General features: G+C 56.7%; 115 protein-coding genes, 1 tRNA gene, 3 pseudogenes and 1 riboswitch (2 of these 120 running past the window's edge). Of the genes and pseudogenes, 60 read left to right on the top strand and 59 right to left on the bottom strand.

All coding sequences use genetic code 11. The annotated features are described in order from the left end of the window. The 3 genes in view from cobM to cbiE are tightly spaced (each overlapping or abutting the next) and all read right to left on the bottom strand, a layout consistent with a single transcriptional unit that may run on beyond the window. Positions 1-345: the 5' portion of a precorrin-4 C(11)-methyltransferase gene (gene cobM / locus Q1B13_RS04680; protein WP_299076480.1), read on the bottom strand. 450 nt of this gene lie to the left of the window's left edge; 345 of the gene's 795 nt are visible here — the first part of the coding sequence; the start codon lies at positions 343-345; its stop codon lies beyond the left edge, outside the window. Next, on the bottom strand, positions 342-710 hold the full coding sequence (locus Q1B13_RS04675) for a cobalamin biosynthesis protein (RefSeq protein ID WP_299076477.1): 369 nt from the start codon (positions 708-710) through the stop codon (positions 342-344). The genes cobM and Q1B13_RS04675 overlap by 4 nt, the downstream gene beginning before the upstream one ends. After that, complete coding sequence (gene cbiE, locus Q1B13_RS04670; RefSeq protein WP_299076474.1) at positions 707-1906, bottom strand: precorrin-6y C5,15-methyltransferase (decarboxylating) subunit CbiE; 1200 nt, start codon at positions 1904-1906, stop codon at positions 707-709. Before cbiE ends, Q1B13_RS04675 begins: the two co-directional genes overlap by 4 nt. On the opposite strand from cbiE, the gene Q1B13_RS04665 reads away from it, so the two are divergent. Further along, positions 1905-2654, top strand: a complete 750-nt coding sequence (locus Q1B13_RS04665; RefSeq protein ID WP_299076471.1) for a cobalt-precorrin-6A reductase — start codon at positions 1905-1907, stop codon at positions 2652-2654. The genes cbiE and Q1B13_RS04665 overlap by 2 nt on opposite strands. Here the strand turns inward: Q1B13_RS04665 and cobJ are convergent. Genes cobJ through Q1B13_RS04630 form a run of 7 tightly spaced genes read right to left on the bottom strand, consistent with a single transcriptional unit; the run spans position 2627 to position 10592 of the window. Further along, positions 2627-3379, bottom strand: coding sequence for a precorrin-3B C(17)-methyltransferase (cobJ, locus tag Q1B13_RS04660; RefSeq protein WP_299076468.1), 753 nt, complete (start codon positions 3377-3379; stop codon positions 2627-2629). The genes Q1B13_RS04665 and cobJ overlap by 28 nt on opposite strands. Next, positions 3376-4104, bottom strand: a complete 729-nt coding sequence (locus tag Q1B13_RS04655) for a precorrin-2 C(20)-methyltransferase (protein ID WP_299076465.1) — start codon at positions 4102-4104, stop codon at positions 3376-3378. The genes cobJ and Q1B13_RS04655 overlap by 4 nt, the downstream gene beginning before the upstream one ends. Then, positions 4101-4730, bottom strand: a complete 630-nt coding sequence (locus tag Q1B13_RS04650; RefSeq protein WP_299076462.1) for a precorrin-8X methylmutase — start codon at positions 4728-4730, stop codon at positions 4101-4103. Before Q1B13_RS04650 ends, Q1B13_RS04655 begins: the two co-directional genes overlap by 4 nt. Beyond that, positions 4730-5857: a precorrin-3B synthase gene (gene cobG / locus Q1B13_RS04645; RefSeq protein WP_299076459.1), complete on the bottom strand. Its 1128-nt coding sequence runs from the start codon at positions 5855-5857 to the stop codon at positions 4730-4732. The genes Q1B13_RS04650 and cobG overlap by 1 nt, the downstream gene beginning before the upstream one ends. Further along, positions 5854-9147, bottom strand: coding sequence for a cobaltochelatase subunit CobN (gene cobN / locus Q1B13_RS04640; protein ID WP_299076457.1), 3294 nt, complete (start codon positions 9145-9147; stop codon positions 5854-5856). The genes cobG and cobN overlap by 4 nt, the downstream gene beginning before the upstream one ends. A gap of 3 nt (positions 9148-9150) precedes the next feature. Next, entirely contained in the window at positions 9151-10206 is a 1056-nt protein-coding gene (cobW, locus tag Q1B13_RS04635) for a cobalamin biosynthesis protein CobW (RefSeq protein WP_299076454.1), read from the bottom strand. Further along, positions 10203-10592 (bottom strand): DUF1636 domain-containing protein, encoded by a 390-nt coding sequence (locus Q1B13_RS04630; RefSeq protein WP_298936731.1) that lies wholly within the window; start codon positions 10590-10592, stop codon positions 10203-10205. The genes cobW and Q1B13_RS04630 overlap by 4 nt, the downstream gene beginning before the upstream one ends. Positions 10593-10675: 83 nt before the next feature. After that, a riboswitch (cobalamin riboswitch) is annotated at positions 10676-10883 on the bottom strand. Between the two features lie 736 nt (positions 10884-11619). Here Q1B13_RS04630 and Q1B13_RS04620 point away from each other — a divergent pair. Next, positions 11620-12422 (top strand): annotated as a pseudogene (locus Q1B13_RS04620) (IS66 family transposase). Here Q1B13_RS04620 and Q1B13_RS04615 read toward each other — a convergent pair. The 3 genes from Q1B13_RS04615 to Q1B13_RS04605 form a co-directional block, all read right to left on the bottom strand. Continuing rightward, complete coding sequence (locus Q1B13_RS04615; RefSeq protein ID WP_299799719.1) at positions 12339-12545, bottom strand: hypothetical protein; 207 nt, start codon at positions 12543-12545, stop codon at positions 12339-12341. The pseudogene Q1B13_RS04620 and the gene Q1B13_RS04615 sit on opposite strands and share 84 nt — an antisense overlap. A 10-nt stretch (positions 12546-12555) precedes the next feature. After that, on the bottom strand, positions 12556-12783 hold the full coding sequence (locus Q1B13_RS04610; RefSeq protein WP_298936730.1) for a hypothetical protein: 228 nt from the start codon (positions 12781-12783) through the stop codon (positions 12556-12558). Positions 12784-12920: 137 nt separating this feature from the next. Further along, positions 12921-13250, bottom strand: coding sequence for a DUF202 domain-containing protein (locus Q1B13_RS04605; protein WP_299076451.1), 330 nt, complete (start codon positions 13248-13250; stop codon positions 12921-12923). Between the two features lie 133 nt (positions 13251-13383). Here Q1B13_RS04605 and Q1B13_RS04600 point away from each other — a divergent pair, with 133 nt between their 5' ends. Beyond that, positions 13384-13869 (top strand): LysM peptidoglycan-binding domain-containing protein, encoded by a 486-nt coding sequence (locus Q1B13_RS04600; RefSeq protein ID WP_299076448.1) that lies wholly within the window; start codon positions 13384-13386, stop codon positions 13867-13869. Between the two features lie 41 nt (positions 13870-13910). Here Q1B13_RS04600 and Q1B13_RS04595 read toward each other — a convergent pair whose 3' ends face one another. Beyond that, positions 13911-14405, bottom strand: a complete 495-nt coding sequence (locus tag Q1B13_RS04595; protein ID WP_299076445.1) for a GNAT family N-acetyltransferase — start codon at positions 14403-14405, stop codon at positions 13911-13913. A 544-nt stretch (positions 14406-14949) separates the two neighbouring features. Between Q1B13_RS04595 and Q1B13_RS04590 the strand changes: the two are divergent. Further along, positions 14950-15451 (top strand): annotated as a pseudogene (locus Q1B13_RS04590) (IS5 family transposase); the annotation flags it as partial. Positions 15452-15589: 138 nt separating this feature from the next. Here the strand turns inward: Q1B13_RS04590 and Q1B13_RS04585 are convergent. Next, positions 15590-15663, bottom strand: a tRNA-Cys gene (locus Q1B13_RS04585). A 226-nt stretch (positions 15664-15889) separates the two neighbouring features. Here Q1B13_RS04585 and Q1B13_RS04580 point away from each other — a divergent pair. The 3 genes from Q1B13_RS04580 to Q1B13_RS04570 all read left to right on the top strand — a co-directional run bounded on the left by Q1B13_RS04580 (position 15890) and on the right by Q1B13_RS04570 (position 18927). Continuing rightward, a complete protein-coding gene (locus Q1B13_RS04580) occupies positions 15890-16543 on the top strand; it encodes a protein-L-isoaspartate O-methyltransferase (protein WP_299076441.1) in 654 nt (217 codons plus the stop codon). Positions 16544-16638: 95 nt separating this feature from the next. After that, positions 16639-18057: a TolC family outer membrane protein gene (locus Q1B13_RS04575; protein WP_299076438.1), complete on the top strand. Its 1419-nt coding sequence runs from the start codon at positions 16639-16641 to the stop codon at positions 18055-18057. Between the two features lie 75 nt (positions 18058-18132). Beyond that, the gene (locus Q1B13_RS04570; protein WP_299076435.1) at positions 18133-18927 is read left to right on the top strand and encodes a hypothetical protein; all 795 of its coding nucleotides are present in this window, start codon (positions 18133-18135) and stop codon (positions 18925-18927) included. Between the two features lie 3 nt (positions 18928-18930). On the opposite strand, the gene Q1B13_RS04565 is transcribed toward Q1B13_RS04570, so the two are convergent. Then, positions 18931-20388 carry a cobyric acid synthase gene (locus Q1B13_RS04565; RefSeq protein WP_299076432.1) on the bottom strand — a complete coding sequence of 486 codons (1458 nt, stop codon included), beginning with the start codon at positions 20386-20388 and terminating at the stop codon, positions 18931-18933. 60 nt (positions 20389-20448) lie between these two features. Here Q1B13_RS04565 and Q1B13_RS04560 point away from each other — a divergent pair, with 60 nt between their 5' ends. Further along, positions 20449-21018: a cobalamin biosynthesis protein CobQ gene (locus Q1B13_RS04560; protein ID WP_299076429.1), complete on the top strand. Its 570-nt coding sequence runs from the start codon at positions 20449-20451 to the stop codon at positions 21016-21018. Between the two features lie 72 nt (positions 21019-21090). Here Q1B13_RS04560 and Q1B13_RS04555 read toward each other — a convergent pair whose 3' ends face one another. Continuing rightward, entirely contained in the window at positions 21091-21411 is a 321-nt protein-coding gene (locus tag Q1B13_RS04555; RefSeq protein WP_120633238.1) for a DUF6280 family protein, read from the bottom strand. A 218-nt stretch (positions 21412-21629) separates the two neighbouring features. Here Q1B13_RS04555 and efp point away from each other — a divergent pair, with 218 nt between their 5' ends. After that, entirely contained in the window at positions 21630-22193 is a 564-nt protein-coding gene (gene efp / locus Q1B13_RS04550; RefSeq protein ID WP_299076426.1) for an elongation factor P, read from the top strand. 64 nt (positions 22194-22257) lie between these two features. Here the strand turns inward: efp and Q1B13_RS04545 are convergent, their stop codons facing one another. Beyond that, positions 22258-23199 carry an ABC transporter transmembrane domain-containing protein gene (locus tag Q1B13_RS04545; protein WP_298936721.1) on the bottom strand — a complete coding sequence of 314 codons (942 nt, stop codon included), beginning with the start codon at positions 23197-23199 and terminating at the stop codon, positions 22258-22260. A gap of 111 nt (positions 23200-23310) precedes the next feature. Next, complete coding sequence (locus tag Q1B13_RS04540; RefSeq protein WP_299076423.1) at positions 23311-24048, bottom strand: folate-binding protein; 738 nt, start codon at positions 24046-24048, stop codon at positions 23311-23313. 73 nt (positions 24049-24121) lie between these two features. On the opposite strand from Q1B13_RS04540, the gene Q1B13_RS04535 reads away from it, so the two are divergent. Further along, positions 24122-24796 carry a TIGR04283 family arsenosugar biosynthesis glycosyltransferase gene (locus Q1B13_RS04535; RefSeq protein ID WP_299076420.1) on the top strand — a complete coding sequence of 225 codons (675 nt, stop codon included), beginning with the start codon at positions 24122-24124 and terminating at the stop codon, positions 24794-24796. Positions 24797-24803: 7 nt separating this feature from the next. Here the strand turns inward: Q1B13_RS04535 and Q1B13_RS04530 are convergent. Next, positions 24804-25559, bottom strand: a pseudogene (locus Q1B13_RS04530) (hypothetical protein); the annotation flags it as partial. A 199-nt stretch (positions 25560-25758) separates the two neighbouring features. Between Q1B13_RS04530 and Q1B13_RS04525 the strand changes: the two are divergent. Further along, positions 25759-26598: a DMT family transporter gene (locus Q1B13_RS04525; RefSeq protein WP_299076416.1), complete on the top strand. Its 840-nt coding sequence runs from the start codon at positions 25759-25761 to the stop codon at positions 26596-26598. A gap of 211 nt (positions 26599-26809) precedes the next feature. Here the strand turns inward: Q1B13_RS04525 and Q1B13_RS04520 are convergent, their stop codons facing one another. From Q1B13_RS04520 to Q1B13_RS04510, 3 genes are all read right to left on the bottom strand, one after another. Further along, entirely contained in the window at positions 26810-27625 is an 816-nt protein-coding gene (locus Q1B13_RS04520; RefSeq protein ID WP_299076413.1) for a hypothetical protein, read from the bottom strand. After that, positions 27622-29580, bottom strand: coding sequence for a DNA topoisomerase IV subunit B (gene parE, locus Q1B13_RS04515; protein WP_298936716.1), 1959 nt, complete (start codon positions 29578-29580; stop codon positions 27622-27624). Before parE ends, Q1B13_RS04520 begins: the two co-directional genes overlap by 4 nt. 203 nt (positions 29581-29783) lie before the next feature. Next, positions 29784-30668: an oxaloacetate decarboxylase gene (locus Q1B13_RS04510; protein WP_299076410.1), complete on the bottom strand. Its 885-nt coding sequence runs from the start codon at positions 30666-30668 to the stop codon at positions 29784-29786. Positions 30669-30795: 127 nt separating this feature from the next. Here Q1B13_RS04510 and Q1B13_RS04505 point away from each other — a divergent pair, with 127 nt between their 5' ends. Continuing rightward, a complete protein-coding gene (locus Q1B13_RS04505) occupies positions 30796-31404 on the top strand; it encodes a carboxymuconolactone decarboxylase family protein (RefSeq protein ID WP_299076407.1) in 609 nt (202 codons plus the stop codon). 43 nt (positions 31405-31447) lie between these two features. Here the strand turns inward: Q1B13_RS04505 and Q1B13_RS04500 are convergent, their stop codons facing one another. Then, positions 31448-32326, bottom strand: a complete 879-nt coding sequence (locus Q1B13_RS04500; RefSeq protein WP_299076405.1) for an alpha/beta hydrolase — start codon at positions 32324-32326, stop codon at positions 31448-31450. Positions 32327-32548: 222 nt separating this feature from the next. Between Q1B13_RS04500 and Q1B13_RS04495 the strand changes: the two genes are divergently transcribed. Continuing rightward, complete coding sequence (locus tag Q1B13_RS04495) at positions 32549-33913, top strand: MATE family efflux transporter (protein ID WP_299799717.1); 1365 nt, start codon at positions 32549-32551, stop codon at positions 33911-33913. A gap of 1 nt (position 33914) precedes the next feature. Here Q1B13_RS04495 and Q1B13_RS04490 read toward each other — a convergent pair whose 3' ends face one another. Beyond that, positions 33915-34316, bottom strand: coding sequence for a hypothetical protein (locus Q1B13_RS04490; protein ID WP_298936712.1), 402 nt, complete (start codon positions 34314-34316; stop codon positions 33915-33917). Between the two features lie 191 nt (positions 34317-34507). After that, on the bottom strand, positions 34508-35713 hold the full coding sequence (locus Q1B13_RS04485; protein ID WP_299076399.1) for a pyridoxal phosphate-dependent aminotransferase: 1206 nt from the start codon (positions 35711-35713) through the stop codon (positions 34508-34510). Between the two features lie 92 nt (positions 35714-35805). Here Q1B13_RS04485 and Q1B13_RS04480 point away from each other — a divergent pair, with 92 nt between their 5' ends. The 3 genes from Q1B13_RS04480 (at position 35806) to Q1B13_RS04470 (ending at position 37028) form a co-directional block, all read left to right on the top strand. Continuing rightward, positions 35806-36198 carry a helix-turn-helix transcriptional regulator gene (locus Q1B13_RS04480; protein WP_299076396.1) on the top strand — a complete coding sequence of 131 codons (393 nt, stop codon included), beginning with the start codon at positions 35806-35808 and terminating at the stop codon, positions 36196-36198. Further along, positions 36195-36452 (top strand): succinate dehydrogenase assembly factor 2, encoded by a 258-nt coding sequence (locus tag Q1B13_RS04475; RefSeq protein WP_298936709.1) that lies wholly within the window; start codon positions 36195-36197, stop codon positions 36450-36452. Before Q1B13_RS04480 ends, Q1B13_RS04475 begins: the two co-directional genes overlap by 4 nt. A gap of 78 nt (positions 36453-36530) precedes the next feature. Then, positions 36531-37028: a winged helix DNA-binding protein gene (locus Q1B13_RS04470; protein WP_299076393.1), complete on the top strand. Its 498-nt coding sequence runs from the start codon at positions 36531-36533 to the stop codon at positions 37026-37028. On the opposite strand, the gene Q1B13_RS04465 is transcribed toward Q1B13_RS04470, so the two are convergent. The 3 genes from Q1B13_RS04465 to Q1B13_RS04455 are packed head-to-tail and all read right to left on the bottom strand — an operon-like array spanning position 37029 to position 38865. Further along, entirely contained in the window at positions 37029-37742 is a 714-nt protein-coding gene (locus Q1B13_RS04465) for a DUF1194 domain-containing protein (RefSeq protein ID WP_299076390.1), read from the bottom strand. Then, on the bottom strand, positions 37739-38440 hold the full coding sequence (locus Q1B13_RS04460; protein ID WP_299076387.1) for a DUF1194 domain-containing protein: 702 nt from the start codon (positions 38438-38440) through the stop codon (positions 37739-37741). The genes Q1B13_RS04465 and Q1B13_RS04460 overlap by 4 nt, the downstream gene beginning before the upstream one ends. Then, entirely contained in the window at positions 38437-38865 is a 429-nt protein-coding gene (locus tag Q1B13_RS04455; protein WP_299076384.1) for a VOC family protein, read from the bottom strand. Before Q1B13_RS04455 ends, Q1B13_RS04460 begins: the two co-directional genes overlap by 4 nt. Positions 38866-39040: 175 nt before the next feature. On the opposite strand from Q1B13_RS04455, the gene thyX reads away from it, so the two are divergent. Then, complete coding sequence (thyX, locus tag Q1B13_RS04450) at positions 39041-39946, top strand: FAD-dependent thymidylate synthase (protein ID WP_299076381.1); 906 nt, start codon at positions 39041-39043, stop codon at positions 39944-39946. Between the two features lie 453 nt (positions 39947-40399). Here thyX and Q1B13_RS04445 read toward each other — a convergent pair whose 3' ends face one another. Next, on the bottom strand, positions 40400-40606 hold the full coding sequence (locus Q1B13_RS04445; protein WP_010439113.1) for a cold-shock protein: 207 nt from the start codon (positions 40604-40606) through the stop codon (positions 40400-40402). Positions 40607-40821: 215 nt separating this feature from the next. On the opposite strand from Q1B13_RS04445, the gene Q1B13_RS04440 reads away from it, so the two are divergent. Both Q1B13_RS04440 and Q1B13_RS04435 read left to right on the top strand, forming a co-directional pair. Then, on the top strand, positions 40822-41139 hold the full coding sequence (locus Q1B13_RS04440) for an ArsC/Spx/MgsR family protein (protein WP_299076378.1): 318 nt from the start codon (positions 40822-40824) through the stop codon (positions 41137-41139). 41 nt (positions 41140-41180) lie between these two features. Next, complete coding sequence (locus tag Q1B13_RS04435; protein ID WP_299076375.1) at positions 41181-41549, top strand: hypothetical protein; 369 nt, start codon at positions 41181-41183, stop codon at positions 41547-41549. Between the two features lies 1 nt (position 41550). On the opposite strand, the gene Q1B13_RS04430 is transcribed toward Q1B13_RS04435, so the two are convergent. The 7 genes from Q1B13_RS04430 to Q1B13_RS04400 all read right to left on the bottom strand — a co-directional run bounded on the left by Q1B13_RS04430 (position 41551) and on the right by Q1B13_RS04400 (position 47547). Continuing rightward, positions 41551-42069, bottom strand: a complete 519-nt coding sequence (locus tag Q1B13_RS04430) for a DoxX family membrane protein (protein WP_299076372.1) — start codon at positions 42067-42069, stop codon at positions 41551-41553. Beyond that, positions 42066-42827: a DNA-binding domain-containing protein gene (locus Q1B13_RS04425; RefSeq protein WP_299076369.1), complete on the bottom strand. Its 762-nt coding sequence runs from the start codon at positions 42825-42827 to the stop codon at positions 42066-42068. Before Q1B13_RS04425 ends, Q1B13_RS04430 begins: the two co-directional genes overlap by 4 nt. Then, positions 42824-43681, bottom strand: a complete 858-nt coding sequence (locus Q1B13_RS04420; RefSeq protein ID WP_299076367.1) for a DUF692 domain-containing protein — start codon at positions 43679-43681, stop codon at positions 42824-42826. The genes Q1B13_RS04425 and Q1B13_RS04420 overlap by 4 nt, the downstream gene beginning before the upstream one ends. Before the next feature lie 71 nt (positions 43682-43752). Then, positions 43753-44055, bottom strand: coding sequence for a DUF2282 domain-containing protein (locus tag Q1B13_RS04415; RefSeq protein ID WP_120633216.1), 303 nt, complete (start codon positions 44053-44055; stop codon positions 43753-43755). A 221-nt stretch (positions 44056-44276) separates the two neighbouring features. Next, positions 44277-46235 carry a threonine--tRNA ligase gene (thrS, locus tag Q1B13_RS04410; RefSeq protein WP_299076364.1) on the bottom strand — a complete coding sequence of 653 codons (1959 nt, stop codon included), beginning with the start codon at positions 46233-46235 and terminating at the stop codon, positions 44277-44279. A gap of 158 nt (positions 46236-46393) precedes the next feature. After that, positions 46394-46804, bottom strand: coding sequence for an MAPEG family protein (locus Q1B13_RS04405; RefSeq protein WP_298936696.1), 411 nt, complete (start codon positions 46802-46804; stop codon positions 46394-46396). Beyond that, positions 46804-47547 (bottom strand): metalloregulator ArsR/SmtB family transcription factor, encoded by a 744-nt coding sequence (locus Q1B13_RS04400; RefSeq protein ID WP_298936695.1) that lies wholly within the window; start codon positions 47545-47547, stop codon positions 46804-46806. The genes Q1B13_RS04405 and Q1B13_RS04400 overlap by 1 nt, the downstream gene beginning before the upstream one ends. 125 nt (positions 47548-47672) lie before the next feature. Between Q1B13_RS04400 and Q1B13_RS04395 the strand changes: the two genes are divergently transcribed. The 6 genes from Q1B13_RS04395 to Q1B13_RS04370 all read left to right on the top strand — a co-directional run bounded on the left by Q1B13_RS04395 (position 47673) and on the right by Q1B13_RS04370 (position 52531). Continuing rightward, positions 47673-48428, top strand: a complete 756-nt coding sequence (locus tag Q1B13_RS04395; protein WP_299076361.1) for an alpha/beta hydrolase — start codon at positions 47673-47675, stop codon at positions 48426-48428. Then, positions 48416-49417 (top strand): alpha/beta fold hydrolase, encoded by a 1002-nt coding sequence (locus Q1B13_RS04390; RefSeq protein WP_299076358.1) that lies wholly within the window; start codon positions 48416-48418, stop codon positions 49415-49417. The genes Q1B13_RS04395 and Q1B13_RS04390 overlap by 13 nt, the downstream gene beginning before the upstream one ends. A 43-nt stretch (positions 49418-49460) precedes the next feature. After that, entirely contained in the window at positions 49461-50543 is a 1083-nt protein-coding gene (locus tag Q1B13_RS04385; protein WP_299076356.1) for a formylglycine-generating enzyme family protein, read from the top strand. Positions 50544-50669: 126 nt separating this feature from the next. Then, positions 50670-51095, top strand: a complete 426-nt coding sequence (locus tag Q1B13_RS04380) for a VOC family protein (RefSeq protein WP_299076353.1) — start codon at positions 50670-50672, stop codon at positions 51093-51095. A 20-nt stretch (positions 51096-51115) separates the two neighbouring features. After that, positions 51116-51730 carry a hypothetical protein gene (locus tag Q1B13_RS04375; RefSeq protein WP_299076656.1) on the top strand — a complete coding sequence of 205 codons (615 nt, stop codon included), beginning with the start codon at positions 51116-51118 and terminating at the stop codon, positions 51728-51730. An 84-nt stretch (positions 51731-51814) separates the two neighbouring features. Next, a complete protein-coding gene (locus Q1B13_RS04370; RefSeq protein ID WP_299076350.1) occupies positions 51815-52531 on the top strand; it encodes an alpha/beta fold hydrolase in 717 nt (238 codons plus the stop codon). Here Q1B13_RS04370 and Q1B13_RS04365 read toward each other — a convergent pair. Together Q1B13_RS04365 and phaZ are read right to left on the bottom strand one after the other, a co-directional pair. Then, positions 52522-53106: a DUF6151 family protein gene (locus Q1B13_RS04365; protein WP_299076347.1), complete on the bottom strand. Its 585-nt coding sequence runs from the start codon at positions 53104-53106 to the stop codon at positions 52522-52524. The genes Q1B13_RS04370 and Q1B13_RS04365 overlap by 10 nt on opposite strands. Positions 53107-53111: 5 nt before the next feature. Then, complete coding sequence (phaZ, locus tag Q1B13_RS04360) at positions 53112-54383, bottom strand: polyhydroxyalkanoate depolymerase (protein WP_299076343.1); 1272 nt, start codon at positions 54381-54383, stop codon at positions 53112-53114. A gap of 110 nt (positions 54384-54493) precedes the next feature. Here phaZ and Q1B13_RS04355 point away from each other — a divergent pair, with 110 nt between their 5' ends. The 3 genes from Q1B13_RS04355 to phaR all read left to right on the top strand — a co-directional run bounded on the left by Q1B13_RS04355 (position 54494) and on the right by phaR (position 57563). Beyond that, complete coding sequence (locus tag Q1B13_RS04355; protein WP_299076338.1) at positions 54494-56296, top strand: class I poly(R)-hydroxyalkanoic acid synthase; 1803 nt, start codon at positions 54494-54496, stop codon at positions 56294-56296. Positions 56297-56427: 131 nt separating this feature from the next. Further along, entirely contained in the window at positions 56428-56874 is a 447-nt protein-coding gene (locus Q1B13_RS04350; RefSeq protein WP_298936687.1) for a phasin, PhaP, read from the top strand. Between the two features lie 134 nt (positions 56875-57008). Next, positions 57009-57563: a polyhydroxyalkanoate synthesis repressor PhaR gene (gene phaR, locus Q1B13_RS04345; RefSeq protein ID WP_298936686.1), complete on the top strand. Its 555-nt coding sequence runs from the start codon at positions 57009-57011 to the stop codon at positions 57561-57563. Between the two features lie 58 nt (positions 57564-57621). Here phaR and Q1B13_RS04340 read toward each other — a convergent pair whose 3' ends face one another. The 7 genes from Q1B13_RS04340 to Q1B13_RS04310 all read right to left on the bottom strand — a co-directional run bounded on the left by Q1B13_RS04340 (position 57622) and on the right by Q1B13_RS04310 (position 66476). Beyond that, a complete protein-coding gene (locus tag Q1B13_RS04340; RefSeq protein WP_299076335.1) occupies positions 57622-58836 on the bottom strand; it encodes an aminotransferase class I/II-fold pyridoxal phosphate-dependent enzyme in 1215 nt (404 codons plus the stop codon). 115 nt (positions 58837-58951) lie between these two features. After that, a complete protein-coding gene (locus Q1B13_RS04335; RefSeq protein ID WP_299076333.1) occupies positions 58952-60256 on the bottom strand; it encodes an FAD-binding oxidoreductase in 1305 nt (434 codons plus the stop codon). A 9-nt stretch (positions 60257-60265) separates the two neighbouring features. Continuing rightward, positions 60266-61624, bottom strand: coding sequence for a glutamine synthetase family protein (locus Q1B13_RS04330; protein WP_299076330.1), 1359 nt, complete (start codon positions 61622-61624; stop codon positions 60266-60268). Then, the gene (locus tag Q1B13_RS04325) at positions 61624-62304 is read right to left on the bottom strand and encodes a type 1 glutamine amidotransferase (protein WP_299076327.1); all 681 of its coding nucleotides are present in this window, start codon (positions 62302-62304) and stop codon (positions 61624-61626) included. Before Q1B13_RS04325 ends, Q1B13_RS04330 begins: the two co-directional genes overlap by 1 nt. A gap of 59 nt (positions 62305-62363) precedes the next feature. Then, complete coding sequence (locus Q1B13_RS04320) at positions 62364-63683, bottom strand: glutamine synthetase family protein (RefSeq protein ID WP_299076325.1); 1320 nt, start codon at positions 63681-63683, stop codon at positions 62364-62366. A 138-nt stretch (positions 63684-63821) separates the two neighbouring features. After that, entirely contained in the window at positions 63822-66008 is a 2187-nt protein-coding gene (locus Q1B13_RS04315) for a xanthine dehydrogenase family protein molybdopterin-binding subunit (protein WP_299076322.1), read from the bottom strand. Between the two features lie 3 nt (positions 66009-66011). Continuing rightward, entirely contained in the window at positions 66012-66476 is a 465-nt protein-coding gene (locus Q1B13_RS04310; protein ID WP_298936679.1) for a (2Fe-2S)-binding protein, read from the bottom strand. 139 nt (positions 66477-66615) lie between these two features. Here Q1B13_RS04310 and Q1B13_RS04305 point away from each other — a divergent pair, with 139 nt between their 5' ends. The 5 genes from Q1B13_RS04305 to Q1B13_RS04285 all read left to right on the top strand — a co-directional run bounded on the left by Q1B13_RS04305 (position 66616) and on the right by Q1B13_RS04285 (position 70769). After that, positions 66616-67239, top strand: a complete 624-nt coding sequence (locus tag Q1B13_RS04305; protein WP_299076319.1) for a TetR/AcrR family transcriptional regulator — start codon at positions 66616-66618, stop codon at positions 67237-67239. 105 nt (positions 67240-67344) lie between these two features. Then, positions 67345-68361 carry a tRNA dihydrouridine(20/20a) synthase DusA gene (gene dusA, locus Q1B13_RS04300; RefSeq protein ID WP_299076316.1) on the top strand — a complete coding sequence of 339 codons (1017 nt, stop codon included), beginning with the start codon at positions 67345-67347 and terminating at the stop codon, positions 68359-68361. Between the two features lie 39 nt (positions 68362-68400). After that, complete coding sequence (locus tag Q1B13_RS04295; RefSeq protein WP_299076653.1) at positions 68401-69225, top strand: sulfite exporter TauE/SafE family protein; 825 nt, start codon at positions 68401-68403, stop codon at positions 69223-69225. Then, a complete protein-coding gene (locus Q1B13_RS04290; protein WP_366870719.1) occupies positions 69222-70004 on the top strand; it encodes a hypothetical protein in 783 nt (260 codons plus the stop codon). Before Q1B13_RS04295 ends, Q1B13_RS04290 begins: the two co-directional genes overlap by 4 nt. A 36-nt stretch (positions 70005-70040) precedes the next feature. Continuing rightward, on the top strand, positions 70041-70769 hold the full coding sequence (locus tag Q1B13_RS04285) for an STAS/SEC14 domain-containing protein (RefSeq protein ID WP_299076311.1): 729 nt from the start codon (positions 70041-70043) through the stop codon (positions 70767-70769). Positions 70770-71370: 601 nt separating this feature from the next. On the opposite strand, the gene Q1B13_RS04280 is transcribed toward Q1B13_RS04285, so the two are convergent. From Q1B13_RS04280 to ccmI, 3 genes are read right to left on the bottom strand one after another with little or no spacing between them, the layout of a single operon-like run. Then, positions 71371-71604 carry a DUF1289 domain-containing protein gene (locus Q1B13_RS04280; protein ID WP_299076307.1) on the bottom strand — a complete coding sequence of 78 codons (234 nt, stop codon included), beginning with the start codon at positions 71602-71604 and terminating at the stop codon, positions 71371-71373. A 16-nt stretch (positions 71605-71620) separates the two neighbouring features. Then, complete coding sequence (gene ruvX / locus Q1B13_RS04275; RefSeq protein ID WP_299076304.1) at positions 71621-72085, bottom strand: Holliday junction resolvase RuvX; 465 nt, start codon at positions 72083-72085, stop codon at positions 71621-71623. Continuing rightward, positions 72082-73311: a c-type cytochrome biogenesis protein CcmI gene (gene ccmI, locus Q1B13_RS04270; RefSeq protein WP_299076302.1), complete on the bottom strand. Its 1230-nt coding sequence runs from the start codon at positions 73309-73311 to the stop codon at positions 72082-72084. Before ccmI ends, ruvX begins: the two co-directional genes overlap by 4 nt. Before the next feature lie 176 nt (positions 73312-73487). On the opposite strand from ccmI, the gene Q1B13_RS04265 reads away from it, so the two are divergent. Further along, positions 73488-74732: a sarcosine oxidase subunit beta family protein gene (locus Q1B13_RS04265; protein WP_299076299.1), complete on the top strand. Its 1245-nt coding sequence runs from the start codon at positions 73488-73490 to the stop codon at positions 74730-74732. A 2-nt stretch (positions 74733-74734) separates the two neighbouring features. Here Q1B13_RS04265 and Q1B13_RS04260 read toward each other — a convergent pair whose 3' ends face one another. Continuing rightward, the gene (locus Q1B13_RS04260) at positions 74735-74896 is read right to left on the bottom strand and encodes a hypothetical protein (RefSeq protein ID WP_299076296.1); all 162 of its coding nucleotides are present in this window, start codon (positions 74894-74896) and stop codon (positions 74735-74737) included. Positions 74897-74946: 50 nt separating this feature from the next. Between Q1B13_RS04260 and Q1B13_RS04255 the strand changes: the two genes are divergently transcribed. From Q1B13_RS04255 to Q1B13_RS04235, 5 genes are all read left to right on the top strand, one after another. Next, a complete protein-coding gene (locus Q1B13_RS04255) occupies positions 74947-75276 on the top strand; it encodes a sarcosine oxidase subunit delta (protein WP_299076293.1) in 330 nt (109 codons plus the stop codon). A gap of 67 nt (positions 75277-75343) precedes the next feature. Then, positions 75344-78358 (top strand): sarcosine oxidase subunit alpha family protein, encoded by a 3015-nt coding sequence (locus Q1B13_RS04250; protein ID WP_299076290.1) that lies wholly within the window; start codon positions 75344-75346, stop codon positions 78356-78358. Next, on the top strand, positions 78351-78917 hold the full coding sequence (locus tag Q1B13_RS04245) for a sarcosine oxidase subunit gamma (RefSeq protein ID WP_299076287.1): 567 nt from the start codon (positions 78351-78353) through the stop codon (positions 78915-78917). Before Q1B13_RS04250 ends, Q1B13_RS04245 begins: the two co-directional genes overlap by 8 nt. A 767-nt stretch (positions 78918-79684) precedes the next feature. Next, on the top strand, positions 79685-80158 hold the full coding sequence (locus tag Q1B13_RS04240) for a hypothetical protein (RefSeq protein WP_299076284.1): 474 nt from the start codon (positions 79685-79687) through the stop codon (positions 80156-80158). 30 nt (positions 80159-80188) lie between these two features. Further along, a complete protein-coding gene (locus Q1B13_RS04235; protein ID WP_299076281.1) occupies positions 80189-80614 on the top strand; it encodes a hypothetical protein in 426 nt (141 codons plus the stop codon). Positions 80615-80683: 69 nt separating this feature from the next. On the opposite strand, the gene Q1B13_RS04230 is transcribed toward Q1B13_RS04235, so the two are convergent. Beyond that, entirely contained in the window at positions 80684-81073 is a 390-nt protein-coding gene (locus Q1B13_RS04230) for a hypothetical protein (RefSeq protein ID WP_299076278.1), read from the bottom strand. Between the two features lie 100 nt (positions 81074-81173). Continuing rightward, a complete protein-coding gene (locus tag Q1B13_RS04225; protein WP_299076275.1) occupies positions 81174-81935 on the bottom strand; it encodes an FkbM family methyltransferase in 762 nt (253 codons plus the stop codon). 97 nt (positions 81936-82032) lie between these two features. Between Q1B13_RS04225 and Q1B13_RS04220 the strand changes: the two genes are divergently transcribed. The 3 genes from Q1B13_RS04220 (at position 82033) to Q1B13_RS04210 (ending at position 84202) form a co-directional block, all read left to right on the top strand. Then, a complete protein-coding gene (locus Q1B13_RS04220) occupies positions 82033-82632 on the top strand; it encodes a superoxide dismutase (protein ID WP_299076272.1) in 600 nt (199 codons plus the stop codon). A gap of 4 nt (positions 82633-82636) precedes the next feature. Then, entirely contained in the window at positions 82637-83518 is an 882-nt protein-coding gene (locus Q1B13_RS04215) for a metallophosphoesterase (protein WP_299076270.1), read from the top strand. Between the two features lie 222 nt (positions 83519-83740). Further along, positions 83741-84202: a host attachment family protein gene (locus Q1B13_RS04210; protein WP_298936157.1), complete on the top strand. Its 462-nt coding sequence runs from the start codon at positions 83741-83743 to the stop codon at positions 84200-84202. A gap of 42 nt (positions 84203-84244) precedes the next feature. Here the strand turns inward: Q1B13_RS04210 and Q1B13_RS04205 are convergent, their stop codons facing one another. Beyond that, a complete protein-coding gene (locus Q1B13_RS04205) occupies positions 84245-84796 on the bottom strand; it encodes a TIGR00730 family Rossman fold protein (RefSeq protein ID WP_299076268.1) in 552 nt (183 codons plus the stop codon). Positions 84797-84922: 126 nt separating this feature from the next. On the opposite strand from Q1B13_RS04205, the gene Q1B13_RS04200 reads away from it, so the two are divergent. From Q1B13_RS04200 to Q1B13_RS04190, 3 genes are all read left to right on the top strand, one after another. After that, the gene (locus tag Q1B13_RS04200) at positions 84923-86284 is read left to right on the top strand and encodes a LysM peptidoglycan-binding domain-containing protein (protein ID WP_299076266.1); all 1362 of its coding nucleotides are present in this window, start codon (positions 84923-84925) and stop codon (positions 86282-86284) included. Between the two features lie 75 nt (positions 86285-86359). After that, complete coding sequence (locus Q1B13_RS04195) at positions 86360-88159, top strand: ABC transporter ATP-binding protein/permease (protein ID WP_299076263.1); 1800 nt, start codon at positions 86360-86362, stop codon at positions 88157-88159. 45 nt (positions 88160-88204) lie between these two features. Continuing rightward, positions 88205-88603, top strand: a complete 399-nt coding sequence (locus Q1B13_RS04190) for a DUF2147 domain-containing protein (protein WP_299076260.1) — start codon at positions 88205-88207, stop codon at positions 88601-88603. A 41-nt stretch (positions 88604-88644) separates the two neighbouring features. On the opposite strand, the gene Q1B13_RS04185 is transcribed toward Q1B13_RS04190, so the two are convergent. Both Q1B13_RS04185 and Q1B13_RS04180 read right to left on the bottom strand, forming a co-directional pair. Next, entirely contained in the window at positions 88645-92514 is a 3870-nt protein-coding gene (locus tag Q1B13_RS04185) for an efflux RND transporter permease subunit (protein WP_299076258.1), read from the bottom strand. Next, positions 92511-93743 (bottom strand): efflux RND transporter periplasmic adaptor subunit, encoded by a 1233-nt coding sequence (locus tag Q1B13_RS04180; protein WP_299076256.1) that lies wholly within the window; start codon positions 93741-93743, stop codon positions 92511-92513. Before Q1B13_RS04180 ends, Q1B13_RS04185 begins: the two co-directional genes overlap by 4 nt. Before the next feature lie 225 nt (positions 93744-93968). On the opposite strand from Q1B13_RS04180, the gene Q1B13_RS04175 reads away from it, so the two are divergent. From Q1B13_RS04175 to Q1B13_RS04155, 5 genes are all read left to right on the top strand, one after another. Beyond that, positions 93969-94640, top strand: a complete 672-nt coding sequence (locus Q1B13_RS04175; protein ID WP_299076254.1) for a hypothetical protein — start codon at positions 93969-93971, stop codon at positions 94638-94640. Positions 94641-94682: 42 nt separating this feature from the next. Beyond that, a complete protein-coding gene (locus Q1B13_RS04170) occupies positions 94683-96005 on the top strand; it encodes a PQQ-like beta-propeller repeat protein (protein ID WP_299076251.1) in 1323 nt (440 codons plus the stop codon). Between the two features lie 48 nt (positions 96006-96053). Beyond that, positions 96054-97517: a ribosome biogenesis GTPase Der gene (gene der / locus Q1B13_RS04165; RefSeq protein ID WP_299076248.1), complete on the top strand. Its 1464-nt coding sequence runs from the start codon at positions 96054-96056 to the stop codon at positions 97515-97517. Between the two features lie 164 nt (positions 97518-97681). Further along, the gene (locus Q1B13_RS04160; RefSeq protein WP_299076246.1) at positions 97682-98668 is read left to right on the top strand and encodes a fatty acid desaturase; all 987 of its coding nucleotides are present in this window, start codon (positions 97682-97684) and stop codon (positions 98666-98668) included. A gap of 84 nt (positions 98669-98752) precedes the next feature. Further along, positions 98753-99358: a helix-hairpin-helix domain-containing protein gene (locus Q1B13_RS04155; protein WP_299076243.1), complete on the top strand. Its 606-nt coding sequence runs from the start codon at positions 98753-98755 to the stop codon at positions 99356-99358. A gap of 54 nt (positions 99359-99412) precedes the next feature. Here Q1B13_RS04155 and serS read toward each other — a convergent pair whose 3' ends face one another. Beyond that, on the bottom strand, positions 99413-100705 hold the full coding sequence (gene serS / locus Q1B13_RS04150; protein WP_299076240.1) for a serine--tRNA ligase: 1293 nt from the start codon (positions 100703-100705) through the stop codon (positions 99413-99415). An 80-nt stretch (positions 100706-100785) separates the two neighbouring features. Continuing rightward, complete coding sequence (locus tag Q1B13_RS04145) at positions 100786-102453, bottom strand: mechanosensitive ion channel domain-containing protein (protein ID WP_299076238.1); 1668 nt, start codon at positions 102451-102453, stop codon at positions 100786-100788. A 201-nt stretch (positions 102454-102654) separates the two neighbouring features. Between Q1B13_RS04145 and yajC the strand changes: the two genes are divergently transcribed. From yajC to Q1B13_RS04095, 10 genes are all read left to right on the top strand, one after another. After that, positions 102655-102942, top strand: coding sequence for a preprotein translocase subunit YajC (yajC, locus tag Q1B13_RS04140; RefSeq protein WP_298936143.1), 288 nt, complete (start codon positions 102655-102657; stop codon positions 102940-102942). A 33-nt stretch (positions 102943-102975) separates the two neighbouring features. Continuing rightward, positions 102976-104637 (top strand): protein translocase subunit SecD, encoded by a 1662-nt coding sequence (secD, locus tag Q1B13_RS04135; protein ID WP_299076235.1) that lies wholly within the window; start codon positions 102976-102978, stop codon positions 104635-104637. Position 104638: 1 nt separating this feature from the next. Continuing rightward, complete coding sequence (gene secF / locus Q1B13_RS04130; protein ID WP_299076232.1) at positions 104639-105820, top strand: protein translocase subunit SecF; 1182 nt, start codon at positions 104639-104641, stop codon at positions 105818-105820. Then, positions 105813-106559 carry a sulfite exporter TauE/SafE family protein gene (locus Q1B13_RS04125; protein ID WP_298936140.1) on the top strand — a complete coding sequence of 249 codons (747 nt, stop codon included), beginning with the start codon at positions 105813-105815 and terminating at the stop codon, positions 106557-106559. Before secF ends, Q1B13_RS04125 begins: the two co-directional genes overlap by 8 nt. Positions 106560-106568: 9 nt before the next feature. After that, positions 106569-106922, top strand: a complete 354-nt coding sequence (locus Q1B13_RS04120) for an Mth938-like domain-containing protein (protein WP_299076229.1) — start codon at positions 106569-106571, stop codon at positions 106920-106922. A gap of 67 nt (positions 106923-106989) precedes the next feature. Then, positions 106990-107604 carry a heme ABC exporter ATP-binding protein CcmA gene (gene ccmA, locus Q1B13_RS04115; protein WP_299076226.1) on the top strand — a complete coding sequence of 205 codons (615 nt, stop codon included), beginning with the start codon at positions 106990-106992 and terminating at the stop codon, positions 107602-107604. Further along, positions 107601-108257, top strand: coding sequence for a heme exporter protein CcmB (gene ccmB / locus Q1B13_RS04110; RefSeq protein ID WP_299076223.1), 657 nt, complete (start codon positions 107601-107603; stop codon positions 108255-108257). Before ccmA ends, ccmB begins: the two co-directional genes overlap by 4 nt. Positions 108258-108318: 61 nt before the next feature. Next, entirely contained in the window at positions 108319-109092 is a 774-nt protein-coding gene (locus tag Q1B13_RS04105; RefSeq protein WP_299076220.1) for a heme ABC transporter permease, read from the top strand. Beyond that, on the top strand, positions 109089-109247 hold the full coding sequence (ccmD, locus tag Q1B13_RS04100; RefSeq protein ID WP_299076217.1) for a heme exporter protein CcmD: 159 nt from the start codon (positions 109089-109091) through the stop codon (positions 109245-109247). The genes Q1B13_RS04105 and ccmD overlap by 4 nt, the downstream gene beginning before the upstream one ends. After that, positions 109240-109779, top strand: a complete 540-nt coding sequence (locus tag Q1B13_RS04095) for a DsbE family thiol:disulfide interchange protein (protein ID WP_298936134.1) — start codon at positions 109240-109242, stop codon at positions 109777-109779. The genes ccmD and Q1B13_RS04095 overlap by 8 nt, the downstream gene beginning before the upstream one ends. Positions 109780-109793: 14 nt before the next feature. On the opposite strand, the gene Q1B13_RS04090 is transcribed toward Q1B13_RS04095, so the two are convergent. After that, positions 109794-110495: an SDR family oxidoreductase gene (locus tag Q1B13_RS04090; protein WP_299076214.1), complete on the bottom strand. Its 702-nt coding sequence runs from the start codon at positions 110493-110495 to the stop codon at positions 109794-109796. Positions 110496-110624: 129 nt separating this feature from the next. After that, on the bottom strand, positions 110625-111321 hold the 3' portion of the coding sequence (gene acnA / locus Q1B13_RS04085) for an aconitate hydratase AcnA (protein ID WP_299076211.1). Its footprint extends 1994 nt past the window's final position; the window shows 697 of its 2691 coding nt (coding positions 1995-2691); the start codon falls outside the window, past its right edge; it ends in the stop codon at positions 110625-110627.

Genomic DNA, 111321 nt, shown 5'->3' with positions numbered 1-111321 from the left:
TGCGGCAAATGAGGGCACGCCAGGCGTGACGCTGACCGGAATACCCATCTCTTTCAAACGCCGGATTTGTTCGCCCATTGCGGACCAGACTGACAGGTCGCCTGAATGCAACCGGGCCACGTCCTGTCCCGCCGTATGGGCGGTCTGGATTTCTGCCATGATCTGATCCAGATCCATTGGTGCCGTGTTCACGACCCTTGCGCCTTCTGGGCAGTGGCCCAGAATTTCCTCTGGCACCAGCGACCCGGCATACAGGCACACCGGGCAGGACGCGATAAGGTCGCGCCCGCGCAAGGTCAGCAGGTCGGCGGCGCCGGGTCCGGCACCGATGAAATGAACGGTCATGTTTGTCCTCCGATGGCGACGGCGCAGGTCGCAAGCCGGTCGTCTGAAATCTGTCTGGGTGAAAGTAGCCGTGCGCCAGATCCGGCGGTGGCAATGGCGGATGCTTCGGCGACGCTGCCGGTGCCGTATGCGGCACGGCTGCGAGGCGAACAAGTAAGGGTGTGTTGGGCAGCCAAATCTTCAGGCGCGACGAAATGCAGGGGCAGGGCGGTTGTCGCAACAAACTCCGCCAAAGCGGCATGGCCTGTCTTGTCCAAAACCGTGGCCAGCGCGTCCACGGTATGTCCACAACATGCCTTGTCAAAGGCTGCCCTTAGGCTGTCCGCCGTGGCGGTCGAAGAAAACCCAAGCCCTGCAACGATCATAGAGTCACGCTCCACTGCACCACCGGGTAGGCAGACTTCCAACCGCGCCGCGGGCCCAACGCACCAGCTTGCGCCAGTTCGATACGCAGCAGGTCCCCACCCAATTTTCCGTGCCATGCCGCTAGGAGCGCTTCGCTTTCCAAAGTAACAGCGTTTGCGACCAGACGGGTGCCCGTGCGCAGGTTCGCCCGAAGCCAGTCCAGCAACTCAGTACTGAGCCCGCCACCGACAAAGACAACATCTGGCAGGGTCAAACCGTTCAGGGCGCCAGGGGCGGTTCCATGAACAACGTCCAATCGATCCTGCCCTAAGCTGTCGGCATTGCGGCGAATACGGCTGGCCCGATCTTCCAACGGTTCAATCGAGGTAGCGGTCAGCGTCGGATCGCACATCAACCATTCGATGCTGATCGACCCGGTGCCGCCTCCAATATCCCAAAGATGTTCACCCCGTCGCGGGGCCAACGCTGACAGCGTCAGCGCGCGAATAGGGCGCTTGGTAATCTGCCCATCCGTTTCGAATATGTCGTCCGGTTTACCTGCAACTTTTGGCAGAGCCCGGCCATCCCCCGCAACATCAAGACCGACGCAGACCGGATGCTCAAACGTCTCAAGCAGTGCTTGGGTCAGCGACATGCTGCGCGCCCGTTCGCGCGGTCCGCCAAGCGCCTCCATGACGTGCAGCGTTGTGTCGGCAAATCCGGTTTCTGTCAGATAGGTCGCCAGTTCCGCCACCGCTTGCCCGTTGCGCAGCAGCAGGATTGTTCGCAACCCTGATGACAAGTGAGGGCGCAGCCGCGTCAGCGGGGCGGCGTGCAGGCCAAAGGTCAGCGTGGTTTCCAGCGGCCAACCCAGCCGCGCTGCAGCCAGTGAAAATGTGGATTGCCCGGGGATCGAGACCCACTCTCCGGCATCGAAACTGCGCGCGATAACCGATCCTGCGCCAAACCAGAACGGATCACCCGAGGCCAGAACGACTGTCGGCCGCCCCCGCAATTTGGTTAGGATTGGCAAACCATCAGCAAATGGAACCGGCCATTCAACACGTTTTGCGCCGGTTTCAGGAATCAGCGACAGATGCCGCGGCGGCCCCATGATGATTTCGGCCCGGTCCAGCACTTGACGGCTTGCCGGTGACAGGCCATCCAGTCCATCTTCGCCCAACCCCAGAATGGTCAGCCACGGAGCTTTATGCATGCCCAACCTCCTGATCCTTGGCGGCACGACCGAGGCCAATGCGTTGGCCCGAAGCATAGCTGACCTTGGCGTTTCCGCGACCTATTCTTATGCCGGACGCGTCGACACGCCGCGGTCGCAACCTTTGCCGGTACGGGTTGGTGGGTTTGGTGGGGCCGAAGGACTGGCGCGTTACATTCAGGATCACGGGATCACCCATGTGATTGATGCGACACATCCCTTCGCGGCACAAATGAGCCGAAATGCGATTGACGCATGTGTTTCTACGGGTGTTCACTTGGCTGCGCTGACCCGACCAGCGTGGGCACATCAAGACGGGGATCGCTGGCAACGAGTTCCCGATGTCACGGCCGCTGTTGACGCATTGGCTGGTCCGGCGCAGCGGGTCTTTCTGGCCATTGGACGAATGCACCTTGATGATTTCGCAGACCAACCTCAGCACCGCTATTTGTTGCGCCTGGTGGATGAGCCCGAAGCATTGCCATTGCCGAACGCGGACGTGGTGGTGGCGCGTGGGCCGTTCACGCTTGAAGGTGATCGCGCATTGATGGAGCGCCACGGCACCCAAGTGGTGGTGTCCAAGAATGCGGGTGGCAAGGGTGCGCGCGCCAAACTGGATGCCGCGCGCGCGTTGGGTATACCTGTCGTCATGATTGATCGCCCAGCATTGCCACTGCGGACAGAACTGTCGAGCGTCGCGCAGGTGTTGGACTGGCTGGATCATTCCGGTGTGAACCTCGGGGTGTAGACAATTGGAGTCCCGGACCGCTCAATTACTCGTGTCAGCGACGATCCTACAATCACCACTGTCTGCATATCTGCCATGTCCGGCGTCGCCTCGGCCAGAGTTGAAATGCCGATCGCCTCGTCCGGGCGTGAAACTGCCCTTGCAAACAGGATCAGCCGTTCGGGCCCGCATTCCTCGCGCAGGATTTCCAGCGTTTTAACAAAACCTTCCGGGCGAGACTTCGAGCGAGGATTATAAAACGCCATTGCGAAATCCGCCTGAGCGGCCAGACGCAACCGGTTCTCGATCAAGGGCCAGGGTTTGAGATTGTCACTGAGGTTAATGGTGCAAAAATCGTGCCCCAAGGGTGCACCGGCGCGGGCCGAGGCAGCGAGCATTGCGGTGATCCCGGGCAATACATCGATTGGAATGTTGCGCCACGTGTCCGGGCCGTTTTCCAGCGCTTCAAACACAGCCGCCGCCATGGCAAACACGCCGGGATCGCCTGAGCTTACGACGACAACGCGCCTTCCGTCTGCGGCCATTTGCAGGGCGTGCTGGGACCGGTCGATTTCAACCCGGTTATCACTGGCATGCAGGGTAAGCCCCTCGCGCTCGGCGACCCGTGCAACATAGGGGATGTAACCAACGATATCCGTCGCGTCCGCCAGCGCGGCTGTGACTTCGGGTGTCACCAGATCGTCATTGCCGGGGCCAAGGCCTGCAATCTTGATCCATCCCGTCATGGTCGCCGTCCCTGGCCGTGCACAATTATGATCGAAAAATATGGGGTTACCTTATCGCAAGCCTCAGACAGCTTCGTCACTGTCTGGTTCGGCATCTGCGCATACTCTACGATCCACGCACGCTCATAAACGCCAGCCTTCTGCAGCGCCCGTTTCACTTTGTTGATATTGCGCCCAATTTTCATGACCACCAAAGCATCTGTTTGCGCCATCCGTTGCGCCAGATCTTCCTCGGGAAGGGTGCCCATCAGAATGGTCAGGACATCATCCCCCCAGGTGATCGGATCACCCGTAGCGGTCCAGGCGCCTGACATACCGGTGATGGCGGGCACAACATCTACGTTAACTTCATCGCGCAATCGATTGTAAAGATGCATGAAAGATCCGTAGAAAAATGGATCACCCTCACAAAGAACAATCACATCTTCGCCCTGATCCGACAAAGCTTTGAGACGTGCCGCGCAATCTTTATAGAATGCGGACAGCAACTCGTTGTAGCGTGGATCGCTGAGCGGGATTTCGGTTGTCACAGGGTATTCCATCGGGAATTCGATGGCGTCCTCAGGGATCATGCCGTTTACGATTTTGCGCGCCTGACCACTGCGGCCAGGTTTGCGGAAGAATGCGACGTGACGGGCGTTTCGCAACAGCCGGTCTGCCCGCACACTCATCAGGTCCGGGTCACCGGGGCCGAGGCCCACACCGTATATCTTACCAGCACTCATTCTTTGCGGCTCGCGATTGCGTTGATCGCGGCGACGGTGATGGCGCTGCCGCCCAAGCGACCTTTGACGATGCAGGACGGAACAGGCTGTGCCTCCCACAGCGCATCTTTCGATTCCACCGCGCCGACAAACCCGACCGGGCAACCGATAATGGCTGCAGGACGGGGGCAGTCGGGATCTTCCAGCATGTTCAGCAGGTGGAACAACGCGGTGGGTGCGTTTCCGATTGCCACCACAGCGCCGTCCAAGTCTGGACGCCATAGCTCCAGCGCGGCGGCTGAGCGGGTGTTACTCATCTCAGCGGCTAGCGGGCGTACGCGTTCGTCGTGCAAGGTGCAGATCACCTCATTGTCTGCGGGCAGGCGGAACCGGGTTACACCTTCGCTGACCATGCGTGCGTCGCACAGGATAGGCGCTCCTTTTTCCAAAGCGGCACGGGCCGCGTGCACAAAATCGGGCGAGAAATGCACAAACTCCTCCAGCCCGACCATCCCTGCAGCGTGGATCATGCGCACGGCGACCTGTTCTTCATCAGTGTCAAACCGGGCAAGATTGGCCTCGGACCGGATCGTTGCAAAGCTTCGTTTGTAGATCGCCGCGCCATCGGTTTCATATTCATAAGGCATCAGGTCAGGTCCATGGTCATAAGTGTGTTTGCGTCAAGCCCGCTTTGGCAGGGCTCATCCCCTGCACGGCCACGTTTGACAAGATTAAATCGCCCTGCCTTGCCTACCAAAGTGACATCCGCGGGCCCCATGCGGGCGCAGCCCTTTGCGCAACCTGAAACGTGCAGGCTGCCACCCACGCGCGGCGCCAGGGCACGGGCGATATCGCGCGTTTCCACCTGAGCCTGTGGGCAGAATGGTGCCCCGGTGCAGGCGTCGGTGGTCATCAGCGGGTCGGTGCGGTCTGTTACAAAGTCCGGGGCGGGTATCGCCGCCCCGCCTTCCAACAGTATCAACCGCCACGGGGTGACACGCAGGGCAGATGCGCCCGTGTTGTCAAACAGACTGCGCAGGCTGGCGGCGTGCAACTGGCCGAACGCCGCACCGTACACCACGCCTTGATCACAGGCGCCGGGGCGTAGGGCAGCTCCCACAGGTCCTGGCTCGTTGCCTTGCCAATCCTGCGGCAGGTTTTGAGAGGCGACCAAACGCGCCATGCGCCGTGCGTCCGTCGATGAGTTCTTTGAAAACCAACCCGCCAATGCAATCAGTTTGTCGATGGCTTCTTCCTCGGCGACACGGCGACCGGTTTCGGCACCATCGGCGCGCAAGATCAGGTCACCCGAGTTTAACTCCAGCCGAATGTCCGCGGAATCACCTGCCAGCAAACGCTTGGGCCCGGTATCTATGGCAAAACCAAACTTGGCGGGAAGGGACGGTAGTTCTCCCAACCGGTCGATCAAGCCTTGCGTCAACCGCATGGTCAGATCACCTGACCGGTAAAGCGGTGAGACCAGAATATTGCGCCGCACTTCTATACCCGATTCGGCATCCAGCAGATCCAGTTGTGCCAACTCTGTCAGCAACAGTTGATGATCATCGATCGCAACGCCACGCAGTTGCAGGTTCGCGCGGTTGGTCAGGTCGATTGTCCCGTTCCCAAATCGCTCTGCAAGGTCGCACAGGCCCAACACCTGACGTGTGTCCAACCGTGCCAGTCGCGGTCGGACCCGCACCACCAGCCCGTCGCCCGACATCATTGGCCGATGGGCGCCGGGGCACCAGCCCTGAACGATGGGCGCGCTCATCGCATCTTCTCCAGGTCGGCGCGGATCGAATTTCGGCGCGTGTCCCACAACCCGGCATCCAGCAATGCGCGAAATCTGTCCTGCATGGCTTGATGCGCCTGCGGGTTGGCGTCATGCAGGAAGGCGTCCACCTCAGCGTCGCCGAGGGTCGCGTCGTGATAAAGGTCGAATAGATGCGGTGCGACGGTGCCGGACAGATGCGCGAACGAGGCCATGTGATCCAGCGTCGCCGCGATCTCGGCGGCCCCGCGGAAACCATGCCGCTGCATGCCTGCGATCCAGCCGGGATTGGCCGCGCGGGCGTAGACGACGCGGCTGATTTCTTCGGGCAAGGTGCGGGCGCGGGGGGTGTCGGGGTTGGTATTGTCCAGATGGTACAGCTGCGCGGTGCCGCCGGTGACTTTCTTGGCGGCGGCAAAACCAGCCTCATGCGTGGCATAATCATTGGCCAACAGCAGATCGGTCTCGGTCAGGTCCTGCAGGTGCACAAAGCTGTCTGCTTGTGTGACGCGTTGGGTGATGCCGTCAAGATCCTGCGCAATGTGCTCGCCTTCCAACGCGTATGAGCTGGCGTTCAGCCACGCGTCGCCCGCTTGGATGCGTGCCTCATCCGTGTAGGTTTCGGACAGCTGCGTCATGTTCAGGCCATAGCTGCCCGGTGCCGGGCCATAGACCCGCGCAGCAGGCGCGAGACCGGCATACGGGTTCCAGTCTGCCGCTTCGTCGCGGTCCGACAAGGCACGCACGGCCTGACCGTACAAGGCCGACAGGGTTGGAAATACGTCGCGAAACAGGCCAGAGACGCGCAGCGTTACGTCCAGCCTCGGGCGGTCCAAATCGGTGATCGGCAAGACTTCGATGCCCGAAACGCGTTCAGATCCTGGATCCCAGACCGGTTTTACACCCAGCAGGTGCAGCGCCATGGCGAATTCTTCGCCCGCGGTGCGCATGGTGGCGGACCCCCACAGGTCAACGATCAGGCCCTTGGGGTAGTCGCCTTCTTCTTGCAGATGCCGGCGGACCAGTTCTTCGGCCAGTTTCACACCTTGGGTATAGGCCGCGCGGGTCGGCACCGACCTCGGATCGGTGGTATATAGGTTCCGCCCGGTCGGTAGCACGTCGGACCGTCCCCTATAAGGTGAACCGGAAGGGCCTGCCTCAATCCGTTTTCCAGCCAGCGCATCCAGCAACGCAGAGCGTTCTGCGTCGGCTGACGGTTCGGTATCGAAGCTGGCTGACACGGCAGGTTTGCGGCCATAGATATGTAACCCGTCTCCGAACTGGCTTTCTTTGATATCGCAGACAAATCGATCGATGCGGGTGATCGCCTCGGCGGTGCAACTGGCTTGGTTGAGGCTGAGATCGTTCTCCAACCCGATGGCTTTCGCTTCGTCGCGGATGTCTTCCTGCAATCTGTCGCGGCGCTTTGGATCCAGCCCATCGGCGTTCGAAAATTCATCCAACAGCGATTCCAGACGAACCATCCGGTCCGGCGTGCCGCTTTCCTTCATCGGTGGCGGGATGTGCCCCAGCGTGACCGCTCCGATCCGGCGTTTGGCCTGTGCGGCCTCGCCGGGGTCGTTCACGATAAAGGGGTAGATCACCGGCAGATCGCGGATCAGTGCCTCGGGCCAACACGTCGCGGACAGGGCTACGGACTTACCCGGCAGCCATTCCAGCGTCCCATGTGCGCCAATATGGATCAGAGCATCGGTGCCAAGACACTTTCGCAGCCACAGGTAAAAGGCGACGTATCCGTGGCGCGGAGTCCGGGACAGATCATGATATTCATCGTCTCGCAGCTCGGGTGTGCCGCGCTCCGGTTGCAATGCTACGAAAGCCTTTCCACGTCGAAGCGCGGTAAAGCGAAACGCGCCATCAGTTAGGGCAGGGTCGTCCTCAGGTTGGCCCCAGACGGCTTCGAGGTCTGATCGCAACTGCTCGGGCAGGTCCGCAAGCGCCGACAGGTAGTCCTCCAACGGCCAAGATATCCGGGCGTCCAGCAAGGTTTCGGTTATCGGCTCAGCCGGGCCAGTGTCGTAGCCTTCCGCCTGCAAATCACTCAACATAGCCTCGGCAGAGGCCAGTGCGTCCAGCCCGACAGCATGGGCCATTTGCCAGTCCTTGCCGGGATAGGTTGAAAGAACCAGAGTAGGCGTTTGCTTGGCCACAGGTTTTTCGCTGAGGTTCAGCCAACCTATTACCCGGTCGACAATCGCCTCAATCCGTTCGGCATCGGCGCGGTGGGCAAAACGAGAATACTCCAGATGCGGATCGCGTTTTCCCGGTTCCTTGAACGAGGCGATGCCTGCTGACACCCGCCCGTCCACTTCGGGCAGAACCACATGCATGGCGAGATCGGCTGGAGAGAGGCCGCGTTCTGCCTCGGCCCACGCCTTGCGGCGCGCGGTTGACAGGGCGACCTGAAACACGGGCACGCCCGCAGCGTCCAGCGGTGACGTACCCGACGCGCCCTTACCCGAGAATGAGGTGGCGTTAATGATGGCTGACGGGTTCAGCGCGACGACCTGATCCCGCAACCAATCTGCCGCAGCTGGTGCCTTCAGGGACGGTGCAAACATCCCAACGGCGTCCACCCCCCGGCCACGCAGGCTGCGGATCAGCGCAGCAACCGGCGCGGTGTCCGCCGAGGTCAGGTAAGCGCGGTAAAACGTGACAAGCGCGCGCCGGGCATCGCCAACAAACGCGGCTTCGGCTGGAATCACACCACGATCCGGGCACCATGCACCGCATTCGGGAATTGCCTTGGACCCCATTACAGGCCCGGCATAAAGTCCTGCTGCCAACGCCATCTGCGCCAGTGCCGCCTGCGCCGCGACTTCGCCCCCGGTGTCACACAGATGCGCCAACCGCCGTAAGGTCGAGACGGGCAGGGTCGAATAGTCGTCAAGCCGCGTATCTTCACGCCCATCCGCTGGCAGCACAGCCAGTGCGATGTCTTTGGTTTGGGCCAGTGACAGAACCTGTTGTAGGCCATAGGACCAGTAAGGCACGCCGCCAATAAGGCGGATCAAAATGCCTTTGGCGCCTTCCAGTGTTTGTTCCACGTATGTGTCAACAGAAAGTGGGTGCTTCAACGCCGTCAGATTCGCAAGCCGCAGCGTCGGCATCCGACCCTCGGATCCGCCACCGCGATGCCAGCCTGCCGCAAAAGCGCCAAGATCACTGTCGGAAAAGGACAGCACAATCAGATCCGCCGGGCTTTGGCCCAGATCGGTTGGGGTCTCGGTTTCCTCTAACCCGTGGCTTTCGCGGAAGACGACGTGCATGGCTTATTCGGCAGCCTCGGTTACACCCACCAGGATATCGCGAATTTCAGCCTCTTTGATGTCGTCATGCTCGGCGATCACCACCAGACGCGAACGGCGCTCTTCACCCGGCCCCCATGGACGGTCGTACTGGTGACGCACACGGGCACCGACGGCCTGCACCAGCAGACGCATGGGTTTGCCCTGAACGGCCGCATAGCCTTTGACCCGCAGGATATTCAGCTCATTCGCAAGACGTTCGATATTGGCGACCAGTTCGGCAGGATCGGCCTGTTCCGGAAGATCGACGATGACGCTTTCGAAATCATCATGTTCGTGATCATCATGGCCGTCATGATGTGACGGGCGGGCGTCCATGTCATCCTCGGCAGCTGCCCCAAGCCCAAGCACAACGCGCACATCCACCGCACCTTCCGCAACCTCGACAACGGGCAGGGGCCGTGGGGCCTCGGCCGCGATGACCTCTTTGGCTTTCGCCACACCTTCAGGACCTGCCAGATCAGGTTTGGTCAGCAAGATGATGTCAGCGCAGGAGATCTGGTCTTCGAACACTTCGGACAGCGGCGTCTCATGGTCAATGGACTCATCGGCCATGCGCTGGGCGTCGACTGCCTCGACGTTCGGCGCAAACCGACCGGCGGCGACAGCCTCGGCATCCGCCAGAGCAATTACGCCATCCACGGTGATCTTCGAGCGGATATCTGGCCAGTCGAAAGCCTTAAGCAACGGTTTCGGCAGGGCGAGACCCGAGGTTTCGATCAGAATATGATCCGGGCGCGGTTCCAGCGCCATCAGCGCCTCGATGGTCGGGATAAAATCATCGGCCACCGTGCAACAGATGCACCCATTGGCCAGTTCCATGATATTCTCGGCCGGGCAATCCGGGATCGCACAGGATTTCAGGATGTCGCCGTCTACGCCCACATCGCCAAACTCGTTGACCACAATCGCCAGACGCTTACCCTGCGGGTTCTGCATCAGATGGCGGACCAGCGTCGTTTTGCCCGAACCCAGGAAGCCGGTGATCACAGTGACGGGGAGTTTTTCGAGATTGCTCATTCCAGGGCTCCAATCGGGGGAATACGGGCCGCACAATTCTTGCGGAAGTGTTCAGGACGCTCGCGCCATTTTACCAGGCCATCTTCGGCCGCCAGGTATCTAGTGGCACCTTCGACGATGATGTCGACATCGTCATCTTCGTTCAGGTTCTCGTAGACGAAAGTCCAGCGGGTTGGCCCGCCGCGCAGGACGATCGAACAGCCCTGATTGCAGTTCGACAGGCACTCCACGGGCTTCAGTTTCACGCCGTCGGGCAATTCTGCCTGTTCTAGCGCTTTGTGCAGTAAGGTGCCGGGGCGCTGCGCATCGTCTTCGATGGGCAATCCACGTCGGCAAGTTGTGCAAACCAGCAGTTCGACTGGTGTGGTCTCGGTCACGTCTCTCATCCCCCTTATCGGTTCACTGGGGGACGGGGTTTCATGCGGGCCACGCTGTTCGCTATGGTCCCGACACCGGAACACCCCGTCCGGTCTGGTCTTCGGGTGCTGGCAGGTCTCCCGGCTTGCGGATGTCAGAGCCTAGGCTCTGCCGGATGTCCCGCCTTCCCGGCCAATTGGCCAGTGGCATTGGGCACCCTCTCCGGTCACGGTCGCGGGGGCGGCTGCGTTTGGCGGTAGACCCGTTGACGCATTCCCTTTTCATCTGCTGTCGCAGACACCAACGAAAGGGACATGCGGCACGCGTGGGCCGCTTGTCAAGCGCGTTACGCGTATGGTGAGGAGCCGGGGATGAAAAGCGACCTGCCAGCGTCTCTGGGCGTCATGATCGCTCGAGGCCCGCCAAAGCGCGGGCGTCGAAGCGCTGTCAGAGACCGATTTGGATTTCACCACCCCGAGGTCCCAGTTTGAGAGGCAAGACCACGAAGAGAAAGAGTCGGCTACCCGGTCGTTCCACAAGGTCGCGTCGCAGATTAACTTTGTCACCTGCTTGGGCAAAACGATTTGCCAATGGCTTGCACAAAGCCGATTTGGATCAAGTGGATGGAGGCGAGCGCCGGACCCGGTATCATTTCTCTAAACCTTTGAATAGACATGATTATTGGGGGGGTGAGGTTGGCTTGCGTGTCTCACTTTGTGTTGCTCAACGCGCAAGTCAGTGTGACTATTGTCAATAAACAACCCTTATTCCAAGTATTCCGGCAAACCTCACCGCATAACGTCAATAACGCGGCGATCGCTATGCTTACAGACTCCGACGCCGCTCGCCGACGTAAAGCCAGAACTGTCTGCATAGTTCATACTGCAACGCCTAGTCGAACCCTTATCACCAAACATCAGAGCGACGAGGCTGAACGCGCGCCGAGGACCAGGCCCCTTGGCTCATGTGCTGGTCTCAAAGTCTGTCGATCATCTTCCATAGTAGCCGCAATCGCAGATTTACGCCCGGGAGGGCACTGATCTGGATCGCTCGGCAATGGCCGATTGGGTTCGCCGGTCAACAGCACTGCTTGAACCCCTCGCCGATGAGATCGGGCGGATCGTCCGGCGTGGAGATGCGCTCTTTGCTGACGATACGCCCGTGAAGATGCAGACACCGGGGCAAAAGAAGACCAAAAGGGCCGGGTCTGGACCTATGCGCGCGACGGGCGGCCATGCTCGGGCCAAACACCGCCCGGTGCCTGGTATCAGTCTACCATTGATCGCAAGGTTGAGCATCCCGTCAGCCACCTTGCAGGCTACAAGCGATGGATCCACGCGGATGACTACTCCGGGTTCAACGGCTTGTTAGGTCACGATATGGCCGATGAAATGGCCTGCATGGCGCATGTAAGGCGCGAGTTTGTGGATGTGTTTGCATCCCAGGGCAATACTATCGCGGAGGAGGTCATCCGTCGGCTCGCAGAGCTTTATGGCTTTGAGTAAGAGGCGCGGGGCAAACCGCCCGACGATCGCATCGCGCCGCGGCAATCGCACGCAAAACAGGTCTTCGATGATCTGGAGATTTGGCTACGTGCACAATTGCCCAAGATTTCTGGAGAATCCCCATTGGCCCAAGCGATACGTTACGCCCTTAGCAGGATACCAAAAGCGCGACCTTATCTCGAGAACGGGCACCTGGAGTTGGATAGCAACACGACCGAACGTGCCGTCAAACCCATGGCCATAGGCCGGAAAAACTGGATGTTCGCTGGCTCAGAAAGTGGCTGCAAAGCAATGGCCATCACCTTCACCCTGATTGAGACCGCCAAACTCAAAAGCGTCGATCTCCAGGCGTGACTTGCCTGGGTCCTCGCCAAAATCGTCGACCACAAGATCATACGCCTCGACGAACTCCTCCCATGGCGCTACGCCGCCACTGCAGCGTAAAAGGATTTGTAGCGGTTCAACAGAGCGGGGCAACGGACGGGCACTATCCGCCAACATAGACTCCGGTTTTTGGCCGGTAGAAAATTTTCTGGTCGTGAAGCCGTCCAAGAAGGTCGCTAATCCTGTGTCGATACTCTTTCCTTTCAGCTTTTCCGACATCGTCTTCGTTGGGCGGCTCATGGGTCAGGGAATTCAAGGCGCGGCGAAGCGAGTCTTCGATAATATCTATATCCTCGACGGATAGTTCGAACATATCGTTGTACTGGGGCATACTGAGACCTCTTATCTGGTTGCGAGCCTTAAGGGTGCACCACCCGACCTGAGTTTTCCACCGCTCCTTATTGTTGAAGCTTGGGAGCCAGCGGGCTGTAGTCAGGTGAATGCACTCCAACGATACCGCAAGTGGTGTCAGACAACACCCGAGTCACGCTTTTCCGCTTCAATTAAACGCTTTGTACGCAGATAATCCAGGCCGCCTAAAACTAACACCAGGCCCGAAACCGGAAATGTCAAAAGCCCGATGCCGACTTGCATCGACTGTGCTTCGTAAAAATGCAGCAAACCCAGCCCAGCGATAGCCAGGCCTAACGCGGTTTTCACGTAAGCCAGCAACGTTCGACGATTGGCCAACTCCGTGCGCACGACTGACAGAACCATATTGTCTATCTCTCGACGCCGCTTGGTTTGGTTATCGTTATCACTCGTGAGGTTCTGGACCGAGCCGACTTTCGGATTCATCTCTCACCGCTCCTGATTGTTGACCTTCGAAAGTCCGTGTTCCCCAAAAGATGTGTCTGATATCACCCGACGGATTTGGTCGCTGGGACGATTTGGGGTATGAGTTTCCTATTTAACTGTAAGGAGCTCAATTATGAATATCGAGATTCTCCAGCCGAAACCCTTTGATATTGTCGGCAGCACAATCATGATTGCAGGAAATGCTGTTGGTTTCGAAGGTCATCTTTCGATTTCTGTCAGCGAAGGGCACGTCGAGTTTAGCGGCGCGGCCTCAGCTGGAGCAATCGCACTGCGACAGTTTCAAGCCAAAGTAGAGATACCGGCCAATCCTAATTTCCAGCTTGATCGTCTTTTTGTGACGGTGACTGACGACAGTGGTGGTGGTGAAGGTGTGGTCCCTACTGTCCATGTTCCGGTGTTTTACGGGCCACGCATTCTGCCCGACTATGTTGGCTATCGGAACTACACTGTCGCGCCGGGTGACACGCTGAGTTCAATCTCAACAGCGCATTACGGTAATCCAGGCCAAGTGTCCGTTATCCAGCGCGCCAACGCACACCTTATTGATGATCCCAATGTGATTTTTCCGGGTCAGGAACTACGCATTCCGATTGCCTAGCAGCAATTCCAATGAGTGATCTAAATGTCCACTTTGCGGACTTAGCCGACCTTGCTGCTGTCCAGAACTTTCTCAAATCTAGAAACCTCCAATGGAAACGTTCCGTTCGAGGTGTCGAGATCCACAATCCGAGGACCCGTGTTGTTCCACCCCGACTTTTCATAGAACCGGCCCGCTCGTTCGTTTCCCATTGCGCAGGCAAGCCAAGCTGTATTGTGTCCAGCTAGGCGGATACGTTCTTCAGCGTCTGCTATCAGTGCTTGCGCTATGCCGGTTCCCCGCGCCAGCCTCGATACATACATCTGATAAAGTTCGTTTTCTTTAACCATGCAAAACCCAAGCACTTCGGCGCCGTCACTCGCTATCCGCGTATTCGCAAGGTTTGCTACGGTGCGGTCAAAAAAGCTGCTGTAAGTGCGCAACTCTCGCAGGCTGGCCGGTACAATATTGGCATGAGCTTCGTGCCATCCGGCTTCCCAAATCGCACAAATCTGTTTGGCCTGTGCTTTATTCGGAGTTTCCAGGGTGTAGTCCATAATAAGGAGCTATATTCGCGCGGGCGGTTTGGCAACCAATGCTAAGGGCTCAGAGCGGACCTTAGAGAAGAACATCCCTTCCCCCTCAAAGCAGAGTCGTTGTGACAGCTATTCAAGACGGCTGAGCATTCTTCACTAAAACCACACCCGCTCCATTGACTGTGCCGCTGACACAAATACTGGATTGCGCCAGATTCGCCGAGCAGGTTGAAAATATGCAGTTATGCATGATTTCGCCCCGCCGTTTTGATGAGATCTCAAAACCTGCACGACAGTTAGGTTAACAACAAGACCGGGATTCGCCTGTTTGGGGCATCCCTTTTCATACCGCCGCCGGCATAGTTTCGCTATACCGTGAAGCATATCCCGCGTAGTAGATGTAGCAGGGCATCGGGGCAGATATGCAGTTCTGCAAATCTCGATACCGGCATGCCGGGACCGCTTCGTAGCTGGCAATAGCGGGAAATGGCGACCGTACTAGGGTCAGGGCCCATTGATTTCCGTTTAGGAGCGTGATTCACGGTTCGAAAACCGAGCGGTTAACATGTCTGATCTTTTCTGGCTGAAAGATCCGCAGATGGCGCGTCTTGAGCCCTTCTTTCCTAAGTCCCACGGCAAGCCACGTGTCGATGACAAACGTGTGCTGAGTAGCATTATCTTCATCGATCGCAATGGCTTGCATTGGTGAGATGCACCTGCCGAGTACGGTCCGAATAAGACCTTGTACAACCGATGGAGCGACAAGGGTGTCTTCGCCCGGATTATGGCGGGTCTGGCTGTCGAGCACACCGAACAGAAGAGCGTCATGATCGACGCCACATATCTCAAAGCACAACGTACAGCCTCCAATCTGGGGGTCAAAAAGCGGGCGTGGACGCCTGATCGGTCGGACCAAAGGCGGCATGAACACCAAACTGCACGCTATCTGCGACAGCCAGGGCCGACCGCTCAGCCTCTTGGTCACCGCCGGTCAGGTCAGCGACTACATCGGGGCATGGGCATTGCTCAGCAGCCTGCCGAATGTCGATTGGCTACTCGGGGACAGAGGAATTTAAACCTAGGTTATGTGCCTGGAAACAATGGGTTATTTTTGCTCCATGTTGCGGGATTTGTTGCGGGAAAATTCGTGCTAGAGGGCTTGGGGTAATATTGCTGTTTAAAAACAATGAGTTAGATTGTAGATTTGGAGGCGAGTACCGGAATCGAACCGGTGTTCACGGATTTGCAATCCGCTGCGTCACCACTCCGCCAACTCGCCTTTTCAAGTAATATCAAATACTTGCCGTGGTTTGGGTGGCGTTTTAGCAGCTTTCTCTGGAGGCGTCCAGTGGATAGGGCGCAAATTTAGTGGTGCGATTGCAAATTGCGGAAACGTGCCGACCGCATCCTGATCGGCAGGCGTGGATTGTGGCATCTGGGCCGTTGCCGCGCTTTGTCGGATATGGCACAAGCCAGATAACCTTGGGAATAAAACGAGAGATCCTATGACTGATTTCGTAGCCCGGCGCCGTACGATGGTTGATACGCAAGTTCGGCCCTCTGACGTGACGAAGTTCCCGATCATTGATGCCATGCTGACTGTTCCGCGCGAGAGCTTTGTGCCTGACGCGCAGCGCGAAGCGGCCTATGCCGAAGGGCTGATCGATTTCGGAAACGGGCGCTATATGCTTGAACCGCGAACCCTGGCTAAGATGTTGGATGCGCTGAACATTTCGAATGACGAGATGGTTCTCGATATCGCGCCGGCCATGGGGTATTCTATAGCGGTCGCGGCCCGGATGGCGCAGTTGGTCGTAGGCGTCGAAAGCGACGAAACGCTGGCTGCCGAGGCGCAGACTTTATTGTCCGAGGCTGATACGGACAACGCAATCATTCATGTCGGAGCGCTTGAACAGGGCGCGGTCGAGCATGGCCCATATGACGTGATCATGATTCAAGGCGGTGTCGAGCAAGTGCCGGACGAATTGCTGGATCAGCTCAAGGATCACGGTCGCATCGCTTGCCTGTTTGTCGAAAAAGGCTTGGGAACGGTACGGATCGGGCACAAAACAGGTGGCCGGGTCAGTTGGCGCGACGCGTTCAATGCTAGCGCTCCGGTTCTAGAGCATTTTTCCGCTGAGTGTGCATTTTCGCTATAGTCTGGCGTTGGATAATTCTGTCGCCTTGATTAGTTGAAATCAAAGACGCAAACTGCTTTCAGGGCAGCGTAATTTCTATTTGAGAGGATTTGGTTATGCGTGGAACAGCAACAGGCAAGCTGGTCAAAGCGTTGGCAGTGACCGCAGGTCTTACGCTAAGCGTCATGCCATTTCGCCCGGCATGGGCTGACAATTTGACCGATGCGTTTATCGGGGCTTACAACACCAGCGGTTTGCTGGAGCAAAACCGAGCCTTGCTGCGCGCCGCAGATGAAGATGTTGCCATCGCTCTGGCGGCGCTGCGACCCATCATTAACTGGACGGTCCGGGTCAGCCAAGACTATACGAAAACACGCCGCGGTACGACCGTCGCGACAACCAATCCGACCGACTTTTTCTCGGGTCTAACGCTCAGTCAACTGTTGTACGATGGCGGTGCATCGGCACTGGGAAAGCAGTCGGCGCAGGAAACGGTGTTGTCGACTCGGCAATCACTTATCGATATTGAGCAGCAGATCCTGTTCCGCGCCGCGACCGCATATCTGAGTGTTCTTCTGCAGGAGGAAACCGTTCAAATCCGCCAAAACAACGTTGATTTGTCCAGCGAAGAACTGCGCGCCTCAAATGATCGGTTCGAAGTGGGTGAAGTTACCAGAACTGACGTCGCCCTGTCCGAAGCTCAATTGGCCAGCGCGCGCGCTGATCTTGCCGATGCACGCGGCGATCTCAGTACGGCACAGGCGGAGTACGTGAATGCGGTTGGGAAACTGCCAGGGCGCACTGCTGGTCAGCCCGGGCTTCCGAACCTGCCGCGTTCGCAATCCGACGCGGTTAACCTGGCCCAACGGAATCACCCGTCTATCTTGTCTGCGCAGCATCAGGTGCGGGCGCTGGATTTGGTCGTTCAACAACAGCGCGCCAACCTTGGTCCAAATGTCAGCCTGAATGCGGATGCCGGAATCACTGAAAGCTACGACGACGACAATTATACAAACGACGCGACTGTTTCGCTGAGCCTGACACAGCCGATCTACGCCGGTGGCCGTCTGGCCGCCGCTGTGCGACGTGCAATGGCCACCCGGGATGCGTCGCGCGCGAACCTGCTAAATGTGCAAAAAGACATTACGCAGGGCGTAACGGATGCTTATGTCCGCTTCGAAACCGCCACGGCCAGCCTCACCGCATCGACCGAGCGTGTCCGCGCATCGCAGGTCGCCTTTGACGGGATTCGGGAAGAAGCGACGCTGGGCGCACGAACAACGCTGGACGTGCTGACAGCTCAGCAAGATCTGCTTGATGCGCAACTGGCCGAAATTGCCTCGCGGACCGAACGTTCACTGGCTGCTTATCAGCTGTTGCAGGCGCAGGGGCTGCTGACCGCCGAACGCATGGGTCTTGCAGTTCAGATCTATGACCCGACGCTTTATTACAATCTGGTCAAAACGGCGCCGGCCAAGGTCAGCAAGCAAAGCAAGGATCTGGATCGCGTCCTCAAAGCGTTGCGGCGGGACTGATAAACAATACTAGTTGTTGTGAGGCTACGATTGTTTGGCTAGACTCGACCCCAAGGATAGAGCGGTAGAAAAACAATGTCTGATGGTGTCGTAAAAGCAGGTATCGAAGATGTCTTGTCTTCGGTAAAACGGTTGGTCAGTGACGACGGCCGCAAAAATTCAGTTTCGGATCAAGGGTCTGGGGGGCGTAAGCCCGGGCGGCTGGTTCTTACGGACGCCTTGCGTATTAGCAAACCCGCTAAGGTTGAGGAGGGCGATGCCCCTCTCAAGCTTGACCCAGAGTATAGCGCCGAGGATTCGGCCAAACCGATGTTGTTGCGCGCCTGCGATATCGTTCGTACGGAAGCTGCGGCAAATCAGGATGACAAATCGCAGCGCGATACAGCAGACGCCCCGCAGGAGGCTGTTCCCCCGAATGATCCGGCAACCAGTTTAAGCTCCAAGATCGAAGCTCTGGAGGCTGCGATTGCACGGACCGAGGATCAATGGGAACCTGACGGGGACAGCGATGATGCCTATTCCGGCACCCCGACACGGGCATTGCGGTGGAACGTGCAAGAGACGACCGCCGAGACGGAGCAGGAAGATCAGATTGAACTGGATGGTCATGAAGCCGACGAAGCCGACGCTCAGGCGGCGACGTTTATTCGTGACCCTGAGGTTTCTGAACTGTCGATCTCTGAGGAAGACCCGGTAGATACCCTCGATCAGGTCATGGCAACCATGGATGAGGATGAACTGCGCCACTTGATCGCCGAAGTTGTTCGGCAAGAGCTGCAAGGCGCATTGGGTGAACGGATTACACGAAACGTCCGCAAAATGGTTCGGCGAGAGATCGCCCGGGCATTGGCGGCGCTGGACGTGGAATAGTCTTCAGCTGATAGATGGCGGTTGCGCCAGATCCAACAGAAGATCCAGATCCATATGCTGTTCCAGATGATCGGCCAGAGCATCCAATGTCTGTTCGACCCCATCCTCATAGGCGGTCTCTGAATCTACGCCAAACCGGGACAGAAAGCTGGCACGGAATGCATCGGATGAGAAGATGCCGTGCAGGTAACTGCCCATGATGCGCCCGTTCGGGCTTGCTGCGCCTTCTGGACGGCCTTCGATTTCCAGCCAGGCGCGGGTGCAATCCGGTCCTTCGGTGTGGCCCATATGGATTTCATACCCGTCGACAGGTTCACGGTTCGGCAGCGCGTTGGCCTTGCGCAGTATGACCTGCTTTTTTCCACCCATAACCGTGTCGACATCCAATAATCCCAACCCGTCCACCTTACCCGGTCGGCCGTCGACGCCGTCGGGATCCGATATGGTCTTACCCAGCATCTGATAGCCGCCGCACAAGCCCAGAACATGCCCGCCTCGGCGCACATGGGCATAGAGGTCAACGTCCCATCCCTGCGCCCTGAAATAGGTCAAATCGCCGATTGTTGATTTGCTGCCGGGCAACAACACAAGGTCCGCATCGCCGGGCAGAGGGCGACCTGCAGGGACGATCTCGACACTTACTCCGGGTTCCGCCGACAACGGGTCCAGGTCGTCGAAATTCGCCATCCTTTCCAGCTGTGGCACAACAACTCTACAAGCGCCGCCGGTGTGAGACCGGATATCCATCATATCTTCGGCAGGCAGTTTCCAGGCGTCGTGAAACCAGGGGACAACGCCTAGACAAGGCCATCCGGTGCGCGCGGCTATGTCATCGCGCCCCTCGTCGAACAGGGACACATCCCCTTTAAAGCGATTGACGGCAAATCCCCGGATCATCTTCAGATCGGCCTTGTCCAGAACGGCTTGTGTGCCAACGATCTGGGCAATCACTCCACCCCTGTGAATATCACCTACAAGCACCACCGGCACCTGGGCTGCACAGGCAAACCCCATATTCGCAATGTCTCCTGCGCGCAGGTTGGTTTCAGCTGGGCTACCTGCACCCTCGATTAGCACAAGATCCGCGTCACGGCACAACCGGCCAAAGCTCTCCAATGCGGCGCCCAGCAGCTTGGACTTGTCCTTGCGATAGTCACCCGCCTTCATTGCGCCTGCACGCTGTCCGTGAACGATAATCTGGGCGCCAGTGTCCGTTTCGGGTTTCAATAGAATGGGGTTCATATCCGTATGTGTCGAAAGCTTGGCGGCACGGGCCTGCAGCGCCTGCGCACGGCCAATCTCGCCGCCATTTTCGGTCACGGCGGCATTGTTCGACATGTTTTGTGGCTTGAACGGAGCAACCCTCAGCCCCCGTCGTGTGAAGGCCCGCGCCAATCCGGCCACCAGAACCGATTTTCCGACATTGCTGCCTGTGCCCTGAATCATGATGGCGCGAACCATGGTAAGTCTCCTATGTTTGACGCGCAGATGACCTGATTTGAGACCGAAGGGGAAGCCCGGATGAACACACCTGCACATCTATTGATCGGCGCTGCGGCTTTTGCCCGGCCTGCCAACGGGCGCATCCTGTGGGCAGCTTTGCTGGGGTCGCTACTGCCCGATTTGTCACTTTATGTGTTGGCTGGTGTTTCTTTGTTTGTACTGGGCATCCCCGAGCAGGTGGTGTTTGGCCAACTCTACTATTCATCCGCGTGGCAGACGGTTTTTGCGATCGACAATTCCTTTATCCTTTGGGGGTTGGCCTTAACGATCGGAATATGGCGAGGCTGGCGTGTATTAATCGTTGGGGCAGCGGCAGGATTGATCCATCTGGCAATGGATTTTCTGCTGCATGCAGGCGATGGTCGTGCGCAATTCTGGCCAATCAGCTCCTGGGTGTTTCACAGCCCTGTCAGCTATTGGGACAGTACTCATCATGCGTTTTGGGTCGCTCCGGTCTCAGCGTTGGCCTGCCTGACATCCTATGTCGTTTTGTGGCAACAAGGCATGCCGGTATGGGCCAAACTGTTTTTTGCCGCGTTGGTGGGTGCAGAAATCTGGGTGGCCCGCCAATGGCTGATGTTCTTCTGAGCAGGCAATGCGCAAAAGAAAAACGCGCTCCGATTGAAAGGAGCGCGCTTTTCTTCAAAAAGTCGACTTGATCTAGGCGGCTTCGGCTTGTTGCGCAGCGTTACGACGTTCGCTTTCTTCACGCGACAGGGCCACGGATGTCCGCACGCCACGGCCGACGAACTCCATCAGGCCACCGACAACACGCTCGTTCGGGTCAATACCCGCGCAAGACAGCACTTCGCGCCCATCGCGCGAACGCGCCCAGCGGGCGATCTGTTCCGGGCCATTGCCATACTTCTTGTCGTCAGCGATGGCGTCATCAAGCGCAGCCAGTACAACGGCCGCGAAAAGTTTCTTTGCACGATTGCCTTGTTCGTTGTTAAAGGCAGTGCCGTCAACGAAATCTCTCATCTCGTTATCCTTGTTGTTCTTGCTCTTGCATTTTCGGCATGACCGCTCTTATGACCTATTAGGTGCGATTCGGATACACCTAAAATGCATAGTTGCGTTGCGTCAGTTGCATGGCTTGCTGCATGTGCAGCACTAGGTCTCGTTGTCTTGTCAGGTGTGGTCCCGCCAGATATAGGGGCGGCAAACGACGCATCAACCGTTTGTGAAGGATTTAAGTCATGCCCAAGATAAATGGGAACGAAATTCGCCCCGGCAACGTGCTTGAGCATAATGGCGGGCTGTGGGCGGCCGTCAAAGTAGACCATGTGAAACCGGGTAAGGGCGGGGCATTTGCCCAGGTCGAATTACGCAACCTGCGCAATGGCTCGAAGCTGAACGAACGTTTCCGGTCGGCGGATAAGGTTGAACGGGTCCGGCTAGAGCAGAAAGACCAGCAGTTCCTTTATGAATCCGACGGCATGCTTGTGTTCATGGATTCCGAGACCTACGAACAGATTGAATTGCCTGCAGATTTGCTCGGCGAGCGCCGCCCGTTCTTGCAGGATGGCATGACTATTGTTGTTGAGTTCTATGAGAGCGAAGCGTTGAACGCCACGCTGCCTCAGAAAGTTAGGTGCAAGATCATCGAGACCGAGCCGGTGGTGAAGGGTCAGACAGCAGCAAACTCGTTCAAACCTGCGGTTTTGGACAACGGCGTTAAAGTCATGGTTCCACCTTTTGTCGGCCAAGATGAGATGATCATCGTGAACACCGAGACCATGGAATACTCGGAACGCGCGTAAGGTTTGCGCTTTTCGAAACTGGATTGAAAAAGGCCGCGCTGGCAATCGCCGCGCGGTCTTTTTATCAGGTCTTGGAGGGACGCCGATAGCGGGCCGGGTCCGGGCCAAAAAGCTCTAGCATCAGCTCGTACTTGATGCGGTTGGCGCTGACCTGACGATAAAACGTAATCAGAAAAGCCGTGGGCCCCTGAATCCGGCTTAATCCACTGATTGCTGCGACGACTGTGCCAACATCGGTTTTTCCCTGCATCACCAGCCACCCGCCCAGCATGAGGACGCCCACCGTCCCGGCGCCGTTGATCACGCTCAGCAGGAATTTGGCGGACAGCTTCCAAATGAACATTCTGCGTCGTGTTTCGTAGATTTCATCGAATTGGGCATTGATGTCCCGTTCCGCTGCTTCGATGTCATCAGCCGTCAAACGATCTGTTGCGCTGCGCAATATCCGAACCCGTTCCGCAACAAACACATTCACCTTGCGCTGCGACATCAAGACGATCAGAATCTGAGGTACAATCATCGAAAATGCGATCAGGCCCAGACCCGGCTGCGTGGACGAGATATAGCCGATAACACTGACCAAGGTCCCGATCTGAACCACTGGGTCGGAAAAGGCGCCACCAGCGAATTTCCCCAGGTCTTCGGCCTCGGCAGAGATAGCCGTTGTCATCGTGCCTTTGCGGACGGATTCTCCGGTCTCATCCACATCTGCGGCACGTAGCAAAAGGCGCTGACGGATTAGCCGGATCATATCTTCACCCAATGTCCCTGCGCGATAGCCCAGGATCCATTTCAGGCTCAGGCTCAGCAAGATCACCGCCATCATACCAACGCCGAGCAGGATCAAACGCTTTGTTTCGATATGGTCCGAGGTCAGGTGATTGATGATGTCACGTTGAAACTCAAGCGGAACGGCTGCTAGCCCAGCCACCGCGATCGACAGAAGAATAAGGATGATCTGCCGCCCGGCGCTGGCACGCCAAATGGCCGAATACAGCTGCAGCATGTCGGTATCCCTGTCACTTCACCACCGCCAGTGTGACAGGGCGGTTCCAGAGTTCAAATGTTATGCGACCGAGCGGCACAACAAGCGTAACGGAATGGCAACAGGCGCGGGCTAGTCGCCCAACCGCACCACCGCATCCCCGGCGCGCATATCATCGCCCGCACGATCAAATCGCAGATAAGCAATCGCTTGCCCACCAGATTGCGTGAATAACGTCCCGGCGGGCTTTCCGTTCGACTCAATTGGCGTGCCAACTGCGGCAGTGCCGTCGATCTGCACGCGCTTTAGACCTTTGCGCAATTCGGTTTTGTGTTTCATGCGTGCAGTGACTTCCTGCCCGACATAGCAACCTTTTTTAAAATCCACGCCGTTCAGAACCTCAAAGCCAGACTCCAGAATATAGCTGTCCGGGGTCAGTTCAATTTCAGTCTCGGGAATGCAGTGGCGCACTCGGATGGCGTCCCAATCTGTTCCATCGTCGCTTTCAGGGCCTGCTGCGTAAGCGCGCCAGCCCAGATCCGGATGGCGCGGGTCGGGCAGGGCGCCATTAGGTGCCGGCCCGGTGCCGCGCTGCAAGTTCAGATCGGTGATTTCAATCGCAACATCCGCGCGCAGTTTGTACATGCTCAGGCGCTTGAACAGGCCGTCGGCCAAACCCTGGGCAACATCCAGCAGAATCGCATCACCGTCGCGTTTCAGAAAGAAATCTGCCAGATACTTCCCCTGTGGCGTCAGAAGCGCGGCATACACCAGGCCGCTATCCAAGCCGCCCAAATCATTGGTGACCATATCTTGCAAAAAGCTCTCGGTGTCCGAGCCTGTCAGGCGCAGAATGCGGCGGGTCGGCATGGCTTGGTCCTCGTCATTTGCTTGGGCACCGTGATATAGGAACTCTCGCTGCCAAGACCAGAGGTTATCGGACGTGCCCGCCCCAATAAGCATCGTGATTCCAACCCTGAACGCTCAAGATGCGTTGCCTGCGTGTCTGCAGGCGTTGATGGAGGGGCTGCACGGCGGTCTGATCCGTGAACTTGTGATTTCCGATGGCGGTTCCAGCGATCTGACACTCGATATCGCCGAAGAGGCCGGAGCAACTGTGATCAGCGGAGCGGCGTCGCGCGGCGGACAGCTGCGTAACGGTTGCGCGCAGGCCAAGGGGGATTGGTTGCTGGTTTTGCATGCCGATACGGTTTTGCAACGGGGGTGGAGCAAAACGGTAGAACAGCACCTGAAAACAGACACACCCGCAGCTTTCCGGTTGGCATTTCGAGCTAAGGGGATCGCACCGAAATGGGTGGCCGGCTGGGCCAATCTGCGCAGTCGTGTATTTGGGTTGCCGTATGGCGATCAGGGGCTGCTAGTGCCGCGTGATACCTACCTGTCGGCTGGTGGCTATAAGGATCAACCGCTGATGGAGGACGTGGCGCTGGTGCGTGCGCTGCCGCAGATGACATTGCTCAAAGCGCAGGCGACTACGAGTGCGGAACGCTACCAGCGGTCGGGCTGGGTTCGGCGGGGCGCGCGGAATCTGTGGACTCTGGCTCGGTATTTTCTTGGGGCAGATGCCGAGCGGCTGGCGCGGGCGTATCGGCGATAAGCGTCGTCCGCAGTTCCACTATGGATTTACCCAATCGGAACGGCGCGGCGAAACTGACAAGACACAGGGCGACAATCTGCAAAACCAGTATGTGTGCGTTGGATTGCAGATACTCCCACTCATCCTTCAACTTGCCGACCTGATCGATCAGATCGTCATAGCTCTGCGCTAGTATCAGATAGTCTCCGGCAATGGCCGGAACCTTACGACGCATGTTGTCGATCGCGGCTTGTGTCGGCTCGTCTAATGAGGTGAAAACAAGGAACTGGTCGATATCAAAGGCGTCGGCCTTGGCGGCCATACCTCGAATCTCGTCCATGTCGTCCTTGGACTGACCGCCGAACAGAAATTGCAGCCCTTGCAGCGGCGCGACCTCGTTCGTGACGGCAATGAACAGCGGCAGATCGGCGTTGCTGGCAGTTGAGGCCGACAGGAACTCGACCTTGTCACATAAAACGGCGGTATCTGGGTCAAAAGCCGGATCGCAGAACCGCAACCGGAACCGCGCGGCGTCGCGATCAAAGGCCAGTGTCGCAGCATAGGCCACGTCGATCTGCCGATCCAGCCGAGAGCTGTCGGCCGTATAAAGCCCGGCCAGCACCGCCACCAGTGCACCGATGCCACCCAATACGACCCAAACCAGATCGGCGAGCTTCCACGCCCGGTGGCCCGCCGGTTTGCGGAACAGAAAGCCCGTGCCAATGGACCCGATCACAAAGAACATGATCAGCAAAGGCAACTGGTTGTCGGTCACAAAACTCATGCTGGCAACATTAAGTGCTCAGCCGTGTTGCGCAACAGTGTTCACGTGCAGTTGTAGCCGCTTGTTACCCACCGGTTAGATCGTTCAGGGCGCGATTGCATGCTCCCTTAGGACACGGTTCTGCGTTGAGTTTGGCACTACTGTATGCAATTGACGACATTGGCTTATCATCGGCCGACACTTGCTTGAAGGTCCCAGTGTGTCCCTGTTTGTCATCACCATTGTTCTGACTGCGGCCTTGTTGCATGCCGTTTGGAACGCGATCGTTAAAACGGCCGCCGACCAGACAACCACTTTGGGTCTTGTGGCTTTCGGCCACGTTATCCCTGCGGCGGTGATGGTGCTGCTTTTGCCGCTGCCCAGTGCCGAAAGCTTTCCGTTCATCCTGATCTCGACCGTGGTGCATTTCGGCTATTACTTCATGCTCGGCAAAGCCTACCAGCATGGCGATCTGAGTGTTGTCTACCCCATTGCCCGTGGCATCGTGCCCGCTCTGGTGTCGCTCTGGGCGATGCTTTTGGTGGGGGAGGTTCTGCCCCCCCAAGCCTGGGTGGGGATTGCCCTGATCGCGCTGGGCATTCAGCTCAGCAGTTGGAGCGCATTGCGATCAGGCGTCGGGCGCTGGGCGCTGGGCTTTGCACTGGGCACCGGGTTCTGCATTTCGATCTATTCGGTGGTCGACGGGATCGGCGTGCGGCTGTCGGGTAATACGCTCAGCTACTGGGCGTGGGGCGCGTTCCTGCACCTGTTCATCGCTGGGTTCGTCGGAATACGGAAACGAGACACGCTGGCCGCGCTGCCGGCCAAGGTCTGGATGATCGGCATTCTGGGCGGACTGGTGTCGATGACGGCCTACGGGCTGGTGCTCTATGCCAAGAACTTCGCCCCGCTGGGTGCTGTGTCAGCGTTGAGAGAGACATCCGTCGTCTTCGCCGCCCTGATTGGTTTCGTCTTCCTGCATGAGGGCAACTGGATGCGACGTCTGGGCGCTGCGGTCCTGATGGCGGGCGGAGTTGCCCTGATTGGGTTAGCGGTGTGAGGCGGATGCCGGGCTGAAGCGGGGCCTACGGTTTGAGGGGATGTCCCGCGCTATCCACCCATTGCATGACGCAAGGCATCATGCGCGTGCCCGAACCGCCTCCAAGGGCGGGCGCGAATACTCGGTTTTCGGGCGGTATGAGAGTTACTAAAAAACTAGCAACCTCGTGCCGGGCAATGGATGAGAGCGCTTATTACTTCAGTTGTTCGGATCAGCATTCAAGTGTACCCGACCGCCCGAAGCACTCCATGGCATTGATCAAGAGGTTTTTGTACTGAAATGATGCCTCGTACGAGACTCCTGTAACTGCAAGCTGATCAGTACTTCCCAAAAACGCTGGATTGTCGATCGCAAACTCCTTTTGCGGATTTAAGTGAACGTGGGCAATCAATCCATCCAAATAAATCCTGATGATCTCCCAGGAGTTCTCTTGAAACCTTTCACCAATGTGGTCGGGTGGTTTCACGATATCGAGGATTGGAGTGTGATTGTGCGTCTCCCCCTTCGTTGTCAGTTGAATAAGTGATACCGGAAAAAAATTGGGAGCAAGATCTGTCTCTGAAACAATTGACTGACGCATCAGTTCTACATGTTCGTCTTGCGCAAATGCTTCCTTCATATCGGGGAGGTGAGATTCGCACGCACGCCACGCAACGCTTACAAAAAATTTGTGGAGTAGTTTAGGGGACGAAGGAACAAAAATTCTTATCGAATGATCTGTTGAGTTTTGTGAGAGCGGATCAAAAACTGGGGTGTAAAAGTGCCAACTTGACCAAACTAGCATGTTTTGTCGGAGAGCTTTGATCGCCGCGTCGTCTATTCTTCCAAGAATGTCTTCGCCTTGTTGAATAACTAAGTTCTTGTCATACCAACTAGAAAAACGTTTCTTATAACCTTTCCCTTGCGTAGATTGGAGAAGAGGCGCTCCCGTTACCGAAGGCTTCGTAAGTGCTTTGGGGAGAATATGAGATTTGACAAATAATCCTGTTTGCTTTGTAAGCGCGCAAATCTCACGTTGTTCAATCAAACATCCAACTCTTCCACAAACCGGGCGTTTTCCTGAATGTATTGGAACCGCAGTTCGGGTTTTTTGCCCATCAGGCGCTCGACCAGATCGCCGGTCTCGCCGGGTTCGTCTTCGTCGATGGTGACCCGGATCAATTTCCGGGATGCGGGGTCCATTGTGGTCTCTTTCAGGTCCTTGGCGTCCATTTCGCCCAGACCCTTGAAGCGGGACACGTCGATCTTGCCCTTGCCGCCCAAGCCTTTCTCTAACCACTCGTCGCGCTCGGCCTCGTCCAGACAATAGACGCGTTTGGCGCCTTGGGTCAGGCGGTAGAGGGGCGGGCAGGCCAGATACAGGTGGCCCGCGTCAATCATGGGCCGCATCTGGGTGAAGAAAAACGTCATCAGTAGTGCTGCGATATGCGCCCCGTCCACATCTGCGTCGGTCATGATGATGATCTTGTCATAGCGCAGGTCGTCGACATTGAACCTTGTGCCAAGGCCGACCCCCAGCGCTTGCGTCAGGTCGCTGATCTCGGCATTGGTGCCAAGTTTGGAACTGGCCGCGCCCAGCACGTTCAGGATTTTGCCGCGCAAGGGCAGCAGGGCCTGGGTTTTGCGATTGCGGCCCATCTTGGCGGACCCGCCCGCAGAATCGCCCTCGACGATGAATAATTCCGTGCCGTCCCGTGTTGAACTAGAGCAGTCCACCAACTTGCCGGGAAGACGAAGTTTCTTAGTGGCGGACTTGCGTTGTGTTTCCTTCTCGGCCCGCCTGCGAAGGCGCTCTTCCGAGCGCAGGATCAGGAAATCAAGAATAGCTCCCGCGGACTTTGTGTCCGCGGCGAGCCAGTTATCGAAATGATCCCGGACAGAGTTTTCGACCAGCCGCTGCGCCTCGACCGTGGCCAGACGGTCTTTGGTCTGGCCGACAAATTCCGGTTCCGAGATGAAACAGGACACCAGTGCGCAGCCACCGGTGATCAGGTCTTCGCGGGTGATCTGCGCGGCTTTCTTGTTGTTGATCAACTCGCCATAGGCCTTGATCCCCTTAAGGACCGCAGCCCAGAACCCAGCCACATGGGTGCCGCCTTCGGGGGTGGGGACGGTGTTACAATAGGATTGGATGAACCCATCGCGCGACGGCGTCCAGTTGATCGCCCATTCGACCTTGCCGGGGGCGTTGAATTTCTCGGTAAAGTCCACGGTGCCCGCAAAGGGCTGATCGGCATAGGTGGACGATCCGTTCATCGTCTCTTTCAGATAATCCGACAGGCCACCGGGGAAGTGGAACGTGGCCTCGGTCGGGGTTTCGCCGTCGTCGATGGCGGTCTTCCAGCGAATCTCGACGCCCGAGAACAGGTAAGCCTTGGAGCGGATGGATTTAAACAGCCGCGCAGGTTTGAACTTGTGATGGCCAAAGATGTCCGCGTCGGCGTGGAAGGTCACTGTGGTGCCGCGCCGGTTTGGCGCCGCGCCAACCTTTTCCACGGGCCCTAAAGGGACCCCGCGTGAGAATCGTTGTTCAAACAGTTGTTTGTCGCGTGCCACCTGCACAACCATCGAATCCGACAGGGCGTTCACAACCGAAGCACCCACACCGTGCAGACCGCCCGAGGTCTGATAAGCCTTGCCCGAGAATTTGCCGCCCGCGTGCAGGGTGCAAAGGATCACCTCAAGTGCGGATTTGTCGGGGAATTTGGGGTGTGGGTCGATGGGAATGCCTCGCCCGTTGTCGCGGACGGTCAGGGCGTAGTCGTCATGAAGCTCGACCTCGATCCGGTTGGCGTGGCCCGCCACGGCCTCGTCCATCGAGTTATCGAGGATTTCTGCCACCATATGGTGCAGCGCACGCTCATCCGTGCCGCCGATATACATGCCGGGGCGTTTGCGAACCGGTTCCAGCCCTTCGAGCACCTCGATGGACGAGGCGTCATAGGTAGAGGTCGCGCTGGGCGTCAACAGATCGTCAGGCATGTGTGCTGCTCTTGTTTTTCAGTTTCCTCCATTATGGCAGGTGATGTGGTCCGGGGGAAGAGGGACGCGAGGTGTTGTGGACGGTTTGGCTTTGATTGTCGAAAACAAACCAAAACTGGCAACTTGGGCAAAAAGCCTGCTGCCCGGTTGGCAACCATTGCCGAATTTATGTCACCGTCCAGAAGGGCCCTCGGCCCCGCGGCTCATCTGTTCAACAGCGCTTCGATTTCTGCCTCGCTCGCCGCACCTTTCAGGATCGTGAAGTCGCCCCGTTCCAGCATCGCTTGAGTACCCTCTATGACCACCTGTTGAGTAACCCTGGCAAGTCCGCCGCCAATTGAAATGCGGGATGCACCAAGTGCCCCCATTTGTTTTGTGGTCAGATCACGCATATCGCCTGCGGCCAGAATGTTGACCGGTGCTCCAGTGGCGGCCAGAGCGCGAGTGGTGTCCGCATCGACCAGCGGGGCATAGATCACATCAGCGCCTGCTTGGGCGAACGCTTGGCAGCGTCTCAATGCCTCAGCCTGATCATAGTTCCGCAATTGCCAACCGTCCGCCCGGGCCGTCAGCACAATTCCCGCCGCGCCGGCAGCGGTCACCGCCGCTTCTATGCGGGCCAGAGCAAGTTCAAATGGATAGGAGCCTGTCCCAGGAAAGGCAGTATCTTCAATCGAAACGCCGGCTAGACCTGCCTCTGCCGCCAACTGGACTGTTTCGGCAACCGTCTCGGGGCTGTCACCAAATCCGTTTTCAAAATCGCCGTTCACCGGTACATCGACTGCAGCGCATATTTCGGTTGCATGCTGCAGGGCCAAGTCACGTGTCATCTGACCGCCATCGGTCAGCCCTTGCGTGAAACCATAGCCTGATGAGGTCGTCGCCAACACCTTTGCACCCATGTTCGCCATTACCTTCGCGGACCCGATGTCCCAAGGGTTCGGCATCACCACCGGCTTGCTTAGAACGTGAAGTTCACGGAAACGGTCGGTCAATTCATCGCGGCGCAAGACATGATCCTCTTTCGATTGATGACAAAAAAGCTCGCTATAGACGACATTCATCGCAACAAATAGCGAGGTCAACACGGGGTACATCCCATTTGTTCGAGACACCTTCCGAGATCAGGAAGGTTGATCTACGAATTCACCTCGTAACCGGCGAGAACACCTCCTAGTCTCCGGACACCAATAAAAATCAAGGAGAACAGGCGAGATGAGCTGGATCAAGACTGTGCCGTTTGATGAGGCAACCGGCAGGCTGCTGAAACTCTATGATCGTGTCACCGGCCCTGACAACAATGTAGACAATATCATGATGGTGCATTCCTTGCGACCGCATTCGATGGAAGGCCATATGGCGATCTACAAGAATGTGCTGCACCATTCTGGCAATCAGATCCCCAAGTGGTTTCTTGAGGTTTTGGGCGTCTGGGTCAGTTCGCTGAACCGCTGCGGTTATTGTGTCGAGCATCACTTCAATGGGTTGCAGCGCCTTCTGGGCGATGCAGCGCGAGGTGAAGCCATTCGCGCAGCGATAGAAGCAGCCAGACCAGAAGACGCGCCGTTGGACGCACGGCAGGTTGCGGCGATGGAGTATGCTCGGCAACTGACCCAAGCTCCGGCCGATCTGGTGGAAGGGGATGTCGTTAAACTGCGGGACGCCGGATGGGATGACGGCGAAATCCTCGAGATCAATCAGGTTTGCGCGTATTTTTCTTATGCGAACCGGACTGTTCTGGGCCTGGGGTGCTCAACCGACGGGGACGTTTTGGGTCTGTCGCCGAACAATTCGGACAACCCCGAAGACTGGGGTCATCGATGAGATGGGTCTGCGTGTTGAAGTGTCGATTCAATGCGAACATGTCTCAATCTGTTGGAATCCAATCAAGAATTTCCTGCGCCATCGCGTCGGGTTTTTGATGATGCAGCCAGTGGTCGGTTCCGTGGATTGAGATACGGGTCAAGTTTGGCGCGAATTCTTCAAGCCCTTCTGTGGACACGGGAAGCAGCGCCTTATCTTCGGGTCCCCACAGCAAAAGATGCGGGCAGGGAACTCTAAGCCGTTCGACAGGCAAGTCGGGCACATCTGTGCAGGGCTGGTCCGGGGCCGCCACGACCAGAGGTGAGGCGCGATACCAGTTCAACATAGCCTCCAACCGTCCAGGGCGTGCCCATTCGGCACGGTAGGCGTCCATTTTGGCATCCGACAACCAGTCCAGACCCATCCCGTGGCGAAAGAACTGCTCAAGCTGGGCATAGTTGTTGGCAGACAGCCAATTGGCCGCATCCGGCGCACGGAGTTTGTTTATGTATTGCGAGGCCTTTGACTGTGCGCCGCCCGCGGCCATTGCCCGTTGAAACGGGACCGGGTGAACACCGTTTGCAATGATCAAACGATCCACCAAATCCGGTCGAAACGTCGCCAGGCCATAGGCAACCGAGGCACCCCAGTCGTGGCCCAGAACCGTGACACGGGAATAATCTTGCTCGATCATCGCAGCCATATCCGCGACCAGTTGGGACAGCGCATAGTTTTTAACACCCAGCGGTGCCCAGCTTTGCCCATAGCCGCGTTGATCTGGCGCGATACAGTAAAATCGGTCGGTCAGGTGGGGGGCGAGATCACCCCACGCACCGCCGAACTCGGGGAACCCATGCAGCATCAGCAAAGGTGGGTTTTGGGGTTGGCCCCAGCTTCTGACAAAGAAAGGTCGGCTGTTCAGGTCGATAAGCTTGGTTTCCAATGTACCCGCCTTTTGTGTTCAGTTTGCATGCGAAACACACGAGACGCTAGCCGCTGCGTGATTGCCAGAATTGTAAACCGTGTTTCCTGTCTTGTAGCGTGTAACCTGGTACAGAAATCATCATGTCTCGCGGCTAGCTTAACCCGCGGAATTTTGATCTCAAATTGAAATTTCAACGATCCGCTCTTGTCCCGAACTCGGGCCGCGCATATGGCTGGAATGATGATCAAGGTGATGACATATCCTGGCCATTTCCGAGCCATTGCTGTTCTGGGTCTGCCGCTGGTTGGTGGGCATCTGGCGCAGTTTGCGATCGGCCTGACGGATACGATCATGCTGGGTTGGTACGGGGTCGAGGCGTTGGCTGCAGTGACGCTGGCCGGCAGCTACTACTTTGTTTTGTTCTTGTTTGGTGCTGGGTTTGGCTGGGCGGTCATGCCGATGGTCGCGACCGCCGCTGCGGAAGCGGATGAAACCAGCATTCGGCGCTCGACGCGCATGGGGCTTTGGCTTTCATTGCTTTATGCGACCCTGGTGATGCCGTTGCTCTGGTGGTCTTATCCGGTTCTAATTGCCCTTAAGCAGGACCCGCAAGTTGCTGAAACCGCGTCAAAATATCTGCGCATTGCCGGATGGGGGTTGTTCCCTGCGTTGCTAGTGATGGTGGTGAAATCCTACCTCGCCGCGTTGGAGAGAACGCAGATCGTTTTGTGGATCACTGTTGTGGCTGCCCTGGTAAATGGGGTGACCAATTATGCGTTGATCTTCGGCAATTGGGGCGCGCCCGAGCTTGGCGTGATGGGGGCCGCCATCGCGTCGATCGTGACGCAGGTTGTCTCTTTGATCGCGGTTATTATCTACGCCGTACGTGTTCTGCCCGAGCACAGCCTGTTCCAACGGTTCTGGCGACCGGATTGGGAGATGTTCTTTAGCGTACTGCGACTGGGGGTGCCCATCGGGCTGACCACACTTGCCGAGGTTACCCTGTTTGCAACCTCTGCCATTATGATGGGCTGGCTGGGTCAGGTGCCGCTGGCCGCGCATGGGATCGCGCTGAACCTGGCGTCGGCCACGTTCATGGTGCATCTCGGTTTGTCGAACGCAGCCACCATCCGGGCAGGCAATGCGCTGGGCCGAAGAGACCGCGCACATCTGGAGAAAGGTGCAATTGCCGTGACAGGTATGTCGCTGGTGATGTCCGTTCTGACGATCATACTATTCTTGACCTGCGCCGAGCCGTTGATTTCATTGTTCATGGAAGCCGACGATCCGCAACACACCCAGATCCTTATGATCGGCACCGGTTTGCTGGCTATGGCTGCTCTGTTCCAGTTGGTTGACGGGGCGCAGGTGATTGCATTGGGGCTGTTGCGTGGCTTGCAGGACGCCAAGATACCCATGGTGATGGCCGCGCTCAGCTACTGGGTCGTGGGTATTCCCGCGTCCTACTATTTTGGTTTCATCCGCGGAATGGACGGGATCGGCGTCTGGTTGGGCCTTGTTCTTGGCCTCGCCTGCGCAGCTGTCTTGTTGATGGCCCGGTTCTGGATGCGGTCCGTGCGAGAAGTCGGCGTTCCGGCCGAATAGATCACTCTTTGCTCAGCCGGTCTGCCTTTTTGCGTACCAGGACCGACCGCAGATCGTGCATCGCCATCAAAAGCCGATCAGTCACATCTTCAAGCTGGTGGTCCGAAGCCTTGGATTGGGCCCATTGCGTGGTCAGATTCAGGTAGTCAACCGCACGGTGAATATCGTCGATATCCCGTTGCGCCAACAGCGTTTTGCGATCTTCCATCCAACGCGCGATCTCGACCTTATCTGCGTCAGACAGGGTGCGTTGACCGTGCGGTTTCACCTCGCCATTGCGGATATTGATGACAGCGATCTGATCCATTTCGATCCGGCGCTGCCGGTTTTCTGTGTCGATTTTGAAAACAACCGCTCCGTTCTCGCGGACTCGAAAATAGTATTCGGGTAACTGGGTACTCATTCCATCTCACTTAAGTCTTGTGACACGCAACACGCCTCCATCGGGGTTACTTCTCGGAACCATAGCGGGAACCTGGTCGTTTGTGGTATGAATTTCCAAAATCGCGGAAATTCACTGGACAAATCGTTATAATAAGCCCGGCCCAAACTGGCGGGGCAGGTTGTTCATGACTTCGCCCGTTTTTGCCCGGGTTACGATTTCAAACTCTCGCAGAAATGCTGAATGCGCGTGCAGGCCTCGGTCAGAGCTTCATCCGAAGTTGCATAGCTGACACGAAAGTTGGGTGACAAGCCGAAGGCAGCACCAAACACCACTGCCACGTCCACCTCTTCAAGCAATGCGGTCGCAAAAGCCTCGTCGTTTTTTATGACAGTCCCGACGGGCGTGGTCTTACCGATGAGACCGGCGATCGACGGGTAGACATAGAACGCGCCTTCAGGCGTCGGACATGTGATCCCGTCAATGGCATTCAACATATCCACCGCCAGATTGCGGCGGCGTTTGAACGTTTCGTTGTTCGGGGCCAGGAACGACTGGGTTCCGTTCAACGCTTCGACAGCAGCCCACTGGCTTATTGAACAGGGGTTCGAGGTCGATTGCGATTGGATCTTGCGCATCGCAGCGATGAGTTCGGCGGGACCCGCTGCATATCCGATACGCCAGCCCGTCATGGCATAGGCTTTGGACACACCGTTACAGGTCAGCGTGCGATCATACAGCCCGGGTTCGACCTCGGCCGGGGTGCAGAATTCGAACCCGTCATAGGCCAGATGTTCATACATGTCGTCGGACATGATCCAAACCTGCGGGTGGCGCATCAAAACATCCGTCAGGGCTTTCAACTCGTCCCGGCTATAACCAGCGCCAGTCGGGTTCGAGGGTGAGTTGAAGATGAACCACTTGGTCTTTGGTGTGATCGCGGCCTCAAGCTGGTCAGGCGTCAGCTTGAAACTGTTTTCCAGCGTCGTTTCGACCACAACTGGGGTGCCTCCGGCCAGCAATACCATGTCCGGATAGCTCACCCAATAGGGCGCTGGGATAATGACTTCATCACCATCGTTCATTGTCGCCATCAGAGCATTGTAAAGCGTCTGTTTACCGCCCGTTCCGACCGAGATTTGCGCAGGCGTGTAATCGAGCCCGTGATCGCGTTTCATCTTGGCGCAGGCCGCCTGCTTCAGTTCAGGAATGCCGTCAGGCGCCGTGTATTTGGTCTTACCTGCTGCAATTGCCGCTACGGCTGCGTCCTTGATGTTCTGAGGGGTGTCGAAATCCGGTTCACCCGCGCTCAGACCAATCACATTACGTCCGGCAGCCTTCAACTCGGCCGCTTTGGCTGTCATCGCGATGGTGGGCGAAGGTTTTACGCGTGACAATGTCGCAGACAGGAAACTCATATTCGGCCTCGGTTTGTATGTTCAACCTGTCTGTCATAGGGTGCGCCCGAATGACGATCAAGCAGTATACAAAAATAGAATTGGAGCCCCAAATGAATGACGAGACCGACTGGTACGGACCGGACGCAGCAACATTTGGGGATCGCCTGGCAGGTGCGCGTGAAGCTGCTGGTATGAGCCAGTCTCAGATTGCGCGACGGCTGGGTGTCAAGAAGGCAACAATCGCCGCTTGGGAGAACGATTTGTCCGAACCCCGTGCGAACCGTTTGTCGATGATGGCAGGCATGGTGAACGTGTCTATCGTGTGGCTGTTGACCGGCGAAGGCGAAGGCATGGACGCCCCGCTGGACGCTGACGATACCAACCTGGATCTTGCCGGTGCTGTGGCCGAATTGCGGGCAATCCGAGGCGAAATGCGCGCGAGTTCAGAGCGTGCGGCACGCCTTGAGAAAAAGCTGCGCCTGATGCTGGAGCCTGCGAAGTGACCGAGGCACGCGACGTCAGGATCAAGCGCATGAAAATGCGGTCGATGCGACGGGGGATCAAGGAAATGGACTTGATCCTGTCTGCCTATGCAGATCGCAATCTGGCTGCGATGGATGCATCCAGCTTGGATAATTATGACGCGTTGCTGCACGAAAACGATCAGGATCTGTATCAATGGGTCACTGGTCAGATCCAGCCACCGACCACCTATGCAGACCTGATCGCGGACATCGCGCAGACCTTTCAAAAATAACAGAAAACCCGGCTTAACCGATTTTTCGGGATTTCGGTTCATCGTGGCGGAAACACCACGACTGAATCGGAGGGTCGGATGAGTATGGAATTGCAGGTCTCCGCGTTGGGAGCCAAAGGGTTTATGACCAGCTATCTTGAAGCGTTGGCACTGGTAGAGCGGCTCCATCGGTTGCTTCTGGACGTCATCAAGGATGAATTCGAGCGTGTCGGCGAACTTGAGATCAATGCGGTTCAGGCCTTGCTGTTGTTTAACATCGGCGATCACGAGGTCACTGCCGGTGAACTGAAAAGCCGTGGTTACTATCAGGGCAGCAATGTCAGCTACAATCTCAAGAAACTGGTCGAGATGGGGTATATGCACCATCAAAGATGCGAGATTGACAGGCGCTCGGTCCGAGTTCGCCTGACCCCTCGCGGGCGGGAAATTAGGGAAGTCGTGTCAGACCTGTTTGCCCGTCATGCCGAAGGGCTGCAAAGCCGGGGCGTACTGGGTCTGGAAGGGATCGAGGATATCACGGGTTCCTTGCGCCGGGTCGAACGGTATTGGACGGATCAGATACGCTATATCTATTGATCAGCGGCGCGCATCTGACAACACCAGCCCTTCCAGTTCCCGGATGAGCTTACGGGTCATGGCGTCCTCGTAGGCCTCAAAGCCCAACGCGACTTCGACAAACGCATTCGGCCCCAGAATGACCCAGCTGTTGTAGTAAGCGGACAGCTCGCCGATCTGAACATAGCGCTTGTCACCGTGACTGGGATCATCTGCACCGATCACCAGACCATTGATGGTAATGCCAGACGCAAGCAAAGCAGATTTCACGTCACGAGGATGCGGCCCCAGATTGTGTTTGCCGTCCCCCGACAAATCCAGCGTGCGTTTCCAACAGTCTTTTTGTTGCGCCAACAATCCAGCGCCGAACTGCATGGCTGATCCAACGGCTGTCCCTTGTGGCGCAGAACTTCGGGCAACCGCATCGAGCTTGGTTCCGATTTGCTCAAGATCTGAGAGCGAGCGAATGTCTGTCCAATTCAATAGAACTCTGTGATGGCCGGGTTCGCTCCATTCAAAAATGGCGAGCCGTATCGACGCTGAGCTGTTTGAAAGGATCAACTGAGCAACTTCGGGCCGACGCAGCGCTGCGGCCAAGCCACCTAGTTGCAACCTGTATTCTCTGCTGTCTACGGATCCGGACACATCCAAACCCAATGCCAAAGCCTGACGGCACTGCGCCGACGCCGCCCCGGCCAGAAGGCTTAGCAACACGACCAGAACACGGAGTGTCATGGGTCTGCGTCTTGCAAAGCGCCTATTTGCAACCCGCGCAGTTCTCGCTCCAGCTTCCGGCGCATGGCGCGCTCGAAGTCTTCGAACCCTTGCGCCACTTCCAGAAACGCGCCGGGGCCATGCAGCACGTTGTTTTCAAAGAACGGGATCAAAAACAGCTCACCTTCGAAGTCTGCCGCGTTGATCACAAGACCGTTGACGACAGTATTGTCAAAAGGGAAGTGCCGGTAAGCGATCTGAGGTCCATACCCATCATTGTTTGAGCCGTCACCTGAAAGGTCGATTGTCTGAAACAGACATTTCGGCGCTTTCTGCATCAGTGACGCGCCAAATGCCAAGGCATACCCCATCGCAGTGGCCGAGCCTATATCGGATCGCGCGGACTGACTTATCTGGGACGAGGCGGCCAGCAGGTCGCCTAGATCATCAATCAACAACCAGTCCAGAATGACCTGCTGGCTCGATCGCCCGCCCCATTCGTAGACTGCGAGGGCAACGGGCATGGGCGAGGCAAAAAACGCCTCCTGTACTTCGGGTGCGATCAGCGCCGCGGCAAGCCCTTGTCTTTGCAGGGTATCTTCGAACTCGTCGACCGAAACGGATATATCCAAGGCGAGCGCCAGCGCCAGTCGACAGGGTTCTGCCTGAACCGGGTTGGCCACCACGGCCAACCCAAGTGCTATCAGTTTACGGATCACCAGTGGCCGGTGTTTTCCATGCTGCTCCAGGGCTCAGCTGGGGCCAGCGCCTCACCATTTTGCAACAACTCGATCGAGATATTGTCGGGCGATCGCACGAAAGCCATCCGTCCATCGCGCGGAGGACGATTGATCAAAATGCCGTTGTCCTGAAGGTGCTGACACATCTCATAGATGTTGTCGACGCCATACGCGAGGTGACCAAAATGGCGGCTGTCGCTTGGCAATTCGTCGTCCCCATCCCAGTTGTAGGTCAGTTCGATCGGTGCCTCTTCCTGACCCGGAGGTGCGAGGAAGATCAGCGAAAAGCGCCCTGCTTCGCTGTCATACCTGCGTATCTCCTTCAATCCGAGCAACCCATAAAACGCCATGGATTTCTCTAGGTCTTTCACGCGAACCATGGTGTGAAGATATGTCAGCCCCATTGTGGCTTTCCTTTTTCGATTAAACTTGGGGTCAGCTTAGCGCGCTAAGGGGACGAGTCGAGGGGGCAGGGAAACACAAATTAAAAAATGCGCACCAACCGGCACATCTCGCGGTTTCGGCGGCGGGGATGACGAGATATAGTGGTTGGCGACTCATTACCAGAAAGGAAGTTTCATGCCGCTGTCTGCCGACCAATTGGCCGAGATCGAAGCGCAACGCGCGCAGTCGCATCCAACACGCCGCGTCGTTGCAGCGGGAATGGAAGACCACCTGTATACCGCCCACCAGGTTCTGGATCACGGGTTTGTTCGCGTGATCGACTATATGGGTGACGATTCTGCCATTTGTCAGGCTGCACGGGTGTCTTACGGTACGGGCACTAAGTCCGTTCAAAATGACGAAGGGCTGATCCGGTATCTGATGCGGCATTGGCATTCGACTCCGTTCGAAATGTGCGAGGTCAAGCTGCATGTTAAACTGCCGGTTTTCGTGGCTCGCCAGTGGATTCGTCACCGGACGGCAAACGTCAACGAATATTCGGCACGCTATTCGATCCTGGATCGTGAATTTTACATCCCGGCGCCTGAACACGTTGCTGCGCAATCCGAGGTCAACAATCAGGGTCGCGGAGCTGCCCTGGAAGGTGAAGAAGCTGCCCGTGTGTTAGAAATGCTAAAGGCGGACAGTGCGCGCTGTTACGACAACTATGAGGCAATGATCAATCAGGACGGGCAGCAGGGTCTGGCACGAGAACTGGCGCGTATGAACCTTCCGGCAAACATCTATACGCAGTGGTATTGGAAGGTGGATTTACACAACCTTTTCCATTTCCTTCGTTTGCGGGCAGATCCGCATGCGCAATACGAGATTCGGATTTACGCCGACATGATGTGCAAGATCGTGGCTGATTGGGTTCCGTTCGCATACAAAGCCTTTGAGGACTACCGGCTTGGTGCCGCCAATCTGTCCGCCCAGATGGTCGATAGCCTTCGTCGTATGCTGGCAGGAGAGGTCGTTACCCAGGAAAACTCGGGGATGACCGCGCGGGAATGGCGTGAGTTTGAAGCCATCATTCGCTAAACTCGGCTCTAGCAGATAGCGTTTGTCTATACATAGCGTCATGGAACTCCCACTTTGGTTTCGTGACGAATGTCTCACTTATTCTTGCTGTATACCTGTCCTTTGGGTTGGCTGCACCGGCCCTGGCCAAATCTCCGATCGCCGAGGTCATTTGCAAACCGAGCGGACGGCTTCATGATAAACTGAAGCGCCAATTGAGGTCAGAGCGCGTGGCAACGGGGGCTTGCGGACCAGAACAGGTTAGGGAAATCTGGAGCGGTGAACGGGCGACTGGACCTTGCTCGTGACCTACGCAGCAGGGCCGTCTTGCATCGTTGCTTTGGGCCAAAACTGACTAAAGCATGCTGCAGAGACGCCAGCACGAGGATAAGGCAGATGCCGACAAGGGGCGGTTAACGGCCGGAAATTGGCCGCCAACCTTAATTGATACTCCCGGCGCGGGGCAGGGGGGCGTTACAGGGGTTTTAAATCAGAAGCCATTTGGCGGCCGTCACGTCCGTCCTCCAACTCGTATGAGACTTTCTGATTGTCTGCTAGTCCGGTCAGGCCGGACCGTTCTACGGCTGAGATGTGAACAAACACATCTTTGCCCCCTTCATCAGGGGCAATAAACCCATAGCCTTTCGTGGTATTGAACCATTTCACGGTGCCGGTTGGCATGTCCCGTGTCTCCTTCTACTTACGCATTGTCCCACAAATTGGTGGGGGCCGTGGTCGGAGAAACGGCAAATCTTTACTGCTTCCAGAACAAGATACAGTCCGAATTGCATGTTTCACCTTTTTCAACATTGCATGGTGAAGTAAAAAATCAAGAATTACCGCCATAAATGGGCGGGTTTGCCCAAAACTGAGTCAATCGCTGGAGTAGGAAATATATGCGCCTTTATGGTTTGAAGACGTGCGACACATGCCGTAAGGCGCTGAAATTATTATCTGATGCTGAATTCATTGACGTTAGAAGCGAGGGCGTGCCAGACATTGTACTGTCGCAGGCTTTTGCCGATTTCGGCGATGCTTTGCTCAATACAAGGTCAACTACCTGGCGCGGGCTGGATGAAGAACAGCGCGCCCGCGCACCGATGGAGTTGTTGAAAGCCCATCCCACGCTGATGAAGCGCCCCTTGATCGAAAAGGATGGGGCGCTGTTGCTTGGCTGGAGCCCCGAGACACGATCAAAGCTTGGTGTTTCTTGATCCAGTACTTATCTGCTCAAGCGCAACTGCGAGGATAGTTTATGCGTAACGCTGCCATGATTTTGGGTGTCATTGCCGGTTTGATCGGCATGATCGTCGGCTTCTTTGGATATGGGTATGTCGAAGTGATCAACCATTTCGGCGATATCGAAGGGGTCGCGGAGCAGGTCGAAAATCCGGATTTGATCCAGGCCGCTTCGATCATTGCACCGCTGTTGGCTATTGTAGGCGGCGCCATGGCCCATGCCCGGGCTTTGATCGCTGGTATCTTGTTGTTGTTGTCGGCAGCCGGGATGTATTATGCGTTTGGATTTGGCGTTTTTACCATGTTCCCAATCGCCTTTGCCGGCGTCGCCGGCGTCCTTGGGCTGGCCGCGGGAAAACCGGACGAGCCCAAGGCGCATTTCTAAGTCATTTCAGGCGCAGGATTTTGTCTAACGACAATGGGCCCGCGCCATTGATGACGATGACCAACATCAGAAACGTCCACATCACGCGCTGATCCATAAGCGTAATTGCATTGTCGAAAAGGCCACCAAGCGCAACATTGTGACCATTCACATCAACCAAGGTCTGCACCCAAATAAACCCGATCATACCCAACGCGGCCAAGCGGGTCAGCAACCCAACCAGCAATAGGGCGGGCAGGACGAATTCCGCAACGGTGCCAAAGAAGATGACAATACGCTGGAACAAGGTCATCTGCGAAACATCGTACAGCACTGCCTCGGCAGCTTTTGGAAAAATCTGACCAAATGCACCGGCAGAAGGGGAAAAGATCGAACCGTCGATCTTCAGCATTGCCGAATTCCAGTAGTAGACCAGCAAAACGGCGACAAACACCAGCCGTGCAAGTGTTGGGATAAGCCAGTTGGACGCGTGGTCCACCTTTCCCAGAACGTTATTGTGAAGTGAGATCAGGGCAGTCATGTCTCCAGCCTTTCGATAGTCACAGAAGTTATTGCACCGCCCTGCAAAAGCAGTGCCAAAGTGGTGCCAAGGTCAAAATCGGGTGTTTCTACAGCGGTTTGTTCAAACGCGCCGCCTATTGTCTCGCCATTTTGAAGGCGCTCAATCCAGGTCGCACCACCGGATGGCAGGGTTTGCGGGATCGGGTCGTATTCAAGCCGTGTGATCAGAACATCTTCGGCCTGGGCATCGGGTTTTGGCGCGCCTGCTTCGGTGTTGAACCGCCAGATCGCGAAAATCGGCCAGTTCGAGCGAACAATCAGCATCGATGGGGCAAAGGTCAGCCGTGCTTGCATGACCGCATCGGGCGACACGGCAAGTGCATCCTCTGGTGCAGCTTGGCTGTCGGCTGCATGGTAGGACCGCCGCAACGCCAGTTCTAACCGGGCGATATCCGGCAGGTACCCCAGATGTGACAGCTGGGGCATATCGGCCAGAAAATTTGGAAATTCTTCACCGTAAAACATCATCAGCGGAGATGACGGCGGGTGCTGACGCAGGAAGATCCCCGCAAGACCATCCATGTTCTGCTTACCGAGCAACTTGGTGATGACAGGAAACGCCTGATGCATCGCTTCGGTCAGGGACACGGCCACGTTGTTACGGTACACGCTGAAACGTCGACCGGCAGGTTGTTCCACAGCATCCGTCAGACCACTAGGAACAGGGACCTGTGCGTCCAGCAAGGCCGCTTGAAATTCCGTTTGGGACACGCTCATGCCGGTATCCGCTCCAACGCCGTTTGCGCACGCACGGCCTCTTCTCGGAGCACGGGCCAATCGGGGACATCCGTATCCCATTCGACCAGAACCGGTTTTGGGCCTGAGCGGTCAAGGACATAGTCCAGAAGAGCCCAGACCGGGTCCACAACTTCGCGCCCATGGCTGTCAATCAGCAGAGGGTGTCCGTGGTCGTCTTCATCCTCGTCGTGCCCGCCAAGGTGGATTTCGCCGACCTTATCCAACGGGTAGGCGTCGATATAGCCTTGCGGCGAGAAGTCCAGATTGGTGGCCGATACAAATACGTTGTTCACATCTAGCAACAGACCGCATCCGGTGCGCCGCGCAATCTCCCGCAAGAAATCGGGCTCGGACCAGGTGCTTTCCTCAAAGGCCAGATAGCTTGAGGGGTTTTCAAGCAGCATCTGCCGTCCGACCGTTTCCTGCACCTGATCAATGTGGTCGCAGATACTGGCCAACGTTGCGTCCGTGTATGGCAGGGGCAGAAGGTCGTTCAGGAAATGGCTGTCATGCGTGGACCAAGCCAGATGTTCGGAAAAGCTGGCGGGGTTCAGCCAACTTACCAGATGCTTCAGCCGGGCCAGATGATCGGCATCCAGCGGTCCTTCGCTGCCAATGGACAGACCAACGCCGTGAACCGAGATTGGGAATTGCTCTGACAGATGGCGCAGTTGTGCCAAAGGCCGACCGCCATCACCCATGTAGTTTTCTGCGTGAATCTCAAGCCACTCGACAGGCTTAGCGTGTTCAAGAATCTGAGCAAAGTGCTGCGGCTTGTATCCAACGCCTGGTGCTGCGGGCAGACGGTTTGACCTGAGTGCATTGTCCAGCATTTGTCAGTTCCTTGATCACAAATAAAGGGGCGGGCGAAACGGCCCGCCCCCAAAACTTGTCTGGCCGAAACTTATGCCGGCAGATCGCGGTCCAGTGCTTCCAGCGAACCCTTGCGTGCGGTGCCGTTTGCTTCGGCAGGCAGTTCGATATCCGCACAGGTGCCAGCATCAACCAGAGTCCATGCGTTGCCCTGGTAATCAACGGTCGAGGTGCCGGCGCAGGTGGTGCCGGGGCCTGCTGCACAGTCGTTCTGACCGGCCAGCGAAACGCCATAGCATTTCTCTTTGGCTTGTGCAGATGCTGTGGTGGCGGCGCCCGAAACGGCTGCGGCGACGGCGCTTGCGATGACCAGGGTTTTTGCGGTGTTCGACATCTCGGTAATCCTCTTAATGACTGCGTATGTCTGCTTGTGACAGTGACAAAGGTAATGGCATGTACGGCACAGTTAAATTCACGAGCCCGTGTCTCACAACCCCGTCAAAGAACGTCATGCGCTCTTGCAGGTTAACAAATTGTTTTTGAATTGAAAATTGTTAATTGTTTCAATCCGGCCCCTAAGGCGGGGCCGGATTTTTGGCGATTTGCTGCCGAATGTTACAGCCGATCCGGCGGGGCTGCCGCCTGTGCCAGCTCTTTTGTTACAGCCTCAAGCGGTTGAACCTGCGTTTGTTTTTCGCCCAGGCGGCGTACGCTGACCGTACGCTCGTCGACTTCGCGGTGACCAATGGCCAGTATGACGGGAACTTTGCCCACGGAATGTTCCCGGACTTTGTAGTTGATCTTTTCGTTGCGAATATCCGCTTCGGCCCGCACGCCTGCGGCTTGCAGCTGGGCAACGACTTCGTTCACGTAGTTGTCTGCGTCAGACGTGATCGAAGCCACCACGACCTGACGCGGCGCCAGCCAAAACGGCAGCTTACCCGCATGTTCTTCGATCATGATGCCAACGAAGCGCTCGAATGAGCCCAGGCAGGCGCGGTGCAACATGTAAGGACGCTGTTTGCTGCCATCGGCGGCGATATAGGTCGCACCCAACCGCTCGGGCAGGTTTGGGTCGACCTGGAAAGTGCCACACTGCCAAACCCGACCAATGGCGTCGGTCAGGTAGAAGTCCAGTTTGGGCCCGTAGAACGCTCCATCCCCGGGTTCCAGCGTGAATTCGCGTCCGGTTGCCTTGATGGCAGATTCAAGTGCGCCCTCGACATGATCCCAGCTTTCGTCGCTGCCAACGCGTTTTTCCGGACGGGTGGCGAATTTGATCTCGAAATTGTCAAAGCCCAGATCCGAATAGACATCCGCAAGGTAGTTGATGAACTTGGCGCATTCGTCCTGAATCTGATCTTCGGTGCAGAAGATGTGCCCGTCGTCCTGCGTGAAGCCGCGTACGCGCATGATGCCGTGCAGCGCGCCAGATGGTTCATAGCGCGAGCATGATCCGAACTCGGCCAAACGCAGGGGCAGGTCACGATACGATTTCAGGCCCTGATTGAATATCTGAACGTGGCACGGGCAGTTCATCGGCTTAAGCGCGTTTACCGCCTTTTCCTTGGCATGTTCCTCTTCGACTTCGACGATGAACATGTGCTCTTGGTATTTATCCCAGTGGCCAGAGGCTTCCCATAGCTTGCGGTCCACGACCTGAGGCGTGTTGATCTCACGATAGCCACCGGCGCGCTGTTTGCGGCGCATGTAGTCCTGTAACTCGGTGTAGACGGTCCAGCCATTGGGGTGCCAGAACACCTGGCCAGGGGCCTCTTCCTGCATGTGGAACAGGTCCATTTCCTTGCCCAACTTGCGGTGATCGCGCTTGGCGGCCTCTTCCAGCATATGCAGGTGGGCCTTGAGTTTTTCTTTGCCGGTAAAGGCCACACCATAGATACGCTGCAGCATCGCGCGGTCGCTGTCGCCGCGCCAATAGGCTCCGGCGATGGACATCAGTTTGAACGCGTCACCCGGGACCTGCCCAGTGTGCTGCAAATGCGGGCCGCGGCACAGGTCCTGCCAGTCGCCGTGCCAATACATGCGCAGCGGCTCATCGCCGGGGATGGCCTCGATCAATTCGACCTTATAGGGCTCGTTATTGTCCGTGTAGAACTGGATCGCTCGATCGCGGTCCCAGACCTCGGTCCGCACAGCGTCCCGCTTATTGATGATCTCCTTCATCTTTTTCTCGATGAGGCCGAGATCTTCGGGCGTAAACGGTTCAGCACGGTCAAAGTCATAGTACCAGCCGTTTTCGATAACGGGGCCGATGGTGACCTTGGTATCGGGCCAGATTTCTTGCACGGCGCGGGCCATAATGTGCGCTAGATCGTGGCGCACCAGCTCGTTCGCCTGCTCTTCGTCTTTCATGGTGTGAAGGGCGATCTGCGCATCAGACTTGATGGGCCATTGCAGGTCCCAGTGCTGGCCATTGACCGTGGCCGAGATGGCCTTTTTAGCCAATGAGGTCGAGATATCGGCAGCGACCTGCGCGGGCGTGACGCCTGCGTCATAGGATCGGGAATTGCCATCGGGGAAAGTAAGGGAGACTGACTGTGAGTCCAGGGCCATATCGGCTCTCCTCGTCGGTTTGGCGCCCACTGAACGCCCGGTTGCGGGTATATGTGTCTGGGCTATTTGCCGCCCGATGGGCATGATGTCAACTGGTAAGGGAGGTCGGTCAGAAAACGCCACTCAATTCGTGATCGCGTGGCATTTTCCAAAAGTTGTCAGGCCGCAGCAAAAACGGCGTAGCCCATGATCAGGCAGCAGACCCAGCCAACCGTGAACAATATCGGCCGGATCGGCATGCGGGCGATCCCGCTAATCATGCCGGCCGCGTGCAGGACGCGAATCCAGAAAAACAGGATCGCAGTCCAGTAGGTCAGCGTGGAAAACCCGTCCAATGCGTTAACGATCAACACCAAAACAGCGAACGGCATGGCTTGTTCCAGCAGGTTCAGCTGGGCCCGATGCGCGCGCTGCACCCAGGGGCGCAGGTTCGAGATCTGCGCGGGTCGGGCAAAAGCCTCTTCTTCCGAGGGGTCGGAAGAAATGCCAACAACGTAGGGTATCCACATCGAGACCGCCAACAGCATGAGACAGGTAAGAACGCCTAATTCAGTGGGAAAATCGGTCATCACACAGCCTCCTTCAGGGCTGAGCCCGTTTCCAGCCAGGTTTTGAGAGACGCAGCCAGTCGCGCCCAGCCTTCAGCAAAACCTTCCTGGCCTTCGGCAAGGTTATAGTGCTCGATGGTCAGTTTGCAGACATCGCCTTGTGGTTCGATTAGATAGACCATTTGCGAAGACGGGGCGTCTGGGCCCATGAACATCGGTTCAAATCCCATTTCTATTCGGGATTTTGGATCCAGCTTTTGGGTCACCTGCCGCAGCATTTCATTTCCGTCCGGCGTGATGAAATGCACGGTTTCACCGGGCGACACCTGGCCTCGTACTTCGTTACACAAAAAGTGGTAGGCAGCCATTTGTTCCGGCGTGGTCAGAGCGTCCCACAAGGCATCCTGCGTGCAGCGAATAAAGGTCTGCATCATGAAATCCGGTTTTCCCATTCGTGTCTCCATTTCCAATTTGAGTTTCATCGCGCTGAACGCGCGGGCTTGAGGTTGCAGAAAGGGTGCAACCCAGCGATCCACCATCTCCTGCAGGGGCAAGGGGTTAAGGTAGTGATGCTTGAAACGGCCCTGCCTGCGGGTCAGGACAAGACCCGCTTCCTCCAGCAGTTTAAGGTGCTTCATGACGCCAAAACGGGTCATGTCGAAATGCTCTTCGAGCTGAGACAGGGATTGTCCGTCCTTCTGCCGCAACCGGTCAAGGATTTCGCGGCGCGCCGGGTCATTGAGGGCTTTGAATAAAATGTCCATGAAAGGCTTATACGTGATTCTATAGTCACGTGACAATATGGTCACCTAAAAATTATTGAATTCCGGTTTCCACTCATCCGTTGGGCGGGCTAGGCTGGCGAAAATCAACAACAAAGGCCGGAATGATGAGCCGACTTCTGACAACCGATCAAGGGCGACAGATCGCCTATGACATGACCGAGGGGCGGGGGCCGACAATCGTGTTCCTGTCCGGGCTCAAATCCGACAAAGAAGGTACAAAGGCCGTGTATCTTGAGGCTTGGGCGAAAGCGCGTGGACAAGGATATCTGCGGTTCGACTATTCGGGTCACGGCGAAAGTTCCGCCGAATTCACAGATGGCTGCATCGGCGATTGGCATCAGGACACCGTCGCTGCAATTTCTTCCCTGACACAAGGCCCCCTGATCGTGGTCGGATCTTCCATGGGTGGATGGCAGGCGCTGTTGCTGGCGCGCGCCATGCCCGAACGGATTGCTGGGATGGTCACAATCGCCGCCGCGCCAGATTTCACCGAAGATGGATATTGGGCGTCCTTCAACGCAGACCAAAAGGCCGCATTGGACGTGGTCGGCCATGTGGAATTGCCGTCGGACTATATGGAACCTTACGTGATCACCAAGCGGATGATTGAGGATGGGCGACAGAACCTTGTCCTTCGATCGCCGCTTGCCCTGCCATTTCCGGTTCGCTTTCTGCAGGGCACAGCGGATACGGCCGTGTCCACAGAAACTGCGGTGCGTCTTTTGGAGCGCGCGAGCGGTCCGGATATGCGATTGCTATTGGTTAAAGACGCGGATCATCGATTCTCGGACGGACCCTGCTTGGGTCTGATTGAAGACGCGATACTCGACGTAATAGGAGAAGACGAATGCAGCGCGTAGGTTGGTTTCTGGGGCGCTTTTTGCTGGCGCTGTTTGTTGTCGGTGGGCTGGTCTACTGGTTTGGCCCTCGTGAAGACGTCACCCTGCACCCGCGCTTTGACACGGGCAAGTTTGGCGAAGGCGTTCAGGTCTATTTCGAAAGTTCGGAATCTGCCCATGACGATATCGTGCCGGGCGTTGAAAAGCGGGTCATCTGGCAGGACGGGTTCAAAGAGCAGCGCACGCCATATTCCGTGCTGTATATTCACGGATTTTCTGCAAGCTCGGAAGAAATTCGCCCGGTTCCAGACTTGGTCGCCGATGCGTTGGGCGCAAATCTGGTCTACACCCGCCTTCAGGGTCACGGGCGCAGCGGCGACGCGATGGGGCAGGCGACGGCCTCGGGCTGGATGCAGGACACCGCCGAAGGTCTGGCCGCCGCACGTGCTGTAGGCGAGAAAGTCATCGTCATGTCGACTTCGACTGGCGGCACATTGGCGGCAGCAGCAGTGCTCGATCCAGACCTGAGCAAGGATGTCTTTGGAATGGTCTTTGTGTCGCCGAATTTCGGGGTCAATGCACCGGGGTCTTGGATACCTGGTCTGCCCTGGGCCAGAAACTGGTTGCCTATCCTCATGGGGCAAACACGGGATGTGTCTGGCCCCAACCCCGAGAAAAACAAGTATTGGTCGTCCGTCTACCCGTGGGTTTCGGTTGTCCCCATGACCGCACTGGTGCAGACGGTCTATGCATTGGATTTCTCGGATGTTTCGGTCCCGGCGCTGTTCTGGTTCTCGGACGATGATCAGGTCGTGCGGCCCGAACGGACCCATCAGATCGCCGAAAACTGGGGCGCCTCCGCAACGGTCAAACTGGTGACAATGGGGCCAGGGGATGATCCGCATGCGCATGTGATCGCCGGACGCCTGATGTCACCAAACCAAACCGACATCGCAGTTGCTGGCATTCTGGACTGGCTTCAAGCACTGGGTGTTGAGCCGTCTGAATAAGCTGCGTTGCGCTTGAATTTTTTTGCATTCACGCCGAGTTGGCGTGAAGCAGACCACCAGTGACACCTTCCAAGATGGAACAGAGATGAATTTGAGCGACCACAAAAATAAAAAGATAAAACAATTCATAGAGGTAAACTCGGTAACTGAATTGGTATCAGCTTGTTTGCTCTGGCTCACGTGTCTTGCGCCTGGCTTGCTGATTGCGGAAGAAAGTAAGCTGTACAGTTTGAAAAATGGACAAACAGTTGCGCCGTTAGAGCAGTTTCAGGAATGCGAACAATGCCCTGAGATGATCGTCATGCCATTAGGTTCTTTCATGATGGGTGCGACACAGGAAGAGTCTCGAGACCCGTTCGACTTTTACGGCGAAAATGCAACTAAGACGCGAAGGGCGCCGGATGATATTCACATCATCCCGCACGAACATCCTCGTCACGAGGTCGAAATTGACATCCCGTTTGCCATGGGACGAAACGAGGTGACCCATGCCGAATGGATGCGATGCGTGAATGCCGAAAGGTGTACACACAATCCAGAGCATCGGATTCTTCGGCTCGGCGGATATGTGCTCTTGGGGCCTGATCATCCTGTCATCAACGTGTCTTTCGAGGATGCGCAGGAATACCTGAGTTGGCTAAATTCCTTGGTCGGTGATGACGTGTATCGCCTGCCGACTGAGGCAGAATGGGAGTATTCCGCCAAGGCCGGAGCGCAGACAAGGTATGCCCAGGGCAATGACATAACCGCAGAGCAGGCGAATTTTTCCGGTGATGCCACAGAGACCACGCTTGGAGTAAGGCCGCCCGGCCTTGCTGATCGCGATATGTCCGTTCGGGTTGAAGAATTGGATGCCGCGAACTCCTGGGGCCTTCGTCACATGTCCGGGAACGTGCAGGAGATTACGCAGTCATGCTGGTCGGAAACGCACCTGGGGCTTGCCAGTGACAGCGAATACCTGAATCTCCAACCCGGTACCAATAACTGTTGGCGTGTCTTGAAAGGTGGAAGTTACGCAACGGGGATTGATGGGTTGAGGCCCGCTATGCGGAGGAAGACTCGCCCGGAATGGCGCAACGATAGTCATGGATTTCGCGTAGTAAGAGAACTGAATTTAGGGAAGTAATCCAAAGTTTCAAATCTCAACGGTGAGACTTCAGGCGCTTGATTCCGGTTCTTGTCTTCAGCACAGTCTCGAAGTCGATGCATGGTCCGGCCGAAACCTTTAGAGTGAGATCAAAGGAACCAACCCATGGAACAACGTGTCAGCCTTATTACTGTCGGCGTAGAAGACCCCGAAACCGCGGCCCGATTCTATGAAGCATTGGGCTGGAAACGGGTTGATAGCCCGGACGGGGTCATTGCCTATGACCTGATCGGTCAAACCTTGGGGCTGTACCCGATTTCGGCCTTGGCAGATGAGATTGGTGTTGATGTTGGTACGCTGGGCCAGGGGGCATTGACGCTCAGCTACAATTGTCGATCCAAAGAAGACGTTGCACAGCTGTTGACCCGCGCCCAGGCGGCTGGGGCCGAGGTTCTGAAACAAGCCTCCGACGTGTTTTGGGGTGGGCATCATGGGTATTTTCGCGCCCCGTGCGGCACGATCTGGGAGGTGGCTTATAACCCATTCTCGGCCCTGGGACCGGATGGCGCGTTTCGCTGGAATGGGCACTGATCATGCGCAAGCCGGGCAGCATGTGGAGCCTTGAGACCTTAGGTCGTGTGCGGCTGTCCCGGCACTTCTTCATGCGCGATTTTCTGTACTCCGAGATCGGAAGTTTTCATGAGAAACAGAACATCCCTGACAACCCCGATCTGGCCATCGCAACGGGCCGCGCCTTTTGCGAGACCCTTCTTGATCCGCTTGAGGAAACATTTGGTCGTGTTGCGGTGCGCTCGGGATATCGCTCTCCTTCGTTGAACCAGTTCGGCAATGAGAACAAGCTGAACTGCGCCCGCAACGACAACCCGCTGGAATGCCATATCTGGGACCGTGGGGAAGGGGATGCACAGATTGCTGGCGCGTCCGTGGTGATCCCGTGGTTTGCGGATCAATATGCAAACGGACGGGATTGGCGGGATCTGGCGTGGTGGATGCACGACCATCTCGACTATTCCGAGATATGGTTTTTCCCCAAGCTTTGTGCGTTCAATCTGGTGTGGCGACCCAATCCGATCCGTAGAATCGACAGCTATATTGCGCCTCGGGGATGCCTGTTGCGACCGGGCGCAGAACCGAATGAAAACCTGCCGACCCGGCAAGCACGATATAGCGATTTTCCGACCTTGCGGTCCATCGCTTATCCGTGAAGTTTCCCTTGCCCGCCCACGGCAAAACTTTCATCCTTGGGGGAAACGGAAAGACCCGGATAACCGAGCTGATGGAGGCCCCGCGTGATCGAGCCGCTGGTGTTTTTGCCTGGTTTAATGTGTGACGCGCGATTGTTTCGGCCTCAGATCGATGTGATGTCGCGGGACCGTGCCGTCACGGTGGCGCCGATATCTTCGGGTGAGCGTATCGAAGAAATAGCCTCGGGCTTGCTGGATCAATTGCCGCATCGGTTTGCGTTGGCTGGCTTAAGCATGGGCGGAGTTGTGGCGCTGGAGCTTATCCGTCGTGCGCCCGAACGCGTCTCTCGACTGTGTCTTATGGCGACCGATGCGCAGGCCGATACACCGCAAATCGCCGCCGGTCGCGAGGATCTGATCGTCGCCGCACGGTCCGGTCGGCTTGAGGAAGCTATGCGGCGCGTTGTCGGGTCGGATACTCTGGCCCCGGGGCCGCAGAGGATTCCGATCCTGAACAATCTGCTTTCAATGGCGATGGACCTGGGGCCGGAATTGTTCGTTCGCCAGATGCGGGCCCTACAACGGCGTCCGGATCAGCAGGGAACCCTGAGGCGGATCAAAGTTCCCACGCTGATATTGTGCGGTTCACATGATACGCTGACACCGGTTCGCAAACACGCCTTTATGGCTGATCTGATTCCGGGTGCTGTCTTGCAAACCATCGAAAATGCAGGACATTTGCCAACGCTTGAAACACCGAATGTTGTGATAGACGCATTGCGGAATTGGCTGAGTGTTCCCTGCCGGCCGGATTACGGGTAAAGCGCGTCGCGTTCGCTTTTGCTGATGACCGCAGGCGTTGCAACTGGTTCACCGGTCTCGGCATTGAAGAACGGTGTGTTTTTCCATGCTGCGGTCAACCGTGATTTGGCAGCGCGTTTGAAAAGCCGATAAATAGCGGCCCCAATATTCTCGTGCTTTTGCGTTCCATCCGGCTGAGGCACAGAGCCACGTGATATCACTGGGCCAAGCGCCGATGGCTCTGCAATGCGGTCCACAATCACACCGACAAACGGGAACTTGGGCGTTTTGAACGTGTTCGCTACCGGCGTGTTACAGCATGTCGCGTACCAGCGGTACATTCCCTTTGGGCTTAACTGCATCACAGCCAGGTTTTCGGCGCCCTGATGGAATTCGATCGCTTCGGGTGAAGTCTGCAATATCTCAACGGGTCCCGGAGAGGGGTCTGGTTGGTCAAAATACAGTTGGGCGGCACGGCAATCGGTACAAAAGCACTCGGCATGCGTGCCCGATTTTATCCCGTCTGGCTTGATATGGCCTTGTACAGAACCACAGCTACAGGCAAAGGCGAGATCCGAGTTTTCGCTTTTACCCATTGGTTTTAGGCCACCTTGTTGCGGTTCGCAGCGCGCCGGCGTGGTTTGCGGCTGTTCTGGTTCATGAAATCGATCACCAGAGGTCGAATGTTGTCACGCCAACTGCGCCCCGCAAAGATACCATAGTGGCCCGCACCGGGTTCAACATGGCTGGCTTTTTTGCTGTCTGGCAAGCCGGTGCACAGATCCAGCGCGGCAATACACTGGCCAGGTGCCGAAATGTCGTCATTCGCACCTTCAACGGACTTCACAGCAACATCAGTGATCTTTCCGATGTCCACTTTGTGCCCGGCGACGACAAATTCGTTGCGGGCGATCTCGCGGTTTTTGAAGACACGTTCGACCGTCGACAGATAAAACTCAGCCGTCATGTCCATGACCGCCAGGTATTCGTCATAGAACCGGTTGTGTGCGTCCTGGTCCGATGCTTCGTCCCGCGCAACCCGTTGGATCTGATCTGTGAATGCCTTGGAATGGCGATCGGCATTCATGGACATGAACGACGCCAGTTGCAGCAAGCCGGGATACACCATACGCCCGACGCCTTTGTATTTAAAACCGACGCGCTGAATCATCGTTTCTTCCAACTGCCCCATGGTGACGCGTCGGCCGAAATCGGTTACATCCGTCGGCGTTGCGTCCGGGTCAACCGGGCCACCAATCAGGGTCAATGTGCTGGGTTGGGCCTTGGGTTCAACCTCGGCCAGGTAGGCTGTCGCGGCTAATGTCAAAGGTGCAGGCTGGCACACCGCGACAACATGCGTGTCCGGTCCAAGTTCTTTCATAAAATCTACAAGATATAGGGTATAGTCCTCGACATCGAACTTACCTGCAGACACAGGAATATCGCGCGCGTTATGCCAATCGGTGATGTAAACTTCGCAGTTGACCAACAGGCTTTTGACTGTCGAGCGCAGCAGCGTGGCATAGTGCCCCGACATAGGCGCAACCAAAAGGACTTTGCGGGCTTGCTCTTCGCGACCGTTAACCCGGAAGTGAACCAGATCGCCGAATGGGCGCTCCAACACCGTGGTTACTTCGACCAGATGATCTTTGCCATCTTCGCAGGTAAAGGTCCGGATACCCCAATCGGGCTTCACGACCATGCGCTGAAAAGTACGTTCGGTCACCTCGCCCCAGGCCGCCACCAAGCTGAACGCGGGGTTCGGAACCATGGAAAACAATGGGTAAGAGGCCATCGCACTTGCCGTGGCGCCAAGCCACTGGTTGGTATTGCGCGTGGCTTCCATCATGTCGTAGGTCATCATGTAACGCATCGAACGGATCTCCGGAGTGTGAGCCTAAGAGTTCGGACCATTCGCCGCTTTGCCCCCGGCACCCACGACGTTATTCTGCACAGCAGCGAGGCTAGGGGAGAATTGTTAAAATGACAACAAGTGAAGGCCACATGCCCGAAGCGACCGACGAACACATTGAACGCCTTAAAGAAAATATGGAAAAGGTCGAACAACTCTCCAAACGCCTGATTGAAGTTATGGCTGGGAAAAAGGCGCATACCCCTGCGTTGGACGGCCCGAATCAAGAGCTTTTCGCACGAGCAGCAACGGCCTATTGGGCTGAAGCTTGGCAAAATCCCGCCAAGTTGTTGGAACAGCAGATAGAATTTTGGGGAAAATCGGTTCTGAACTTCGCTGAGGCGCAGCAAGCCCTGACCACGGGTGAGGTCGAAGACGAGGATGCCAAGCCTGCCGACAAACGATTCTCTAACCCCTTGTGGGAATCCAACCCTTACTTCCGTCTGGTTCGCCAACAATACCAGACCAATGCAGAAGCGATCGCGCAGGCCGTGGCGTCGGTGGACGATTTGGACGCAAAGGACCGGAGACGCCTAAGCTATTTCTCGCAGCAGATCATCGACATGATGTCGCCAACGAATTTCCTGCCGACAAATCCGGACGCACTTCAAAAAGCGGTCGAGACAGACGGGCAGTCTTTGCTGCAAGGTTTGGAAAATCTGGTCGCAGACCTGGAAGCCAACGATGGCGAGTTGGTTGTCAAACTTGCCGATGAAAGTGCTTTTGAAGTTGGCGGCAACCTGGCGACCACGCCAGGGGATGTTGTCTATCGCAACCGGATGATGGAGCTCATTCAGTACAAGCCGGCAACAGAAACGGTTTTCGAAACGCCCATCGTGCTGTTCCCGCCCTGGATTAACAAATTCTACATTCTGGACCTCAAGGCCCAGAACAGCCTGATCAAATGGATCACAGAACAAGGGTATACTCTGTTTGTCGTCAGCTGGATAAATCCGGACGAAAGCTATGCTGAAACCGGGATGGAGGACTACATTCGGGACGGTTTCCTAGCAGCGGTCGATGAGGTCAAGAAGATCTGTAAGGTCAAGCAGGTCAACGCCGTTGGCTATTGCATAGCGGGCACCACGCTCAGCCTGACTCTATCGCTGTTGAAACAACGCGGCGATAAGTCGATCAAATCTGCAACTTTCTTCACGGCCCTGACCGATTTCTCGGAACAAGGTGAGTTCACGCCGTTCCTGCAAAATGACTTCATCGACGGCATCGAAGAAGAAGTGAATAGAGAAGGTGTTCTGCGATCCTGGATCATGGGGCGCACAATGTCATTTCTGCGCTCGCGCGATCTGGTTTATGGGCCCGCAATCCGCAGCTACATGATGGGAGAAACGCCTCCTGCGTTTGATTTGCTGTTCTGGAATGGTGATGGGGCCAATCTGCCGGCCAAGATGTCAGTCGACTATCTACGAGGCCTGTGCCAACGCAACGAATTCGTATCGGATGGCATCGAATTGATGGGCCACAAGCTGCATGTCAAAGACGTGGATGTTCCGTTGATGGCCATCACATGTGAGACCGACCATATTGCTGCATGGAAAGACTGCTATCGCGGCGTGCAACAAATGGGGTCACGGTCCAAGACCTTTGTGGTTTCGGAATCAGGCCATATCGCCGGCATCGTTAACCCACCCAGCAAAAAAAAATATGGCCACTACACCAACACAGATATGAAAGCGGATTCGGACAGCTGGATGAAACAGGCCGACTTTCACAAGGGGTCCTGGTGGCCGATGTGGGAAGCCTGGCTGAAGAAGCGATCCGGCAAGCAAATCCCGGCTCGCGATACAGGTGATTCGAACCATCCTCGACTGGCTCCGGCGCCAGGCACCTATGTGGTGGCCAATCCAAACAACTGATTTCATTTTGAAACCTCCTTTTTCTGCATCGCAGCAAGAAAAAACTTGCAATGCTGCGCTGCAGCAATCATATTGTTTGCAAGCTGAGGAAAACCGGGGTGGGCCCGGCACAGCAAAAAGGATTTAGTACGATGGCAAAGACTCAAGACTTTAGCGCGATCATGAAAGACATGATGGGCGCGTTCCCTGTGGACACCTCCGCAATGGAAGACGCATTCAAATCGACCGCTTCGCTGAACGAAAAGCTGTCGGGCGTTGCTTTGGAAGCTGCTGGTAAATCGGCTGAGATCTCCAGCAAGTGGACCAAAGAAACTCTGGCCAAGATGACTGAAATGTCGAAAGCCAAGGCAGAGCCTGCGGATTACGCAAAAGCAGCAACCGATTTCGCAAGCGCGTCGGCTGAAGTTGCAGCTGAAAACCTGGCTGCTTTCGCTGAAATCGCGAAAAAAGTTCAGACCGAAACCGTTGAGCTGCTGATGGCGGCGGGCAAAGACGCTGCAGAAGATGCGACTGCTGCAGTTAAGAAAGCCACCAACGACGTGACAGCTGCTGCCAAGAAAGCAACTGCTGCCAAGTAAGAACGTCCGCGAGAGGCACCCATTCCTCCCAATTGGTGTTATCGCGATGGGCAGGTCGATTGACCTGCCCTTTCTTTTTGTGCTGCACTCGCATAACCTGTGCTGCAACGCATCATCCTTGGGGAGGGTAAACGGTGTCGGATCAAGAAAAACCACTGCTGATCAAGCGCTACGCGAGCCGTCGGCTGTATAACACCGAGACCAGCGACTACGTCACGCTCGAAGATATTGCGGGGTTCATTCGCGATGGCCGGGAAGTGCAGATCATCGATCTGAAAACCGGCGACGACCTGACGCGTCAATACCTGCTTCAGATCATCGCAGAGCATGAAAGCCGCGGCGAAAACGTGCTGCCGGTCAATGTTCTGAATGATCTTGTGCGCAGCTACATGGTGCCAGGCGGGGGTGTGATGCCACAGTTTCTACAAAGCTCGTTCGAGATGCTGCGCGAAAGCCAAAGCAAGATGATGGAGAACATGAGTGCCATGAATCCGATGTCGCAGATGCCGGGTTTCGAAGCGATGCAGGCGCAGCAGCAAGCATTCTTAAAGGCGATGACAGGGGGTCTGTCCGGTAAATGGTCAGGGCCAGACAAGGAAGAAGAAGAACAACCGAAATCCAAGGAAGATCTTGATGAGATCAAGCAGCAACTGGCTGAACTTCAGCAGAAGCTTTCGAAGTTGAATTGATTTTGGATCATCGCGCGAACAAAGGACCGCATATTGCGGGCCTTTTCGGTTTTGGCATTCAGGTTCCGTAAACAGGGATCGGGCCTGTGACTTCACCGACCGACGCAAGCAGGATATCGGCAATAATGTCCAGCTCATCTCGGGTCAGACGCACTGGCAGGCGCACATCGCAGGCTTTCATCAGCATATCACGGGTTTGGGGCAGATCGAATGTCTCGGGTAGGAACTGCCAGTTCCAGAACGCCCGCGCATTGTCCTCGCTTAGGCCGAAAACCTGAACCTTGACGCCGCGCGCCTCGGACGCTGCAGCAAAGGCGCGAATGTCACTGTCGTCCATCCCGACCAGATTGAACTGGATCGAATCCGGCGCGCGGCGTTCGGGGGCCAACGGGGCAGGGACGTCGATGTAAGGTGATGTGTTCAGGCGATCCGCCACATAGTCGTGGTTTTTCAAACCGTCATGCACCCGCCGCGCCAACTCGGGGATCTGAGGGCGGATCACAGCTGCGCTGAGGTTGCTCATCCGCAGATTATAAAGCGGCAACTGGTTCTGCCACTTTGCAAAGGCCTGTTCCAATTCAGGTGTATTGTTGCCATGCGGGGCTTTGTGCTTTTTCCAGTTGTGCTCATACGCGCCTGACATGATCACGGCCCGTGCCACCAGATCGGCATCGTCGGTGATCAGGATGCCACCTTCGCCCGCGTTAATCATCTTGTACGACTGGAATGAGAAGCACCCGACTTTGCCGATGGTGCCGATGTTGTGGCCATGCCATGTGGTGCCCAACGAATGGGCTGCGTCCTCGATCACCGGAATGTCGCGCGCATCGCACAGTTCCATGATGGCGTCCATATCCGATGTGTGGCCGCGCATGTGGCTGATGATCACGGCCTGAACGCTGTCGAGCTTGGCTGCAAAATCCACCATGTCGATGCGATAGTTTTCGCCTACTTCGCACAAAACCGGGATACAGTCGGCGTGCACAATCGAAGAAGGAACCGCTGCGAAAGTAAAGCCCGGGATCAGAACCCTTGCATCGCGCGGCAGGCCCAATGCCTTTAACGACAGGAACAGCGCGGCCGAGCAGGAAGACACCGCCAGCGCATATTTTGTTCCCAACAATTCGGCGAATTCCGCCTCAAGCAGGGCAACTGGCGCGTCTTGCGGCGCGGTGTAGCGGAACAGGTCCCCTGATTGCAGCAGGGCATCAATGGCGTCCCGTGCGGTTGCAGGGATGGCTTCGGCGTCATGGACGTTGGGTGGCAGCGTCATATTTGGTTTTCCCGAATTCTAACTTTCGTTTATTTAAATTAAATGACCTGCCAATGCCAAGACCCCTTTCGCCTCTTCGGCGAAATTTCACCAAACTGTCGCAATGAAAAGCGGGTCAGATCCCCAATCGGTCCCGCAGCGCATACCAGGTCATTGCCAGCACCAGAAGCGGGCTGCGCAAGGCCGAACCACCGGGAAAGGGCAGAGCAGGCACGCGAGACATGGTGTCAAACCCTTCGGCCTGACCTTGTATGGCCAGAGCCATCAATTGACCGGCATGGGTGGCCGTTCCGATCCCGTGGCCGGAATAGCCCGATGCGGACAGGATGTTGGGGGCGACCCGCGTCAGATAGGGCATCCGACGCATCGTGATGCCTAGGGTCCCGCCCCAGGCGTAGTCGATTTTAACGTCTTGAAGATGAGGGAAAATCTGAGCCATCGGTTTGCGAACTGTGGCGGCGATATCTGACGGAAACTGATACCCATAGCTTTCACCTCCACCAAACAGCAGGCGACCATCGGCGCTAAGGCGGAAGTAGTTCACGACGAACTTTGTATCGGCAATCGCCACGTCCTGCGTCAGAACCCGTGATGTGTCGGCCCCGAGTGGCTCAGTCGCGGCGATGAAATTGTTGATGGGCATAACGCGAGAAGCCACCTGCCGGTTCAGATCGCCCAGATATCCATTGCAGGCCAGAATGACGTGATCGGCTGTGACCTGCCCCTGCTCGGTCTGAACGCAAACGCGCGGGCCTTGTTCGATGTTCAGCACTTCGGTGCTTTCGTGAATGCGGGCGCCTGACTTTGCAGCCGCTGTGGCAAGACCCAAGGCGTAGTTGAGCGGGTGCAAATGACCCGCCCCCATATCCAAAAAACCGCCCTTGTAAGTCGGAGAGGGGCATAGCGCCTGCCCGGCCTCCGCATCCAAAACCTTGATCTGGTCATAGCCGTATTTGCCCGAAAGATGCGCGACATGCTCATGCAATTGATCTCGGTCAGAGTCGCTCAGCGCCATCTCGGCCACGCCGGGCTTGAGGTCGCAGTCGATCTGGTATTCTGAAATCAAGGATTTAACCAGATCCTTGGCATCTTCGGCCAAATCCCAAAGCTTGGCGGCATCTGCGTCACCCACCAGACGCTCCAGATCCTCCTGGGCCATCCGCTGTGCGCTGCCCAATTGACCGCCATTGCGGCCTGAGGCGCCGAAGCCGACGCGATGCGCCTCTAGCACCACCACGCGAAGCCCGGCGTTGGCCAGATGCAGCGCCGCTGAAAGGCCGGTGTACCCGCCGCCGACGACGCAGACATCTGCGCTGGTATCGCCTTCCAACGCTGGAAACCGGTCCATCGGATGCGCCGTTGCAGCATACCAGCTTGGCGGATACTCGGCCTTGCGGTCGTTGGAATAGAGCAGGTTCATCGCGTCGCCTCAGACGTTCATCAGCAGATGCTCACGCTCCCATGGAGAGATCACTTGCAGGAACTCTTCGTACTCTGCCCGCTTCACGATGCCGTATACCCGTGCGAATTCCGGGCCAAGGATTTCGTGCAAGGCGGTGGCTTCATCAAATAAGTCCAACGCGTTGCCCATCACCTGAGGAATGTCCCCTTCACCTTCATAGGCATCGCCGTGGAACTGGCGGCGGGGGCGTTCCTGCTGGGTCAGGCCCAGATAGCCGCAGGCCAGCGACAGCGCGATACCCAGATACGGGTTGCAATCCATTCCAGCGATGCGGTTTTCAACCCGTCGTGCCTCGGGACCGGACAGGGGGACGCGAATGCCGGTGGTTCGGTTGTCGCGCGCCCATTCCAGATTGATTGGGGCCGCGTGATCTTTGACATAACGACGATAGGAATTCACATAGGGCGCCATCACCGCCAAGCCAGCGGGCAGGTGGTTCTGCAGCCCGGCAATGAAGTGGTAAAACGCGTCTGTCTCTCCACCCTGAGGGCCGGAGAAGATGTTCTGGCCGTTTTCCATATCGATGATCGAGTGATGGATATGCATGGCCGAGCCGGGCTCGTCCTCGATCGGTTTTGCCATGAAGGTGGCGAAGCAATTGTGGCGCAAGGCGGCTTCGCGGATCAGGCGTTTGAAATAGAACACCTCATCGGCCAGCTTGACGGGGTCGCCGTGACGCAGGTTGATCTCTAACTGCCCGGCGCCGCCTTCCTGCGTGATGCCATCGATCTCAAAGCCTTGATGTTCGGCAAAGTCGTAGATGTCGTCGATCACCGGACCGAATTCGTCCACGGCTGTCATCGAATAGGCCTGTCGCGCCGCTGCGGGTCGGCCCGAGCGGCCCATCATGGGCTTGATCCCCTGTGCGGGATCGACGTTGGGAGCAACCAGGAAGAACTCCATTTCGGGCGCGACGATCGGGTCCCAACCCCTATCATGATAGAGTTGTACGACGCGTTTCAGCACGTTGCGTGGGCTGAAGGGGACCGGTTCGCCCTCTCGGTCATAAGCGTCATGAATGACCTGTAACGTCCAATCGCCAGTCCAGGGCGCGGCGCTCGCAGTTGAGAAATCCGGCTTTAGGATCATGTCCCGTTCGATGAACCCGTCTTCGCCCGCGGCTTCGCCCCAGTCGCCCGTGATCGTCTGGTAATAGATACTGTCGGGCAGATAAAAGTAGGATTGCCGCGCGAATTTGGACGCAGGAACCGCCTTGCCGCGCGCGATGCCGGGCAAATCGGAAATGATACACTCAACTTCGTCCAGTCGGCGGCCCTCGAGGTAATTCGTTGCCGCCTGAGGCAGTTCGTCTGTCCAATCGGCCATCAGGCCCTCGCTTTCTTAAGGAAGTCCGCCATGTATCGTGCGATTTTGGCATTGTCGTCCGGGGCGGTTTGTCGGTTTGCGGCGTCCTGCATCAGGTTTTCCGGGACAACACCTTTGCCACGTGTGCGCATCAGACCTGCAACGAATTCGTTGGAAAATTCTGGATGCGCTTGCACCGTCCATATCTGGTCGCCATAGGACAACATTGCATACTGGCAGAACTCGTTTTTTCCCTGAACTTGCGCACCTTCGGGCAAGACAGTCACCTGATCCTGGTGCCAGGCGTTTAGACACACGTTTTTGCCACCAAGGTCATAGGTCGTGCGGCCAACAGCCCATCCCCCCGAAAACTTCTCGACGGTGCCCCCAAGGGCCTGCGCAATGATCTGGTGGCCAAAGCACACGCCTATCAACGGTTTGTCGCTGCCGTGAATGTCACGCACCAGTTCTTCAAGTTTGGGGATCCACGGCAGATCTTCATAGGCGCCGTGGCGCGATCCTGTGATCAACCAGCCATCTGCGTCTTGCGCGCCTGCTGGAAAAATCCCGTCCACGACCGCAAAAGTCTGAAACTCAAACCCGTTTCCATCAAGAAGGGCCGGAAACAGAGAATCGTAATCCCCGAATTCGCTTTTCAGAACGTCAGGGGTATGGCCGGTTTGTAGAATACCGATTTTCATGGGTCACCGAATTTGATCAAATTAAATCTAGCGGACTCGGAAGCGCTGGGCAAGAGGGGTCAAACCGCCTCGAGGTAACTCAGCCAGTGCTGGTCTTCGGGGCGGTCTGCGAACCGCGCAATTTCCTGCCGTTTTGTCATCGCCATGTATCGGATCAGGTCGCCTGGAAAAATACGCGCAACCAACGGGTCGGTTTCGAAGGCGTCGATCGCTGATGCCCAGTCGGAGGCCAGTTGCGGCAGGCCTGCGATTTCGTAGGCGTTCCCTGAAATCGGGTCCGGTGGTTGCAGGCTATCCTCGATTCCGAGCAGAGCTGCGCCCAACACGGCTGCCAGCATCAAATACGGGTTGATGTCTCCGCCTGCCACGCGATGTTCAATACGCCGCGCTTCGGGCGCGCCGCCAGGAATGCGGATGGCAGCGGTTCTGTTTTCATAGGCCCAGCTTGCGCCGGTTGGGGCGTGGGCGCCGGGCACCAGACGGGTGTAGGAATTGCCGTGTGGCGCAAAGATCAACGTGCTACCGGGCATGGCCTGAAGGCAACCGGCGACAGCTGCGCGCAGGATATCGGTCCCGTCCAGCCCACCATCGTTGAATACATTGCGCCCCTTGCTGTCGATGACCGAGAAATGGACGTGCATGCCGTTGCCCGCATCGTCTGCATAAGGCTTGGACATGAAGGTAGCTGCAAACCCGTGCTTTCTGGCCAAGCCGCGCGTCAACGCTTTGAAAAACCATGTATCGTCGGCGCACCGCATGGCGTCTTGATGGTTCAGGTTGATTTCAAACTGGCCAATTCCACTTTCGGAAATCGCGGTCTGCGCAGGAATGCCCATAGCCGCGCAGCCATCATAAAGGTCGGTGAAGAAGGCTTCAAACGCGTCCATTTCGACGACTGATAAAACGGCTTCCTCGGACAGTCGGCGCCCGGTCATTGGGTTGGTCGGTGGTTGCGGGCGCAGGCCGGATGCATCAATCAGCGTGAACTCCAACTCCGTCGCCGCAACAACGGACCAATCCCGCTTGGCATAGCGCGACAACACAGTAGAAAGCGCATGGCGGGGGTCGCCTGCAAACGGCGTGCCGTCGTCATCGTAAAGGCACATCGGCACCAAAGCCGTTTCAGAGTTGAGCCAGGGCATCGGCAAAGGGCCACGCCCGGTCGGCATCAAAATCCCGTCGACGTCACCAGTTTCAAACACCAGTGGGCTGCCTTCGATATCGGCCCCCCACAGATCGACGTTCAGGGCTGAAAATGGCATGCGCACCGAACCTTTGTTCAGCTTGCTGGCATATTCAGGCGGCACGCGTTTGCCGCGCATCTGTCCGTTCAAGTCACAGGCGGTGACGCGAATATTGTGCAGGGCGCTCAGGTCCATCGGGGCCTCCGTTCCTCTCGTTACCCGAGATGTACTGGAGGCGTTCCGACTTGTCACGAAATTTGATCAAATTATTTCATGGCGGAGAATAACGGTTCCCCGCGCCGGCCCACGAGGGGATCGGCGCGGGAGTTCAAGTCAGAAGAAGTTGACCCCATTTTCGACCATCGGCAGTTCCGCGACGTGGACACCTGACAGCGCGCTGATCGCGTTTGCCAGGGCAGGGGCCGACGGCGGCGTGCCAGGTTCACCCACGCCGGTCGGGGCCTCGGCAGAGGGTACGATATGCACATCGATTGCCGCGATGTCCCCGATCCGCAGTGGTTCATAGTCGGGGAAGTTGAACTGATCCACAGCGCCACTTGTCAGCGTGATCTGATCGCGCATCACGTGACCGATGCCATAGCCGATCCCGCCTTCCATCTGGGCGCGAACCACGTCGGGGTTCACTGCGATGCCGCAGTCAACAGCACAGGTGACCTTTTCGATCCGAACACCGTTTTCCGGATCGCCTGACACTTCGACAACCTGAGCGGCGTAGGATCCGAAGGATTTATGCACTGCAATGCCCTGCGCACGACCAGCTGGCGCGTTGCCCCATCCGGCTTTTTCGGCAACCAGTTTCAGCACGCCCGCCTTTCGTTTCTGATCGGCATCACCAGCATCCGCCAGGTGCGCCAGCCGAAATTCGACAGGATCGCGTCCTGCAGCTTGCGCTGCGAGATCCATCATCGTTTCCATCGTGTAGGCAGTGTGAGTATGGCCCACGGACCGCCACCACAAAACCGATGTTGCCTTTGGTGTATCGGTCAAACCCAAGGCCATACCGGGGATAGTGTAGGGGCTGTCCGCAATACCCTCGATCGAGCTGTGATCGACACCGTCATGAACTGCGAAGGATTCGAATGCCGTGCCTTTCATGATCGATTGCCCGGCCACCTGATGATGCCACCCGACGATGTTGCCATCAGCACCCAGCCCAACGCGGACTTTGTGCCCAAACGCAGGGCGATAGTATCCGCTGCGCATGTCGTCTTCCCGCGTCCAGACCAGCTTGACCGGGCGTGACCGATCAGTGACTACAAAGGCCAGACCCGCCTCAACCTGATAATCCGCATCCGGCGTGGCGCGACGCCCGAAAGATCCACCAGCCAGCATTGTTTTGATCTGAATCTTTTCGGCAGGCAGTTCAAAGATTTGCTGGTAGGCCATATGCGGGCCTGTGGGCATCTGACTGCCATCATGCAGAACGATGTTGCCGTCTGCGGTTTGTTCGATGGTGCAGTTCAGCGGCTCCATTGCTGCGTGGGCCAACAGGGGGAAGTAAAAGGTCTTCTCAACCACCTTGTCAGCGCCATCAATCGCCGCAGCAATTGCCGCCGCATCGGCTTTGTTCACATTGTAGGTAGGCTCAGAGTCCAATGCCGCCATGATCTCGGCCTTGATCTGATCCGAGTGACGGGTCTCGGCCGCAGACATATCCCATTCGACCTCAAGCGCATCACGCGCTTGCATCGCGGCCCATGTGTTTTCAGCATACACCGCAACGCCTGCCTGGTTCGGCAGGACCGCCGCGTTGATATAGCCTTTCACTTCTTTCGACCCGCTGTCGTCAAAGCTGACGGCAAGCCCGCCTTTGGCTTCAGGGCGCTTGATCATGGCGATCATCTGGTTGGGCAGATGCACGTCCATCGCATACATCGCTTGCCCGTTCCCTTTGATGGCCGAATCCTTGCGTCTTACGGCCTCGTTGCCGATCAGGCGGAATTCTGCAGGGTCTTTCAGGCGTGGTTCAGCCGGAACTTCCAGCTGAGAGGCTGCGGCAACGAATTCGCTGATCGGGGCAGATTTGTCACCAGCTTTGACGATGCCTTCTTCGATAGTGACGGAAGACGCGTCTACACCCCAGTCTTGTGCGGCGGCGTTGATCAGCATTTCACGCGCGGCGGCACCAGCTTGACGATACTGCATCCACGAGTTTGCCATCGCGGTGGATCCACCTGTTCCCTGAAATGGACCAAACAAAAGGTTATTGTAGACCTGCGGGTCGGACGGGGCGAATTCGTATTCGATCTGGTCCATGCGCAGACCGATTTCTTCGGCGATCAACGTTGGCAGGCCGGTTGCAGGACCCTGGCCCTTTTCAAAATGCTTGACGATAGCAGTAACTGTGCCATCCGCGTCAATTTTCACAAACGGGTTGAACTGTGCGGAGTCAGTTGAAGCTGCCGCCAGCGCGCCGTCCGTGCGTGCACCGACCAGCAAGACGGCACCAGCAGCTGCAGCGCCCTTCAAAAATCCACGGCGGGAGGTGTTGATGGTCATGGATCAGGCCTCCAGAATGTCAGATGCGCGCTGAATGCCGGCGCGGATGCGTTGATAGGTGGCGCATCTGCAGGCATTGCCATGCATGTATGCGTCGATTTCATCGGCAGATGGTTTTGGATTCTCGGACAGCAGCCCAACCGCTGACATTACCTGACCCGACTGGCAATAGCCGCATTGAACCACATCCAGTTCGACCCAGGCCTGCTGTACCGCAGCACCGATCTTATCATCGCCGATGGCTTCGATCGTGGTGATTTCGGCATCTTCAACGTCTTCAACATAGGTCTGGCACGAGCGTGTTGGCTCTCCATTCACATGCACGGTGCAGGCGCCGCATGAGGCGACGCCGCAACCGAATTTGGTTCCGGTTAGCTTAAGCTCATCCCGGATCACCCACAGCAAGGGCGTGCCGGGTTCGGCGTCAACCGTGTGGGTTTCGCCGTTCAATTTCAAAGTCAAAGCCATAGGGGGACTCTCCTGTTCGCGCTGGTTTCCTGAATCGGTAAACTGGCGGGTTTACAAGTTACACAATTCTTCGCGGGTGTAAACTGCAGAGTTTACGTAGCGTTTGACCCAAGCCCGTCAATAGGTCTATAGCTCTGACATGAACCAATGCAGTGCACCAAACGCGTCAAAGCGCGCACAGATTATCGAAGCTGCCGTGGCCGAATTTCAGGAAAAGGGCTTTGCCGCTTCGAGCATGGATCGCATCTCGGCCCGGGCCGAGGTGTCCAAGCGGACGCTGTACAAATATTTCGAAAGTAAAGAAAATCTGTTCCGCTCGATTGTGATCGAGCTGTCGAGCCGGTTTGCCGAAGTATTGGAGATCCGATACGAAAAAGGACGCGGTATTCGTGAGCAATTGACTGAATTGGCCTGGGCTGAAGGGCGTATTCTCATGCTGCCAGACGTCATCGCGATGTCGCGCATGGTGATAAGCGAAACCTTGCGCAACCCGGCGCTCGCGGCTGAGGCACAGGGCAAACTGGACAAGACGGCTAGGTTTATCGACATGCTTCGCGATGCGTCTGAGGACGGTCAGTTGCGGATCGACAACCCGGAACAGGCCGGGCGTGAATTTATTGGTCTGATCAAGGCCCGCGCGTTCTGGCCGATGCTGTTTACGGGCGAAGTTCTCAGCCAATCGGAAATGGCAGAGACGATTGAAAACAGTGTCGAAATGATAATCAGCCGATATGGCATCGCAGCCGAGAAAGCTGGTGTGTAAGTCTGATACGCTACCAATGGGAAGGTCGGGCGAGAATGTGTTAATCCTCTGCGGCCCGATTCGGATTACCGATATCTCGAGACAGGCAAACAGGATTGCAAACCCTTGTATGACGGAGTCGTTGCTGTGACTGGCAAGGCCAACAAAGCCGCACGTTTAAGCGTGGCGCCGATGATGGACTGGACGGACCGCAATTGCCGGTACCTGCACCGGCTGCTGAGTTCGGAAACGCTGTTGTATACCGAGATGGTAACAGCTCCTGCTCTGGTCCGTGGCGGTGCCCTGCATTTGTTGGAGTACAATGATGCCGAACACCCGGTTGCACTGCAACTTGGCGGATCGGATCCGGAAGAGTTGGCGCGGGCTGCCCGAATTGGGGCGGATGCGGGATATGATGAGATCAACCTGAATTGCGGCTGCCCATCGGACAGGGTTCAGTCGGGCACCTTTGGTGCTGTGCTGATGAAAGACCCAATGCGGGTCGCTGAATGTGTCGCGGCGATGGGTGAAGCTGTGAATGTGGACGTGACCGTCAAGTGCCGGATTGGTGTTGACGCGCAAGAGCCGAGGGATGTTTTGCCCGCGTTTCTCGACCAAATTCGCACTGCTGGATGCGAGCGTGTCACGATTCATGCGCGCAAGGCCTGGCTTCAAGGCCTCAGCCCCAAGGAGAATCGGGACATTCCGCCCTTGGACTATGATCTGGTCCACCAGATGAAAGCGGATTTCCCGGATCTTCACATTTCCCTCAATGGGGGTGTCACGTCCTTGGATGAGGCGACGGCGCATTTGGATGCCGGCCTTGACGGCGTGATGATAGGACGAGCCGCCTATCACCAACCAACAGATATCCTGTCCGAGGCTGACACACGCATATTCAAGACGGGGACTGCCCGTGATCCGATTGCCATTGTTCGACAAATGGTTCCTTATGTCGAACGGCATATTGCCAATGGCGGGCGACTGCACCAAATCACGCGTCATATGCTCGGGCTATTTGCGGGACGGCCCGGCGCGCGAGCTTGGCGGCGGGCGTTGTCCGAAGGGGCAGTGCATGACGGGGCAGGACCCGAAGTTATGTTGCAGGCGCTGGATCGCGTGGCGCCTTTGGCCGAGGTTTGATCGAAGGAAACTCCGGTTCAAAGCCGGACTGGGGGAATGATGCCCGAGACGATGTTGCTGGCCCAGATGCTGGGCCTTTTGCTTGTGATCGGGGCGCTGGCCGGCGTGCTGGCCGGTCTTTTGGGGGTAGGTGGTGGTATCGTTTTGGTGCCCGCTTTTTTCTATGCGTTCCAGACGCTTGGATATGGTGGTCCACAGCTGATGCAATTGTGCCTGGCCACATCACTTGCCACGATCATCGTCACCTCGATCCGATCCGTTCTGGCCCATAACAAAAAAGGCGCAGTGGATTGGGATATCCTGCGCGGTTGGGGCCCCGGCATTGCAATTGGGGCCATCATTGGTGTTTTGGTGGCCTCCGCCTTGAGGACCGAGGCGTTGCAGGCGTTGTTTGGTGTTTTGGGTATGTTGATCGGGGCCTATCTGGGGCTTGGCCGCTCGGACTGGCGACTGGGTGACGCAATGCCCAAAGGCGTCAGGCGCGCTGCGCTGTCGCCATCGGTCGGGTTTCTGTCCGTCCTGATGGGGATCGGTGGTGGCAGTTTTGGCGTCCCGTTGATGAGCTTATACAACACGCCCATTCACCGGGCGGTGGCGACGGCGGCCGGGTTTGGTGTGATCATTGCAGTGCCGTCTGTTTTCGGCTTTCTGTTTCTGGCTATTGATGCGGACCATCGACCACCTTGGACTATTGGGGCTGTAAACCTTGTGGCCTTTGGAATCGTCGTGGCGATGACAATGATCACCGCGCCTTGGGGGGTTAGACTGGCCCATGCGATGGACCCGAAACCGCTAAAGCGCGTCTTCGCTGTGTTCCTGACGCTGGTGGCGTTAAACATGTTACGCAAGGCGTTGGGGTGGTGAAAGATTTCTGGTCCAAGGGATGGGTAAAGTTTCCCTACGATCCGACTTTGGCTGAATGGGTGAACCATGCTCTGCCTGTCGCCTGCGAATCCGTCTCCAATCCCGCATTTGCCGAATGGATGGATTGCGAAGGCACTTGGTTTGTTGGCGTGGATGCCTTGCCCAATGATACCGAGGGCAGGGTGGCACAGTCCCAGCCACTGTCTGGCCCGGCTATTGATTTTCTGGCGGAGCATTACGGCAAATTGCCTTTGCACAAGGGGCAGGTCTCGGTCATCTATCCCGGTTATCCGCGTCCGCGTAGTGGGGAAAGCGAGGCGGCGGGTCGGTATCGCCGAAACCGCGATGCGGCCCATGTAGATGGATTGCGCCCTATCGGGCCAGATCGGCGCCGCAGAGTCGACGAACCACATGCTTGGATTCTGGGTATTTCGCTCACCGAAGCAAGCGAGGACGCCGCGCCGATGGTCTTGTGGGAAGGGAGCCATATCCTCATCCGCGATGCGTTTGAACTCGCTCTTGCAGATCACCCGCACGAAACCTTGCACGAGGTCGACATCACCGAGGTTTATCAGGCGACACGTCGTGAGATATTTGAGACCTGCTGTCGGATCGAATTGCCTGCCAAACCCGGCGAGGCGTATCTGTTGCATCGCCATTGTCTGCACGGGGTGGCACCTTGGGGGGCAACTGCGACTGCGAGCCCCGATGGACGGATGATCGCCTATTTTCGACCGGAATTTGCCGGGGGTGTAGCCGAATGGATCAAACTTCCCTAACCTCTTGTCATTCATTGACATTGAGGGATTTGATCCATGATTACGGTTCATACAAATTCTGATGGCGCACTGATCGAGGTTGAGCTTTCCGGTCAGGTCACCAGCTCGGATTACAACAACACTCTGGTTCCTGCGATCGAGGCGGCCTTGGCCGAACATAACGCGGTGCGGCTGCTGGCAATCGTACAGCCTGAATTCAAAGGCTACGATCTGGGTGCGGCGTGGTCAGATACCAAGCTGGGCCTAAGTCATTGGCGCGGGTTCGAACGGATTGGCGTTGTGGCGGATCAGGGATGGGTTCAGACAAGTATTCGTCTTGCCGCTCCGATTCTGCCATGCCCTGTTCAGGTATTCGAAATGGCAGAACTAGAGGCAGCCCGCCGCTGGATGCGCGAGTCACTCGGTTCAATTCATGTCACCGATCTGGGTGATCCTTGTGTTCAGGTAAGCCTGTTGGGCAAGCTAGATCCCGAGGAATACAAGCAAGCGGAAAAGGACTTGGACGCGCTGTTACAAGACCGGTCGGGCTTCCGCCTGCTGATCGATCTGAGGGATTTCGATGGTTGGCAGGGGTTGTCGGCCCTTGCGGCTCATTTCAGGTTGGCCAGCCGGCATATCGGGATGCTAGACCGCGCGGCCATTGTCGGAGACAAATCCTGGCAACACATGGCGCAAAGGGTGGCCAGCCATGTACTGGGGACCCGAACGCAGTTTTTCGGGTCTGAAGATTATGAAAATGCCAAGAACTGGTTGGCGATCGGGTAATCTCGTTTCCGACATTTCGACCGGGGGCCTGCACCGGTCGGACCTCTTCGAAACGCGGCTATAATCGCACGATGCTTAACGCCAAACCGTCGATACAGGCGTACCGGAGACGTCACATTAAGACCTCAACTCGAATTCTGGCGTGAAGGACGTTACGTAAGGTATCACTTTTTGAGTTTATTTCTTGACTGATTGGTCAAAAAAATAAAAGAGCGAGGGTATTCCCTCCAAACCAGCGGGAATTCTGATAACTCGCATTGCGTCGCTGTGGATCGCCACTCACTCAAGCCGTTGTCTTCGAACTCTTTCCCCCCTCGGAGTTCAGACCAGATCTACAGTGACGCAGGACAAACCAAGTCGGAGTATCCGAAAGGCGGGTTATGCCGTTTGCAAAAAACATACTTCGGATACGTACGTTGAGCTTGTCCATCTCTGGTGCTCTACGTTCAGACCCGAGGCTCAGACGCTAACTACAAATCAATCCGAGATAGTCGAGCTGCTTCGACCCAAGCTTGGGGGCGAACAATTTGCATACGATTCGACTGCATGCAGGTTTCATGCGGCTAAGAAAACACACAAGTAACTATTTAGAACAAAGGCCTTAGGGCTGGTTCAATCTGGCCGCTCGTCCGCCACGCCGCTTGCCAAGCCTTGGTTTGCGCTCTGGCAGATCTGCCATCACCTCGGCCCGCTCGCTGCAGTCCATTTTGGACCACCTGGAGATCTCGTCGATGGTCCGATAGCAACCTGTACAGATCTTTTCGGTCGGATGGACGACGCAGATCTGGATGCAAGGGCTTTCAACCTCGTTCCGTTTCCAAACCATATTTGTCATCTGTGGTCTCCGACCGTTACAAAAAGCGCATCCTGTCGAGCGCCCCCTGCAAGATATAACCGGCAGCAACGTGATCGATAACCTGTCCGCGACGTTTTCGTGTCGTATCCGCCTCAAGCAGTGCCTTTTCTGCCGCAACCGTGCTGAGCCGTTCGTCCCAAAACCCGATTGGCAATTCGGTCAACCGCGACAGATTGCGGGCAAACGCACGAGTGGATTGGCAGCGCGACCCTTCGGTGCCGTCCATATTCTTGGGAAGGCCCAACAGGATGCCGCCAAGTTCACGGTCATCCACAAGCTCTAGTAAACGGGCGGAATCCAGCGTGAATTTCTTGCGTCTCACCGTTTCCAAGGGGCTGGCCACCGTGCGCATTCGGTCCGAAACGGCAACACCGATGGTCTTTTCACCCAAATCCAGACCCATCAGCGCAGACATCGGGGATAGGGCTGCGGCAAAGACTTCAAATTCATCGTGAATCATTGGGCAATCCCGGCCTGAAGTGCTGCTGCGTCGATCATGTCCAGCGCGGCGGCGTTGTCAGCAAACACGATCACAGCTTCATCGCGGATGTCTATGGCGCGCTGGGCCTGACCCAAAACACCAAGCGCCGCAATCAGACGGGCCCATTCCTCGGGCGATCCTCCTTCGGTGGCCAGACGGTCGGACAGTTGGTTCACCATCCCCTGAATCATCTCTTGCCGCTCTTCCGGGCTCAATTCGGCTGCGGCAGCAACGTCACCCTGACTTGGGCCGGGTTGGGCTGTTGCGGCACTCAGGTCGGGAGCGTTGAAAACACCGGCCCGGAAGGCCAGTTCTTCAATCTGTCCGCGAATGGCATCCGCCCATGGCGCGCCAGGCGGGGCGTCCTGCACGGTTTCCATCCACACGCGGTAAGCAATATCCGGTCGCCCAACCTGTGCCAGCATCTGGCCCCAATAATACCGGGCCGGACCATGCCGGGGATCAAGCTTAAGCGCCTGGTCCAAGGCCTGTTCGGCCTCGGGCGAGACATATCCACCTGCCGCAAGGATCATCATTTCGGCTAGATCCGAGTAAGCGTCCGCTGTCGCCGCTTCTCCGGATAACTCAACCACTTTCTTCTGGGCCGTGTATCCTGCCGTGAAATTGCCTGCGTTGGTTTCGTGCTGGGCCAGTAGCATATGGCCCTGCAGATCGTCGGGGCGTGCGGCAACCGTGTCGCGCAATTGCTTCAAAAGACTGGCATAGCTGTCTTCCAACTGCCGAGGCACAGCTGGGGGCGCCAATTCTTCAGCGGCGGTTTGAGAGGGCCGATTGGCACGGACCTCTTTGGCCATGTCCACCCTAGCGGTCAGAGGCATGTCTGGTAGTCCCACCGCCCCCATCCGGTGGTACATCGCCATGGCACCACCGATCAGAACCAGCGTGAGTAGCGCAATTGCAACGACCGATACAGATCGTGTTGGGCCACCGCTTTTGCCTTCGTCTTTCATTTGGGCGTCAGCTGCCAGAATGCGACGCGAGATTTCGGTGCGAACACGATCGGCATCGGCCTCACCAATCACGCCGCGAGCCAGGTCGCGGTCGACGCTCGCAAGCTGCTCACGATAAACCCGCAGGTCGTAGGCGGCCGCTGGCTCATCGCTGCGCCGGTTGCGCAACAGCGTGTAGCTTAGGAAAGCCGCAATCAGCAGCGCGACAAGAAATATCAGAACCCAGAACGTCATGGCCCCTCCGAAGTGGCTGCTCTGACTTAGACCCGCAGGCCGTCCGACAAAAGGGACAAATGGCCGCGAATGGCGCACATGTCGCAATAGTGCGTTATTGCGGCGTTGCACGGCAGGGGTAAACTGTCGGTACACGGCATATCTGCGCCCAATCACCGAACCGGATGGATTCGCATATGAAACACTATTCAGCCTTTGCTGTGGCGCGGGAAGCGCTGCGCCATCACACCGGATGGGAGCGCGCCTGGCGTTCGCCCGAACCAAAAAAGCGGTATGACGTCATCATCGTCGGTGCTGGTGGGCATGGTCTTGCGACCGCCTATTACCTGGGCAAGAATTATGGCATCCAAAACGTTGCAGTGATTGAAAAAGGCTGGCTGGGCGGCGGCAACACCGGGCGGAACACCACCATCATCCGGTCAAACTATCTTCAGGACCCGTCGGCGGCGCTTTATGAAAAAGCCCGCAGCCTCTACGAGGACCTAAGCCAGGACCTGAACTACAACGTCATGTTCAGCCCGCGCGGCGTCATGATGTTGGCCCAGACCCAGCACGAAATCCGTGGCTATCAGCGCACCGCCCATGCCAACGCACTTCAAGGCGTCAAGACCGAGTGGATCACGCCTGAACGTGTCAAGGAACTGGTGCCGATCATCAACCTCGACGGCCCGCGCTATCCGGTTCTGGGCGCGCTTTGGCAGGACCGCGGCGGCACCGCGCGCCACGATGCTGTGGCCTGGGGCTACGCCCGCGCATGTTCAGCCATGGGCATGGACATTATCCAGCAATGCGAAGTGACTGGCGTTCGGTCCGAAAACGGTCGTGTTGTTGGGGTCGACACCACGAAAGGCGCCATCGATTGTGACAAGCTGGGCATGATCGTAGCAGGTCATTCCGGTCAGCTGGCCGAAATGGCGGGTTTCCGTCTGCCACTCGAAGCGATTTCGCTGCAGGCGCTTGTGTCCGAGCCGATCAAGCCCTGCATGGACGTCGTCGTGATGGCCAACACCGTGCACGGCTATATGTCGCAATCCGACAAGGGCGAGATGGTGATCGGCGGAGGGACCGATGGTTACAACAACTACACCCAACGTGGATCTTTTCATCACATCGAAGAAACCGTGCGGGCTTTGGTCGAGACGTTCCCGATGATCTCGCGCCTGAAGATGCTGCGTCAGTGGGGCGGGATCGTGGACATGACTGGCGACCGGTCCCCGATCTTGTCGAAAACACCTTTGGGCGGGTGCTTTATCAACTGCGGTTGGGGCACTGGTGGCTTCAAGGCCATCCCTGGTTCAGGCTGGGGCATGGCACAGCTGATGGCCACTGGTCATTCACCGCTGACCGAAGCCTTCACGCTGGACCGCTTCAAAGAGGGCCGCTTTATCGACGAAAGCGTCGCCGCCGGGGTGGCGCACTGATGTCAGTCGCCAAAATGTGCACCGTGAATGGTATCGGAACTATTCGGGCTGTCCGAATTTGGCTTGATGGTTTTCTTTTCCTCAGATCTAAAAATGAAAATAGCGATCAAGCCAAAGAATACGAACGTGCCTACGGTGGTCAGAACAATGGTCAAAATATCCATGCGTACACTCTGCGCGTGTGGCTAAGAGAATTCAAGCGAGGAGTAGCCTCATGCTGATCCTGAATTGCCCCTATTGCGGCGTCGATGCCGAAGAAACAGAACTGGCCGCAGGTGGCGAGGCGCACCTGAAACGGTTCGGCCCAGACTCATCGGATGACGATTTCCACGACTATCTGTTCATGCGTGAAAACCCCAAAGGCGTTCATTTCGAACGCTGGCGCCATGCCAACGGCTGCGGCAAGTGGTTCCACGCGGCCCGTTGCACGCAAACACTCGAAGTCTTCGGCACTTACTCCGCGCAGGTATTTGAGCCGCCGAAAGAGATCAAGGATGCCATCACAGCCAAACGCCCTGGCTGGACGTGGAGAGAGCTCGACTGATGCTTCATCTTTTCAAAAATACTCCCGCCGGAGGCTCCGACGCCTCCATCTGCGAAAGGTCCGCATCATGAGCACCCGTCTCGCAAATCAAGGCCGACTGATTGACCGGTCCAAAAAGATCACCTTTACCTTCAACGGCACCTCTATGCAGGGGTACGAGGGCGACACGCTTGCTTCGGCCTTGCTGGCCAATGACCAGATGATGATGGGCCGGTCGTTCAAGTACCACCGCCCACGTGGCGTGGTCGCCAGCGGTGCGGAAGAGCCAAACGCGCTTGTCGGTCTGGGGCAGGGTAGCCGGTTCGAGCCGAACCAACGCGCCACAACGACCGAGCTGTTCAATGGTCTGACCTCTGTGTCGCAGAACCACTGGCCAAACCTGGAGTTCGACATCGGATCGGTGAATACCTACCTGTCCCGGTTTCTGCCGGCGGGTTTCTACTACAAGATGTTCATCCACCCCAAGCCATTCTGGAAACATGTGTACGAACCCTTCATCCGGCAGTCGGCCGGTCTTGGTAAAGCGCCGGACCAGGAAACCAAGGACGCCGACACCTATGAGCATTTCTACGCCTTCACCGATGTTCTGGTCATCGGCGGAGGTGTCGCAGGGCTGCAGGCCGCCAAGGCTGCCGCGCAATCTGGCGCCAAGGTCCTGCTGATCGAGCAGAGCGCCCATTGGGGCGGTCGCGCTCCGGTTGACGGCGGCGCGATCAATGGCGAGCCTGTGGATAAGTTCGTGGAACAATTGGTCTCCGAACTGGAAACAATGGATAACGTAACCATGCGCGCGCGCTGCATGGGGGCAGGTGTATATGACCACGGCTATGTGTTGGGCTACGAGCGTCTCAACGATCACAAACCGGGCACCCAAGGTCCTCGTCACCGCTTATGGCGTATCCGCGCCAAGCAGGTTGTCACAGCGACAGGGGCGATTGAGCGCCCGCTGTCATTTGCCGGAAATGACGTCCCCGGCGTAATGCTTGCCTCTGCTATGCGGGACTACACGGTCAACTGGGGTGTGACACCTGGTGAACGTGTGATTGTCGCAACGAACAATGATGACGCTTATCGTACAGCTATCATTCTGAAGCAGGCAGGTGTTGATGTGCTGCGGGTCGTTGACACGCGCGCCGCCGCGGGTCCGCTTGCAGAAGAAGCGCGTCAGCTTGGCATCCGGGTGGATCCGGGCAAAGCCATTGCCAAGGTCAAAGGCGGCAAGCGCGTCAAGAAAGTCGCGATCTGCAATCAGGAAGGTGTTGGCGGTGCCCGTGAAGAGGTCGAGTGCGATGCGGTTGCCATGTCAGGCGGCTGGTCTCCGGTCGTTCACATGTGGTCCCATTGCGGCGGCAAGCTGATCTGGGATGACGCAAACGCTCATTTCCGTCCTGATCCAAAACGCCCGCCTTTGGGCGCGGATGGCGCAGGGCTTGTCGTAGCCGCCGGCGCTTCGAACGGGCCACTGGCGCTGGGCGACGTGCTGACCGATGCGCATGCGGCAGGCAAGGCGGCCGCTAAAGCAGCGGGTTTTAAGCCCAAGAACACCAAAGCGCCCACTGGCGAGGCGACTGCCGAAGCGCCAATGGAAGCGGTCTGGCTGATGCCAGCGAATGCCGAGATTCAGCTGCGCGCGAAGTCCTGGCTGGATTTCCAGAACGACGTCAAAGTGTCCGACGTTCAGCTGGCAGCGCGCGAAGGATACGAAAGCGTTGAACATACCAAGCGCTACACCACGCTGGGTATGGCGACGGACCAAGGTAAGTTGAGCAATATCAACGGTCTGGCGATCCTTGCTGATGCTTTAGAATCCGAGATTCCTAAGGTCGGCACCACCACCTTCCGCCCGCCTTACACGCCCATTTCGATGGGTGCGATTGGCGGCGAGGCGCGCGGTGATACATTCCAACCCATCCGCCAAACACCAATGCACAGCTGGCACGACAAGAACGGGGCAGATTGGGAACCGGTCGGCCATTGGCGCCGGACTTATGCCTATGTTCGTCCCGGTGAGTCCGTGCATGACGCCGTAAACCGCGAAGTGACGAACACCCGCGAGAACCTCGGTCTGCTGGATGCTTCAACGCTCGGTAAGTTGATCGTCAAAGGTCCGGATGCGGGCAAGTTTCTGGACATGATGTATACCAACATGATGTCCACGCTGAAGGTCGGCAAATGCCGCTATGGCCTGATGTGTTCAGAAAACGGCTTCCTGATCGATGACGGCGTTGTTGCCCGTATAGACGAAGACACGTGGCTCTGCCACACCACTACGGGCGGCGCTGAACGCATCCATGGTCACATGGAAGAATGGTTGCAAACCGAGTGGTGGGACTGGAAAGTCTATGTCGCTAACGTGACCGAGCAATACGCGCAGGTCGCCGTCGTTGGCCCCCACGCCCGTAAGGTTCTGGAAACGCTGGGCGGCATGGATGTCTCGAAAGAGGCGCTGCCCTTCATGGAGTGGCGCGATGGCAAGATCGGTGACTTCGATTGTCGCGCCTATCGCATCTCTTTCTCAGGTGAATTGTCCTATGAGATCGCGGTGCCTGCTAGCCGGGGTCAAGCGTTCTGGGATGCTCTGATGGACGCGGGCAAAGAGTTTGGTGTGATGCCGTACGGCACAGAGTGTTTGCACATCTTGCGAGCCGAAAAAGGCTTTATCATGATCGGTGATGAGACCGACGGCACCGTGATCCCGCAGGATCTGGGGCTGCACTGGGCGCTGTCGAAAAAGAAAGAGGATTACCTAGGCAAACGCGCCCATTCGCGCAGCCATATGGCCGATCCCGAACGTTGGAAACTGGTCGGTCTCGAGACTGTGGATGGATCGGTTATCCCTGACGGGGCTTATGCGGTGGGTGAGGGCGTCAATGCCAACGGTCAGCGCAACATGATCGGGCGTGTAACTTCGACCTATTACTCGGCCAATCTGGGTAAAGGCATCGCCATGGGGCTGATCAAACACGGTCCTGATCGCCTGGGCGAGATTGTCGAATTCCCGGGCACCGATGGCATAATCTACAAGGCAAAGATCGTAGATCCGATCTTCTTCGACAAGGACGGGGAGAAGCAGAATGTCTGAACCCATCAGCGCACTGAACCACGCCAGCTATGACGGTATCGCCCGGGTCGAAGAATGCGGCCTGCAGGGTATGATCACATTGCGCGGCAACCTGTCCGACAAGGTTCTGATCAAGGCCGTGAAGGACGCGACCGGCCAGAAGATGCCGGGTCAGCGCGAAGCCAATGTCGACGGAGACACGGGCGTCTGCTGGATGTCATCGGATGAGCTGCTGGTTCTGGTTCCTTATGCCGAGGTTGAGGCCAAACTGGCTGCAATGAACAACGCACTCAGCGGTGTTCACGCATTGGCCGCCAACGTTTCGGATGCGCGCGCGGTCTTCCGGGTATCGGGCACGAGCGGGCGCGAGGTTCTGGGAAAACTGGCCCCGGTCGAACTGTCGGTCGCGGCCTTTCAGCCCGGCCAAATCCGCCGCTCGCGCCTTGCGCAGGTTGCCGGTGCTTTCTGGATGGACGATGCCGATACCTTCCGCGTGGTCTGCTTCCGGTCGGCTGCAGAATACGTGTTCAACCTGCTGAAAGTTGCGGCACAGCCCGGCAGCGAGGTTGGGGTTTACTAGGCACTCCAGAAACATTCACTGATTGAATTGTGGCCGCCTTACTACACTGGGGCGGCCATTTTCTTTTGGTCTTGCGGTCTCATCGAGGAAACATCTAGGGGTTTAGTTGATTAATATCGAAACCGACGTAGGTGTGTAGAACTCTCGCCCCAACGTAGAGCAAGAAGTTTGTCAATGAATATGGGTTAACCTATTGTTAAGATAATTTTTTTGTAAAGAAGAATGAGGCCTTGTTGATGGCCTTTTGACCCACGCACAACAATTTCAAAGAAAAAATGAACAGAATACTGCTTGCTTGCTTGATAGCCCTGTACGCTCAAACTTCACCGCTGGTTGCAGAGACGTACACCGAGACATTTGAATGTACGTTTGGCAAAGGGGTCCGAAACCGCCCAACGCCAACGCGCGTTCTGTTTTCGATCGACGAATTTGGTCGTTCGGCTTTATTGCGCAAAGTTGAAATTCCAAAGATCGACACTGTGAAAGGGTCCGGACGGATAACGCGGGACAGTATTAGACGGTTATCAATAGCGTGGCGAGCCCAAGAGTATACATATTTCACTAGTGGTAGAACAAAAGCGTCGAGTGAAGGTGTATTGCAGGCGTTTGATTTGCAGGGCGCAGAGTTTTCAATTTTTTTGGATCGCCACACAGGAAAAGCACGCGTGAGGTCCAGCGATGTACGGCTGAGTTCGCCTCGGGATGGCCATGCTAAAGGCAAATGCCTGCTTGTCACCGCGCCAAAATAAACAAACGGAGTTTCAAATTTGAAAACTAAGATAATCACCTTGGCGTTGAGCCTGTTGGTAACGCCCACAGCCGGAATTGCCGAAACCTTTAAAGAAAGTTTCGAGTGTCATTTTGGACGTGGCCTTGTGAATCGCCCGACGCCAAGCCACCTGGTTTTTTCGGTAGATGAATTTGGCCGCTCGGCACTCATCCATGAGGTCGATATTCCCGACATCAACACTCACTCCGGACCCGGCCGGGTCAAGCGCGACAGTATCCGGCGTCTTTCGATTGGATGGGTCGGTGAGAACTACGTTTATTCTGCAAGCGGACGCAGCATTGCGTCGAACGAGTCTGTTATTGATGCCATTGACCTGAAAACTCAGGAATTCTCAGTCTTTTTGGACCGGAAGACAATGAAAGCTACAGCTCGGTCGTCCTCACCCAGTGCCTATTTACCGCGGGATGGGTACGCCACCGGAAAATGCGTAGCGGTCGCAACGCCAAAGTAAATTCATAAGCATTTCGAGGGGTGCTAAATCATGAAGTTTGCTATCACAGCACTGGTTGCTGGATTGTTTGCTGGGGCTTCTCAAGCCGAAGTCATAACCTACGATTGTAGCTTGCATAACCTTGAGCAGGGTTGGATTTCTGAACGAGTCATCTTGAGCGTGGATGCTGAAAACAAGCGCGCCCGTGTGTACGATGTCTATATCCACGAACTGGATGGACAGCCCAAGGACACCAAATTCAAAACCACCCGCAAGGGTGAGTACAGAATGACATGGAAAATGAATATTCCCATGAGCCAAGGCGGGACTGCTTATGTCAGCTATACCGCGACGTTGAACCCGAAAACGCAAAAGCTGAATCTACTGGCACGGTTCCCACAGGTGAATGCGACCAACCGCCCAAGAGGCGATGGGCCTTGTAAGGTGCAGTCGGGCGAGTCGCTCTACGGCTCATGAGACCAGCGCGATTTATTCGCACCGGCTGCCAAGTGTGGTCGTCAAGCTCCGGTACTACCGGAGCTTGGCTTACTTTTGGATAAGACAAGTCCCGGTGCCGTAAGGTTTGTTTGAGGCGTTTGTGCTGACAAACGCCATTCTTACAGTCACACTTTTCTTGGTGGGGTTGAGATTGGCTTGGTATCGAACACGCAAGTTACCGCCTGCAGAGGCTGTCATTGTTCGGTTCCAGGACAGTCGATAGCCTTTGGCACCGCGATCTTTGAACCGTGTGGCAAGCCACTCGGGATTGTCTGCAACCAGCGCCGCTTTGTTTTCTGCATCCACGCGAAACGCGTATTCCTTCGCAATCCAGCCGTGGCTGTCCCGCTTGGTCATCGTGCAGCTATAGTTTACGGTTTCAGCGAGCGCGCCTTGCGCAAAAAATGTGGTGATAAAAGCTAACGTAAGATACTTCATTTTTTCCGATACTCATTGATTTAGCGTGTAAGACTGATCAATTTATCCGAGTAAGCGCAATGGCAAAAACCCGCTCGGTGATGAAATTTCCGACACTAAATCAACCGTGCAACAAGATCGTCCGGTATTGTGCAAGCGCCTCGGGCTCCAATAGCATCTCCACCTGAACTGGTTGCAGCTTGTCGGTGGTGATATTGGGGTAGAAACTCAGTTGCTCCAGCAGCGTTTTGGTGCGTTCCAACCTGTCCTGTTCGGCCAAAAGGGGGGAATGTAACGACAGGTACAGGGTTGGCCGTTGTTTTCGTAGCCAGGGCAATAGTGTTGGTAACACAAAGAACTCGGCTCCTTCGATATCCATCTTGACCAGCGACACAGCAGATAGATCATTGGCGGCTTCGAACTGATCCCATGCAATCGTCAACGCATCGCTGCCGTGTGCGCCGTCATGCAGCAGTGAGCTGGTGGAATCTCCTGGTTCACCCCTGACCGAAGCCATGCGCGCTACGCCGAACTGGTCCGAAAGTGCCACCCCAAAAGCCGAAACGTTCTGGATGTCGTTCAGCTCCAGATTCCACGCCAGATGCCGAAATGCCGTTGGATCCGGTTCGAAACACCAGACGTGTCGGGCTTTGCGGGCACCATACAGCACGGTCGGGCCGATCCACGCACCTATGTCCAGATAATCGCTGGTTGGGGACAGATACCTGTCGAGCACGGAAAAGGTCTCGGGCTCCCAGTCGCCAGCGGCCGCTTTGCGCCAGAATTTTGAATGATATGGATCCAGGCGGAACGGCTCGCCGTTCAGGGTGCCCGCATAAAATCCGCGGGCGCGGTAGAACATCTTGCGCGCCTGTGTCAGCATTGCCGCCTCCGGGTTTTCTTGTCTCAGCCCTTGACCTGCGACGGTTGCCAAAGCATTTAACCTTTGGAACCGCAACTTACATTTACAGGGGGCCGACATGGCTTTTGAACTTCCTGATCTTCCTTATGCACATGACGCGCTGGCAGCCAAGGGCATGTCCGCGGAAACGCTGGAATATCACCACGATCTTCACCACAAGGCCTATGTCGACAACGGCAACAAACTGATCGCTGGAACCGAATGGGACGGCAAGTCGCTGGAAGACATCATCGTTGGCACCTACGACGCAAACGCCGTCGCGCAGAACGGTATCTTCAATAACATCAGCCAGCTTTGGAACCACAACCAGTTTTGGGAAATGATGGGCCCTGGTGGCTACGCGATGCCCGGTGAGCTGGAAAAAGCTCTGACCGAAAGCTTCGGTTCGGTCGACGAGTTTAAGTCGCAGTTTAGCGCTGCTGGCGCCGGTCAGTTTGGCTCGGGCTGGGCATGGCTGGTCAAGAATGCTGACGGTTCGCTGGCTGTGACCAAGACCGAGAACGGTGTGAACCCACTGTGCTTTGGCCAGACCGCGCTGTTGGGCTGTGACGTTTGGGAACACTCTTACTACATCGATTTCCGCAACAAGCGTCCGGCTTATCTGTCGAACTTCCTCGACAATCTGGTGAACTGGGAAAACGTCGCGTCGCGGATGTGATCCATTGACCCGACGAGGGTTCATCAAAGGCCTGCTAGCGGTGGCGCTGGCAGGCCTTTTTGCGTCCCTGTATGGGTTTTTCATTGAACCGGCTTTGCGGTTGCGCGTGCGGAAATGGCGGTTGAAGCGTCCGGACTGGGCCGCGGCACCTGTGCGTATTGCTGTTCTGGCCGATTTGCATGCGGGTGAACCCCATGTCGGATTGCGCAAAATTCAGCAAATTGTGCGGCGCACAAATGCGTTATCGCCCGATTTGGTATTGTTGCTTGGAGACTACGCCGCAGGGCACAAGATGGTGTCCCGCGCAGTGCCAATTGCGGACCTGGCCCGCCTATTGGTCGGTCTGCATGCGAAACACGGCGTCTATGCCGTGTTGGGCAACCACGATTGGTGGGATGACCAAAACGCGCAAAAGCGCGGTGGAGGCCCTAACATCTATGCACAGGCACTTGAGCAGAACGGGATACCAGTGCTGTCTAACGCGGCAATCAAACTGGAATCGTTGGGGATCTGGTTGGCCGGGCTGGAGGATCAGCTTGCCCTGAAACGAGGTGGTCAGGAGTTTCAGGGATTGGATGATCTTCCTGCAACGCTTTCGCATGTTACCGATGATGCACCGATTGTGATGATGGCGCACGAACCGGACATATTTCCCACCGTTCCCGACCGCGTGGCACTGACCCTGTCGGGGCATACACATGGCGGCCAGGTGCGTTTGTTTGGCTGGTCACCAGTTGTGCCGTCGCGATTCGGCAACCGGTATGCATATGGCCATGTTCGCGAAGGCGGGCGCGATCTTGTGATCTCTGGCGGAATAGGGTGTTCGATCCTGCCGGTTCGCTTCGGCGTTGTTCCCGAAATCACGGTGGTTGAAGTGTCGACTTAGATCGGTGTTTTTTTGTCGGTGGAAAGCTGCCGACCTGTCAACAATCGGCATGAGTACCCATTGTAAGAACGCCCTCAATACATAGCTATACTGTGCGGGAGGAGAGAACCGCCAATCAATATAAAACAGCCGGGCAGCGCGCCAAAACCAAGGGCGCGTGACAGAACAACTGTGCCCGATAGTCGAGGGATATCCACATATTAGCCGTATCAGGAGATCACTATGGTCGCACTTGCACAGGGAACATGGGTTATCATTGCAGACGGGGAAAAGGCGCTGTTTATGGAAAACATAACAGACGCCGAAGATCCTAATCTGGTTGTCGTTTCAGTCGAAGAACAAGACAAACCGGTATCCAGACCATCAGACCGTGCAGGTCGGCGCAACGACGGTGGGCCAAAGCAGAAATCAGCAATTGAAGAAGCAACCTGGAAGGACCATGCAAAATCCTTGTTCGTGCAGGATCTGGCAGATCTTTTGAACCGCAAGGGGCTGAAGGGTGCGTATAAACGCTTGGTACTGGTCGCCAGCCCACATGTCCTGGGCCTGCTCAGACGCCGGCTGCACAGTGAAGTCCTGACCAAAGTTGTGGCAGAGGTGGATAAGACCCTGACCAATCACCCGCTTCACAAAGTCGAACAAGTTCTCAGAAAAAGTCTGCAACCGGCCAGACGACCAGCCTGATCTTTCAAACGGGCGGCTCAGGCTGCCCGTTTTGCCACAGTGTCAGGCCAACTTTTCCCGTAAGACCGCCATCGCCGTTTCAGCGTCATCGACCCAGGAAACGAAGTCGGCCATAGACGCATCAGCAAAGCCCTGGCCAATTACTTGATCCAGAAGCGTATGCAGCGCGTCCCAATATCCACCCACATTCACAATCAGAATGGGTTTGTCGTGCAGGCCCAACTGCCGCCATGTCAGCGCCTCGAACAGTTCGTCCAACGAGCCCGGGCCGCCGGGCAGAACAACAACAGCATCGGCGTTCATGATCATGACCTTTTTGCGCTCATGCATTGTCTCTGTGACCACGAAGCGTGTCAGGTCAGTCTTGCCGACCTCACGTTGCAGTAGATGCACCGGAATGACGCCAAACGTGTCGCCTCCGGCCGCTTGGGCGGCGCGCGCGACCTCTCCCATCAACCCAACATCTCCGGCACCGTAGACCAGCCTCCAGCCTTCGTGGGCCAGAAGCGTCCCGAACTCATGGGCGGCTTCGGAATAAGCCTTATTCGCGCCATTGCGTGACCCGCAATACACACAGACGGATTTCTGAGACATCAAAGGGGCTCTCCGGGGTTGTGTCAGAAGTTTTGACCCGTGATAGCGGGATTGATAGATTGGCTCAACTGTCCGCCGGAACGCTTTTGACTCAAGATGTTCGCTGCGCGGAGCGAAAGGAAAAGAATGGACGCCAAATCGGGAAACGGAAACTCGGGCAATTTCATCTGGGGTGTCATTGCGGGTCTCATCGCGATCCTGGGAGCGGGTGGATTGTACCTCTCTGGCGCTTTTACCAGCGCGCCAGAGCCAGAAGACGCACCGCAGGAGCAAACCGTGTCCGCGCCTGCGCAGGAGACCGAACAGCCGGAACAAAGCTCTGCACCCGCCGAGGCTGACGGAAGCGCGACGGAAACTGACGAACAGACTGCAGAAACGCCGGCCGTACAGCCTGCAACTGAGCCCGCAGATCCGGCGAATGCGGAACCTGGTGAGCCCACCGAAACAGGGTCCGAAACCGCGTCGGCGGATGGCGCAGGGCAAGTGGCCAGCCCGCCCGTTTTGGACCAAATCTTCGTTGAAACAGATGGCAATGCGCTGTTGTCCGGCTCGGCTGAACCAGGTAGCCAGATACAGGTTCTGTTGGACGGTGAACCGGTTCACGAGTTTACGGCAGACAGCAGCGGTCAGTTTGCTGAATTTGTCTCGATCCCTTTTAGCGACGATGCGCAGGGTCTTGTGTTGCAGACAACGCAGGGCGATCAGACGGCGAAATCGGATGACTACCTGATTGCGGCGCTGCCTGAACCCGCCGAGGAAGAGGTCGCCAGCGCAGAAACCCCCGCTCAACCCGAGGCGACGACGACTGAGACGCCAGAACAGCCTGCAATCGCGGAAGTCGGGGATACGCCAGACCAATCCGAAGATGTTGCCGAAGCCGCGAGCACCGGAGTGCCATCCGCAGAGCCTGCCGAAGATACCAGTGATGACCAACAAGTTGCCGTCCTGCGATCGGGTGAGGAGGGGGTCGAATTGGTGCAACCCCCATCGACGCCAGACACGGACCCTGAGCAGGTGGCATTGGACACCATCGGGTATTCGGACACTGGTGACGTACAACTGACAGGGCGTGTACAGGATGGGTCTGCCGTGCGCCTGTATCTGAACAACGAACTTGTGGCCGATCTGGCACCTGGAGAAGACGGCAATTGGCGTGGTGAGCTCGAAGGGATTGACCCAGGGGTCTATACCTTACGGGTAGATGAGGTGACATCAGACGGAACCGTACTCAGCCGCGTCGAAACCCCCTTCAAGCGCGAACCGGTTGAGGTTCTGCAGGCCGCTGAAGCCGAGGATCGACCTCAGACATCGGATGAAACACCACCGATCCGTTCGGTGACCGTGCAAAAGGGCGACACGCTATGGGCCATCTCACGTGACAGGTTTGGTGACGGAGTCCTGTACGTAAAGCTGTTTGATGCCAATCGCGAGTTGATCCGTGACCCGGATCTGATCTATCCCGGGCAGGTCTTTACAGTCCCTCAGTAAAAAACGCCTCTGGCCCGTCACGGGCCAGGGTCTATCTCTGACCGCAGACAAGGCACGTGATGAGACGGAATACCTATGCAATCGGATGACCATACCGACGACCGCCAGTCCGGCTGGCGTACAATCCGAAAGGTTGCGCCGTATTTGTGGCCCGATGACGAGCCATGGGTAAAGCGCCGGGTGATGATTGCGATGGCAATGCTGGTTCTGGCCAAGTTGATCGCAGTTTACACTCCGATTTTGTACAAAGGCGCAGTTGACGGCCTGGCGGGCGAGGGAGTTCCGCCGCTTGCGCTGGGCGCGGTTGGGTTGACCGTTGCTTATGGTGTGGCCCGGCTGATGACCGTTGGCTTTCAGCAGTTGCGAGATGCAGCCTTTGCGCCGGTGGGTCAGCGTGCTTTACGGGCACTGGCATTGGAGACGTTCGGACATATACATCAGCTTTCGATGCGCTACCACGTCACGCGGCGCACCGGCGGTCTGAGCCGTATCATCGAGCGTGGCGTCAAAGGCGTTGAGTTTTTGCTGCGCTTCTTGCTGTTCTCGATTGGTCCGTTGATCCTGGAACTGCTGTTGGTCGGCATTATCCTGATGTGGTTGTTCGACGTCTGGTACCTGGTTGTCGTGGCTGTTACGATCGCTTTCTACATCTGGTTTACTTTTGCGGTGACCGAATGGCGCGTGAAACTGCGGCGCGAGATGAATGACCAGGATACCGAGGCCAATCAGCGCGCCATCGACAGTCTGCTGAATTTCGAAACCGTCAAATATTTCAATGCAGAAACGCGCGAAGCTGAACGATATGACGTGTCGATGAAGGCTTATGCCGGCGCAGCACTGAAAACGGCCTATTCGCTTGCCTTCTTGAACTTCGGCCAGTCCTTCCTGATCACCTGTGGTCTGATCGGCGTTATGGTTCTGGCGGCTATCGGAGTGCAGAGCGGATCGCTTACCGTTGGCGATTTCGTGATGGTCAACGCCTATATGATTCAGATCACTGTACCGCTGAACTTTCTGGGCACAGTGTATCGTGAAATCCGCCAGTCGCTGGTTGATATGGGTCAGATGTTCGATCTGCTGGAGCAACCCGCCGAGGTGACCGACAGGCCGGATGCAACGCCTTTGCAGGTCAATGGCGGAGAGGTAACCTTGGACAACGTCCATTTCGGCTATGACGCGGATCGCGAGATTCTCAAAGGAGTGTCACTGTCCGTTCCAGCTGGTCAGACCGTGGCCATTGTTGGCGCGACCGGGTCGGGCAAGTCGACGATTGGGCGGTTGTTGTTCCGTTTCTATGACGTGACGGGTGGGGCTTTGAAGATTGACGGGCAGGACGTGCGGGATGTGACGCAGAACAGCCTGCACGCGTCCATTGGTGTGGTGCCGCAGGACACGGTGCTGTTCAATGACACGATCCGCTACAATATCGCCTATGGGCGGGATGGGGCGACGCAGGACGATGTTGAGGATGCGGCCAAGGCCGCCCAGATCCATGATTTCATCGCAACACTGCCAGAGGGCTATGACACCAAGGTTGGCGAACGTGGTCTGAAACTGTCGGGTGGCGAAAAACAGCGTGTGGGCATCGCGCGGACACTTCTCAAAAACCCGCCAATCCTGTTGCTGGACGAGGCGACCTCGGCATTGGACACCGACACGGAACAAGACATCAAAGACGCGTTGGCACGTGCGGGTGAGGGGCGGACCGTGATCACCATCGCCCATCGCCTTAGCACCATTGCCGAGGCCGATCAGATTGTGGTTCTGGAAAGCGGTGAGATTGTCGAACAAGGCACGCATGATGAACTGCATATGCGCGAGGGTCGCTATGCGCAGCTGTGGAACCGGCAGCAATCGGATACTCAGGCGGCCTGATCGCAAATTGTTTAAGACGAAACACCGATATGTGGAGGCATTTTAATGCGTAGCACTTTATTGAAAGCTCTCGGACCAGCCCTGGCGGTTCTGCTGTTTCCGGTTATGGCTATGGCTGATCCTATTGTTGGGGTTTGGAAAACAGAACCCGACCGGAAAAACTTGATCTCTCACATCAAGATCACAGCTTGCGGAGATAATTTTTGCGGCAAAATCCAGTCAGCCTATGACGCCGCTGGCAAAGAAGTTCAAACTCCGAACATCGGTAAAAAGCTGTTTTGGGATGTGGCCAGTGAAGGCGATGGCAAATACGGCGGAGGGGAATTTTGGGTCCCTTTGATTGATGTCGATGCTGTCCCTCAGATGACCTTGCAGGGGGATCAACTGATGGTCAAAGGGTGCGAGCATCTGGTGTGTGCTCATCAGACTTGGACCCGCCTATAGACGGCAAACAAAAAGGGCCGGAAAACCCGGCCCTTGTCTGATTACTCCGCGGCTTTCAGTGGGGCGCCGTGTGGATGTTCCGATCTGTCGTCTTGCTGATCTGCCTGATCCGGAACGGATCCCGGGATGTCGCTCCAGACAATCTCGGTTGATTGCATTGCGCGGGCGCTGCGTCCGATAGCCATATCTTGCGCGATCTGACTGGAACGACCGGCCGTCACCCGGGCGAGAAGTCTGGCAATCCAAACGGCATAGGTCGCGACCCACACGCGCAAGGCCAGGAAGGAAGGCGTCACGATCAACGTCAGCACGGTGGCGATGCCCAGGCCGAACACAACCGCCGTCGCCAGCTGTTTCCACCACAGGGCCGTCGGGCTGTCGATGCTGTAACCGCCATTGATGAAGTCCAAAGACAGGCCGAACATCATCGGTGTCAGACCAGCCATCGTAGTCAAAGTAGTCAGCAGAACCGGACGGATACGAGCCTCGGCCGTGCGGACAATTGCATCGATCCGGGGCATATAGCGGCTGTATTCCTGATAGGTATCAATAAGAACAATGTTGTTGTTCACCACGATACCCGCCAAGGCAACGATCCCCGTTCCGGTCATGATGATCGAGAAAGGCTGCTGCATGACCATCATCCCGATCAGCACGCCTGTGGTCGAAAGAACCACGGCCAACAGAACCAGAACCGAGTTGTAGAACGAGTTGAACTGGGCCAGTAGGATGACAAACATCAAACCCAGCGCACCTGCAAAAGCGTTTACCAGAAACGCGCCGGATTCGGCCTGATCTTCCTGATCACCGGTCCATTCCCAACTGATCGTTTTGGCGAAGGGTTCGGTGTCCAGCCATTGAGTGAGTTTTTCGATACGTTCGTTAGCGGTCATCGGAACCAATGTGGCAGTTGCCTTGCCGGCGTCGATTTGGCCTTGTACCGTGTTTAGGTCAATTGACTGAGTTACCTCTGGTACATTGTAACGCAAAGTTTCAGGAGCGAAGAATAGCGAGAATGGAAATGACCTTTGCTTTAACGATGTGACATTGAATGGTTCACCATTTTCCGCTTGGTCCTCTGAAACACTGTAGCCGAAACCAATGTCTAGTTTACCTTCTTCTACCGGATTCTCGTTTTCATCCAATGGAGTCAATTGTAGTATTTCGATGCCTTCCACGACATCCGCTTTGACGTCATAATAGCGTTCCTGATCCACGCGATTGATCTCGGCCAGCTTAGCCACCGGTTGCCGGGTCACGAAGTTGGACAGCGGTACCAGCCCGTCCTGGGTCCGGACCTTAAGAACGTCCAGTGTGGACAGCACGCGGTCTTCTTCCGGCAGGCGGACACGGATTTCGATTTCTTCATCCGTGGTATCAGGGCGCATTTCGCCCAGCAGAATGCCTCGGGTCACCAGCTGAACCATGGCGCCAACGGTTGCTACGTCAGCCCCAAAACGGCCCGCCTTCGCCACATCAACGTCGATCTGCCAGTCGATACCAGGCAGGGGCAGGGTGTCTTCGATCTTGATCAGACCGGGGGTGGTTTCAAACGCCTCTCGCGCGGCAACCGTGGCGGAGGTCAGGTCATCCCACCCGTTTCCTTTGATGCGCAGGTGGACGGGTTTGGCCGAGGCCGGGCCTTGTTCCAACGGCAGAATCTCGACCACGAAGCCGGGAATTTTTGCCAGCTCGACGTTCAGTTCTTCAAGCACAAAGTCGCCGTCATATTCCGGCGCAACCACGTGCCGGTCAAACAGACCGCCAGCAATAGGCTCAGAGATATTCGGACGATCTTCCCAAGGGATGATTTCGAACTGGACCCGTCCTACCGTATCGGCCGGGGCGGATGCGCCACCGGTGTTCTGGTTCAGCCCGCCTTCGCCAGCAAACGAAAAGACGTTGATCACGGCCGGGTGTGATGCGATCACCTGCTCGGCCTCGTAGACCATTGCGTCCATCTCGGTCAGCGAGATGTTGCCGCGCGCACGCACATAAGCAGTCGCCTGTTCCGGCTCGCTTTCGACAAAGAACTCGACGCCGCGATTGTTGGCCCCATAAGCGGACATGACCATCATGACCGCGAAGCCAATGGCGACGATCGACACGATCGGCATGATTGGATTGCCGACCAGGAATTTAATGACATAGCCGAATGGTGTGTGTTCCTTGGCTGTATGTACGCGTGTTTCCGGCGCGCGTTCTAGTCTCGCAGCACCCAAAGTGACCGATCCGGCAAAAGCGCCTGCGATCACAAGAATTGCACCGAACACGACACTGCCTGGCGTGCCTGCGGGCAAAAGATAAGTTGGGTTCAACACCTGCATCGCCCCAAGAAACACGAGGTAGAACGAAGGGGGCACCAGAACCGCCCGCAGCCACCAGGGTGTTCGTGCCCTCAACCAGTCGGAGGAGCGGTCAAAAACACGGCTGAGCCGTCCGGACACACCGCCCATGACCGGCAGGTAGATCAGCGCGACGATCAGAGACGCTGACAGAACAAAGATCAGCGTGACGGGCAGCATCCCCATGAACTCACCCGGTACGCCAGGCCAGAACAGCATTGGAAGGAAGGCACATAGCGTCGTTGCCGTTGATGACACGATAGGCCAGAACATCCGCTGGGCTGCCTCGACGTAGGCGTGCATTGGGCCGACGCCGTCCTTGATACGTTTGTCCGCGTATTCCACCACAACGATGGCGCCATCAACCAGCATGCCCACCGCAAGGATCAAACCGAACATCACGATGTTCGAAATGCTAATACCCATGACGGCCAAAAACGCAAAACACAAAAGGAAGGAGGTCGGGATAGCAAAGCCCACCAGCAAAGCGGCGCGCGATCCCAACGAGGCAAGCACCACGATCATCACCAGCGCAATCGCGGTCAGCACTGACCCTTCAAGCTGGCTGACCATCGATCCGACAATCCGGCTTTGGTCGTTTGAGGTGCCGACGTCGACAGCGGCCTGCAATTCAGCTGGCCATTTGGTCTGAGCATCGGCAATGGTGGCTTTGACCTGTTCAACTGTGTCGATCAGGTTGAAACCCTTGCGCTTGACCACCTGCAGCGCCACGGTTGGTGCGCCGTCAAAACGGGCTGTGCCCTCGCGGTCCTCAAAGGTGTAGTTGATCTCGGCAAGTTCTCCCAAGGTCACGACGCGGTCGCCGTTGACCTTGATCGGTAACTCATAAACGTCTTGCGCGGTTTTGAAGGATGATGGGATCTTGACCGAGAACGTGCCTTGTTCGGTTTCAACCTCACCCGCAGCAATCAATTGGTTGTTGTTTTGCACAACGCTGATCAGCTCCGCAGCCGTTACGTTATACGCTTCCAACCGCAGAGGGTCGATTATAACCTCCAGCAACTCATCGCGATTGCCGGCAATCCCGGCCTCCAACACGGAATCCAGCGCTTCCAAATCGTCCTGAAGGTCCTTGGCCACGCGGGCCATGGTTCGTTCGGGTACCGAACCAGTCAGGTTCACGATGACTATGGGAAACTCCGAGAAGTTGATTTCGTACAGGGAATATTGTTCAGCGCCTTCGGGGAATTCTGCCTGCGCCGTATTCATGGCATCACGCACATCCGCCATGATGGCCGTTTTGTCCCAGCCAAAATCAAACTCGAGCGCGACACCGCCATAGCCTTCGGCGGCAGTCGAGGACATTTCTTTCAGGCCATCCAGATCCGCAAGTTCGGTTTCCATCGGCTTGACCAGAAGGTTTTCCGAGTCTTCAGCGGAAATTCCCGGGAACTGGACCGAGACGAACAACGCAGGGATTTCAATGTCCGGCTCACCTTCCTTCGGCAGGCTTACATACGCAAACCCGCCAATGACCAGTGAGATCGCGATAAATGCCAGAACCATTCGGGCCCGTTCGGAAGCCCAGCTTACAATACCCGTCATTGCGAAGCTTCCCGATATGTCGGCGCAACCGTCACGCCACGTGTCACGAATTCCTGACCGACTACAATGACGTCAACAGTTTCAGCCAAACCGTCGATCCAGACGCCTTTTGATGTGTCGCGTAAAATGCGAACGGGCACAAAGTCGACAACATTGCCGGTTCCGACGGTGCGAACACCAAGCTGTCCTTCGTTGTTCAGGGTCAGGGCAGATTGTGGCAACAGATGCGCTTTGGCCCCTTCGGCGGCAATCCGGATCGTTGCCGTTTGACCATCGCGGATGGTCAGGTCAGCGTTCGGTACCGTGATCTCGACTTCGAATGTGCGGGTGGTTTCATCTGCAGACCGGCTGAGAAAGGTAACCCTACCCGTAACCTGCCGACCCGTGACCAGCTGCGCTTCGGCCTCAGAGCCGACAAGAACGCGGTTCACTTCGGTTTCTGGTACAAAGCCAACCAATTTGATCGGGTCCAATTGGATCACGGTCGCGCACAAGGCACCGGGCTGCAACAAGCTACCTAACTCAGCAGTGTCGCTTTCCAGCAGGCCTTTGAAAGGCGCCTCGATGGTCAGCCGGTCGATTTCACGCTGGGCTGCTTCGACCTCGGCGGCGGCGGCTTCGATACCGGCCCGAGTGGCTTCAAGGCCAGCTTCGGCCGACTTAATACCAGCCTCGGCGGTGCTCATTGCGGCCTCGCTTGAGATGCGCCGGGTTTCAGACCCGAACCCTGAATCGGATAGTTTACGGGCAGCCGTCAGATTGATGTCGGCTTCTGCTACCAGCGCATGCGCTTCTTCCAAACGTGCCTCTGCCTCGGGGACGCGGCTTGCAGCTTCAAGTTTGCCAGCCATCGCCTCTGCCAGGCTAGCGGGGCGGGTTCCGGGGTCTAGCTGGCACAGCAGGTCGCCAGCCTCGACAAATGCACCGCGGCGTTTGGGTTCTGAGATGACCGTTGACGTGGTTTCAGCCAGAACTTCGACTTGTCGGTTTGCTTTGGTTTGCCCACGCAGCAAGACAGCGCTGTCGATTTCGCGCGCCTCTGAGTGGAAAGCGATGACACCAACGGCGGTTTCGCTGACACTCGTTTCTTCGGTTGCCTCGCCACCTTCTGTGGCGGGTACGTCTGCCTCGCCGCGACCAGCGAAGGCAAATAGCGCGTCGCGTTCAAAAACAAGGAAATACAGGGCGACAATGACCAAAATGGCGTTGATGAAAGAAATCAAACGCATGCAGTGCTTCTCCTAAGAACAATGCGCCAAAATTATTTGACGTGCATGCCTCAAAATGGGGCCGGGCATGTATCTTTTCCACACTAAACTGAATAGTTCGGTTTATTTTTTTTCGCAAGACCGGATCGACGCGGCCTATTTGTGCAAAATCGGACCCTTGGCTTGGCCGTGGTGCCGGGGTATGACATGGCGCACGATAGCAAGATACACAGCCTGGGGGCAGGAATGAGCGATACCGACAGTTTCATTGATGAGGTCACAGAAGAGGTGCGCCGCGACCGGATGTACCTGCTTTTGCGCCGGTGGGGCTGGATTGGTGTTGTGGCTGTCATCCTGATCGTTGGTGGAGCGGCCTATAACGAATACCAGAAAGCGCGCGACACCTCTCAGGCGCAAGAGCTGGGCGACTCGATTCTCGCGGCTTTGGATGAGAATGATTCCGCAGCGCGTGCAGCAAGCCTAGATGGCGTTCAGGCGCAATCCCCGGGCGGTGATGCGGTGTTGAATATGCTACTCTCGGCCTCTCAGATAGACGCCGGATCCGAAGAAGACGCGGTCAACAGCCTCAACAGCGTTGCCGTTCAGGGTGAATTGCCCGAGATCTACCGCGCGATTGCAAGTTTTAAGGCGCTGCTGTTGCAGAGTGATACCTTGCCAGCCGCTGATCGCCGCCTGCAATTCGAAGCTTTGGCCGTGCCGGGGGCGCCGTTGCGCCTGTTGGCCGAAGAACAGTTGGCGTTGATTGACGTGTCCGAGGGCAATATCGACGCCGCGCTCGACCGGTTGCAAGCTTTGCGTCAGGATGCCGAAGTGGGCGTCGATCTGCAGCAGCGTGCGGCCCAATTGATTGTGGCGTTGGGCGGCGAACCTGAACCGCTTGTGGCGCAGCAGGGCTGATCTGGCGGGACAACAAACTATGACAGGCGAGTTCAGAAGAATATGGTAACAAGATTTTTTTCCCGTTTGGGAGTGCCAGCAGCTGCCGTTGCGCTGACGACACTGGCCGCCTGTCAGGAGCCCGAGATCATTCTGCCAGGTGCGCGCGAAGATATTCGCCCGGCATCTGACACCGAAACGGTGGAAACCCGTGGATCACAACCCGTCAGTCTCCCAGCGCAAAATGCGAATGCAAGCTGGCCTCAAAGCCCCGGTACGGCGGCCTTTCGCACAACCAATGCTGCATTGCGCGGCACCCCGCAGTTGACGTGGTCGACGTCGATCGGCAATGGCGACTCGCGCAAGCAGCGCATCACGGCCGAGCCGGTGGTCGCTGGAGGGTTGATCTATACGCTTGATTCCGGTGCTACGGTTTCAGCTGTGTCGCCGCAGGGACAGCTTGTTTGGAACACCAACCTTATCCCGGCCAGTGACGGAGACTCGGATGCCACGGGCGGCGGAATGGCCTATTCGAATGGCGTCCTCTATGTCTCGTCCGGTTTTGGACGGCTGACAGCTCTTGATGCCAAATCGGGCACGATCCGCTGGCAAAAGCGCTTGAACGCAACTGGCAGCGGCGCGCCGTTGGTCAGCGACGGATTGTTGTACCTTGTCGCCGGTGATGAAACCGGTTGGACTGTGGATACCAAAGATGGCCGTATCGCGTGGCAAATCGAAAGCACGCCGAGCGTCGGCAATGTTCTCGGGGCACCAGCGCCTGTCCTGACGTCGGATCTTTCGGTTTTTGCCTTTGGGTCCGGTGATATTACGGCGACGTTCCGCAAGGGTGGCATTCGCCGTTGGAACGCTTCGGTCGCAGGTGGGCGCCGGGGGCGCGCTGCAGCACAGATCGTTGATGTGACCGGGGGCCCTATAGTTGCAGGTGACACAATATATATCGGCAACCATTCGGGTCGTACTGTAGCATTTGATGCCGCATCGGGTGAGCGTCGCTGGACTGCTGACGAAGGCGCCGTCGATACGGTTTGGCCAGCGGGGAACAGCATCTACTTGATTAGCGACCGCAGCCAATTGGTGCGTTTGAATGCGTCGGATGGCACTGTCGTCTGGGCACAGGATCTGCCGGGTTTCGTCAAGGACAAGCCTAAGCGGCGCGGCCCGATCTTTGCCCATTACGGCCCAATCCTGGCTGGCGGGCGCATTGTTGTCGCGTCGAATGACGGATATCTGCGTTTCTTCAATCCGGTGGATGGATCGCTTGTGCATCGCGTTGAAGTGCCGGGTGGCGCGACGACAGCACCTGTCGTTGCAGGTCAGACCCTTTATGTGGTTTCGACCAAGGGCCAACTGCACGCTTTCCGTTGACGACAAGATGCGCTAAAGGGCGCGTCTGAGTCTTGAAAGTTGAGTATCATGTCGCTGACCCTCGCCATCGTGGGGCGCCCCAATGTGGGCAAATCCACACTGTTCAACCGCCTTGTAGGCAAACGACTGGCCTTGGTCGATGACCAGCCTGGCGTGACGCGTGACTTGCGCGAAGGCGAAGGGCGACTGGGCGATCTGCGGTTTACCGTGATCGACACGGCGGGGCTTGAGGACGCAACCGACGATAGCCTTGAGGGGCGCATGCGCCGCCTGACCGAACGCGCCGTCGACATGGCCGATGTCTGCCTGTTTATGATTGATGCGCGCGTGGGGCTGACCCCCACCGATGAGATGTTTGCCGAAATTCTGCGCAAGCGGTCAAAACACGTGATCCTTGCGGCCAACAAGGCCGAAGGCAACGCGGCTGATGCAGGGGTGCTAGAGGCCTACAACCTAGGTCTCGGCGAACCGGTTCGTCTTTCAGGCGAGCATGGTGAAGGGATGGCTGACCTATATGATCAGCTCATGCCTTTGGCGGATGCGGCCGAAGAACGGGCGGTGGATGACACCCCCATAACGAACATTGAACTGGATGAGGATGGCGAGGGCGAGACGCCTCTGATCACGGCAGAAAAACCATTGCAGGTGGCTGTTGTTGGTCGTCCGAATGCCGGAAAATCCACACTGATCAACAAGATCATGGGCGAAGACCGCTTGCTGACGGGGCCCGAGGCCGGGATCACGCGCGACGCCATCAGCTTGCGTGTCGACTGGGCGGACCCTGACGGGAACAGCACACCGATGCGTATCTTTGATACCGCAGGCATGCGCAAGAAAGCCAAGGTTCAGGAAAAGCTGGAAAAGCTCTCGGTGTCAGACGGGCTGCGGGCCGTCAAGTTCGCCGAGGTTGTGGTTGTTCTTCTGGACGCGGCGATTCCGTTCGAACAGCAGGACCTGCGCATCGCAGATCTTGCCGAACGCGAAGGCCGTGCTGTTGTCGTTGCCGTCAACAAATGGGACATCGAAGAGGACAAGCAGGAAAAGCTGCGCGATCTCAAAGAATCTTTCGATCGGCTGCTGCCACAGCTACGTGGCGCGCCGCTGATTACGGTCTCTGCAAAAACAGGTCGGGGGCTTGAGAGGCTTCGTGATGCCATCCTGCGCGCCCATGATGTGTGGAACCGACGGGTACCGACGGCTGCACTAAACCGCTGGCTGACGGCCATGCTGGAGCAGCACCCGCCACCAGCGCCGCAGGGACGACGGATCAAACTGCGCTACATGACCCAGGCCAAAACTCGGCCGCCAGGATTTGTGGTTATGTGCTCCCACCCCGACAAGGTGCCGGCCAGCTATTCCCGGTATCTGGTGAACGGTCTGCGCGAAGACTTTGATATGCCCGGCTCGCCGATCCGCCTGACACTGCGCGGGCAAGGGGATAAGAACCCCTACAAAGGGCGGCGCAAGAAAAACGCTGGTGCATTGGCCAAACATCTCAAGGGTAAGGCGTAACTGCGCCAATTTTCAGCACTTTTACTGTCAGGGCGTGACAGTCTGTTTTCGGCGCGCTAGCATTTGCTTGCGTGCATATGTTTTCGTGTGCGCCGCTTGTACACGGGTGATCCGTGCATCGTTTTGGAACAGTTTGAACCGGACCATCGTGGGGAGCGGGCTGGATGGATCTGAGGGAATATACTCGACAATACGCAGTTCAGGACAACGGTCTTGCTGCGCTAAGCTATTTCGGCACGTTTGCGGTGTATTTTGCATCGCTGGCCCTGGCGATTACTTATGTTGACCGCTGGTACGTTATGGTGCCGGCGGGGATCGTCTTTGCCTTTTCTGCCGTTCGTTTATACGTGCTGCAACATGATTGCGGGCACCACTCGTTGTTTTTAACACGCGAGCAAAACGAATGGGCCGGGCATGGCCTGTCGCCTTTTACATTTGCGCCGTTCGAAGTGATGAAACAGAACCACAATCTGCACCACAGCGGTATCGGAAATCTGGAGCATAGAGAGACCGGCGAAATCCACACGATGACCCTGCGCGAGTGGCGCGTGGCGGATTGGAAAACCCGGCTTTACTACCGGCTGTACCGCAATCCGTTCATCCTTGTGCCGCTTGGTGCGCTGTTTACGTATTTCATTCGTTACCGTTGGCCCAAGAACACTGTGCGGTTCGGGGTAACGGGCGTTTTGCTCCACAACGTCTCGATCGTGATTTTTCTGGGCTTGCTTTACATGATTGCCGGCACTACCGGCATTCTTGTTTGGCTGGTATTCTCTTTTCTGGGGGGGATGCTGGGCGTATTCCTTGTGTATTTGCAGCATAACTTCGAAGATACGTATTGGGATCGCCGTCCGGACCTGAACCCGCAGTTGGCGGCCCTGGAAGGGTCATCGGCTTTGGATTTCGGCTGGTGGTTCGACAATGCCGTGGCCTGTATCACGCTGCACGACATTCACCACTTCAATGCGCGTATCCCGTCTTATAGGCTACGCGCCTGTCATTACAACCTGCCGCCCGAATTCACCCCTAGACGGATCAAATTTCCCGAGGCAGTGGCGGCTTTGAACCTCAAGCTTTGGGATGAGGACGCGAAACGGCTTGTGCCGTTCCCAAAGAACGAGCCTAAATCGGATCTGGCTCACAGCAGCTAGGACTGCTGGCTGAAGTTTTGAAAAGCTTGTAGGTTCGTATATCTTGCGTATATACGAATGTGCAGGGAGCAAAAGAAGGGACCAATGATGACCGCAGTGACCGATGTTAAAGGTGTAGGAGAAACGCTGGGCAAGGCGTTGAACTCCAACGGTTTCAGAACCGCAGAAGCGATTGCCAAGGCAAACCCGGCGGATTTGGTCAAGGTTCCTCGTATTGGTGCTGCTCGTGCGCTTGTGTTGATTTCTGCGGCAAAGGACGCCATCGCCTCCAAACCTGCAGCCACTACTAAAGCAGCTGCCAAACCGGCGGCGCGTCGTGCACCGGCGCGAAAACCGGCGACCCGGAAACCTGCCACCCGAAAGCCTGCGGCGCGTAAGACCGTTGCTGCCGCTGCTGCTGAAAAACGGGCTGAAGATGCCGCGCGCAAGGCGGCCAAGGAAAAAGCTGAGGCCGAGTTGGCCGCAGCCGAGGCCAAGAAAAAAGCCAAAGCCAAGGCCAAGGCCGAAAAAGCTGCCAAAAAACGCAAGGAGATGGAGGCCGCATTCACCAAAGCCAAGGACAAGGTGAAAGCCAAATCCAAAAAGGACAAAAAGTCCAAGAAGGATAACAAAAAGAAGGCCGACAAAAAGAAAGACAAAAAGTCAAAGAAGGACGGCAAGAAAAAGGATGGAAAAAAGGCGAAGAAGTAATCTTCTTCGCCTTGTTACGCTCGCTGAACCGGCGTCTTGGGTGCCGGTTTTTTGTTAGCTTAGTGTGCCGTCAGTTTGCAGCGTCAGCTTTCCACCCATATAGGGACCCAAAGGCTGCGGCAGCGATACGGTGCCGTCCTCGTTTTGTCCATTTTCCAGAACCGCGATCAGGCAGCGCCCGACGGCAAGGCCCGACCCGTTCAACGTATGGACATATTCCGGTTTGCCACCGCCTTCGGGACGGAAGCGTGCGTTCATTCGACGTGCCTGAAATGCACCCGTGGTCGATACCGAGCTGATTTCGCGATACGCGTCCTGTCCGGGCAACCAGGCCTCGATGTCGAACGTACGGCGTGCACCAAAGCCCATATCGCCGGTGCACAGGACAACGGTCCGATAGGGAATGCCCAATTGCTCCAACAAGTCCTCGGCGCAGCGGAGCATGCGTTTCTGTTCTTCATCCGAATTGTTCGGATGGGTGATCGAGACCATCTCGACCTTTTCGAACTGGTGCTGACGCAGCATGCCTGCTGTGTCTTTGCCCGCGCTTCCAGCCTCGGACCGGAAACAGGCGGTATGCGCGGTCATGCGGATGGGCAGGGTGGCTTGATCCAGAATATCGCCTGACACCGAGTAGGTCAGAGTGACCTCAGATGTTGGGATCAACCACCAGCCATTTGTTGTCTGATAGCTGTCATCGCCGAACTTAGGCAACTTGTCTGTGCCATACATAGCCTCGTCGCGTACCAGAACCGGTGTTTGCATCTCGGTCAGGCCGTTTTTGTCGATATGCGTGTCCAGCATGAACTGGGCCAGAGCCCGGTGGATGCGAGCCACGCCCTTGGACAGGTTCACAAACCGGCTGCCGCTGGTTTTAGCGGCGGTTTCAAAATCCATTGCCGCCGCGACGGCCGGGATTTCATAGTGCTCTTTGGGATCGAAATCGAAGTTGCGCGGCGCACCCCAGCGATTGACCTCGACATTGTCGTTTTCGTCTGCGCCTTGCGGGACGTCATCGGCGGGCAGGTTGGCGATGCGCGCCAGCTGATCGGTCAGCAGCGCGTCCAGGTCCTTAGCCTCAGTCTGCATCTGGGCGATTTCCGCCTTTTTCTCGGCGACCAGCGCGCGCAGGCGTTCGAACTCGACCTCATCGCCGCGCCCTTTGGCGGCGCCAACTTCTTTGGACGCCTTGTTCTGTTCTGCCTGCGCCGTTTCCGCAGCCAGAATCTTGGCACGGCGACTCTCATCCAGGCGCAACAGGTCTGACGACACCGGCGCGTCCCCACGGCGCGCAAGGGCGGCGTCAAAGGCGGCGGGGTTTTCGCGAATGGCGCGGATGTCGTGCATGAGTCATGTCCTTAATGCGTGAATCACTAAAGGCGCTTATGCACTATCTCGCGGGCAGGGTGTAGCGCTGGCGTAGGAAATTACTCCGTGTTTGCATCATCCTGATCGTCTTCATGTGCAAGATGCCCATCCCAGGGTTCTGACGGGATTTTAGGTTCCGGTGGATCAGCCATGTAGGACGGGGTCATGATCTGTACGTTGTTCTCGTTGAACACGGCGACAATGTTGCGATGCAGGTCCGATTTGATCCGGGGAATGATGCTGCCACGGGTGGTATATCCGTTGATCTGATAGTCGATCGCGTAGTCTGCCAGGGCGGTCCACAGAACAAAGGGTTCCGGCTTGGTTTTGATGCTTTTGGTCCGATGGGCGGCCTCGATCAACATGGCCTCGACCTTGGCCGGAGGTTCTTCATAGCCAATGCCAACCGTCGTGTGCAAAAGCAGGCCGCTGCCGTCGGTCTTTTTTGAAAAATTGATCACATCTGAGTTCATCAGCTGTGCGTTGGGGATCGAGATCAGCTCGTTCTTGATGGATTTCAGGTGTGTCTCCATCAGTTTGATCCGCACAACATCGCCGATATGTTCGCCAATCTGAATGCGATCCCCGATTGAGGTGGACCGCCGATAAATCACGAACAGCCCTGCCAGCATATTGGATACAACCGAATTCGCGCCCAGCGACAGCATTGCCCCCACCAGAATGGTCAGGCCCTGAAAGGCCGCTGAATCCGAGCCCGGAATGTAGGGCACAGCAAAGACAAGCGCGATCAAAACCACAACGACACGCGCAATGTTGAAGGTCGGCCCAATCCAGTGCTTGTCGAAATCGCGCATCTCAAACGTGCCAGCTTCGACCGCATCAAAAAACACGCGCATCCCTTTGATAATGTACAACGTCACCCATGTGATCAGGGCCAGCATGATCAGATTGGGGACATAACTGACGATGCCTTTGACGATCACCAGCACCGGGTCAGTGAGATAGGTCAGCAGAACTTCGGCGATGTATCTGGTTTCTGCAAAGGACAGCAGGACAAAGGACAGGTAGTAATAAAACCCCAGAAAGAAGATAACCAACAGAACGAAATTCAGGCCATAGCGGATCAAACCCGCGATGGCTTCGGCCTGGACATGTTCGGCAGTCGCAGTTTCAACGCCTTTCAGATAGCGCTGTACGATCTCGAAGGTGCGCCGTTTAATCCTGCGATATAGCCACATGATCAGGGTGACGAAAAGTATGAATCCAATGGTCCATGCCCCGGCCTCGATTGCGCCAGATACACGGGCCTGATCAGTTCGGTTCGCCCGGTAGCTGGCAATCGCCGCCCCGATGACATCGCCATGCAACTGACTGAGAACGCTCAGTTCAACTTGTTCCAGCTCAGCATCCGCCGCCGTAACAACCGAAACCTGAATGCCATCAACTAGGATGGCTGTGCCCAGCTCGGTCTGTTCATAGGTGATTGTAACACTCGGCGCTTCTGACGCTTCGGCGGCGTTGATGATCTGGTTTTGAACCCTTTCTGCCCGTTCGCTGGCGGGCAGGGCGCTTGTGCCGCGCAGGTGGAACAGCGCCTCACCATCTACGACCACAGGAGCCTGGAAAACATCCGATTGTGTGGCGTCGGTTTCCGCATTGTCAGACGCGTCTTCTTGTGCGTGAACCGGCCCGACCAATCGGATGATCAGAAAAACAGCAAGCAGGAAATGAACCAGCAACTGGAAGCGTTTGAAAAGATGGGGCATCGGTCCTCCTGCGGGCCGACTATATCCAAGTGCGTCTGCGTTCCTAGGACATATCTGCAACGTTCGCGATCATCTTTTGTGTTTGGTGCGATATTCGGGTGGGTTGCAGCGCCGCGTTTGCTTGCAAACGCTTAAATCAAAGCATAGGTTCGCGCCAAATTTGCGGAAACACGCCGCAACATCTGAACAAAGGAATATCCCATGGATGGTGGCGCAATCGCCCAATTTCTCCCGCTGATCCTGATTTTTGCGATCATGTATTTCCTGCTGATCCGTCCGCAGCAGAAGAAAATGAAGGAACATCAGGCTATGGTCGAGGCTGTGCGCCGGGGCGATCAGGTAGTCACCCAAGGCGGTCTGATTGGCAAAGTGTCCAAGGTCAAGGAAGGCGACAACGAGATTGAAGTCGAAATCGCCGACGGTGTTAAGGTTCGCGTGGTCAAGTCGACAATCGCTCAGGTGCTGAACAAGACCGAACCGGCGAAGTAATTTCGCGCCACAGTTCCTTGAAAAGGCAGGGTAATGCTGCAAATTGATACCTGGAAGCGGGTTCTGATCTGGCTGGTCTGCGTGACTGGCCTGCTGATGGCCCTGCCGAATGCGTTTTATACGCGTGTCGAACAATCGAACGATGCCAAAGCCGCTATTGAGCTGGGCATCGAAACACCCGAGATGCAGGCCGAGGCCGCGCAGTGGCCGAACTGGATGCCGTCGTCTCTGGTCAATCTGGGCCTCGATCTGCGCGGGGGTGCGCATCTGCTGGCCGAAGTGCAGGTTGGTGACGTCTACGAATCCCGTATGGAGGCCATGTGGCCCGAGATCCGGGATGCGTTGCGGGATGAACGCGCAACGATTGGGACCATCCGCAAACAACCGTCCGACCCTGATGAGATTCGTGTTCGTATCAGCGAGCCCGCAGGTATGCCCCGCGCGCTTGAGGTTGTGCGCGGTCTGGCCCGTCAGGTGCAGACCCTGACCGGTGTGGGCGCCACGGATATCGAGGCGCGTGCCGAGGGTGACACGATTGTTGTGCAACTGTCCGATGCCGAAAAGCTGGCCTCGGATGATCGCACCGTTCGCCAGTCGTTGGAGATTGTGCGCCGCAGAATTGATGAGGTCGGCACACGTGAACCGACAATTCAGCGCCAAGGTACCGATCGTATTCTGATTCAAGTGCCGGGTATCGGTAGTGCGGGTGAGCTGAAAGAGATCATCGGGACGACCGCTCAGCTGACGTTCAATCCGGTGGTCAATCGCGGAACAGACGCGGATGCCGTGCCTGGGATCGGTGAAAGTCTTGTGCCTTCGTTGGACGAACAGGGACTGTTCTACATGATCGAGTCCGCCCCGGTTGTGACCGGCGAAGAATTGGTGGATGCGCAACCGGCGTTTGACCAAAACGGCCGCCCGGCGGTGAGCTTCCGTTTTAACACGTCTGGTGCCCGCAAGTTTGGTGACTACACCCGTGACAATGTAGGCTCACCCTTCGCCATTGTTCTGGATGACGAGGTCATTTCAGCCCCGGTCATCCAAAGTCATATTCCGGGGGGGTCTGGTATCATCACCGGAAACTTCACTGTCGAAGAAAGCACCAACCTGGCGGTTTTGTTGCGTGCTGGCGCGTTGCCTGCGGGCTTGGAGTTTCTCGAAGAACGCACCATCGGCCCGGAGCTGGGCCAGGACAGCATCGATGCGGGTAAAGTTGCGACCATTGTGGCATTCGTTGCCGTGCTGGTCTTTATGGCGCTCAGCTATGGTTTGTTTGGCCTGTTCGCCAATATTGCGTTGATCATCAATGTGGGGTTGTTGTTCGGTTTGCTGTCCCTGATCGGGGCGACGCTGACGCTGCCGGGTATCGCCGGGATCGTTCTGACGGTTGGTATGGCGGTGGACGCCAACGTGCTGATCTTTGAACGTGTCCGCGAAGAACTTAAGTCCGCCAAAGGCCCCGCGCGTGCAATCGAGCTGGGTTATGAAAAGGCGTTGTCGGCCATTCTGGACGCCAACGTGACCACGTTTATCACCGCCGTCATTCTATTCGCCATGGGCAGCGGCCCTGTGCGCGGCTTCGCCATCACTCTGGGCTTGGGCATTTTGACATCGGTCTTCACTGCGATCTTCGTGACGCGCCTGATGATCGTTATGTGGTTCGAGCGCCGCCGTCCGAAAACGATCGAGGTTTGACATGAGACTGAAACTCGTACCCCAGAGCACCTCGTTCGATTTCTTCAGCCGCTGGAAGCTGTGGTTGGGCATCTCCGGCCTTATGATGGTGATCGCTTTCACATCTTTCATGCTGCAAGGCCTGAACTTTGGTATCGACTTCCGCGGTGGCACAACGATCCGAACGCAAAGTACACAAGAGATCGATGTAGGTGCGTATCGTGATGCGATGACGTCACTTGAGTTGGGCGATGTCTCTATTACTGAAATCTTTGATCCTAGCTTCGGACCGAATGACAACGTAGCAATGGTCCGCATTCAAGCTCAGGATGGCGAAGAGGCCGTCACCGCTCGGACAATCTCGCAGGTAGAACACGCACTAGCTGGAGTGACCGGAAGTAAGATGTTTGCCACTCTCGAAGGAACCGACGGAGCAAGTGTGAATACGACGGCCTTGGAAACAGCCTTTGAGATTCTAGGTGGTGTACGAGATACGGACGGTGCGAACATATTTGTGTTTCCCGCTGGCAGCAGTTTTGAACTGCGTGAGGAAATTTCGAAAGCCGCAAAGTCACAAGGAGCGGAAAGCAACCCTTCGTTTAGCTACGACAATATTAGCTTTCCATCCGTCGAATCCGTTGGCCCGAAAGTGTCCGGCGAGCTGATCCAAACTGCTGTTATCGCGGTCGTTTTGGCTATCGGAGCAGTGCTTGTCTATATCTGGCTGCGGTTCGAATGGCAGTTTGCATTGGGCGCTGTGGCTGCGTTGGTGCACGATGTAATCCTGACAATCGGCATCTTCTCGGAACTGCAAATTCGGTTCGATCTGGCCATTATCGCGGCGCTTCTGACCATCGTGGGTTACTCGCTGAATGACACTGTGGTCGTGTTTGACCGGGTGCGAGAGAACCTGAGGAAATACAAGAAGAAGGACCTCAAAGAGGTTCTGAACATCTCGATCAATGAAACGCTTAGCCGGACAGTGATGACCTCGGTTACCACGCTGCTGGCTCTGATCTCGCTTTACGTGCTGGGCGGTGATGTGATCCGCGGATTTGTCTTTGCGATGATCTGGGGTGTGATCGTGGGGACGTATTCTTCTGTCTTCGTCGCGTCGACCATCCTTTTGTGGCTGGGCGTAAAGCGCGACTGGTCCAAACCGTCAAACACCTCTGGCAATCAATTTGCCAACGTCGATGCCTGAGATTTTTGGTCAGTCCCCACAGGGGCTGGCCATTATTCTATTTGCAGCTTTTATGGGCGGCATAGTGCGGGGCTTTTCAGGGTTTGGTACGGCTCTGATATTCCTTCCACTCGCAACACCTCATCTTGGTCCGTTTGGTGCACTGATCGGGCTGACGATCATGGACATCTTTGGTCCTCTGCCCAATCTGCGTCGCGCATGGTTGGTGGTGGACAAGGGCGATTTGACCCGGCTTGTTCTGGGCTGCGCCCTGGTCTTGCCATTGGGCCTTTGGCTGTTGACGCAGGTCGAACCCGAGGTGTTTCGCTATGCGGTTAGCTTCGTTGCCCTGTTCATGCTTGCAGTCTTGATCCTTGGGGTGCGGTATCGAGGCAGGGTCAGCCGAACCATGGTCACTGCTATCGGTGGGGCCGCCGGGTTTCTGGGTGGTGTTGCCGGTCTGCCCGGTCCCGCCGTCATTCTGTTTTACATGTCCCGCCCTTTGCAAATCGAAACGATACGGGCGACAATTTTGCTGTTCCTGTTCGGTTTTGATTTCCTGATCCTTGGATATCTGACGGGGATGGATCGTGTGACGCTGGCGACCGCCGGTCTTGGGCTGGCCCTGGCGGTGCCAAATCTGATTGGCAACTGGTTGGGCGGCTGGCTGTTCCGACCGGACCGAGAGCAGCTGTACCGGGCCGCAGCTTACCTTGCGATTGCATTGGCGGCCTTGTCGGGCCTGCCGCTTTGGGGCTAGAACGCATCTATGCGGTTGAACGAAATCACATATAGCAACGCAGTACCGATTGACGGCTACGGACCTGGCTTTTTTCGCATTGGCGGCAAGGCATACGAAGGTGCCGTCTTGACTGGACCTGAAGGCACAAGCGTTTGGGGCGGATATGCGGATCAGGCGTCGCTATTGGCGCTGGCGGATAAGGTAGACGTTGTGTTTATCGGCACCGGTGCCGAGTTGGCGCACATTCCGCCTGCATTGCGAAACGCGCTGGAAGCCGCCGGAATGGGGGTTGAGAACATGAACTCTCCGGCCGCATGCCGCACCTATAACGTCTTGTTGTCCGAGGGCCGCCGCGTCGCGCTGGCCCTGTTGCCGGTCTGAGATCGCGTCAGTGACCTGCGGCAAATCCCGCCTTTTGCCCCCAACGGCAATGCGATAGGCGGGCCCCATGACATTGACCGTAACCGATCTGACCATCACCCGAGGCGGCGTCCCCGTGCTGGAGGGTCTGAACTTCGCGCTGGAAACGGGCAGGGCCCTTATTCTGCGCGGCCCAAATGGAATCGGGAAGACCACATTGCTGCGAACGCTGGCCGGGTTGCAGCCACCGCTTGTGGGGACGATTAAGGGCGCAGAGGATCAGATCGCATATGCGTCGCATTCGGACGGCTTGAAGCCGACCCTGACGGTGACTGAGAACCTGGCTTTTTGGGCCTCAGTTTTCGGCACTGACAGTATTCAGCCTGCGCTGGATGCTTTCGCGTTGAATGAGTTGGCAGACCGTCAGGCCGGTAACCTGTCCGCCGGGCAAAAACGCCGGCTTGGACTGGCGCGCATGTTGGTCACCGGGCGCCCGATCTGGATGCTGGATGAACCAACGGTGTCTCTGGACAAGGATGCAGTACAGATGTTTGCCGAAGCTGTCCGAGCGCATCTTGCAGAGGGCGGTTCGGCGCTGATTGCCACCCATATCGACCTTGGTCTGGATGGGGACATTCTGGATGTCGGTGCCAACAAGGCCAAGTCCGGCCTACTGGATGACTTTGACGGAGGCTTTTTATGATCGCCCTGTTGCTGCGTGATCTGAAACTGGCCTTTCGGGCTGGTGGTGGTTTTGGTTTGGGTCTGGCCTTTTTTCTGATCGTAACTGTTATGGTGCCGTTTGCCGTCGGTCCTCAGTCTTCACTGCTGGCCACAATCGCGGCGGGGGTGTTGTGGCTGGGCGCGCTTTTGGCGTGCCTGCTATCGCTGGATCGACTGCTTGCGTTGGATTGGGAAGACGGGTCGCTGGATCTGTTGGCCACGGCGCCTTTGCCGCTTGAGGCCGTCGTTACAATCAAGGCACTAGCCCATTGGCTGACAACCGGATTGCCCTTGGTTCTGGTGGCTCCAATCCTGGGGGTACTGTTGAACCTGCCTGCTCCCGGGTTCTTTTGGCTAGTCATTTCACTGTTGGTCGGCACGCCGGCCCTAAGCGTGATCGGGACGTTCGGCGCGGCCCTGACCGTGGGCCTGAAACGGGGCGGTTTGTTGCTGTCGCTTCTGGTGCTTCCGCTTTACGTGCCGACGCTGATTTTTGGGGCAGAGGTTGCCCGCCGCGGTGCACTCGGAATGGAGACGCAAACACCACTGCTGATGTTGGCCGGGATCACGGCTGCAACCATCGCTTTGCTGCCTTTCGCCAGCGCAGCCGTATTGCGGATCAATCTGCGGTGAACCGCCACAGTTTTGACCGATGTCAATTGAGAACAACTCGGATTTGGACTAGATAAAACCCATGTCTATCGCAGCCAAAGCCAACGCCCTTTGGGAATACGCCAACCCGCGAAAATTCCTTGCGACCAGCGAGCGTGTCTTGCCGTTTTTCTGGATCACCTCGATGTTTTGTATCGCCTTAGGGCTGGTTTGGGGGTTTTTCTTCACACCGGACGATTACAAGCAAGGGTCGACGGTCAAGATCATCTATCTGCATGTCCCCGCAGCACTGATGGCGATCAATTGCTGGCTGATGATGCTGGTAACCTCGCTGATCTGGCTGGTGCGCCGACACCATGTCAGTGCGCTGGCGGCGCGGGCAGCGGCCCCGATTGGGATCGTGATGACCTTGATCGCTCTGGTCACAGGAGCGATCTGGGGACAGCCGATGTGGGGCACCTGGTGGGCCTGGGATCCACGGCTGACCTCATTCCTGATCCTGTTTTTGTTCTATCTGGGCTACGTTGCGCTATGGGAGGCAATCGAAGATCCCGATACGGCGGCTGATCTGACCTCGGTCCTGTGTCTGGTGGGATCGGTCTTTGCGATCCTTAGCCGCTATGCCGTGAATTTCTGGAACCAGGGTCTGCATCAGGGGGCTTCGGTTCTTCGGGCGGGGGCCGTTACCGGCACAGATACCGAAGAGAAGGTCAGCAACATCTTTTTCTACCCGCTGCTGGTCTGCATCATTGGGTTTGTGCTGCTGTTTGTGGCTTTGGTTCTGTATCGCACAGGCACGGAAATTCGGGCGCGTCGGATAAAGGCGTTGCTGGCACGGGAGAGGGTAGGCGGATGATCCCTGATCTTGGAAAATATACTGATACAGTTCTGACATCTTATGCGGTATCGATTGTGTTATTGGCGGCACTGATCGTGTTCAGCGTGCTGCGCGGTCGTAAAGTGCGGGCCGAGATGGAAAAGGTTGAACAAAGGATGACGCGAAATGGCTAAAATCTCGCCCCTGATGGTTGCGCCGCCGCTGATTTTTGGCGCCTTTGCCGTGCTGGCAGGGATTGGCATGTTCCGCGACGATCCAAATGCCCTGCCATCAGCCCGCGAAGGTCAAGCCGCGCCGCCGGTTGTCCTGACCGAGTTTCCGGGCAAACCGTTGTTCGATGACACAACGTTGCGCGACGGAGAGGTCAAGCTGGTCAACTACTGGGCCAGTTGGTGCGCCCCGTGCCGGGCCGAACACCCCAATCTTGAGGCTTTGTCGCAGGAAGGCATTCCGGTCTACGGGATCAACTATAAGGACAAATTGGACAATGCCGAGGCTTTCCTGACCGAGTTGGGCGACCCCTACGAAGCCATCGGACGGGATGAGCAGGGACGCATGGCACTGGATTGGGGCCTGTATGGCGTGCCGGAAACCTACGTGATTGACGGCGAAGGCACAGTTATTCTGCGGTTTGCCGGGCCAATAACTCAGCGCGTTATCGAAAGCACGATCCGCCCGGCGCTGGAAAAAGCCGCAGGCGGATAGCGGTGGCAATGCCGCTAGAGCCGATAGCCACCCGTTACGCCCAAGACTTCTCCGGTTACAAAACCGGCAGCATCTGAAGCCAGAAACCGAACGACCTTGGCGATATCTTCGGGCGTCCCGGCCCGACCAAGCGCGGTGTCTTTCACAAACAGTGCGGTCAGTTCCTCGGGTCGTGGCGCTTCCGGGATGTTGATTGCGCCCGGAGCAATGGCGTTCACCCGGATGCCTGTCGGGCCGAGTTCTTTGGCCATCCCGCGGGTCCAAAGGTTCAGGGCCGCTTTGCTGGCACCATATGTAACGGCATCTTTGGGTGGCAATACGGCGTTCATCGACGAGATGCTGACTAGCGACGCACCGCGTTTCAGGTGAGGCAATGCAGCAGCCAATAAGGCGGCCGGTGCCAACAGGTTGAGGTCGAGCATTGCCCTATGTTCTTCGGCTCGGAAATCCTCTTTCGGTGTGGATCGCACAAGGCCCGCATTGTTCACAATGACATCCACTTGGCCGAAACGATCGATCACCTGATCGACAACCTTTTCAGCCCGACCTGCTTCCGTCAGATCGGACTGGATGGCCAGAAGATCATCGCCAACAAGAGAATTGTCCGGTTCGGTCGAAAGCCAGGTGAAGGCAACGCGATGATCGCGGCTTAGGTCTTCGACAATTGCGCGTCCGATGCCGCGAGCACCACCTGTGATCAGAGCAACTTTTTTCATAGGGGCACCAAACCGTCAATTCGACCGGAAGGCAATGTCGCCACGTTGAAAAAGTGTTTGGTAAGGGGCCGCATCTCCAAAAAAGGGCACTCACCTGAGCGCCCTTTTTTGTGCCAATTTTTGATCGCGTTAGCCGGCCTTGGCCAGATTGCGCAGAACGTAGTGAAGCACGCCGCCGTTTTCGATGTACTCGATCTCGGGAGCGGTATCGATCCGACACTTCAGTTGGATGGTCGTCTCTGCCCCGTCGGCATAGGTAATCGTGCACGGAACTTCCTGCAGCGGTTCGATCGAATCCAAACCATGGATCGAAACGGTTTCGTCCCCCGTTAGGCCCAGAGATTTGCGCGTGTCACCACCGGTGAATTCGAACGGGATGACACCCATACCAACCAGATTCGAGCGGTGTATACGCTCAAAGCTTTCGGCGATCACGGCCTTGACGCCCAACAACGCGGTACCCTTGGCCGCCCAGTCACGCGACGACCCCGCACCATACTGCTCGCCACCAAACACCACCAGAGGCGTGCCCTGATCTTGGTAGGCCATCGATGCCTCATAGACCGAGGTCTGCTTGCCGTCGGGGCCTTTGGTATAACCACCTTCGACACCGTCCAGCATCTCGTTTTTGACACGGATGTTGGCGAACGTGCCGCGCATCATGATCTCGTGGTTGCCACGACGCGACCCATAGGAGTTGAACTCGCGCGGCTGAACCTGACGGTCGATCAGGTATTTACCCGCCGGAGTTGTCGTCGCGAAGGACCCCGCAGGAGAGATATGGTCGGTGGTGATCATGTCACCCAGAATCAACAAAACCTTGGCG

The sequence above is a fragment of the uncultured Ruegeria sp. genome (genome assembly GCF_947489545.1).
Lineage (GTDB): Bacteria > Pseudomonadota > Alphaproteobacteria > Rhodobacterales > Rhodobacteraceae > Ruegeria.
This window is presented reverse-complemented; position numbering and strand designations above follow the sequence as displayed.

Bases quoted from the DNA above. Each gene is read 5' to 3' on its own strand.
- Q1B13_RS04480 (WP_299076396.1), top strand. From the start codon at position 35,806: ATGAATGACGAGACCGACTGGTACGGACCGGACGCAGCAACATTTGGG.
- Q1B13_RS04420 (WP_299076367.1), bottom strand. From the start codon at position 43,681: ATGCTGGACAATGCACTCAGGTCAAACCGTCTGCCCGCAGCACCAGGC.
- ccmD (WP_299076217.1), top strand. From the start codon at position 109,089: ATGATCCCTGATCTTGGAAAATATACTGATACAGTTCTGACATCTTAT.
- Q1B13_RS04455 (WP_299076384.1), bottom strand. From the start codon at position 38,865: ATGGGGCTGACATATCTTCACACCATGGTTCGCGTGAAAGACCTAGAG.
- Q1B13_RS04555 (WP_120633238.1), bottom strand. From the start codon at position 21,411: ATGAGAGATTTCGTTGACGGCACTGCCTTTAACAACGAACAAGGCAAT.
- ccmI (WP_299076302.1), bottom strand. From the start codon at position 73,311: ATGACGTTCTGGGTTCTGATATTTCTTGTCGCGCTGCTGATTGCGGCT.
- Q1B13_RS04295 (WP_299076653.1), top strand. From the start codon at position 68,401: ATGCCCGAGACGATGTTGCTGGCCCAGATGCTGGGCCTTTTGCTTGTG.
- Q1B13_RS04245 (WP_299076287.1), top strand. From the start codon at position 78,351: ATGTCTGAACCCATCAGCGCACTGAACCACGCCAGCTATGACGGTATC.
- Q1B13_RS04570 (WP_299076435.1), top strand. From the start codon at position 18,133: ATGTCTGATGGTGTCGTAAAAGCAGGTATCGAAGATGTCTTGTCTTCG.
- Q1B13_RS04350 (WP_298936687.1), top strand. From the start codon at position 56,428: ATGGCAAAGACTCAAGACTTTAGCGCGATCATGAAAGACATGATGGGC.
- Q1B13_RS04195 (WP_299076263.1), top strand. From the start codon at position 86,360: ATGCAATCGGATGACCATACCGACGACCGCCAGTCCGGCTGGCGTACA.
- secD (WP_299076235.1), top strand. From the start codon at position 102,976: ATGCTGCAAATTGATACCTGGAAGCGGGTTCTGATCTGGCTGGTCTGC.
- Q1B13_RS04395 (WP_299076361.1), top strand. From the start codon at position 47,673: ATGAGCCGACTTCTGACAACCGATCAAGGGCGACAGATCGCCTATGAC.
- Q1B13_RS04220 (WP_299076272.1), top strand. From the start codon at position 82,033: ATGGCTTTTGAACTTCCTGATCTTCCTTATGCACATGACGCGCTGGCA.
- Q1B13_RS04185 (WP_299076258.1), bottom strand. From the start codon at position 92,514: ATGACGGGTATTGTAAGCTGGGCTTCCGAACGGGCCCGAATGGTTCTG.
- ccmA (WP_299076226.1), top strand. From the start codon at position 106,990: ATGACATTGACCGTAACCGATCTGACCATCACCCGAGGCGGCGTCCCC.
- Q1B13_RS04340 (WP_299076335.1), bottom strand. From the start codon at position 58,836: ATGACGCTGCCACCCAACGTCCATGACGCCGAAGCCATCCCTGCAACC.
- yajC (WP_298936143.1), top strand. From the start codon at position 102,655: ATGGATGGTGGCGCAATCGCCCAATTTCTCCCGCTGATCCTGATTTTT.
- Q1B13_RS04595 (WP_299076445.1), bottom strand. From the start codon at position 14,405: ATGGACTACACCCTGGAAACTCCGAATAAAGCACAGGCCAAACAGATT.
- Q1B13_RS04675 (WP_299076477.1), bottom strand. From the start codon at position 710: ATGATCGTTGCAGGGCTTGGGTTTTCTTCGACCGCCACGGCGGACAGC.
- Q1B13_RS04225 (WP_299076275.1), bottom strand. From the start codon at position 81,935: ATGCTGACACAGGCGCGCAAGATGTTCTACCGCGCCCGCGGATTTTAT.
- Q1B13_RS04250 (WP_299076290.1), top strand. From the start codon at position 75,344: ATGAGCACCCGTCTCGCAAATCAAGGCCGACTGATTGACCGGTCCAAA.
- Q1B13_RS04155 (WP_299076243.1), top strand. From the start codon at position 98,753: ATGATGACCGCAGTGACCGATGTTAAAGGTGTAGGAGAAACGCTGGGC.
- Q1B13_RS04650 (WP_299076462.1), bottom strand. From the start codon at position 4,730: ATGCCTTATGAATATGAAACCGATGGCGCGGCGATCTACAAACGAAGC.
- Q1B13_RS04265 (WP_299076299.1), top strand. From the start codon at position 73,488: ATGAAACACTATTCAGCCTTTGCTGTGGCGCGGGAAGCGCTGCGCCAT.
- Q1B13_RS04365 (WP_299076347.1), bottom strand. From the start codon at position 53,106: ATGGGTAAAAGCGAAAACTCGGATCTCGCCTTTGCCTGTAGCTGTGGT.
- Q1B13_RS04335 (WP_299076333.1), bottom strand. From the start codon at position 60,256: ATGAACCTGCTCTATTCCAACGACCGCAAGGCCGAGTATCCGCCAAGC.
- Q1B13_RS04260 (WP_299076296.1), bottom strand. From the start codon at position 74,896: ATGGATATTTTGACCATTGTTCTGACCACCGTAGGCACGTTCGTATTC.
- Q1B13_RS04285 (WP_299076311.1), top strand. From the start codon at position 70,041: ATGATTACGGTTCATACAAATTCTGATGGCGCACTGATCGAGGTTGAG.
- parE (WP_298936716.1), bottom strand. From the start codon at position 29,580: ATGCCTGACGATCTGTTGACGCCCAGCGCGACCTCTACCTATGACGCC.
- Q1B13_RS04560 (WP_299076429.1), top strand. From the start codon at position 20,449: ATGAACACACCTGCACATCTATTGATCGGCGCTGCGGCTTTTGCCCGG.
- Q1B13_RS04545 (WP_298936721.1), bottom strand. From the start codon at position 23,199: ATGCTGCAGCTGTATTCGGCCATTTGGCGTGCCAGCGCCGGGCGGCAG.
- Q1B13_RS04280 (WP_299076307.1), bottom strand. From the start codon at position 71,604: ATGACAAATATGGTTTGGAAACGGAACGAGGTTGAAAGCCCTTGCATC.
- Q1B13_RS04210 (WP_298936157.1), top strand. From the start codon at position 83,741: ATGGTCGCACTTGCACAGGGAACATGGGTTATCATTGCAGACGGGGAA.
- Q1B13_RS04630 (WP_298936731.1), bottom strand. From the start codon at position 10,592: ATGAGAGACGTGACCGAGACCACACCAGTCGAACTGCTGGTTTGCACA.
- Q1B13_RS04390 (WP_299076358.1), top strand. From the start codon at position 48,416: ATGCAGCGCGTAGGTTGGTTTCTGGGGCGCTTTTTGCTGGCGCTGTTT.
- Q1B13_RS04095 (WP_298936134.1), top strand. From the start codon at position 109,240: ATGGCTAAAATCTCGCCCCTGATGGTTGCGCCGCCGCTGATTTTTGGC.
- Q1B13_RS04580 (WP_299076441.1), top strand. From the start codon at position 15,890: ATGACTGATTTCGTAGCCCGGCGCCGTACGATGGTTGATACGCAAGTT.
- Q1B13_RS04315 (WP_299076322.1), bottom strand. From the start codon at position 66,008: ATGACCATCAACACCTCCCGCCGTGGATTTTTGAAGGGCGCTGCAGCT.
- Q1B13_RS04355 (WP_299076338.1), top strand. From the start codon at position 54,494: ATGACAACAAGTGAAGGCCACATGCCCGAAGCGACCGACGAACACATT.
- Q1B13_RS04380 (WP_299076353.1), top strand. From the start codon at position 50,670: ATGGAACAACGTGTCAGCCTTATTACTGTCGGCGTAGAAGACCCCGAA.
- Q1B13_RS04105 (WP_299076220.1), top strand. From the start codon at position 108,319: ATGTCTATCGCAGCCAAAGCCAACGCCCTTTGGGAATACGCCAACCCG.
- Q1B13_RS04230 (WP_299076278.1), bottom strand. From the start codon at position 81,073: ATGAAGTATCTTACGTTAGCTTTTATCACCACATTTTTTGCGCAAGGC.
- Q1B13_RS04405 (WP_298936696.1), bottom strand. From the start codon at position 46,804: ATGACCGATTTTCCCACTGAATTAGGCGTTCTTACCTGTCTCATGCTG.
- Q1B13_RS04205 (WP_299076268.1), bottom strand. From the start codon at position 84,796: ATGTCTCAGAAATCCGTCTGTGTGTATTGCGGGTCACGCAATGGCGCG.
- Q1B13_RS04485 (WP_299076399.1), bottom strand. From the start codon at position 35,713: ATGAGTTTCCTGTCTGCGACATTGTCACGCGTAAAACCTTCGCCCACC.
- Q1B13_RS04090 (WP_299076214.1), bottom strand. From the start codon at position 110,495: ATGAAAAAAGTTGCTCTGATCACAGGTGGTGCTCGCGGCATCGGACGC.
- der (WP_299076248.1), top strand. From the start codon at position 96,054: ATGTCGCTGACCCTCGCCATCGTGGGGCGCCCCAATGTGGGCAAATCC.
- Q1B13_RS04440 (WP_299076378.1), top strand. From the start codon at position 40,822: ATGCGCCTTTATGGTTTGAAGACGTGCGACACATGCCGTAAGGCGCTG.
- ccmB (WP_299076223.1), top strand. From the start codon at position 107,601: ATGATCGCCCTGTTGCTGCGTGATCTGAAACTGGCCTTTCGGGCTGGT.
- efp (WP_299076426.1), top strand. From the start codon at position 21,630: ATGCCCAAGATAAATGGGAACGAAATTCGCCCCGGCAACGTGCTTGAG.
- Q1B13_RS04495 (WP_299799717.1), top strand. From the start codon at position 32,549: ATGATCAAGGTGATGACATATCCTGGCCATTTCCGAGCCATTGCTGTT.
- Q1B13_RS04505 (WP_299076407.1), top strand. From the start codon at position 30,796: ATGAGCTGGATCAAGACTGTGCCGTTTGATGAGGCAACCGGCAGGCTG.
- Q1B13_RS04465 (WP_299076390.1), bottom strand. From the start codon at position 37,742: ATGACACTCCGTGTTCTGGTCGTGTTGCTAAGCCTTCTGGCCGGGGCG.
- Q1B13_RS04540 (WP_299076423.1), bottom strand. From the start codon at position 24,048: ATGCCGACCCGCCGCATTCTGCGCCTGACAGGCTCGGACACCGAGAGC.
- Q1B13_RS04160 (WP_299076246.1), top strand. From the start codon at position 97,682: ATGGATCTGAGGGAATATACTCGACAATACGCAGTTCAGGACAACGGT.
- Q1B13_RS04235 (WP_299076281.1), top strand. From the start codon at position 80,189: ATGAAGTTTGCTATCACAGCACTGGTTGCTGGATTGTTTGCTGGGGCT.
- Q1B13_RS04605 (WP_299076451.1), bottom strand. From the start codon at position 13,250: ATGAATCCGAAAGTCGGCTCGGTCCAGAACCTCACGAGTGATAACGAT.
- Q1B13_RS04470 (WP_299076393.1), top strand. From the start codon at position 36,531: ATGAGTATGGAATTGCAGGTCTCCGCGTTGGGAGCCAAAGGGTTTATG.
- cobJ (WP_299076468.1), bottom strand. From the start codon at position 3,379: ATGACGGGATGGATCAAGATTGCAGGCCTTGGCCCCGGCAATGACGAT.
- Q1B13_RS04320 (WP_299076325.1), bottom strand. From the start codon at position 63,683: ATGGACCTGAGCGCCCTGCACAATATTCGCGTCACCGCCTGTGACTTG.
- Q1B13_RS04120 (WP_299076229.1), top strand. From the start codon at position 106,569: ATGCGGTTGAACGAAATCACATATAGCAACGCAGTACCGATTGACGGC.
- Q1B13_RS04200 (WP_299076266.1), top strand. From the start codon at position 84,923: ATGGACGCCAAATCGGGAAACGGAAACTCGGGCAATTTCATCTGGGGT.
- Q1B13_RS04145 (WP_299076238.1), bottom strand. From the start codon at position 102,453: ATGCCCCATCTTTTCAAACGCTTCCAGTTGCTGGTTCATTTCCTGCTT.
- Q1B13_RS04565 (WP_299076432.1), bottom strand. From the start codon at position 20,388: ATGGTTCGCGCCATCATGATTCAGGGCACAGGCAGCAATGTCGGAAAA.
- Q1B13_RS04310 (WP_298936679.1), bottom strand. From the start codon at position 66,476: ATGGCTTTGACTTTGAAATTGAACGGCGAAACCCACACGGTTGACGCC.
- Q1B13_RS04180 (WP_299076256.1), bottom strand. From the start codon at position 93,743: ATGCGTTTGATTTCTTTCATCAACGCCATTTTGGTCATTGTCGCCCTG.
- cbiE (WP_299076474.1), bottom strand. From the start codon at position 1,906: ATGCATAAAGCTCCGTGGCTGACCATTCTGGGGTTGGGCGAAGATGGA.
- phaZ (WP_299076343.1), bottom strand. From the start codon at position 54,383: ATGCGTTACATGATGACCTACGACATGATGGAAGCCACGCGCAATACC.
- Q1B13_RS04190 (WP_299076260.1), top strand. From the start codon at position 88,205: ATGCGTAGCACTTTATTGAAAGCTCTCGGACCAGCCCTGGCGGTTCTG.
- Q1B13_RS04125 (WP_298936140.1), top strand. From the start codon at position 105,813: ATGCCTGAGATTTTTGGTCAGTCCCCACAGGGGCTGGCCATTATTCTA.
- Q1B13_RS04325 (WP_299076327.1), bottom strand. From the start codon at position 62,304: ATGAAAATCGGTATTCTACAAACCGGCCATACCCCTGACGTTCTGAAA.
- Q1B13_RS04600 (WP_299076448.1), top strand. From the start codon at position 13,384: ATGAATATCGAGATTCTCCAGCCGAAACCCTTTGATATTGTCGGCAGC.
- serS (WP_299076240.1), bottom strand. From the start codon at position 100,705: ATGCACGACATCCGCGCCATTCGCGAAAACCCCGCCGCCTTTGACGCC.
- thrS (WP_299076364.1), bottom strand. From the start codon at position 46,235: ATGGCCCTGGACTCACAGTCAGTCTCCCTTACTTTCCCCGATGGCAAT.
- Q1B13_RS04305 (WP_299076319.1), top strand. From the start codon at position 66,616: ATGAACCAATGCAGTGCACCAAACGCGTCAAAGCGCGCACAGATTATC.
- cobG (WP_299076459.1), bottom strand. From the start codon at position 5,857: ATGAGCGCGCCCATCGTTCAGGGCTGGTGCCCCGGCGCCCATCGGCCA.
- Q1B13_RS04400 (WP_298936695.1), bottom strand. From the start codon at position 47,547: ATGGACATTTTATTCAAAGCCCTCAATGACCCGGCGCGCCGCGAAATC.
- Q1B13_RS04375 (WP_299076656.1), top strand. From the start codon at position 51,116: ATGTGGAGCCTTGAGACCTTAGGTCGTGTGCGGCTGTCCCGGCACTTC.
- cobW (WP_299076454.1), bottom strand. From the start codon at position 10,206: ATGAGCAATCTCGAAAAACTCCCCGTCACTGTGATCACCGGCTTCCTG.
- Q1B13_RS04435 (WP_299076375.1), top strand. From the start codon at position 41,181: ATGCGTAACGCTGCCATGATTTTGGGTGTCATTGCCGGTTTGATCGGC.
- Q1B13_RS04610 (WP_298936730.1), bottom strand. From the start codon at position 12,783: ATGCCCCAGTACAACGATATGTTCGAACTATCCGTCGAGGATATAGAT.
- Q1B13_RS04665 (WP_299076471.1), top strand. From the start codon at position 1,905: ATGCCCAACCTCCTGATCCTTGGCGGCACGACCGAGGCCAATGCGTTG.
- Q1B13_RS04430 (WP_299076372.1), bottom strand. From the start codon at position 42,069: ATGACTGCCCTGATCTCACTTCACAATAACGTTCTGGGAAAGGTGGAC.
- cobN (WP_299076457.1), bottom strand. From the start codon at position 9,147: ATGCACGTCGTCTTCCGCGAAAGCCACGGGTTAGAGGAAACCGAGACC.
- Q1B13_RS04330 (WP_299076330.1), bottom strand. From the start codon at position 61,624: ATGGCCGATTGGACAGACGAACTGCCTCAGGCGGCAACGAATTACCTC.
- thyX (WP_299076381.1), top strand. From the start codon at position 39,041: ATGCCGCTGTCTGCCGACCAATTGGCCGAGATCGAAGCGCAACGCGCG.
- ruvX (WP_299076304.1), bottom strand. From the start codon at position 72,085: ATGATTCACGATGAATTTGAAGTCTTTGCCGCAGCCCTATCCCCGATG.
- Q1B13_RS04655 (WP_299076465.1), bottom strand. From the start codon at position 4,104: ATGAGTGCTGGTAAGATATACGGTGTGGGCCTCGGCCCCGGTGACCCG.
- Q1B13_RS04490 (WP_298936712.1), bottom strand. From the start codon at position 34,316: ATGAGTACCCAGTTACCCGAATACTATTTTCGAGTCCGCGAGAACGGA.
- Q1B13_RS04445 (WP_010439113.1), bottom strand. From the start codon at position 40,606: ATGCCAACCGGCACCGTGAAATGGTTCAATACCACGAAAGGCTATGGG.
- Q1B13_RS04575 (WP_299076438.1), top strand. From the start codon at position 16,639: ATGCGTGGAACAGCAACAGGCAAGCTGGTCAAAGCGTTGGCAGTGACC.
- Q1B13_RS04255 (WP_299076293.1), top strand. From the start codon at position 74,947: ATGCTGATCCTGAATTGCCCCTATTGCGGCGTCGATGCCGAAGAAACA.
- Q1B13_RS04170 (WP_299076251.1), top strand. From the start codon at position 94,683: ATGGTAACAAGATTTTTTTCCCGTTTGGGAGTGCCAGCAGCTGCCGTT.
- Q1B13_RS04425 (WP_299076369.1), bottom strand. From the start codon at position 42,827: ATGAGCGTGTCCCAAACGGAATTTCAAGCGGCCTTGCTGGACGCACAG.
- Q1B13_RS04415 (WP_120633216.1), bottom strand. From the start codon at position 44,055: ATGTCGAACACCGCAAAAACCCTGGTCATCGCAAGCGCCGTCGCCGCA.
- secF (WP_299076232.1), top strand. From the start codon at position 104,639: ATGAGACTGAAACTCGTACCCCAGAGCACCTCGTTCGATTTCTTCAGC.
- Q1B13_RS04175 (WP_299076254.1), top strand. From the start codon at position 93,969: ATGAGCGATACCGACAGTTTCATTGATGAGGTCACAGAAGAGGTGCGC.